Source organism: Flavobacterium sp. FlaQc-49, from assembly GCF_044005985.1.
Taxonomy (GTDB): Bacteria; Bacteroidota; Bacteroidia; order Flavobacteriales; family Flavobacteriaceae; genus Flavobacterium; species Flavobacterium cupriresistens.
Genome location: NZ_JBIPCS010000007.1, coordinates 173,015 through 288,357 on the forward strand (window position 1 = coordinate 173,015; position 115,343 = coordinate 288,357).

Sequence of the window (115,343 nt, forward strand, 5' to 3'; positions counted from 1 at the left end):
CAAATAATTTTTCTGTAGCGGGTGCTTGCTGAATCTCTCCTTTTGTATTGATGTAAACCCAATCCTTCTCTTTTTGTACGATTGCAATTCCGCTGTTAAAATCTTTAACCCCTTTATAATCGGCAGGGATTACCCAGGTTCCTTTAGTATCTATAAATCCCCATTTTCCGTCTTTTTCTACTGCGGCCAGGCCTTCAGAGAAACTTTTTGCTGATTTGTACTGGGGTTCGATGCGCAGTGTTCCGTCCTTGGAAAGATATCCAATTTTTGAACTTTTCTTGACTAAAGCCAATTCCTGACTATTAACAAACTGAATAAATAATAACGATAAAAAAAAGAGTGACTTTTTCATAGGTTTAAGATTCAAGATTAATAATATGTATGCGGTTTAACTCTCGATAAGGTAATCTTTTACTTTTTGAACAAAAGGATACATTACTTGATCCTCTTTAAATTCCGGAATAATATTTCGAACATCATCGTACCATTTTTTAGTAACAGATGAAATTTTATCTTTTTGCCCCAGGTAATCGATCGCCTGTACGATTGTAATCATTTCGATACTTAGTACTTCAAAAGCATTTTCGATTACTTTTGAGGTAATTACAGCAGCATTTGTTCCCATACTCACAATGTCCTGATTGTCGTTGTTGTTCGGGATACTGTGAACATACATTGGGTTGGATAACATCTGACTTTCGGCGGTTGTAGAGGTAGCGGTAAACTGCACACCCTGCATTCCGAAATTAAATCCTAATGTTCCTAAATTTACGAATGGAGGAAGAATTTCGTTGATTTTTGAATTTAACAAATAATTCAACTGACGCTCTGCCAACATGGTTAATTTGGTAATTACGATTTTTAATTTATCCATTTCAAGCGAAATATAATCGCCGTGAAAATTACCACCGTGATATACGTGTTTGTTTTTTACATCGATAATCGGATTGTCGTTTGCCGAATTGAATTCGTCTTCCAAAATCGAAGCGACATTATTTATAGTCTCTAAAACCGGACCAAGAATTTGAGGAACACATCTTAAAGAGTAATATTCCTGTACTTTTTCTTTAAAAATTTCTTCGGTATTTTCTCCGGAGTATAAATGATCTTCTCTTTTGCGGATCAAAGTACTGTCCGAAAGATTTTCTCTCATTCTTTTGGCTACTTCCTGCTGTCCTTTGTGACGTTTGGTCTGATTTAATTCTTCAGAAAAATGGTCGTCGTAGGCCTGAACTAACTCGTTTATAGCACAAGAACATTTTAAAGACCAGTCTAACAATTTAGAAGCGTGGTGTACATTTACAACTCCAATTCCCGTCATTACCGAAGTTCCGTTGATCAAAGCAAGTCCTTCTCTGATTTCTACCTGGATTGGTTTTAGACCTTCAATTTCGAAAACTTCCTGAGTTGGTCTGCGGTCTCCTTTATAAAAAACTTCTCCTTCTCCAATTAAAACTAAAGCCAGATGAGACAATTGTACTAAATCTCCACTGGCACCAACACCACCGTGTTCGAAAATTAATGGGGTAATATCTCGGTTAATAAGTTCTGCCATTAAGTGAATTACAGAAGAATGAACTCCGGAATTTCCTAATGAGAGTGTATTTAATCGGGCTAAAATAGCTGCTTTTGCACACACAGGACTCAAAGGTTTTCCGGTTCCTGAAGAGTGGCTTCGGATTAAATTATATTGCAATTGAATCTGATCGGATTCTTTGATTCGGTATTGGGCCATTGGTCCAAAGCCTGTATTTACACCGTATATTACTTTGTTTCCTGAAAATTCTTTTAGGAAATTAAAGCTTTCATTTATTCTATTTAAAACAACATCGCTAACAACAACTTTATTATTTCCAAAGATAATAGACTCAAATTCTGCTAAACTTAAATATTCATTAATTGTATTCATTAAACCGGTTTTGATTGTGCTAATTTAATTTTATTTATCAAAATAAATGTGGTTATTTTGATGATGGCAAATGTAAGTTAATAAATCATAACATTTCTAATATGACAAAGGAGTTTGTAGATGTTTTAATCATAGGCGCAGGACCTTCAGGATGCGTTTCGGCATCGTATCTTCATAATAATGGCGTTAAGATAAAAGTGGTGGAAAAAACAAGATTCCCAAGACTTGTTGTCGGGGAGAGTCTTATTCCGCGTGTTATGGATCATTTTGCAGAGGCAGAGCTTTTTGAAAGCCTTGACAAAATGAATTTTGAAAAGAAACTAGGGGCTCGTTTTATAAGAGGAGAAGAAATTTGTGTTTTTGATTTCAGTAAAAAATTTGGTGAAGGCTGGGATTGGACCTGGCAAGTGCCAAGAGCTGATTTTGACAACACCATGGCGCAGGAAGTAATTAGAAAAGGAATTGATTTGGAATTTGAATCGGAAGTTTTGGAGGTTTCTTTTGAAGGGAAAAATTCTAAAACAATTGTAAAAGATAAGGATGGAAATTTAAAAGAAATCCATGCTAAATTCATTATCGATTCCAGCGGATACGGACGTGTTTTGCCAAGGCTTTTAGATCTTGATACCCCGTCAAAGTTAGATCCTCATTCTTCGATATTTTCGCATGTAAAAGATATAAACAGACCAGAGGGAGAGGAAGGAACTTTAATTTCGTTTGATATTTTAGAAACCGAAGTTTGGTTGTGGGTGATTCCTTTTTCTAACGGAAATACAAGTTTAGGAGTTGTAGGTCCAACCGATTTTATTAATGCTTTGTCAGAGAACAAAGACAATGCAGAGGCTTTACGAAACGCCATTCAGCTTTCGGACTATTACATACAAAGATTTAAAGGCACTGAATTTTTGTTCGAGCCTGTGAAGTTAGAGAATTACTCCAGAGCCGTAAAAAAAATGTACGGTGATGGTTTTGCGTTGACGGGAAACAGTTCTGAATTTTTAGATCCGGTTTTTTCTTCGGGTGTTGCTTTTGCGACAGAATCGGGAATGTTGGCGGCCAAATTGTATCTCAAAGAATCGAAAGGAATCGAGGTTAATTGGGAAGTGGAGTTTACAGAATATATGAAACGCGGGATTGGTGTTTTTACCACTTACGTGAAAGAGTGGTACACCGGAAACCTACAGACTTTATTTTTTCATCAGCCCGAGAATCCGGATGTGAAAGAAAAAATTTGTTCTGTTCTGGCAGGTTATGTCTGGAATGAAGAAAATCCTTTTGTAAAGAAACACGACAATGTGATCAAGAACATGGCGTATCTTTTGGATCGGGAAAAAGAAAATAAATAATTTTTGTGATACTATAATATAAGAAGAGGACGCCAATGGCATCCTCTTTTTTTTGTTTAGAGAGGTTATACTTTTTTCATCACCCTTCTTTTTAAGCCTGTATTTCCCAACTTTTCGCTTTGACGATCTCGCAAAGGCGCCAAGTCGCTAAGTTTTTTTTCTGCTTTTTCATTAAAACTTTGCGATTTTGAGACTCCGCGAGATTTTTACTTCCTCATAACTGTTGAACTTGATCCTTATTTTTCAAAAAGGTAAAAAGGAGTCATAAAAAAAGGGATACCATTATAGTTTCCCTTTCGTGTGTTTTTTTGAAGATAGTATAGATTCGAAATCTTATCTGTATGCTTTTTTCAACAACATTTTAGACAATGATTTTGCTGTTTTGGCATAACCTTCTCCAATTCTGGATTCGTTACTATAGTTGTTTCCCCATTGGTCTCCAGGAGCTTCGTCACTGGTGATTTCAAGTAAAACTTTTGATTTATTTGCGGTTTCAACAAATCTTAAATTGGTAGTCACTTTTGCATGTTGTTTCATGATACCGGCATCCCAACCCGGATAAACCCAAATAGTTTGTACAATTAAGGTATAAGGGGTATTTAATCCTTCTTGAAAATTAACGTCTTTTTTATCTTTTACTAAAACAACATTGGCGATCTCTAAAAATTTTGGATTCCAGATTAATTCTTTCGCAGAAACCCATTTCTTTTTCCAAATAGTACCGGTTCCTTTTGTTTTTTCATTTAGATCTGCCTCTCTTTCTGCAACATACTGCGCTTCAGATTTTTTTTCTTTCATCATAGTAAAATTACTATAATCAAACTCAACGTTAATTTCTTTCTGATCTTTTAAAAAATCAAAATTTCCTTGTAACACGTTCATGTCTTGAGAAAAGGCCATTCCTGAGATAAGGAATAAGGCAAGTATTAGTTTTTTCATAAAAAGGGTATTGTTAAAGCGCCAAATGTAAATAATATTTTACTAAAATAATAAGGTATGTAAATAAAAAAAGAGATGCAAAAAACATCTCTTTTATCTTCTTCAACAAACCATTGCTCGCAACGGATTGTTTTCTAGTTTTTTAATATTTTGTTGGAAATCTTTTTACCGTTTTCAAGTTTTACAGCGACTATGTACCATCCGCTTTGAAGTGCGGAAAGGTTGATTTTATTTTTATGTTTCACCGTAATCACATTTTTACCATTCATATCAAAAACATAGACCACTTCTACTTTTTCATTTGTATCAATGTTGAGTTCTTCTTTAACTGGGTTCGGGTAAATAATCAGAGGAGAATTAAATTTTACATCATCATTTATATCCGCAGTATTTAGCGTGCGATTGCCGGAAGTCTGATTGATGTAATAATCCTGTAATTTCTGAATCCAGAAATGATCATCTGTAAGGGTGGTTCCCGGATTTCCGATTCCATCCGTACTAGCTCCTACACCTGCTCCCATTAAGACCAGTTTAGTTCCGCTATTTTTTACCTCTGCGAAATGATTTCCGAAAGTTACTTTTTTGGTTGTAGAATTAACCTGAAGTTTGGGATCAGCATGTTTATTCTGGCTGAAATAGTTATAGCGATTCGTGTCATTTGAGAAATTTACAGTATCCCCAAAGAAAAAAGTAGTAGCAGAATCTTCATAGTGCTGGCTGGTATTATTTAAAATTTGGAAAGGACCAGCTGTTCGTTCATTTAGAGTTTCTGAACCATTGATATGTCCTACGGGGATTTGCCAGAGGACAACATGTTTGCCGGATGCTTCGTAAAGTTTTTGAACAAAATTCAGGTAATTCATCCAGTGGTCATTATTCCAGAACCAGGTATAAGAGAAGGGGTCAGAGGGATCACCTGTGTTTCCGGCGCCCATGGCATCAAGACCATATTTATCAATAGAAATAAAGTCTGCGTTATTAGACATAATTCCCATACTATTGGTGTATTGAAAAATATCTACAGCGGTTTGTTTAATTTTGTTCAATTGGGGAGTAAAGGTGCCGGTATCGGTTTCTCTGATAATTCCTTTTGGACCTGCCACCCCGGATTTTGCCCAAAGATTGAGCTGCCATCCAAATTCCATGTTCAGGTTTTCGTCTGTTCTTTTTTTGTTGAGTTCGTAATTTATTCTTTCTACTAAGGTTTTTAAAGTACCTGCATTTTGAGATATGCTTGTTGCATTCACAGCTGTCGAAGTAGTGACAGGTTCGTTATTCTGCTGCATGTACCCCAGAAAATCAGGCTCTAATACTACTCCAAAAAATTCGTCTCCCAGTTCAGCTTTAACCTGATTCAGAAAAAGGTTGAGATTATTGAAATAAGCGGTCATATAAGAAGCATCTTTTACGTGTGCTAAATCTAACGAGTAAGACTCGCTTCCGTCGGGAATGTTATAGAAAATAAAGAAAGGAATAAGTCCCATTTTTAAAGAATTCCTTGCAAATTTTATTGCTCTGTCCGGCTGCCAGGTATTCCATCCCGATATCGGTCCACCATTGATATAGATGTATCTTACATCCATTCTATTGTTTTTTAGTAGATTACTGTTATCCATCCCGTTGTTGTAAAAAGCGACATCATCGGTAGTGTCTTCAGATACAGATCCTACAGAAACATAGTCAGGATATCTTAGCGGGGTTCCATTTGTATTATCTATTCTTAAACCAAGATGATAGATAGTCCCATCTGAAGTTGTGATTTGAATGCCGGATCTGCCTGCTTTTTTAGGCGTAATTTTTAAAGTATTTCCGGTAATAGTGTAATCAAATATTGTAATGTCTCTCCTTTTTAATGAAGTGATATTCTTATCAAACACGAATGTTTTAGGTGTTCCATTAATTGCTTTTATTTGATTGGGAAGTGAGGCAAAGGAAACATTTTGTGTGGCAGGATTTACAATGTTAAGCTGTAAATTGGTTGTTGCAATGGTACCATTGTTGTCTGTAGCCGCTATTTGTAGTGAATTATTGCCATAATTCTGAGGTGTCCAATTAAAGGTATAAGTGTTTTGTGGATTAGTAGTCACATTAGAATTAGTTCCGGCAGTAAGATCCTTAAACTGAATGCTGCTAATGGAGCTTCCGGACGAAGGCTGAATAGTAAAGTTAATACTTATAGGAGAAAAATTTAGTTGTGAATACGAAGTAGTGTTCGCTGGACTGGTAATAGTTACAACAGCAGGAGCAGTAATGGCAATTTTAACAATTGTGTTTACTACGGTGCTTACTCCGATTGAATTTATGGAGGTGTATCGAATGTTGTAATCTCCATAAGCGGTTGGGGTCCAGTTGTAGGATATCGTGTTTCCGGATACACCCATATTGTAAGACGTATAGGTAGATTCTGTTGTCTTTTTTATTTCGACCTTATTTTGTGTTGCTGAAAAGCCATACAAATTAAGGGTTGCCGTAAGATTGATGGCAGACAAGGTGCTTTTTATAATAATTTGTCCATCTGCGTAAGTTGGAGAAATCGCTATGGGTATGATACACACGCCAATAAAGGTATAGGCAGAAGACTGATCCGGAACTTCTGTCCCTGCGACCCAATATTTAGCTTTATAGATACCATTGCTGTATCGTACCATGTTGTTTACGTTGTAGTTCGGTGTAGCACTGTTCCAGTCAGAAATAGTGCTGCATGCGGTATAAGCCAGAGATGGATTATTAATGATTAATTGTTCATCACAGCTTCCTATTGCAGACCAAATAATGCTTGATCCGGGAGTTGTTCCGGGTCCTTGAGACCAAGAGTTGTTTTTATACACAACATTATTGTATCGGACATAAGAATTACTGGAGTATTGCGTAGCGGAATACCAAGTCGGAATTCCACAAGAGTTGCCCAACTGTGCTTTTGCTAAAGTTGGAATAAAGCAGATAAAAAAAGAGAAGAATAAAAGTTTTAAATTTTTCAGCATAGTAAAAATATTTATTTCGTTATACATTCCGTTAATTCTAATTTCTTAGAGATATGTATCGCTCACTTCTAAAATCAATATTGTGAAACTTAAAAGGAAACGATACGAATATCAAATATAGTAAGAAATTACTTTATATAAACATTGAATAATGTAAGTGAAATATTTGAATTACAAGGATTTTGTTTTTTGCTTCGAAAAAAAAGCAAAGAATTTAGCACTGAATATTTTGTGAGAAATAGTGTAAAATAAGGCTGTGGCCTACATAATTAAAAACCCGGCAGCTTCTTAAAACTTGTCGGGTTTAATTAATTTTAACACATTGAGGCATAGTCAATAAAGCCAAAAAAAGAGGTTTTATCCTAAATAAATAACATAATGTTATAAAATTGTGATTTTCTTCAAACGTTTTTTAAAAACAAACCCGACAGGTTTTTAAAGTCTGTCGGATTTATTTTTTTTTCGAAAAGGAAATAATATAACTACCAGAACTTCACATATAAAGCAACAATGGTCAATAACGTTATTATGATTAAAACCGTTGTTTGTGGTTTAACTTTAAACATTTCCGAGTCTAATTCAAAAGCCTTAGGATTTACTTTTGGTCCCGCAAAACTGATTAGAATCATGGCCAATGTTGTAAAGAAGAAAGACAATCCCATACAAATATGAAACGGAATTTCATAAGCTCCCTTTCCGTTCTTGTAAGCAGTGTATAACAAGGTTTCATTTCCGAATAACATTGGAGCATATTCATTGAATAGTACTGACAATAAAAATCCTAAAATTACACCTATCACAGCTGCTGTACCAGTAGTTCTTTTCCAGAACATACCAAGAATGAACATTGCAAATACGCCGGGGCTAATAAATCCGGTGTATTTTTGAATGTAAGTAAAACCGCCTACACCTCCAATTCCCAAAAGATCATTCCATGTAAACAGAACCGCCAGAAGCATTGCGACAAAAACGGCAATTCGGCCAATATTTACCTGCTGTTTCTCACCAGCCTCTTTTTGGATGTATTTTTTATGAATGTCTAAAGTATAGATCGTAGAGATACTGTTTACTTTTCCCGCCAGTGAAGCTACAATAGCAGCAGTCAGCGCAGCAACAGAAAGTCCTCTGAGTCCTGTTGGAAGGAAAGTTAATACGGCAGAATAAGCACCGTCTTTTCCACCTACTAGTTGAGGTAAGTGTCCGTTTTGATATAAAACATAAGCAGCAATTCCAGGTAACATTACGATTAGTGGCATTAATAATTTTAAGATACCGGCAAATAAAATTCCAGTACGGGCAGTTTGTAAATCAGCACCCAAAGCCCTTTGTGTGATGTATTGGTTGCAACCCCAATAATTTAAATTGATAATCCAGATTCCGGCTATGTACGACATTAAACCCGGAAAGGTTAAGTATTTATCGATATCATGTTGAGAGGTTACGGCCGTTACGGTGGTATCATGTGGTTTAGGGATGATCATTTTGAAATGCTCCGGAGCTTCTCTCATTAGGACTTTAAAACCTTCAATTGCATTTTCTCCAAAGCCAAAATAATGTCCAACCGTTGTCAAAGCAATATAAGAGGTCACTAAACCACCAATAATTAAAACAGCAACCTGAATAACATCGGTATACGCGACCACTTTCATTCCTCCTAATGAAATAACCAAAGCAAATAAGGCCAGGCCAATCATAATTACGTGTAAATATTCTCCACCCGCAAGACCGTTGATGGCAACGGCGCCGAGATATAAAATAGAGGTTAAGTTCACAAAAACATACAGAAACAACCAAAAGACAGCCATGATTAAGGCAGTCGATTCATTATAACGTGTTTTTAAGAATTGAGGCATGGTGTAAATCTTATTTTTAAGATATACAGGAATAAACCAAACAGCTACAATAATTAAGGCAATAGCGGCAATCCATTCGTAAGCCGCAACGGCGATTCCCAAAAAGAAACCTTCACCGCTCATTCCGATAAATTGCTCTGCAGAAATATTGGAAGCAATTAAAGATGCACCAATTGCCCACCAGGTTAAATTACCCTCTGCCAGAAAGTAAGCCTTAGCATCTTGTTCGTCTTTTTTGCGTTTGCGGTAAATCGTGTAACCGTAGGAAGCCACTACGATAAAATAGATAATAAAAACCGCATAATCGGCGATAGCAAGGTTTTGGTTCATTGGTTTTGGTATTTAAAATGGTTAGTAAAGGGTATGCTTGTGGTTTTTTTGGTTTGGGGTAAAGGGTGGTTTGTAATGTTTTTTTTGGTTAAAAGACGAGCAAGATTTAAAGGTGGAATAAAAATTAAATCTTGCTCATTTAATGTGTTTGTTTTTTTGATTTATGTAGGGGCAATTGGAACTTGATATTTAATTTGCTTTTACTTTAGCAGTTTTATAATGTACATCTGATAATTGTCTTAAGACTTCTGCACTTTTTTCAGGAGTACTGTCTCTTTGTGATTCTCCTAACATTTCATAGCCGACCATAAATTTTTTGACCGAGGCAGATCGTAATAAAGGCGGATAAAAATGCATATGAAAATGCCATTCGGAATGTTCTAATCCATCTGTTGGAGATTGGTGAATTCCCGAAGAATAAGGAAAAGAAGTATTGAATAAATTATCGTATTTAGCGGTTAGTTGCTTTATTATTTTAGCAAACGAACCCGTTTCATCTGTAGTTAAATCCGTGATTTTTCCAAAAGATCGTTTACTGATAATCATGGTTTCATAAGGCCAGATGGCCCAAAAAGGAACCAGAGCGACAAAGTGATCATTCTCGATTACAATACGTTCTCCGGATCTTAATTCTGCTTTAAGATAATCGGCCAGTAACGTTGTTCCGTTTTTATCAAAGTAAGCTTTTTGATTGTTTTGTGTTTTTTCAACCTGAGTCGGTAAGGAGGATTGCGCCCAAATCTGACCATGTGGATGCGGATTACTACACCCCATTACAGCTCCTTTGTTTTCGAAAATTTGAACGTAGTTGATGTACTTTATGTTTCCTAACTCCGTATACTCTTTTTTCCAGGTGGTAATGATATTTTCAATTTCGTCAATATCCATTTCCGGTAGGGTAAGATCATGTCTTGGAGAAAAGCAAACTACTCGTGAAATACCACGTTCCGGCTGTGCCTTAAAAAAAGTGTGTTTAATGTCTTCCTCAAACATAATTTCATCCTGCTTCATAGCGGCGAAATCATTTTCAAAAACAAAACTGTTGTCGTATTTCGGATTGTGCATTCCGTTGGCCCGGGCATTACCAGGACAGAGGTAACAAGTTGGGTCATGTTTGGGCAAGGCTTCAGTAGAAATAGTTTCGTTTTGGCCTTGCCAGGGACGTTTTGCACGATGGGGTGAGACCAAAACCCATTCGTTAATTAGTGGATTGAAACGTCTGTGCGGATCTTCGGTAATGTCAAAGTTTTTCATTGTGATTGTAGTGGGATTAAATGAGAATTGTTCCGTTTGAAATTTTTACATCATAAAATTTTAATTCAATCCCAAATGTATTTAAATAAAGATTCGAAAACTTGTTTTTGACCTCATTTTCGCTACCTTTTTTAATTAAATTTAGAGTGCAACCACCAAAGCCGCCACCCATTAATCGGGAACCAATTATCGTATCATCTGCTTTTGCTGTAGCTACAAGCATGTCTAACTCAGCACAACTAACTTCATACTCTTGAGACAAACCGTTATGAGTTTCAAAAAGTAGCGCTCCTAAAAGTTCGATATTTCCATTGTCTAATGCCTCGCAAGCTTTTTGTACCCGATTTATTTCTTTTACAACAAAATGAACTCTTTTAAATATAATGGGATTCATTTTATCCTGAAGGCTCAAAAGTTGTTGCTCACTACAATCTTTAAAACTTTTTATTTCGGGAAAATGACTTTTAATAAAAGACAACCCTTCTTCACACTCCATTCTTCTGGTATTATATTCAGAAGTAAAGAGAGAATGTTTTACATTGCTGTCCATCAGCATCAGAGAATAATCTTTGAAATTGGCGTCATGATATTCAAATTCTAAAGTGTTACAGTCTAATTTGATTACTTTATTTTCAATTCCATGAACACTTGAAAACTGATCCATGATTCCGCAATTGATTCCTACCCAATGTTCTGCTTTCTGACCCATTAGTGCGATATCAACTTTTTTGATGGTAAGGTCAAAAAGTGCTGCAACCCCGAAAATCATTCCACATTCCAATGCCGCAGAAGAAGACAATCCTGAACCCACGGGAATAGTACTGCTGAAAACACAGTTGAAACCTTCAAAAGAAAATCCATTATCCTGTAGTTGTTTTAGCACTCCGCGGATGTAATTGGTCCAGGTGACTTCACTTAATTGAATCTCTTTTGTTAAATCAACCTCGAATTCTTCATTTAAATCGAGAGCAATTATTTTAGATGTAGTGCTGTTGTTTTTTGCAAAAGTGAAACAAATTACTTTGTCAATTGCAGCCGGTAAAACATAACCATCATTGTAGTCAATATGTTCCCCAATAATGTTGATCCTTCCCGGGGAAAGTACTGTTTTCTGCGGTGAGTTGCCAAAAGACTTCTCAAAAAAAGCGGTGGTATTTTGTATTAAAGTGTCACTCATTATTTTGTAATTATAAAAGGAATGTCCGGTCGTTTTTTCAGAAACTTTTAATTTAAATTTTCAAATCGATAAACCGTTCGCTGTCGGTATTCTTCCCCTTTTCTTAAAACCGAATTCGGGAAGTGTTTGTGATTTGGCGCATCCGGAAAATTTTGTGTTTCAAAACAAATTCCGCTTGACGAATGATAAGCTACGTTTTCTTTTCCTTTTAGTTGGTTGAAACAATTTCCTCCAATATAAACATGAACAATCGGCTGATCGGTGTAAACGCTCATTTGTAAATTGTTTTTTGAACTGATTAATTTTGCAATAACATCCGTTTCAGAATGCACCACAAAAGAAGTGTCAATCGGGAATGGGCATCTTTTTGGTGTTCTGAAGTCAAATTCATGATCCTCAAGTGCAATTAATTGTCCCGTTGGGATATTGTGATCGTTTGTTTCTACTATTTGAACCGATTCGATATACAATTCCTGATCTAAAACAGAAGAATCGGCACCGTTGAGGTTAAAATAACTGTGATTCGTCAGATTGATAATTGTATCGTCGGTCGTTGTTGCTTTGTATTCTAACTTTAATTCGTTTTCTTCTGTCAGGGTATAAGTCAGATAAACCTGAAGCTCTCCCGGGAAATTCTCGTCTGAATCTTCGCTTAAAAGACTAAACGTTATCGCAGAATCTTTACCCGAAGTTGTATTGGTGACCTCCCACACTTTTCTTCCAAAACCAAAATTGCCACCATGTAAAGTAGTACCATTATTGTTGTCCGGAAGCTCAAAAGTTTTATCGTTTAGCGTAAAAGAAGCCTTGTTGATTCTTCCTGCATATCGACCAACAGTGGTTCCAAAATAGGGCGGGGTTGGCAAAGCATAAGATTCTAAATAAGATTCCAGTGTATCAAATCCCAAAACGACGTCGGTCAATTTCCCGTTCGAAAGCGGAACTTGTAACGAGGTAACCGTCGCTCCATAATTGATAATCTGAACTTTCATTCCATTTTTGTTGGCCAACTCAAAAGAATAAATTTCTTCGTTATTTGGCATTAAACCAAATAATTTGGAACCGAATAGATTCTGAGGAGCGGCAATATGTTTTGTTTTCATATAATTTTCTATCAAAAATGGAATTCAAAAGTAAAAACATTTGAAAAACTTACATACCAGTACCTACCAGTTTTTTGTATATTGCGCAAAAAAATATTTTCTATGAACGTAATTTCTGTCCAAAACAATCTTGGTCTTCCAAAATACAAGCAAATAATTCTTTCAATTGAGAAGGCAATTGAAGAGGAGAAATTAGTAAAAGGAGACAGGTTGCCATCGGTAAATAAAGTTTGTCTGGCTTTTTCGTTGTCGCGGGATACCGTTTTACAAGGGTATGATGAACTCAAAAAAAGAGGGATTATTTATGCCATACCAGGCAAAGGATATTATGTGAAAAGTGTTGAAACAACCATAAAACATAAAGTATTTTTACTTTTTGATGAATTGAATATTTTTAAGGAAGATATTTATAATTCGTTTCTGAAAAATATCGGGAAGAATGTTCAGGTAGATATTTTCTTTCATCATTTTAATCTTCAGGTATTTCAAAAACTCATAAACGACAGCAACGGGAATTACACCAAATACATTATTATGCCAACCGACTTAACCGATTTGGTGGATGCTATAAAAACCCTACCAGTAAACGAGGTAATTATACTGGATCAGACCAATCCGGATTTAAAAGTTTATCCTGCCATTTATCAAAATCATAAAAAGGATATTTTTGAAGGGTTATTAAAAGGGAAAACACGATTAAGTAAATACAGGAAATTGATTTTGATTTTTCCGGGATCCAAAGAACCGTTGGGAATGAAATTAGGGTTTGAAGATTTTTGTATGCAGTATCATTTTGAATACGAAATTATAAGAGAATTTACAGACAGAGAAATCACAATTGGAGATCTTTATATCATTCCGAATGATCGTGATCTGGTAAAGGTAATTGAGGATGCAGGAAATCAGAATCTAAAATTAGGAAGTGATTTTGGTATTATTTCGTATAATGAAACCCCCTTAAAGAAAATCGTAGCCAACGGAATTACCACAATTTCAACCCATTTTGAGGCTATGGGAGAAATTTTAGCCGAAATGGTTTTAAAGGGAAGTAAAGATCAGATCGAAAACAGGTCTTCTCTAATTATGCGAAATTCGCTGTAAAGCTTTATTTTTTAAGGTAAAAAAAAACACCCCTGAAAAAAATATTTTGTCAGGGGTGTTGTATGTGATCGTCTACTTTTTTACAAGTTCAGCGCAAAATTATTCAATAATTTTTCTTCGTATTTCTCTTTGTTGAAAGTATAGAGATAAGAGCCTTTTCGGGAAGACTGCATGTCTTTTTCGTCTAATTTGTTTAGAATCTCTAAAGAATTAATCTTACTGATAAAGTTTCGTTTGTCTAATTCTTTACTCAAAATAGCTTCGTATAATTCCTGTAATTGACGCATGGTGAATTTTTCAGGCAGTAATTCAAATCCAATTGGTTTTATAGAGGTTTTGTATTGCAATCTGCCAATAGCATGCTGTAACATGTCGTCGTGGTCAAAAATTAATTTCGGAATATCATTGATGCTAAACCATTTGGCATGATAGTTCTGAATTAGTTCTGCGTTATGATTTTCGATATTGATTAAAGCATAATAAGAAACGGAAATAGTTCGATCAACAGGATCACGATCAATTTCGCTGTAAGCATACAATTGCTCCATATAAATATCGTTTAGACCTGTAGAAGTGTTTAAGATTCTGACAGCAGCACTATCCAGCGATTCATCTCGTCTTAAAAAACCGCCAATCAAAGACCATTTTCCTTTTTCCGGCTCAATATCCCTTTTTATTAAGAGTATTTTCAACCCCTCGTGGTCAAATCCAAAAATAATACAATCTACTGCTAATAAAACCTTATCGGCAGTGCTATAGTTGTTTAGCATAGTCTAATTTTTGCTGGTAAAGATATAAACTTCCTAATGGGTTTCATGCTTTATAATGTTGTTTTTACATTTAATAGCTATAGTTCTGAAAATAGGTCTTTACTATTTTGTTTTTTGGTCCGAAATCTGATTCCAGTTTCCCTAATAAGTTTCAAATTTAATATAAAGTTATCTATTTGCATAAAATTTCTTGCGAAGCACTTTTAAGTACTTTTATGTTTTATTTTTGAAATAGGCAAGTAAGATGATCTGATGAAGCAATAAAACAAAAGAAACCGCTATTTTTTTGATTTTAAACTAACTGCGGATCTTACAAAAGGCAGAACTAATTTTGATAAAAACCGAATGAGAATAAATTTTATAATGGAAAGTGTTTTGCCGGTATTACTTATACTGCCTCTGATGCTTCTTCTGCTCAAAGACAAATCTCAAGTTAAAACGATCATACTTTTTACGGTTATTTTTATTTTATATCAGTTAATTCTTAAGGCTCCAAAGGAGTTTGTTACGCTTCAGGTAATAAAAGGGCAATGGAATTGGACGGGAAAGCTGCTGGGAATACTTTTTGGACTTTTGATATATACGGTACTAAAAAACAAATTAAAACCATTTGATTTTTTACGATTTAAGCAGGATTCAAAGGCCTTTTCGAAGACAATATGGGCTGCGGTTTTGATGGTTTGCACTTCTTTTTTCTCGTATTTCGATAGTCCGAAAGAATGGGATTGGGAGACCTTATTCTATCAATTATCAATGCCGGGTCTGGATGAAGAGATAATGTTCAGAGCTATTTTGTTGGGTCTGTTATTAATTTCATTAAAAGACAAAATTAAAATTGGCAAATGGAGTTTGGGAAATCCGGGTGTTTTAATTATCGGAATTTTGTTCGGACTTGTACATGCACTTCATTTTAAAAGTACTATTGAATTCGAAATATATGTTTTCATCTGTACCTTTTTGTCCGGTTATATTTGGAGTTGGATAACAGTTGAAAGTAAAAGTATCTTACTACCCGTTATCTCCCACAATCTGACCAATTTTTTGCAGAATTTACTAAGAATGGTGAAATGAAAAAGTACCGAACTATTATATTAGCGCAAAGTAGCGCTATTCGTAGCAGAAATAAACAACTACATTTGAAATAAAAATATGGCATTCAAACATCTTTTTAAAGCAACGGCAAAATGGTCATCAAAACAAAATCCGGAATTAGCTTCCCGATTTTACAGCAAAAGCCATACAATTTCATTGGAAGGAAAACCGATTTTAGAGGTGTCGGCAGCAAAAGCTTTCAAGGGTGATCCGTCCTTATACAATCCCGAAGATTTACTGTTGAGTAGTTTGGTTTCCTGCCACATGATGTCTTACCTGTATGTCTGCTCTCAAAACGGAATTGAAGTTTTAGCATATTCCGACAATGCCGAAGCAACGCTAGAAGTAAATCCTGATGGCAGCGGTCGTTTTACAGAAGTTCGTTTAAATCCAAAAGTGACGATTGCCAATTCAGATAAAGTTGAATTAGCAGTAACATTGCACAAAAAAGCCAACCAATTGTGTTTCATTGCCAATTCCTGCAATTTTCCGGTTGTGCATCATGCAAGTTGTGAGGTAATTTAAAAAGAAAGGACACGGTTGAAGTAGCTTCAGATTGGCTTAACTATTTCTTTTTTCGCTCCAACGTACACAAAATAAAAAAATCTAAGTCCTCAAAACTTGGAATTTGGATTTTCAATTTTTTAAATTTTATTCCTGTAGTCTTTAATCAAAATGTAAATAGAAAAAACAAAGACAATACTATAAAGAATGGCCAGACCATTGTGTTCAAATTTTAGTTTTTCAAAGTTGAACTGCTTATACAAAGTACTTCCCAGAATGATTGCTACAATTAAAAAAATAAAGTTTAGTGATTTTTTATTCTTCATGTTTTATTGGTTTAGGAGGATTTCAATTAAAAGGGTTACTATAAAGGAAGGAAAGATAGAAACGATCATTCCTAACTTGAGTTGCTTGTAAATTTAGAAAAAAACAGTAAAATCAGGAAGTAATACAATAATAATTAATAAAGAATCAACTGATACAGAATATTTTAAGTTGACTTCAAGTACAAATCCTAAAACCAAAGCTGACAGGTTTCAAAAACCTGTCAGCTTTAATCCGCAAAGATTGGAATTTGGAATTTCAAAATTTGGAATTTCAAAAACTGTCAAAATCAGGAAGTAATACGATAATAATTAATAAAGGAATCAACTGATGCAGAATGTTTTAAGTTGATTTCAAATACAAATCCTAAAAACCTGTCAGCTTTAATTCACAAAAACATATAAAACGTTTCTCTAAGATTGGAATTTGGAATTTCAAAATTTGGAATTTACCCCATTTTATTCATTTTTTCTGAATTTTCAAAACTCCCTAAAACCAAAAAAACCTCTTCGAAAGAAGAGGTTTTTGTACCCGGAGCCGGAGTCGAACCGGCACGGTTTCCCACAGGTGTTTGAGACCAGCGCGTCTACCAATTCCGCCATCCGGGCTTAGCAGACGAAAAAACAATCAAAAAAGTGATTATTTTAACGCAATAGAATAAGTAATTATGATGTCATAACTGTGCCTATTCCTTTAACACGGTGCAAATGTAAAAAATAATTTTAAATGAACTACTAAAAATACTTAAATTTTTCCTTTCAGTGTCCAATAAATTTTCTAAATTTGCACCTCGTTAAAACGACGCACACACAACTAACTACACCCGAGGCATTTATGCAGGTCTTGCTTTACTGAAAATGATAAAGCCGAATCGTGCAGAGTGCAGCGGAGCAAAAACAAAAAATTATAATGTCGCACCTAGAACCAGAAGCTAAAATTTTTGCTTGTTCACAAAGTGTTTATCTTGCAGAAAAAATTGCAGAACAATACGGAATTCCGTTAGGGAAAGTAACGATGTCAACATACAGTGATGGAGAATTTCAACCATCGTATGAAGAATCAATTAGAGGATTACGTGTTTTTATCGTTTGTTCGACATTTCCAACAGCCGATAATTTGATGGAATTGTTACTAATGATTGATGCAGCAAAGCGTGCATCAGCAAGACACATTACAGCTGTTATGCCTTATTTTGGTTGGGCAAGACAGGATAGAAAAGACAAACCAAGAGTTCCGATTGGAGCAAAATTAGTAGCTAATTTATTAGATGCTGCCGGAGCGACAAGAGTAATGACAATGGATTTACACGCAGATCAAATCCAGGGGTTTTTCGAAAAACCGGTAGACCATTTATTTGCCTCTACCATCTTTTTACCATACGTAGAAAGTTTAAAGTTAGAAAATCTAACTATTGCATCTCCGGATATGGGAGGTTCAAAAAGAGCATATGCTTACTCTAAGTTTTTAGAATCAGATGTAGTGATCTGTTACAAACAAAGAAAAGCAGCTAACGTTATCGACACTATGGAGCTGATTGGTGAAGTAAAAGGACGTAACGTAATACTAGTAGACGACATGATCGATACGGGTGGAACACTAGCGAAAGCAGCAGACTTAATGATCGAAAAAGGAGCATTAAGCGTTAGAGCAATTTGTACACACGCTATATTATCAGGTGACGCTTACGATAAAATTGAAAATTCGAAATTAAGCGAATTAATAGTTACCGATTCTATTCCGTTAAAGAGAGAATCAAAGAAAATAAGAGTAGTGAGTTGTGCACCTCTTTTTGCTGAAGTTATGCACATGGTGCACCACAACAATTCCATTAGTGGGAAATTTATCATGTAAGTATTGGCAGTAGGCTATAAGCAAACTCAAAATAATATCATGACAAAAAGCCTAAAGCGTATTGCTTAAAGCTTATAACAATAAATATTTATTAATAACTATATTTTTTTTACAATGAAATCGATTACAATTAAAGGATCAGAAAGAGAAAGCGTGGGCAAAGTGTCAACTAAAGCCTTACGTAATGCTGGAGCGGTTCCTTGCGTGTTATACGGAGGAAATCAAGCAGTACACTTCTCAGCAGACGCTGCAGCGTTCAAAAACTTGGTTTACACTCCAAATGCACACACAGTTGTGATTGAGCTTGGAAAAGGAAAATCATTCAATGCAATTTTGCAAGATATCCAAGTTCACCCAGTATCAGACAAAATTTTACACATTGACTTCTTTCAATTATTTGATGACAAAGAAATCACTATGGAAGTTCCTGTGAAAATCGTTGGTACATCTAAAGGTGTTCTTGCAGGTGGTGTTTTACGTTTAAACACTCGTAAATTAAAAGTTAAAGCTTTACCTAAAGATCTTCCTGATTTTGTTGAAGCTGACATTACTCCACTTGAAATGGGTAACAAATTATACGTTACTAAAGTTGGTTCACCAGAATACAAAGTTATGCACCCAGACAACACTGTTGTTGCTCAGGTAAGAATTTCTCGTGCTGCTATGAAAGCTGCTCAAGAAGCTGCAAAAGCTGCAAAAGCGCCTGCAAAAGGAAAGAAAAAATAATTTTTTTTCAATTCAAATACAAAAGCATCAGTTGCAAAACTGGTGCTTTTTTTTTGTTCTAAAGTTTCTGAGTTATTAAGCTTTTTAGTGAGTAAGTTATTGAAATGATTTGATTTTAAATCCTTACGTTCATTACGGTTAAAGGCTTTTCTTGCAGATTAATTATCTTTCTAGCAACACTCTCTCTCATACTATTGTCCCCCTGAGCGAAGTCGAAGGGCTTGTTAGGTAAAAAGGGCTTCGACTCCGTTCAGCCTGACAGTGGGGAATTTTCAAGAGGCTCTGCAAAAAAAACTAACATCGTTTGCAATTAAACCCAAAGTAGAGAAATTATCTAATTGTCACATTATCTAATTACCACATTCTCCAATTGCCACATTCCCAAATTAACCCTATTTTTGTATCATGATAAAATGGATACAAAACCTGTTTTCATCAGCAAAAACAGAAGAGAATATAGATTATATGAAGAAATATTTAATCGTGGGATTAGGCAACATAGGGGCTGAATACGTAAACACAAGACATAATATCGGATTTAAAGTGTTAGATTTTTTAGCTAAAAAAGAAGGACTTTCTTTTGAAACAGTAAAACTTGGCGCTCTTGCCGAATACAAATTTAAAGGAAGAACTTTTTTTCTTCTAAAGCCTAACACTTACATGAATCTAAGCGGGAAGGCTGTGAAACATTGGATGGATAAAGAAAATATTCCATTAGAGAATATTTTGGTTATTACAGATGATTTAAACCTTTCTTTCGGAACGATCCGGATCAAGCCAAAAGGCAGTGACGGTGGACATAACGGACTAAAAAACATCAATCTGGTACTGAATACTCAAAATTATACCCGTTTTAGATTTGGTATCAGTGACCAATTTAAAAAAGGACTACAAGTAGATTATGTTTTAGGAGATTGGGACGAAGAGGAAAAAGCAAAATTACAGGAGCGTCTGGAAATGTCTTCAGAAATTATTAAATCATTTGGAACTGCCGGTTTAGAGAATACAATGACTTCTTTTAACGGAAAGTAAAGATTTACAGGTGTTTATGTTCTTAAATGCCGAATTATCAATTAATTAAATTGAATTATAACGAAATAGTATTTTCTATTCCAAAGTTAAATGTTTAATTTTGGGATAAATTATTATAAACCATAAAATCGCAATACCATGGCTTTTGAATTACCACAATTACCTTATGCATATGATGCATTAGAACCACATATTGATGCTCGTACAATGGAAATTCACCATTCAAAACATCATAATGCTTACACGACAAATCTTAATGCAGCAATCGCGGGAACAGATTTAGAAGGGAAAACAATCGAAAATATCTTAATCAATTTAGATAAATCAAACGCTGCTGTTCGTAATAATGGTGGTGGTTTCTATAATCACAATTTATTCTGGACTGTAATGACTCCAAACGGTGGTGGATTGCCAACAGGTGATTTATTAGCTGCAATCGAATCTTCTTTTGGAACTTTTGAAGAATTCAAAGCAAAATTCGCTAAAGCAGGTGCAACACAATTTGGTTCAGGATGGGCTTGGTTATGTGTACACAAAGGTGGGAAATTAGATGTTTGCGGAACTCCAAACCAAGACAACCCGTTAATGCCGGAAGTTGGTTGCGGTGGAACACCAATCTTAGGAATGGATGTTTGGGAGCACGCTTATTACTTACACTACCAAAACAGAAGACCGGATTATATTGAAGCTTTCTTCAGTGTAATTAACTGGACAGAAGTAGCAAGAAGATTTGCATTAGACAAATAGTCTTTTTCGCAGGATATAAAACCCGATTAATTCGTAAAGAGTTAATCGGGTTTTTTTATGCCCTTTTTTTTTGGATCGTATACCGAAGTAGTGAGGTAAACTTCCTGTAGAGATCTGTTTCTTTTTTTGTGTCACTTGCTCTTTTGTGTCATTTCGAGCGAAGTCGAGAAATCGCACAAGCTGAGCACGCACTGTATGGAATATTGAATGCGATTTCTCGTGCCTCGAAAGGACAAGATTACGGGAAATTTGGTTTGAAAAACGTATAATTCAATTGTTTTTGAATTTGATGTTTTTTGTGTGTCTTAGAGTTGTCCTACTGTAGAAAACAAGAGCATAAGTAAGTCAAAGACGTATGAAACAGATTGATTAAGTAAGAGCCTTCTTTTGTTGATAATAAAGCAAGATAGAAGATGAAGTTAGGGGAGGATCATTCCAGTTTGACTCCCAATAATTTTTGGAATTTGGGATTTAAAAAATTTGGAATTTAAAATTAAGTGCCTTTGTTCCAATAAAAAAGGTGGAATTGCTTCCACCTTTTTTGCCCCAAATCTACCATATACTTAACCTACTAATGTTATGGTATAGTAAAAGTAGGATAGTGATGCGGTACCGCCAAATATTTTAGACGAAGTGCAAATATATTCGATGAAATACGTAATTTCTTACCTCAGTTAATTCCTTGACTTTATTCCAATAAAAAAGGTGGAATTACTTCCACCCTTTTTGCCCCAAATCTACCATAAACTTAACCTACTAATGTTATGGTAGTTCAAAAGTATCGTAGCAGATCGATTTTGCCAAACATTTAGGATTAAAGGCAAAAAAAACCGATGAAATGCACAAATTAACCTTTTGTTAATATTTTTCTAATAAGCTCTTGCGTCTTTTCCTTCATAAAAATTCATGAAAGCTCGGTTTACAACACGATTTCCACCCGGTGTAGGGTAGTCTCCGGTGAAGTACCAATCTCCAAGATTTTTTGGACAGGCAATATGTAAGTCTTCTACTTTTTGGAATATAATTTTTACTTCAGCATTGATTTCCGGAGAGCTCAACATCTCTGCGATTTTGTCTGAAACCTCTTCCGGAGTAAACGGATCGTAAATAGCGGTTACGTAGTTTACAACATCAGTGTCTGCGAAGTTTTCCTGTGCTTTACATTTAGTGTAAACCTCGTCTACTATATGGTATAAGTTTCTTTCTTTTAATAAAGCTAATGCTGCTCTAAAGGCAACAAGACCTTCCAGTTTTGCCATATCAATTCCGTAACAATCCGGGTAACGAATTTGTGGTGCTGATGAAACGATTACGATACGTTTAGGATTTAAACGATCCATCATTTTGATGATGCTCATTTTAAGCGTAGTTCCACGAACGATACTGTCGTCAATAATAACTAAGTTGTCTGTTGGTTTAATTACTCCGTAAGTAACGTCATAAACGTGTGCAACCAAGTCATCACGACTGCTGTCTTCCGTGATGAAGGTTCTAAGTTTAGCGTCTTTAATTGCTACTTTCTCCGTACGAATTTTTACAGCTAATAATTCCTGTAAAGTTTCAGTCGTAAGTGTATTGCGATTTTCTAAGATGTAATTGTTTTTACGCTGATTCAGGAAATCCTGAGCCGCTTCAACTAAACCGTAAAAAGAAGTTTCAGCTGTATTCGGAATATAAGAGAAAACAGTATTGTCTGTATCGCTGTCAATTGATTTAAGAACGGCAGGTAAAATTAGTTTTCCTAAATTTTTACGCTCCTGGTAAATTTCAGCATCACTTCCTCTTGAAAAATAGATTCTTTCAAATGAACAAGCTTTTTTTACCGTTGGTTCCAAAATTTGCTCCATCGAAACTTTTCCGCTTTTTTTGATAATCAAAGCGCTTCCCGGTTCAATTTCCTGAACACTTTCAAACGGTACATTAAATACAGTCTGAATAACCGGACGCTCAGAAGCCACAACTACCACTTCATCATCCTGATAGAAATAAGCAGGACGAATTCCGGCCGGGTCTCTAAAAACAAAAGCGTCACCATGACCCAATAATCCAGCCATTGCGTAACCACCATCTAAGTTTTTAGCAGAGCGGGTTAATATTTTTGCGATATCCAAACGTTCTGCGATAACAGGAGAAGCTTCTCTTTTAGAATAACCCTCTTGTTTGCAGTCTTGGTACAATTGCATTACTTCTTTGTCCAGAAAGTGACCAATTTTTTCCATTACCGTAACGGTATCGGCCATTTCTTTTGGATGTTGTCCAAGTTCAACTAAGTTTTCGAAAAGTTCTTTAACATTAGTCATATTAAAGTTACCTGCCAAAATCAGGTTACGGTGCATCCAGTTACTTTGACGTAAAAATGGATGAACGCTTTCGATACTGTTTTTACCGAAAGTTCCGTAACGAACGTGTCCTAAGAATAATTCTCCTATATAAGGTATTTCGGCTTTTAGTTTTTCGATGTTGTCAGCAAGTTCAGGACGCGCAGTCATCTCTTCGTTGATGCGTTCGTTGATTTGCTTAAAAACGTCTTGTATAGGTGATGCGTGATTCGAACGAACTCTGCTGATGTAACGTTGTCCAGGTTCAACATCAAGTTTGATACTGGCAAAACCTGCACCATCCTGACCACGGTTGTGCTGTTTTTCCATCATCAGATACATTTTTTGTATCCCGTAGAAAGCAGTGCCGTATTTTTCTTTGTAATATTCAAGCGGTTTAAGTAGTCTAACTAGGGCTATACCACATTCGTGTTTTAAAGCGTCGCTCATTTTTTTTGTATTTTGTGTTGTTGTAAGTTGTGTATGTTAACCAAATAAAAAAGCCCCGTTTTATCGAGGCTCTTAGGCATTATATTTCTATGTCAAACTGAGTTAACGATTTAAATTGTTGTAATCGAATCGCTACTTCAGCTTTGCTTAATGTTTCCATCCTTTCGGTTCCAAATTTCTCTACACAGAATGAAGCTAAATTTGAACCGTAAATAATTGCATTTTTCATATTGTTAAACGAAATGTTTTCGCTTTGTGCAATGAATCCTGAAAAACCACCTGCAAAAGTATCTCCTGCTCCTGTCGGATCAAAAACATCTTCTAATGGTAATGCCGGTGCAAAGAATACTTCTCTGTTGTGGAATAAAAGTGCGCCGTGTTCTCCTTTTTTGATCACCACATATTTTGGTCCCAATTCCTGGATTTTAGCTGCCGCTTTTACTAATGAATATTCTCCTGAAAGTTGTCTGGCCTCTTCATCATTGATTGTAATCACGTCTACACGTTTGATTACTTCAAGTAATTCCGGTAAAGCACAATCCATCCAGAAATTCATAGTGTCTAAAACTACTAATTTTGGTTTTTTCTCTAACTGATCTAAAACACTGCTTTGTACTAAAGGATGTAAGTTTCCTAACATCACGATATCTGCATCTTTAAAGTTCTGAGGAACCTTTGGTTGAAAGTCAGCTAAAACGTTTAGTTCCGTAACAAGCGTGTCTCTTGAGTTTAAATCGTTGTGGTATAAACCGCTCCAGAAAAAGGTTTTTCCTCCTTTTACAATTTCGATACCTGAAATATCAATATTTTTTGAAGTTAATAAATCTAAGTGTTCTTGAGGGAAATCGTCTCCAACTACAGAAACAATAGCCGATTGCAGGTTGAAAAAAGACGCTGATAAACCAATGTAAGTTGCAGCACCACCTAATATTTTATCTGTTTTTCCGAAAGGAGTTTCAATCGCGTCGAAAGCAACCGTTCCAACAATCAATAGTTTATTCATTTTATGAATTTCGAATTAGGGTGCAAAGATACTTCATAAGTTGCAATATTGCAACGGTTTACACTCTCAAAATTTTCATAAAAAAACAAGGCTGTATTTAGGATTAAAAGCCTTGTAAATGAGTAAATTATGTTTGAAACTTTAGATGGATCAGGATACGTTTTTTTTCTTTGAAAAACAATTCATTTATGGAACTAAAGTTTAAAATATTTTTTGATTGATGATTGAAAAAACGAATTCTACAACTGATACTTTTTATTAAAATAATTTTTTAAAACACCAATTTGAATCAAAAGCATAAACGGAACGACCAAAAAGGCGTAAATTATATTCGTTGAAATATGAATTCCCGAAAACAAATCAGATACTTTTTCAACATACAATTCGTTTATTTTCAAATCAGTAGTATTGCCGGATGCAATGGCGTAAACAGTCAAAGCAACTAATGCTCCTATAATAAGAATCCAGGTTTGCTTCGAAATTAAAGGTTTGTAGGTTTTAATTTTGCTTTTTTCTGCAATCAAAACCTGAGACATTATTTTTGAAGTAAAGTCAATTGATGGTGATTCTAAACTGCTTTCAGCCATCATTTTTTCAATAAGATTTTCTATGTTTTTATCGCTCTCTTTCATAATATTCTACTATTTCTGGTTCTAATTGCTTTTTTAAAATAACGGCTAATTTTTGTCTGCTTCGGAATAATTTCACTTTCGCGTTGTTGGCCGAAATATTCATAATTTTTCCGATTTCCTCCAAACTCTGATCATCAAAATAAAATAAGGTCAGCAGGAAATTTTCATCACTTGGTAACAAATTTAAACATTTTTGAATGGCCTGCTTTCGTTCTTTCTCTTCTAAAGCGTTCAAAGCATTGTCCATTGTTTTGATTAAATGTGCCGAAAATTCATCGATCGAAATATTGTTTTCTTCTTTCTTATTCTTCTTCAAACGATCCAAACAAGTATTATAAGCAATCTTATAAATCCAGGTCGAAAATTTCGAATCTCCTTTAAACTTGCTTAGAGAAGTGTAAATTTTTATAAAAGTGTCCTGTGCTACTTCTTCTGCTTCCTCTCTGTTTTTAACCATTTTGAGTGCCAATGAAAAAATCATATCCTTATAACGATTCACCAGAACGGCAAAAGAATTGCTGTCGCCTCCTAAAATTAAATTGATATAATGCTGATCTTCTAATGTACTCATATTATATAGGACGACAGGTTGTCTCTTTAGGTTACAAGTTTCTTTGAAAAAATTCCAAAATTTTTAAATTCCAAATTCCAAGGGAGGGCATCTTTTTGAAATTAATATTGTTGAGCTAAAAACTACATTATATTTAATTAGGTACGTCCCATTAAAAATAAACTTATATTCTCTTACTTTACTTATATGGTTTAAAATATTTTGAGGTTCCACCTAGTTCGGCATTTTGTATGTTTCCTGGAATTAATACTGTTGAGCAAAAAAGCTAGATTATATTTAATTAGGTACGCCCATTAAAAATAAACTTATATTCCCTTACTTTACTTATATGGTTTAAAATATTTTGAGGTTCCACCTAGTTCGGCATTTTTTATGTTTTCTGGAATTAATACTGTTGAGCAAAAAACTAGATTATATTTAATTAGGTACGTCCATTAAAAATAAACTTATATTCTCTTACTTTACTTGTCTGGTTTAAAATATTTTGAGGTTCCACCTAGTTCGACATTTTTTTATGTTTCCTGGAATTAATACTGTTAAGCAAAAAAGCTAGATTATATTTAATTAGGTACGCCCATTAAAAATAAACTTATATTCTCTTACTTTACTTATATGGTTTAAAATATTTTGAGGTTCCACCTAGTTCGGCATTTTTTTATGTTTCCTGGAATTAATACTGTTGAGCAAAAAACTAGATTATATTTAATTAGGGACGCCCATTAAAAATAAACGTATATTCTGTTACTTTACTTATATGGTTTAAAATATTTTAAGGTTCCACCCAGTTTGGAATTTGGAATTTAAAAAAATTTTGGAATTTTTTCAAAGAAACTTGTAACCTAAACAAAACTCCTCTCGTCCTATGGAGTATCAATCAATTAAAAACACAATATTATGTTAGCAGGAATCTTAGTACCACTTAGTTTTTTTTTAATGATCTTCGGGATCGTTTATCTTATTTATTCAACAAGAAATAGAGAGCGTTTAGCTCTTATTGAAAAAGGGGCTGATGCCAGCATTTTTCTACAAGGAAAAGAAAAAGGTGTTCCGACTTGGAAAATCTTAGTTGTTAATCTGGCCTTTTTATTAATAGGTTCTGGTGTTGGAATTTTTCTGGCGTTGCTAATAACAACTTATACCTCTTTAGAAGATGGAGCAGTTTATCCATCAATAATTTTTATAATGGCGGGAGTTGGTTTATTGACAGGATTTCGTACCGCTAAAGATTTAGACAAAGAGTAATCTGGAATTAACTTAGTAATTTTATAATGCATCAGAATATAATTTTCTGATGCATTTTTTTTATTCTTTAGAAGCGACGGTTTCGTAATAAATGTCAACAGATAATTTAGTTTGCGTTGCTGCCATAACCGCCAATTGATCACAGCGCTCATTTTGAGGATGATTATTATGACCTTTGATCCATTTGAAATCGACTTGGTGTTTTCGGTAAACGATTAAAAAACGTTTCCATAGGTCAGGATTTTTTTTGCCGGCATAACCTTTTTTCTCCCAGCCGAAAACCCATTTTTTCAGAACAGAATCTACAACATATTTGGAATCTGAAATGACTAAAGCCGTCATGTTTGGGTTTTTAAGTTTTTCGAGACCCACAATTACGGCCAAAAGCTCCATTCTGTTATTGGTTGTAAGTCGAAAACCTTCGTAGAATTCTTTTTTATGTGGTGTTCCAACCAGTTCCATCACTACGCCGTACCCTCCGTTTCCGGGGTTTCCCTTTGCTGCTCCGTCTGTGTATATGTGTACTTGGTGTTGGGTCATTGTGGGGTTTTAGATTTTAGAATTCAGATTTTAGATTAAATTGACCTTGCCTTCCTAAAAGGATTCAAAGGATTTGAATTTTAGAATTCAGATTTTAGATTTAATTCACCTTCAATCTTCCTAAAAGGAGTAAAAAGGTTGGAATTTGGAATTTGATTTTTAGAATTTAATTTAATTCACCTCGCCTTCCTAAAAGGATTCAAAAGGTTGGAATTTGGAATTTAATTTTTGGAATTTTTTATCAGCCTTTAATCTTCCAGTAATCTGGAAATAATTTCCGGAAAATACTTTTGTTCCAGTCCATGGATCTTTTCGGCTACTGTTTCCGGTGTATCTTCGTCTGTCAGGGCTACACTTTTCTGGAAAATTATAGCACCTTCGTCATAATGTTCGTTTACAAAATGAATGGAGATTCCGGTTTCTTTTTCTTTGTTTTCTACTACCGCCCTGTGTATGTGCATGCCGTACATTCCTTTTCCTCCGTAATTAGGTAAAAGGGCAGGATGGATGTTGATTATTTTATTAGGATATTTCTCGATTATGCTTTCCGGGAATTTTAGCAAAAAACCGGCGAGTACAATCAAATCCGGATCGATTTCTTCTATTTTTTGCACTATTTTTCTTTCCAGAAGTTCGGTTTTCGAAAAGATTTCGATAGGAATTTGATGATTTTTGGCTCTTTCAATAACTTTTGCCGAAGCATTATTGGTAAAGACAGAAACGACTTTTGCAATTTTGGTTTTTGCGAAGTGCTTTATAATGTTTTCTGCATTACTTCCTGATCCTGAGGCAAAAACAATAATTTTTTTCATAATCCGTTTTATTTTGAGAATGCAAAAAACGGAATAATAATCCAAAATAAATAGTATTAAAAGGGCTTTCTTGAAATTAATTTTATAAATTAGTGTCACATTTATAAACTAAATAGTTGTTTTAAAATAAAGTTTTTTATTTTTGCCAACAAATTAAATTCTAAAATTAAAGATTATGTCAGACATTGCATCAAGAGTAAAAGCGATTATCGTAGACAAATTAGGTGTTGACGAAAACGAAGTTGTAACAGAAGCAAGCTTCACTAATGATTTAGGAGCTGACTCATTAGACACTGTTGAGCTTATTATGGAATTCGAAAAAGAATTTGATATCCAAATTCCAGACGATCAAGCAGAAAACATTGCTACTGTTGGTCAAGCTATTTCTTATATCGAAGAAGCTAAAAAATAATAAATACACACCCGAATTTTTTAAAATTCCAAAATTGAATGTCCAGATTCCAAAATTGGAATTTGTTTTTTAAAGAATTGGAATTTTAAAAATTCGGGTGTTATTATTTTTTTTAAAATTTAAATTTCGGTTGATTTTCAATCAAAAAGATATATTTATATTGTAATGCCCATAGCTCTTAAGTAACACTACAGTTAAGAAAGCGTGGGTTTTATTTGTTTAAAGTACAAAATACATATTTATGGCATTAAGGCGAGTTGTTGTAACAGGATTAGGTGCTCTTACTCCTATCGGGAATAATATCCAGGAATATTGGGACGCACTTGTGAATGGAGTTAGCGGAGCCGCTCCTATCACATATTATGATACAGAGAAGCATAAGACGAAATTTGCCTGTGAAGTAAAAAACTTCAATATTGAAGATTTTATGGATCGCAAAGAATCTCGAAGATTAGACAAATTTGCACAATATGCAGTTGCTGCCAGTGATGAAGCTATTAAAGATGCTGGACTTACAAATGATAATATCGACAAACAAAGAGTTGGTGTTATTTGGGGAGCAGGAATTGGAGGTTTAGAAACTTTTCAGGAAGAGGTAATTTATTATGCAAAAGGGGACGGAACTCCAAAGTTTAATCCGTTTTTTATACCTAAAATGATTGCCGATATAGCTCCTGCGCATATTTCGATGCGTAATGGTTATATGGGACCAAATTATACTACTGTTTCTGCATGTGCATCTTCTGCAAATGCATTAATTGATGCTTTCAACTACATTCGTTTAGGAATGTGTGATGTTATTGTTTCAGGTGGTTCAGAAGCAGCAATTACGATTGCCGGTATGGGAGGTTTTAATTCTATGCACGCTTTATCAACAAGAAACGAAAGTCCACAAACCGCTTCAAGACCTTTTGACGGAACCAGAGACGGTTTTGTTTTAGGAGAAGGAGCAGGAGCTTTGGTTCTTGAAGATTACGAACATGCTAAAGCTCGTGGCGCAAAAATTTATTGCGAAATTGGCGGAGGCGGAATGTCATCTGATGCGTACCACTTAACAGCACCACATCCGGAAGGAATCGGGGTTATTGCAGTAATGAAAAATACATTAAGAGATGCCGGAATGAATCCTGAAGATGTTGATCACATCAACACACACGGAACTTCTACTCCTCTTGGTGATGTAGCAGAATTAAAAGCGATTAGTGCTGTTTTTGGCGAACATGCAAAAAACATCAATATCAACTCTACTAAATCGATGACAGGTCACTTACTTGGTGCTGCCGGAGCTATTGAAGCAATTGCTTCTATTTTAGCAATGAAACACGGTATTGTGCCACCAACAATCAATCATACGGTTGTTGACGAAAAGATTGATCCATCATTAAACCTTACCTTAAACAAACCTCAAAAAAGAGAAGTAAATGTTGCTATGAGTAACACTTTTGGTTTTGGAGGACATAATGCTTGTGTATTGTTTAAAAAATTAGTTGACTAGTTTTAGTTTTGTCTATGAATATTATCAAAAAAATATTTTCGAAATCCCGTTCTCAAGAAGACGGGATTTTTTTTGACAGTATTCAGAAAATACTGGGTTTTCAGCCCGGTTCAATTGATTTTTATAAGAAAGCGTTTACGCACCGATCTTCTAATAAGCAAGACGAAAAGGGAAATCCGATTAATTACGAACGTCTGGAATTTCTGGGAGATGCCATGTTAAGTGCTGTAATTGCAGCGCATCTGTTTAACAAAGCACCCAATGGAGATGAAGGTTATTTGACAAAAATGCGTTCGAAAATCGTGAGCCGTGAGCATTTGAATGAATTGGGGAAAGATTTGAATTTAGTTCGCTTTGTAGAGAGCAAAGTACCCATTCATCATTTTGGAGAAAATATTCATGGTAATATTTTTGAATCTCTTATCGGCGCAATTTATCTCGATAAAGGATATCCTTTTTGTGAAAAGTTTATTCAAAAAAGAGTCATTACACCTTATGTAGACATTGCCCGACTTGAAGGGAAAGTAATTAGTTATAAAAGTCTGGTTATCGAATGGTGTCAGAAAGAAAAAAAGATCTTTCACTATGATATTTTCGAGGACAACGGAATTGATGGTCAACGTTTGTTTGGCGTAAAATTAAGTATAGACGATAAAGTAATTGCGAGAGCAAGAGCAACTTCAAAAAAGAAAGCAGAAGAAAAAGCATCACAAAGAGCTTATTTTGCATTTCAAGAAAAAATAGATAAGAAATAACTACAAAATTAGCTCAGCTTTGTTAAAGCTACAACGTTTTCGTTTATAAATTAACAAAAACAAGCTAATCTTAACTATTGATGCTCCGTTAGAAATAGTATATTTACAACTTGATTTTTCATGATATGGCAATTCATAGATTGGATTTAGACGAATTTGACGAAATTGATTATTATTTAATGGCAATTCATACTTCATTAGAAGATTATAGATTGGCCTATTTTATCAATAAAAAACTTCCTATTAACTTAAGTAAGAGTAAGAACGAGATCCATGCTCAAACTAAAGAAGGTGAGGCAAATTTCTCCAGATTTTACTATTATGATTCCGAGAAAGCCGTTTCATGGAATTTGATTCAGAATAAACATGAAATCATTTCAGTGAGTACAAATGATTTCCAGAATTTGTTTTCCGATGAAACGAGTGAGGTTTCTACAACAATTCATTTACTTCCTGAATTCAAAAAAGTAGATTTTTTCCTGAAAATTGAGAATAGCGACGAGGCTATTGATTTTTCAGAAATCCAACAACAGCTAAATGCAATAGAGAGTATCGCAGCTATATATGTTGTGGATACAAACAAAATAAAGTCAAAAAACAATTTAATTTTTTAAAAAAAATGCTTACAAACAAAAAAACTAAAATTGTAGCTACACTTGGGCCTGCATGTAGTACGAGAGAGATTATCAAGGATATGATCGAGGCAGGTGTAAATGTATTTAGAATCAATTTTTCGCATGCAGATTACGAAGGAGTAAAAGAAAAAATCGAGATTATCAGAGGATTAAACGAAGAGTTTGGTTACACTACAGCAATCCTTGGGGATTTGCAAGGACCAAAACTTAGAGTTGGAGTAATGGAAGAAGGAACAGTAGTACACGATGGTGATTTAATCACGTTTACAACAGCTGAAGATATTATCGGAACTGCTTCAAAAGTATTCATGAAGTACCAAAATTTTCCAAATGATGTGAATCCGGGAGAACGTATTTTATTGGATGATGGTAAGTTGATTTTTGAAATTATTTCAACAGATAAAAAATCAGAAGTTGTTGCTAAAGTAATTCAGGGTGGAGAGTTAAAATCTAAAAAAGGGGTTAACCTTCCAAACACTAAAATTTCTTTACCGGCATTAACTGAAAAAGATATTGCTGATGCGATTTTCGCCATCGGACAAAAAGTAGACTGGATCGCACTTTCGTTTGTAAAAACACCTCGCGATTTACAAGACTTACAAGAATTGATCGCTCAACATTCAGAATATAAAATTCCGATTGTGGCTAAAATCGAAATGCCGGAAGCGCTTGAGAACATCGATAAAATTGTAGCGTATTGTGATGCCTTGATGGTTGCGCGTGGAGATTTAGGAGTTGAACTTCCTGCACACGAAGTACCATTAGTACAAAAAGATTTGATCAGAAGAGCTAAAACAGCAAGGATTCCGGTTATTGTTGCTACTCAGATGATGGAGACGATGATTACGAGTTTAACGCCAACCAGAGCAGAAGTAAATGACGTTGCCAACTCGGTAATGGATGGTGCTGATGCTGTAATGTTATCTGGAGAAACTGCGACTGGAAATTATCCGGTACAGGTGATTCAGAAAATGACTCAAATTTGTGAAGCGGTTGAAGATTCTCCACTAATCAATGTTCCACAGAATACACCTCAAATTAAAACGAAACGTTTTATTACCAAAACAGTTTGTCACCAGGCTGCTTTATTAGCTAATGAAATTGATGCAAAAGCAATTTGTACCTTAACTAATAGTGGTTATACAGCTTTCCAAATTTCGGCTTGGAGACCATCATCAGCGCATATTTTGGTATTTACTTCAAACAGAAGAATCCTGACCCAATTGAATTTATTATGGGGAGTAAAATCGTATTTCTATGATAAAGACGAAAGTACAGATGATACTGTAACAGACGTTAACAAAATAGCAGTAGAAAAAGGATATGCGGTAAAAGGAGATTACTTGATCAACCTTGCGGCAATGCCAATTAAAGATAAAGGAATGGTAAACACCATGAGAGTTTCTGAAATAGAATAATTGCTATTTACAAGAACGAATTAGTATAAAAAACCATCAGAATTATTCTGGTGGTTTTTGTTTTGTAGAAAAAAGCTTATGAAATCTTCATAAGCTTTTTTTATTGCGACTCTGTTTTTTATGTTTCATTTTATAAAATGAAACAAGGTCATTACTCATAAATGACTTTGGTCTGTTCTTTATTGTCTAATTTTGAGCCACTTGCAAAAAAAATGTTAAAAAAATCCTACTTATAAACTCCTTTCAAAAATGATCTGAAAATTTTACTTCAACCCGAACAGGTTTTACTGTATTTGATTTTGTTAAAACATTTTTTGCCGACACCCCTAGAACAAGAATTAGTAACAAAATTTATCATCATGAAACAAATCAATTTTAAATGCAGATTTCGAAATGCGATACAATTAGTTGCATTGGTCTGCTTTACCGGATTACATGCTCAGAATAACAAAAAGCCCAACATTCTGATCATTTGGGGAGACGATATTGGTACCACTAATATCAGTGCCTATAGCGATGGTTTAATGGGATTTACAACACCAAACATCGACCGTATTGCAAATGAAGGAGAACGTTTTTTGCATTATTACGGAGAACAGAGTTGTACAGCAGGACGCGCCGCCTTCTTGACAGGTCAACATGGTCTTAGAACAGGTCTTACCAAGGTAGGATTTCCGGGAGCGCCAATGGGTATGAGTCAGTTAGATCCTTCTATAGGAGGGATTATGAAACAATTGGGATATGTAACAGGACAGTTTGGTAAAAATCACGTCGGAGATCGTAATGAAAGTTTACCAACGGTAAACGGGTTTGATGAGTTCTTCGGAAATCTGTATCACCTTAATGCAGAAGAAGAACCGGAATTACCGGATTATCCTAAAGATCCTGAATATCTGAAAAAATATGGCCCAAGAGGGGTTTTAAAATGTACCGCTACCAATTCAGATGATGCTACTACAGATGATCGTTTTGGAAGAGTTGGAAAACAAAAAATAGAAGATACCGGAGCACTTACCAAAAAAAGAATGGAGACCGTAGACGATGAAACGTCTGCAGCTGCTATTGATTTTATTAAAAGACAACATGCAGCAGGGAAACCCTTTTTCTGCTGGTGGAATGGTACCCGTATGCACCTTCGTACACACGTGAGAGCAGAACATCGAGGAAAATATACACATGGTGACAGTGAATATATTGACGGTATGATTGAACATGATATTACAGTAGGTGATTTATTAAAAGCATTAGATGATTTAGGAATTGCCGACAATACCATAGTAGTATATTCTACCGATAATGGCCCTCATATGAATACCTGGCCTGATGCTGCCATGACACCATTCCGTTCTGAAAAAAACACCAACTGGGAAGGAGCATACAGAGTTCCTTGTATCGTACGTTGGCCGGGTGTAATTAAACCGGGAACTGTTACTACCGAAATAATGAGTCACAATGATTGGATGCCGACTTTGGCATCAATAGCCGGTGAACCGGATTTGGCTAAAAAACTTTTAACCGGGTATACTGCCAATGGTAAAAACTATAAGGTACACTTAGACGGTTATGATCAAAGTAACTTTTTAAAAGGCAAATCACCAAAAAGCGCCAGAGATAAATTCTTTTATACTGACGATGACGGGCTTTTGGTAGGTCTTAGAGAAGGCGATTACAAATATGTATTTGCAGAGCAACGTCTCGAAGGAACGATGGGGGTTTGGGCAGAACCTTTTACAAAGCTGCGTTTACAAAAAATATTCAACCTGTATCAAGACCCTTTTGAGAGAGCCGATATTACCTCAAATACATTTTGGGATTGGCAATTAAATCATGTTCAATTAATGTATGGCGCCATTCAGGATGTAGTTGCATTTGCAGGGACATTTAAAGAATATCCACCACGTTCTATTCCGCCAAGTTTCTCTGCCTACACCATTATGGAGGAGACGATGAAAGATATAAAAGCAAAACAATATATCGAGAAAAATATACTGGCTAAAGAAAAAGGGCAAGACGAGCCGACCGATAAAAAGAAGAAATAAACAGAACCAATGAAAAGATTCAGGTCGTATGGCCTGAATCTTTTTGATATAATAAAACAGAAATATTATGCTTAGAAAGATACTTTTAGTACAGTTAGGAGTCTTATTATTGGTCTCCTGCAAAAAATCAGATACTATAACTGTTCCAACAACAGACGGCAAACAAATAGAAAATACAGTGGCTGGAGATCCATTGCCAAGTTGGACAGATGGAACTTTAAAAAATGATATTATTGCTTATGTAGAAAAGGTTACCAAAGAAGGAAGTCCGGATTTTATTCCAATAGAAAACAGGATTGCCACTTTTGATAATGACGGAACCCTGTGGGCCGAAAAACCTTATGTGCAGGAGTTATTTGCTTTTTATAGGGTAAAGAAAATGACAGATGCCAATCCCGAATTAACAAAGAAACAACCTTTTAAAGCGGTTATTGAAAAAGATAAAACCTATTTTGAAAAAGGAGGCCAAAAAGCACTCATAGAACTTATTGCCGCTACGCATACCGGAATGACAGAAGATGCTTTTGAAGCAGATGTTAAAGATTTTTTTGCAACAGCAAAATTTCCGGGAAAAAATGTTCCGCTAACACAAATACGATATCAGCCACAGTTAGAATTGCTTGCTTATTTACGAGCAAACGGTTTTAAGACTTTTATTGTTACCGGAGGAACTATTGAATTGGTAAGAGGAATTTCATCAGATTTTTACGGAATTCCAAAAGAACAGGTCGTGGGTACTTCTTTCAAATACAAATTTGATGAGGCCAATCGCACCATCATTAGAGAACCAGCCTTAAATCAGTTTAACGATAAAACAGCTAAACCGGTGGGGATACAATTGCATATTGGTCAGCGTCCCGTTTTTGCCTGTGGAAATGAGGGTGGAGCAGGAGATATCGCCATGCTCGAATATTGTCAGAGTAATAAGTATCCTTCTTTTCAATTGTTGGTCAATCATAACGATTCCATAAGAGAATACAGTTATTCAGAAAAAGACAATGCTTCCTTAAATGCAGCCGCCAAAAACAAATGGCATGTTGTAAATATGAAAGAAGACTGGAAAAAAGTTTTTGCAGATAAATAATCTGATTGGGTAATTCAGCTGCAATAACGATTAACAATCGAAAGCTTAGTTTAATTTTTTTTAAATAATAATTATGAAAAAGGCAAGATTTTATGGTACTATCAAAGTGTTGTTTAGTACCGTTTGTTTTCTTTTGAGTTTAAACGCTGTAGCACAAGAGAAACCGGATAAGCCCGGAGCAAGTGCTCAGGAACTCGCGGATAAACTCGCTAATCCCGTTGCAAGTCTGATAAGTGTGCCTTTTCAGAATAATTTAAATTATGGTATTGGTCCTTTTAACGGATCAAAATATACGATTAATTTTCAACCTGTAATTCCATTTAAGATAAGTGATAATTTAAATTTAATTACACGATATATAATCCCGATTGTAGATCAGAGAGATATTACCGGAGAAAATACACATCAGTTTGGTTTAAGTGACGCTACCATTACGGCCTTTTTTGCTCCAAAAGCCAAAGGAATTATTTACGGGATAGGCCCCGCATTTTTAGTGCCCATTGCCACAGATAAAGTATTGGGAACAGAAAAATTCGGAATTGGTCCAAGTGTATTATTAATGCATCAGGGCAAAGGGCTTTCGGTAGGTTTTATTGCCAATCAGATTTGGTCCGTAGCCGGAAAAGATAACCGTGCCGATGTCAATCAGTTTTATACTCAAATATTCTTTTCTCATAGTTATAAAAGCGGAGCCAACTTAGGAATAAACGCCGAAATAACTCAAAATTGGGAAGGTAATACAACCGCAATCTCTTTAAATCCATCTATCGGAGCGGTATCAAAATTAGGAAGTCAGGTTATTCAGTTCTCTTTATCTCCATTGATACCCATTGTAGGGCCTAGAGAATCAAGACCAGATTGGGGCTTAAGAGTGATATTGTCTTTTGTATTTCCTCAATAACATGGAAAGCACTACAGCCTGAACTTGTAAAATAACATTTGCCTTATCACTAAGAAAAAAAAGATTTTTACTTTTTAATTGAAAAAATTATGATCATGAAAAATAAATTATTTGTTATTGTAGTGGGCCTCTTTTTAATTTTAAATGGAGGATGTAAAAAGAATTCAGCAACAGAAGATTCCGTTTCGGTTCATACAAATGATACCATTCAGAAAACCGTTCCCGGACCCGTTCCGGATGTGGTTATGACAAAAGAATACGTCTATCAACTAGGGAAACAAATGTATTTCTGGGGATGGCCACTAGTAAATATGCACAATAGAGTTTTAGTAATGCGTCAGGTTCCGGAACCCGGGCTTAACGGAGGCGCAGTACCCGTAGCTCCTGTAGGCGAACTGTGTATGGAATCAGATTATATTACACCTTTTGAACGTTATGTGGCCTGTCCAAATCAAGATGTAGTGTATGGTTTTGGTATTATGATGCTCAATGAAAATCCCGTAGTAATTCAGATTCCGGATTTTGGAAAACGTTTTTGGGTCGTGCAAATTGGAAATCAACGTACAGACGGTATTGCAAAATTAGGCGCTATGTACGGAAGTCAAAAAGGATTTTATCTCGTTGTTGGCCCGGGATGGGATGGAAAAGTTCCGGAGGGCATCACTAAAGTTTTTCATAGTGATACGAATCTTGCTTTTGTAATTCCAAGAGCCTTTTTAAATAATACGCCTGAAGATAAAAAAGCCATTCAACCTGTCATTAACCAATTAATGGCGTATCCTTTAAGTAAATACGACGGAAAAATGAAAACAAAAGAATGGGCAAAAGTACCTTCCTTTCCGGACCCGAATGCAAGCACAGGAGGTACAGAAGTTGCTTTTGTAATTCCTGAAAAATTCTTCGAGGAATTACCAACAGTTTTAAAAGAAGTCCCACCATTAAAGGGAGAAGAAAGTTTATACGCTTTATTTAATTCTGTATTGGAGGCGGCAAAAAAAGACAGCACTTTAGTACCAATATTAAAAAAAGCGGCTATTGATGCCGAAAAAGAATTGATCGAGCCATTGAGACAATTTAAAAATGTAGGCGTTCCGGTAGGGAATTATTGGAACACGACAAAAAATGGAGCTGCTTTTGGAACCGATTATTTAAGCAGAACGGCTGCCGCAAGAGCTAATATCTTTGTGAATCAGCCTAACGAAACGATATATTACAATCAGGATTTAGATAATACAGGTACAGAGTTAAATGGAAAATCAAATTACACGGTTACTTTTTCAAAAGATATTATCCCAAAAGTAAAAGGCTTTTGGTCTTTGACGGTATACGATCACAATCATTTCTTTTTTATAAATGAACAAAAAATATACTCGTTGGGAACAAAAAATAAAGACCTTAAATACAATCCGGATGGATCGCTTACAATTTACTTTCAAAACCAAAAACCTTCTCCCGATAAAGTAACCAATTGGCTTCCGATACCAAAAGATAAATTTGGTTTGTTATTAAGAGCCTATTGGCCCGAAGAAAGTATGTTAAAAGGATACACACCTCCCGCCTTTATTAAAAGCAAGTAATTTGGTATTTCTTATTGATTCTAAAAAATTAAAAGCAGTATCGTTTACTAAAAGGATAATTAATGTTAACGTAAAATAGTTAGTATGAAAAAAATAATTTTGATATTGATACTTGCCTTTGCTTTTTTTAGTTGTAAAAAAGAAGCTGCGACTCATACAGATTCAACGGCAACAACCGAAAATAAAGCAACGCCTTCCGATCAGGATATTGCAGCTGCCTATACCTATTTGTATGGGAGATATCTCGTAATTCAGCAGGAAAACCACGATATAAACGTCGAAAAAGTAGGCTACAATAAAATAAAATACAATCCGCTGGGTTCTGCACAATTTGTCAATCCAAATCTCGATGTCGCTTATCTCGAAGCCTGGATTGCGGTTGATAAAGAACATGCCGTTATTCTGAATATTCCGAAAGTGGAAGGCCGTTATTATACCGCACAACTGCTGGACGGCTGGGGTGAGGTAATTACCAATATAAATGAACGTAATTATCCTAAAACACCGTATGGGAAATTTGCTTTGGTTCTAAAAGGCACTAATCCGGTAATTCCGGCAAATGCAGTAAAAATTGAACTTCCATCAGAAAAAGTAAAAATGCTGGCAAGAGTGGAATTAAAAGGCACTCCCGCAGTAGCAAAAAAATTACAAGAGCAATTCACGTTTGAAGTCCCAAGTGGAATTAAGATTGCGCCACCACTGACAATTCCTGATTTTACTCCGGCAAAACCAATTGGCGCTGAGATCTTTGATAAAGTAAAAGAAGTCATTGGTTCGTATCCTGATGTAATGCCAAAAGGAAAAGAATATCAGGCAAAAGCAATCGCAGTTGGAGAATTCTATAAAAAAGACGATATCGCAAAAGGACACACCGAAGATATTGTAAAAACCAAAGCAATTCCTGGATTCTTGGCAGGAGCAAAAGGTTTCGGAACACAAAAAGGAGGTTGGTCTGTATCGTACGTTGCAGGAAAATTTGGTGATGATATCATGGCCAGAGATATCATCAATTATGGCGGATTGTGGGCAAATGAAGTAAAAGAAGCCATCTATTTTGTCGGACTTACTGATAGCAATAAACAGTTACTAAGTGGTGATAAAGTTTATGAAATCAAGTTCCCAAAAGAAGCACTTCCGGATACCATGGTCAACGCATTCTGGTCGGTAACGCTTTATAGTGTACCGGATTACAGAGTAGTTGATAACAAATTAAAGCGATACAATCTTAATAATATTTCGGGTTTAAAGAAAAATGCAGATGGCTCCATGAGCATTTGGCTGGGTTCATCCTTACCAAAAAATGCACCTCAGGAGAATTGGCTGCCAACTCCTGCCGGAAAAGGTTTTGCTTTAACGATGCGCATGTACGTCTCTAAAAAACCGGTACTTGACGGAACATGGTTTCCAAGTCCGATTGAGCTTAAAACAAATTAATCGTTAAAGAGAGATTTTGTCTTTCAGGGAAAAGCGTCGTTACGGTTGAAATAAAAAATAAAAAAATGTCAAAATCATCCGAAGAAAAAAGCGAAAATGTATTTGACTCCGCAGTGTCAAAAGAAGAACGTTATGCGAAAGGAAAAGAACTACGCAAAACGATTCCGCGATCTTGTCATGAAGAATGGAAACCGGATAAAGAGCGCAAAGACCCTGTTGAAATTTTAATTGGTACCAGTGTTGGAAGAGTTGAAAGTTTAATCCCAATTCGGTACAGCCGAATGATGCAATCTCCGTTTTCTTTTTACAGAGGAGCAGCAGCCATTATGGCTTCTGATTTGGCACAAACGAAAGACACCGGAATTTATCTTCAGCTTTGTGGTGATTGTCATTTGATGAATTTTGGCGGATTTGCCACTCCCGAACGCAAATTGGTTTTTGATATAAATGATTTCGACGAGACTTTCCCGGGCCCATGGGAATGGGATGTAAAAAGACTTGCAGCAAGTTTTGCCATAGCAGGAAGATGGAAAAAGTTCTCGGATAAAATGTGTAAAGAATTTGCATGGAATGTTGCCGACAGTTACAAAAGACATTTGTTTGACTACAGTAAATTATCGGCGCTACAAATATGGTATGCCGATATTGATCTGGCAGAACTTATCGAAAAAGGCGACGATGAAGAGATCAAATCCTTTCAGCAAAAACGAATAAAAAAAGCTGCAGAATATACCGCCCACGAAAAGGAGTTTGCCAAAATGACCTATCAGGAAGGCCCAAGAGCAAGGATAAAAGATGACCCGCCGCTAATTTATCATCCGGGAGGAAAAGAAGGTGAACAAATTTTAAGAGACGCAGAAATCGTGCATAAACGCTATATCGAATCCTTGTCGGATGATAAAAAAGTACTTCTGAACAGATATACGTTACACGATATAGCCATAAAAGTGGTTGGTGTAGGAAGTGTGGGAACCCTTTGTGGAATCAGCTTATTGATGTCGGCAACAGCGGAGCCTATCTTTTTGCAATTTAAAGAAGCAAGAAAAAGTGTACTGGAAAACAATGTAAAGGTTAAAGGTAAATACAGTCATCAGGGTGAACGTATTGTGATGGGGCAAAAGATAATGCAATCTGCCTCAGATATGTTTTTAGGATGGACGAATGATGATAAAAACCGATTTTTTTATATCCGACAGCTTAGAGATGCTAAGGTAAAACCCGTTTTGGAGATTATGAAATCAGATAATATGAACGATTACGCAAAGGCCTGCGGATGGGCATTAGCAAGAGCTCACGCCCGCACAGGAGACCCTTCATTACTATCAGGATACTTAGGACAAAACGATGAGTTTGCAGATGCAATTGCTAAATTTTCTATTTTATATGCCGATCAAAATGAAGCGGATTACGATAAAATGCTGCAAGCCATAAAAGAAGGAAGATTACCTGTTTCGGAAGAATTGTAATGGTTACGAATGAAAACAGAATGTAATGATAAGGTTAAAAGTAAAAACATTTAACCATATGTAAGAAAATTATATCTACATATGTGTTAATTAGAGAAAAATAATTTATCTTTGAGAGTGTTGCAATAATTTGGTTTACTATACTCCGTATATAACTGACAAGCTTTTTCAACCAAATTCCTCAACTCGTCCCAAATTCGATTAAGATTTTAAGATTTCAACTCAGATTAAATTAATAATTAATTTAAATACCACAAGATGAATATTAGAACAAATCTTCGTTTAATTCCAGTATTACTATTGGTTTTATTGTACAGTTGCTCCCCGACTGTAAAAGTTACTACAGATTATGATCATGCTGCTAATTTTAGTGAATTTAAAACCTTTGCAGTCTATGATTTAAAAGCTCAGGAAGGACAGGTCAGCCAACTCAATGTTGATCGTGTTACAAAAGCGATTCGTGCAGAAATGATTGCCAAAGGTTTCTCAGAAACCAGCAGCAATCCCGATTTAAAAGTAAATGCGGTTTCTATCTTAAAAAACAAACAATCCGTTACAGCTGATTCTAATTTTTACGGCTATGGCGGTATGTATCGCCCTTACGGATATTGGGGCGGTGGTGCAATGATGGGCGGCGCTACGACAACTTTCAACACCTATGATTATGTTGACGGTTCCCTTGTAATTGATATTGTATCTACAAAAACTCAAAAACTGGTTTGGCAGGGAATCGGTAATTCTCAAATCGACAGCAGACCAGATAATCCTGAAGAATTTATTGCAGCTTCGATCAAAAAAATCCTGGAAGGTTTCCCTCCCGGTTTAGCAAAAAAATAACTTGCAAAAATGTTATAGTAAAGCTGTACTTACCATAAGCGTGGTAAGTATGGCTTTATAAGATGATAACAGACTCCACCTCTGAAATTGTTAACAAAGGAATATATTAATTAATTTAAGCTTAATATATTATGATGGATATACTACTTTCACTTTTCTTTTTTATAGCGACAATTGTTGGTTTTGCCACTTCTTTTAGGGTACTTTTTTCGCGGAAAAATTATACTAAAAGTTTTTTTCTGGGACTATTTATGTTTAGTCTGGCGACCGTAAGTGTCTATAATTTTTACTTATCAGTAAGTGCCTTTAAAAATGTCCCTGATTTATTCGGTATCACAAAAGCATTTATCTTTTTAGTAGCACCCTGCTCTTTTTTATATGTCAGAAATGTATTGTTCTCGACTAAAATGTTTAAAAAATACGATTGGCTTCACTTTTTGCCCTTTGTCCTATACTTTGGTTTAACTTTTATAGTATGGATTGCTGCCGATGCAAATATTCCAATTATTGCATATGTTTCTTCCCGAATAAAAAATCCTTTCACCACATTAAGTCTCACCTTTTGGTTGGTGTATGCCTTTTGGCAGACCATGATGATCTTAAACTGTGATTTGGAAAAATTGGAAGGAAAACAAGCTAAAAAAATAAAAATCATACAATGGTTAAGAGTCTATAATCTGGTCATCTTGTTTTTGTTTTCTACACTTTTTGTACATTTTTTTCTAAAAGACGGGATTAAAAACATAGACACCGCTTGTTATATTTTGATTTCGTCAGTGCTTTTTTTCACCGTCGGAGGACTTTATTTTAAACCCCATCTTTTTGCAGATACCAATGAAACGTACCATTTTGAAGAGAATAAATCGATACCAATTGAAGTAAACGAAGTCAAAGACACATCGCCTTTAATTAAAGAATTAACTACTGACAGAAGGAAGGAGGATCTGCTAAAACTGGATTCTATTTTTTCTGCAAAAAAACTCTTCCTCAAAAAAGATTTTGTAATTAGGGATCTCGCCGAAGAAACAGGGATATCCGTACACCAACTCTCCAACTTAATAAACTCGGAATTTAACCTTCATTTTCAGGATTATGTAAACCTGAAAAGAATAGAGTTTTTTAAAGACAAAATCAACGACCCGGAATGGAAAGATTTATCCCTCGAGGGGATGGCCTGGGGTTCCGGATTTAAATCCCGAACAACCTGTTTTAGGGCTTTTATAAAACATACCGGAAAATCGCCTTCCGAATATTTCAAAGCAATCAGAGAAGATTCAGATAAAACAAATGTCTTTTATCTGAAACAATCTTAAAAGTAAAAAACAGGCTAGAAGAATTGTTACGCTATATTAATTTTAAACACATTATTATGAAAGCAAAATTCTATCAGCATAAGCAAATAATTAAATCTATTAGTACTTTATTACTTCTGCTCGTTTCCTTTTTGGGTAATGCACAACTTAAAGGAGGTCATATCCTTGGAGGAATGGGCTTGCAATCCGGAACCCAGAGTCCTGAGAATACATTGGCAGTATATGTTCCGGGCTATTTTTACAGCGCATCATCGCTGCGAAACAGTGATGGAAATATTTCCGTTGCCAACCCCAATTTAGATATGTTTATTACCGGCGTTGGGGTATCTTGGGTCAGTGATTTTAAAATTTTAGGGGGTACTTACGGAGCTTCGGCTTTGTTTGCCTTTGCCTCCAATAAAATTGAAGGAAACAATGTAAATGTCGATGGATCTTTGGCATTTACGGACACTTATATTGTACCGTTACAACTAGGATGGCATCAAAAAAGAGCCGATTTTGTTTTTAGCTATCAAATGTACCTGCCAACAGGGAAATACGAAGCCGGAGCCACAGACAATAGCGGACTAGGAATGTTCATGAATGAATTTTCTGCCGGAACAACACTGTTTTTTAATGATAAAAAAACGTTTCATTTCTCCACATTAGCATCCTATGAAATTAATGGAAAAAAGAAAGACACGGATATTAAAACAGGAGACATCTTAAGTTTTGAAGGCGGTTTAGGAAAAACATTTTATGTGTTTAATGCCGAAAAAACAGCTCCAAAATCAATTATCAATGCGGGATTAATTTACTATTTACAATATAAAGTTACCTCAGATAAAATTCCATTGCCAATAGGAGGGCTTGTTTGGGAAGGTGACAAGGATCGTGTTGCTGCTTTAGGAGCAGAGGTAAATTTTTTGCACTTAAGCTCTAAATCTACAATTGGTTTGCGTTGGTTGGGAGAAATTGGCGCTGTAAACAGATTTCAGGGAAATACTTTTTTCCTGACACTGGCTCATATTTTTAGCACCGGTACCAAAAAAGGATAGCACAAAGTATTCTTAACCTTTTGGAGTCTGTGTTTCTGTTTTTAATGAATATGATAAATTTTACCTATATGAAAAATACAGTTTCAGATTTTTCTATTAAAAACGTAAAACTCTTTCAGAAAATTTTTCTTGCGACTGTTTTTTTTCTGTTTTCAGTTACCACAATGACGGGACAAAAACAGCATATTAGTGTGCGAGATTCTATAGACGGAGCAATAGATTTAAGCGATTATATTATTTATGCACATGGTTTTATTGTAGTCCCAACAATAATAACCGAACCGGCTTTGGGTGGAATTGGAGGAGCCATTGTTCCTGTCTTTCTAAAAAAGCATGCCCCCGTTATTGATGAAAATGGAAAGAAAAGAATCGTAAATCCTGATATTACAGGAGGCATCGGAATGTATACCGGAAACAAAAGCTGGATGGCTGGTGCTTTTCGTTCGGGCAGTTTTATAAAGGCCCGAATGACCTACAAAGTGATGGCGGGTTATGGTGATATTAATATGTCTTTTTATGAAAATTTACCAACCGGAAAAGATTTGGAATTTAAGTTTAATTTTAAATCTTTTGTTTTTTATACGCAGGTTTTAAAACAATTCAGAAATCCAAAATGGAGTGCCGGCCCGCAATATCTTTTATTGGACTCTAAAATAAAATTACCGGGAGACAATCTTCCTTCTTTTTTAAAACCCAAGGATTTTAAAAGTACAGTGAGTCAGTTTGGTGGTGCCATTCAGTTTGATGGCCGTGATAATATTTTTACCCCTGATAAAGGAATTAGACTGCAATCGGATTTTTTCTGGTCTGATGATATACTCGGAAGCGATTACGATGCCTGGCGTGTGAATCTTTCCGCGATTGGATACCATCCTATAACAAAAAAGTTAATCGGAGGCTTACGCATCGAAGGCGAACAAGCATTTGGAAGTCCGCCATTCTACCTTTTACCCGGCATTAATTTACGTGGTGTCCCAATGGGAAGGTATCAGGGAAAAACCAGTTTGGTTTCTGAAGTCGAACTGCGATGGGATTTATACCGAAGATGGAGCCTTATGGGGTACGCAGGTGTAGCCAGTGCCTTTAACGATTGGGACAAAGCCTTTGATAAACCGGTGGTCTACAATTACGGAACCGGATTCCGATATTTACTTGCCCGAAAATTCAAACTCAGAATGGGCGTTGATGTAGCGAAAGGTCCTGAAGACTGGGCTTATTACATTGTCTTTGGAAGTAATTGGATGAGGTAATCCCTTTTTAACGATAAAAAAACGGTTTAAATTTTATCTAACTATTTTTTGAGTTGTTGATATAAAGGTTTTTTGTAGTTCCTTCTTTTAGATTATTCTGCCACGAATTTCACGAATGGGCACGAATTGTTTTTTTTTTTTCACAGATTTCAAGAAAGTACGTTTAGGACTTTGATAAAGAGTTGGTAACTTTTATCGAATGTCATTCGTGCAGGAAATGCTAAAATGGCACGCAGATCCAGCGGATTTTAGCGGATTTTTTTATCAGTTCTAGAGCTAAAATCTGTTGGATCTGCGTGAAAAAAAGATCAAAATAATCCAAAAACAACAAATAAAAACCACTCTTTACCCGGAACTTAAAAAGTGTTAAATAGAATTAACCAGATCCCTACAGATTAAATCCTTTCAATCTTTTTAATCAGTGGCAAAAATAATTCGCGCCTATTCGTGAAATTCGTGGCTATTCATTTGAGCCACAGACTAAGAGATTTAGATAAATTAAATGTGTTTATTAAGAATTGCAGAGATGGACCAGAGGTGTAATATTTTGTCTAACAACTATCAATAATATAGTTTGCTTCGAACAGAATGGACTTGTTTAGCAGACCAATATATTTTCGTAGCAAAAGGATATATTTTCGAGTAAACTAAAAGCAATGTTTTTTCTTACATTTGAAATAAGATTTAAAAGGAATAAAATTATGTCAAATTTTTCAAAAAACAGAGTAAATGTAAATCATCCGGTAACGGCCAGTTATGCGTAAAAATCAGCTGTATTTGACAGGCTTTTTGTAAAAATGCAGAGCCTACTGTAGCGGTGTTGGGTTTTACAAAACTTCTTGCCTTACTAGAAGAATACGTTTCTTGGAGTCAATTGAATTCATTAATTGAAGGTTGTAAAAAAGCGATTGCATAGTCTTGTAAAGTGTTGAGTATGTTTCATAGAAATAGTGAAAAATAGAATAATTGCTGATTTTGTTGATAAAGAGATAAAAGTTAAAAAAAGAGGATTAAATAAGAGGTTGTTAAATGATTGCAAAATCCCTGACACAGATTTCCGTGTCGGGGGTTTTGTTTTATAAAGAAGCCTGAATTAGTGTTTTTTCCAATAAGGCATAATTATTTTGTTCTCTTTTCGAGATAAATACAATAATATTAAAGTGGCAATAACACAAAAGAGCATGGCCTGAATAGTGCCTTCTGGACCAAATTCACCTCCGGTAGTCCATTCGGAACCTTGAATTTTAGAAACCAGTAAACTATTGGTTTTTTTATTTCCGGAAGTAACCGCGCCAAAAATACCCGATTGCATAAAATTCCATGCAAAGTGTATCGCGATCGGAAACCATAAATTTCGGCGGTACATAAAAGCAGCACCAAGTAACAAACCAGCTTCAACAGCAATACATAATGCAGAAAGAAAAGTGCTGTTTTCATTTGGCAAATGCAAAGCACCAAAAAGAACGGCTGAAAGAAGTAATGCAATATAACTTCCCAGTTTCTCTTCCAAAATTCTAAAAATAATACCACGAATTAAAATCTCCTCCAAAATTGCAACAGTAAAGGCTATTGTAAGCGGAATGATAATAAAAGAAACAGGATTTACAGAAATAATACTAAAACCACCATTTACATAAATAACCAGAATGGTCAGGGATTGCAGGAGAACCCCAATTAAAGTTCCGAAAAGTAAATTCTTTGCCAGATTGTTGGTCGATAACTCGGTTATTTTTCTTTTTTCATATTGGCTAAAGAAAAGAACATAAGTCGTTATCGCAAGAACAGAAACAATAAGGCCCTTAATAAGGTTCCTGTAATCTTTGTCAAGAGAAATCAATAACTTTCCGGCAATTTGCTGTCCAATATTGACAACAAGAAGACATGCAATTAAGGCAAGAACAATTTTTGTAATTGGGAAATTAAATATTTTTTGTTTTGTGGTCAGGGTTTCCATTTTTAATTTGGTTTAAGTATTAAGTGGAGACAAAAGTAAGTTGCCCCAAAACCAAAAAATAGAATGAAATTTGCCTGTTTTATAATTTTTGAAATTGCTTGGGTAAAAATCCCGTTTGACTTTTGAAGGTTCGGATGAAATGACTCTGATCGGCAAACCCGCATTGAAAACCAATTTCAGTAAGGTTACTTTCATTTGATTTGATGAGGGAAAGCGAACGGTTTATCTTCATTCGCCGCAAGTATTCGCTCAGCGTACAACCAAAATACCTGGGAAAATGTTTTGAAATCGTAATCGGATTTACGTTTAAAACCGTCGACAAATCGTGTAAATTAGGATTCACGTTCCAACAATCGTTTAGTAGTTCGCTTAAACTCTTCACCCAAAATGGACTCTTTTCAAATTTCTCCAAATGAGTATGAGTATTGGACAATTGCGCAAACAACATCGTAATCGCATCTCCCGAAAAAGTATCGGCAATCATACATTCTCTAAAAATCTTCAGAATCAGAAATTTGGCAAGCGTGGTATGCTGAATTGATTTTTCAATTAAGGCTTCGCTTATTTGGAGTTCTTTTAGCAGATTTTCGTCAATTTCGAGGTTGATGTTTTTTGAGGGAAAAAGAGTGTTGTGATTCAGATGTAATTCATCACTATGGTAGAACAACAAAGACCCTGGGCCTACAACTGTACTCGAATTTTTACGCTTTTCTGATGTCCCGCCTTTTAAGAAAAGGGTCAGATGTGCATTATTATGCGAATGCCATCCTTCAAAAACCTTTTTCTGATACTCCGTTTCTACAACTGCAATTCCTTGCGAATTGTTAAAAACGTTTTTAGTATTGCCCAAGTATTTCTCTTTTTCCAGTTCGAACATTTCGCATTTTATTAGCTGCAATTTCGCAAAGCAAAGTACTATTTATTTAGAAAAAACAAATGATCAAATCGTTGTGATTGTAATAGGAAGAGTTGTTTTTTTAATGTATTTGTAATCTTTTACCGCTTAATAAAAAGATTGTGAAAATATTAACCGGAGAATGCTAAAAAATTACAGAAAATTTAATTGTTTTGTAACAAATTAGAAACATTGAAGACTAATTTGTAAATACCTTAAACATACATTATGAATACATTTTCATTCAAATCAGTACTTGCGGCTTCGGTCTTTTTTGTTGGGGCAACCAGCTGTTTTGCACAGGACGTTTTAGTAAATTCATTAAAACTAAACGCGAGTGATAAAAGTAAAGAAAACTTTAAATTCACAGAACAAATTAATTTAGGAACCACTTCAGTAAAAACACAAGGTTCTTCGGGAACATGCTGGAGTTATTCTACAAACTCTTTTTTAGAATCAGAAATGATTCGTTTAGGAAAGCAACCGGTAGAATTGTCTCAGATTTTCTCTGCAAGAAATGTTTATGTTGAAAAAGGAGTCAATTACGTTCGTATGCATGGTGCTGTTACTTTAGGTGACGGTGGTGCATTACACGATGTAATTAACATGTACAAAAAATACGGAACAGTTCCGAGAGAAGTTTACACAGGATTAAACTACGGAACTGATAAAAATAAATTTGCTGAAATGTCTTCTCTTATCGAAGGAGTTTTAGCTGCGGTTGTGAAAAATCCAAACGGAGAATTAACTCCAAACTGGCAAAAAGCATATGCTGCCGTTATCGATTCTTATTTAGGAAAAGTGCCGGATAATTTTACTTACAAAGGAAAAAATTACACGCCACAATCTTTTGCTAAAGAAGTAGTAGGAATCAACCCTGATGATTATATCGAAATGTCCTCTTTTACAACAGCTCCATACTACCAAAAAACAATGATGGCTGTACCGGATAACTGGTCTTTTGATCAGGTTTACAATGTAAAAGTAAACGATATGACAGACGTTATTGACAATGCTTTGAAAAAAGGATACACAGTAGCATGGGCAACTGACGTAAGTGAGAAAAGCTTTAGCTGGAAAAATGGAGTAGCGTATGTTCCAACAAAAAAATTCGATGATATGACCGCTGAAGAAAAAGCAGACATGTTCAACGGACCAAAACCGGAACCGGAAATCACTCCTGAAATGCGTCAGACTGCGTTTGATAACTACACCACTACAGACGATCATGGAATGCACATTATTGGTCTTGCAAAAGATCAAACCGGAAGAGAATACTATATCGTAAAAAACTCATGGGGAGAAACAAACGACTACAAAGGTTTCTTGTTTGTAACTAAAAACTTCGTGAAATACAAAACGACTGCCTTAATGGTAAACAAAGGAGGAATTCCTGCTGATATCGCTAAGAAGTTAGGGGTTTAATTACCTTAGGTTTTAAAGAGAATAAGAAAGCGCTGCAATGAAAATTGCGGCGCTTTTTTTAATTTTAGACAATATGTTTTTCGCGCAAAGCTTGTCCTTTCGACGAAGGAGAAATCGCACTAGTTAAGCAAGTACAGTTTGTCAAGTATTAGATGTGATTTCTCCTTCGCCGAAATTGACATAAACAGTTCCTGCTACGTTTTCCACAATCGTGTCATTCTGAGGAACGAAGAATCTTCGTTTGCTGTATCGATTGTACTGAGTTTTGGTCTTCGGAGTTTCTTGCGCAGATCCTTCGTTCCTGAGGATGACAAACGGAGCGTGATTTACTTCGTCTATTTGGATAAACCCTTTCTAGTCTTAGCCTAAACGACAAAGAAACGGGCAAACTAAACTTTCCTCCCAACAAATTGTATTACAGTACCTCTCCCAATATGAAATTGCCCTTCATTGAGAATGATTTCTTCTTCCTCTAAAAGTAAGATTTCATAATTCTTAAAATCAGTCTGTATTTCTTCCTTAGAAAATAAATCAGCAATTGCATCCGGTCCGCCAACTTTTGGGTTTGCTTTTTTAAAATGCAAATGACTTTTACTGAAAGCTTCAAAAATAATAAGTCCTCCGGGTTTTAGATATTCATTTAGTTTTTTGTGGAGTTTTGATTTGGTTTCTGCAGAGAAATGTGCGTAAATCAATCCAATTGCATCGAAAGATTCTTTTTCGAATTCGAGTTCTTCAAGATCGCCAACAATATATTCTAAGTTTACCTTATGATCTTTGGCTAATTTTAATGCTTTTAATTGCCCTTCTGTGCTTAAATCAAACGAAGTGACAGTCCAGTTCAGTTGTGCTGCAAAAACGCCGTTACGACCTTCGCCATCGGCAGGCATCAATATAGATCCGGGTTTGAATTTAGGCAGCCATTCTTTAAAAAACAGATTAGGTGCTGTTCCGTAAGCAAATTCAGTGTTCTTGTATCTTTCGTCCCATTTTTGATTCATTTTGATTCGGTTTAAATTAGTATTTCAAAATTAGCCGGAAAACGTTTCGACAGTTAGGACAAAAATGCAGTTTACTATGACTTATTTGAAGTTTTTACGGAATGTCTCGGGAGAAAATCCGGTATGTTTCCTGAAGAATCTAATAAAATAAGAGACATCTTCATAGCCCATATAATCTGCAATTTGATTTACCTGATTGGAGGTTGCCAAAAGATATCTTTTAGATTCCAGAATGATCGCTTCGGTGATAAGTTCAGAAGCCTTTTTGTTTACTAACGTTTTGGTGATATTGTTTAGCTGATAGGGAGTAAGATGCAGCATTTCGGCATAAGCAGCAATGGGTTTGTGCGTACGAATATGGGTTTCTAAAAGTGTTCTGAATTCATCTAGCCGTTCCTGTGTGTATAAGTTAGTATTGTCGGTTGGATTATTGTTTTGCTCCCGCATAAGTTCCAAAAAGAAAATACGGAGATTAGCTTTTATGATTTCAATATAATTTTCGTGTTTGTCATGGTGTTCTTGAAAAATATAAGTCAAAACGAAAAGTACTTTTTGAAAAGTAGCCTCTTTAAGTTCATAGTAATTCTGCTGGCTTATTTTAGTTAAAGAAGTCTGGCTTGTTTTATCATCGGAAGAATAAAAACCAGTAGTAAACTGAATCATATAACCGGTGCTTTTGGCATTTAACTCCAACCGATGTGCCTGCCCAGGACGCAAGAAGAAAACAGTATTGTCTTTTATTTCGTAGCCTTTGAAATCAATTTCATGAAAACCGACTCCTTTTTGCAAAACCAAAATATGGTAGAAATCATGTCGATGTAATTCCTGAATGAGGTTTTCTCCCAAAAGCAAATCCTGAACAGTACGGATGCTGAAATTTAGGGAAAAATTTGTTTTTTCAGGAGGTGTAGTAAGATTTCGAACCGGGATCTTTTCCATTTTAGTTTGATGTGATACAAATGTACAAAACAGCGTTGCGAAAATAGAGAATGACTTTTATATAAATAGATGTACTTCAACGTTTTTTGCGGTTGTTTACGGGGCAAATTAGGAGTAATATGTAAGAATTGAGTACCTTAGATGAGTTTTAGAATACTGGTAATGCTCTTAATTTTAGTTTGTATGAAAAAATATCTACTTATTTTTACAGCGATTGCATGTATTTTTTCTTTAAACTGTTTTGGACAGAACAACGATATTGTTCTTGCTAACGTGAAAATGAAAAATGCAAAATCGAAATCTGACAAGATACCCAATACCGATCTTGTTGTAGAATCTTATCGCGTTGAAGAAACCATCAATATGGCATTTGGAAACCGAACCACTACTTACGAAGTTTCTAAGCTGGATATGGTTAATACCTATGATTTAGGACCAAACAATACCCGAAAGGTGATCCCACAATATGCAAAACCAAAAGAAAAGACGTTAGGAACTACAATAGAGACAAAAACCATTGTTGATACTTTGAAAGTTGCTGTAAAACCGGTTAAAGTAAATGTTCTTCCTCCTGCGAAAAAAGAAAAGTATATCACTATAAATGTGGTCAACACGTACGAAAAAGTCTTAGACCGTGGATACAAATCAATAGAGATGCTCAAAAAAGTAGCAGACCGATCTTATTTTGAAAATGATATGATTAATGCTGCGAAACATTATGCTCAATTGTTTGAGATGAGTACCAACTTAGAAGCGTCTTATTATTTCAGATATGCGCAAGCATTGAAAGGTATTAATGAAATGGAAAAATCGGAAGAGATGATGCAGTTGTTTAAAAGTAAAAATGGCAGTAAGTAAAAAGTAACTTCTTTTCCATCTTGTTGTTTTGGAACAGAAAAAATGGTACTAGTTAAGTAAGAACGATTTCTCGAATAGTTGAATGTGATTTCTCCTGCGTCGATAGGACACCAAAAACAACTATTTCTTTTTCACCAATAAAAAAAGAGCATCGGTATAAACGATGCTCTTTTTGATTTAAAAACTTAATTGTAACGATTTGGGGTCGTGATTAATTTGCAGATTGATTTGATGTCTTGAGCTGCTTAATTTTTATTTAACTCTCTTAAGATCTAAATCCTGAAAATCAAAACTAAAATCAATAGTCGGCGATATCCCTTTCATTTTTATACTTTGTGCTTTTCCTTCTTCATCTAAACTAAAGGAGGCAAACGCATCGCAATTCATGTCCTGATATTCCCATTTTATAGCAAATGTATTTGCTTTGTAAAATTGCATTGGTCCGTTTAGTTTTGGTGAACGAAGAGATTTAAACCATAATTGATTTCCTTTCAGGAATATTTCCATTTTTCCGAACCATTTATCTTCGTATTGCCCGATAAAGTCTTCGTTTTTGATTTTGATATTTTTGGCTTTGTTTACGGTTTCCCAAACTTTTTTAACGGCTTCATTGTCGACGTTCTTTTGTGACTCTAAAAAAGAGGCGTGTTTGTCAATCCATCCGTAATCGTCCAGACCTAAGTAACTGTCGATAATGGTTTGACTTACGGCAGAGAAAACACCGGCACCACCATTTTCGGTATTGGTTAAAACTACAACACCTAAATTTAAATCCGGAATCATTGTAACTATAGAAAGCATTCCCGGTAATCCACCTGTGTGGGAAACGCTTAGATTTCCTTTTACATCAGCTAAAAACCAACCTAACCCATAACCGTTAAAATGTTGTTTGTATCTCGGGTCCGGATCCGCTGGAAGGACTGAGTACAATTTCCACATTTCATTTTGTCTTTCCGGAGAGAAAAGTTGTTTGTCTAATTGGTCTCCGTATTTCCCTTTGTTTAATTGTACCAGAACCCATTTTGACATATCATCTGCATTAGATACAATGCCACCTGGAGCACCGTTTACCATTTCTTCAAACCCTTGAATGGTTTTTATTTTGTTGTTCTCCGTACCGTTTGTCGAGTGGGGTGTAGCTAGATTAGATTTGTCTTTTATGTCTTTAAGAGAAGCATGTGAGTTGTTCATCTGTAAAGGATTCATGATTTTGGTTTCGATAAATGCCTCCCAGCTCATTCCGCTTACTCTTGCGGTCAGCTCGCCTGCTACAAAATAAAGCAGATTGTCATAATCAAACTGTGTTCTGAATTCCGAAACAGGTTTAAAATGCTGAAAATTGCTTAAAACATCTTTTATGGTAAAGTCAGTACCGTTAGGAAAAAACATTAAATCTCCGGCGCCTAAACCAAGTCCGCTACGATGACATAATAAATCTTCGATAAGAAAATGTTCTGTTACGTACTCATTGTACATTTTAAACTCGGGAATATAGGTCTTCACTTTGTCTTTCCAGGAAATCTTTCCTTCATCGACCAGAATAGCTAACGCGGCAGTAGTAAAAGCTTTGCTGTTAGAAGCAATTTGAAAATTGGTGTGCTCGTCGACAGCTTGTTTTGTGTTGATAGACTTAACGCCATATCCTTTTTTGTGAATCACTTTTCCATCTTTTATAATGGCGACTGCAACTCCGGCAACATTAAATTTTTCGATTGATTTTTCTACAAGTGCATCAACTTCTTTTGAAGAGAGTTGAGCAAAGATATTACTGGTGGTAAGTAATAAGAAAGTGGTTAAAATGGTTAATGCGAATTTTGGTTTTTTCATGTTTTTTGGTCTGATTGTTTAATGTAGTTTAATTAGTAGGGTTTTCCCTTCGGAACGAATATATAAAATAAAAGAACATCAAAAAGATCCGAATTTAGTTTTTAGGAAAACGATGTTCTAATATATCGTAAAAAATTAAACCTGACAGGTTTTTGAAACCTGTCAGGTTTAATTATATAAAAAACAATTTATTCAAAAACAGATTCCCACAAGATTGGAATTTGGAATTTAAAGATTTGGAATTTTACTTTTGAGATTGGAATTTGGAATTTAAAAAGTTTGGAATTTCAATCCAATATTTCGGTTATAAGCAAAAAAAAAGACTATCGTGATGATAGTCTTTTTTTTTAAGCTCCCCCTCTTGGGCTCGAACCAAGGACCCTCTGATTAACAGTCAGATGCTCTAACCAACTGAGCTAAGGAGGAATCACCTTAAAGGTAAATATGTTTGCTAAAAAAAAGTTGCTCCCCCTCTTGGGCTCGAACCAAGGACCCTCTGATTAACAGTCAGATGCTCTAACCAACTGAGCTAAGGAGGAAGATGTTGTTCTTTTTAGCGAGTGCAAATATATATCAATTTTTGGTTTCTAAAAAACATTTTTGCTCTTTTTTTTCAAAAAAATTATTTGCCAACAATTGCTTTGTAGATATCATTTCCATTAGCAAATAAAAGCAATGAGATAAGTAAAACGAAACCAACCATTTGTGCATTTTCAAGGAATTTATCACTCGGTTTTCTGCCACTAATTATTTCGTACAATAAAAACATTACATGTCCGCCATCAAGAGCAGGAATCGGCAATAAGTTCATTACTCCAAGCATAATTGACAATAAAGCCGTGATAGACCAAAAAGCTTCCCAGCTCCAAGTTTTAGGAAAAACATTAAAAATAGCCGCAAAACCACCTACTTGTTTGTATGCTTTGGTTTCCGGATTAAAGATTAATTTAAGTTGTTTACCATATCCTACCAATTGATCTTTTCCTCTTTCGATTCCTACCGGAATAGATTCTAAAAAGGAGAATTCTCTTTTACTGATCTTATAGTAGCCTAATTTTTCCAAAGAATCTAAATCTAAGCCAGCCAATTGTATGCCTAATTTTCCGTCATTAGCAACCATTAGTTTTACTTTTTCTTCTTTTTGATTGCGAAGTAAAGTAGCCTCAACAGTTTTACCTTTATTGTTTTCCAATATTGTTTTTGCCTCATCAAGATATTTTACCTTTTGTCCGTTAAGTGATAAAAGGATATCTTTTGGTTTCAAAACTGTATTTTTAGAATCATCAGCTATTTTTCCAATTACAAATGGAACACGAAAAGTAGCCAAAGCACCTTTTCCTGCTTTAGAATACTGATCAACAAAATCATTTGGGATTGCAATTGTTTGTTCTGTTCCGTTTCTGTCAATTACTACTTCCTTAGAGGTAGCTAATTTCCCATTAACATCGCTGTCATATCGGATCACTTTTTCTCCATCTATACCAACAATGATATCACCTGTTTTAAAACCGGCATTTAACATTGCTTTGTTTTCGATCAAAAGACCGTCTTTTAAGTCTTTGTTGGCAATAAACATTTCACCATAAGCGTAAGCCATTCCGATGTAGATAACAAAAGCAAGGATGAAATTTACAGTTACACCCCCAAGCATAATAATCAAACGCTGCCAAGCCGGCTTAGAGCGAAACTCCCAAGGTTCTGGAGGTAAAGCCATTTGTTCTTTATCCATACTTTCGTCGATCATTCCTGAGATTTTCACGTAACCTCCTAATGGTAACCAACCGATTCCGTATTCAGTTTCTCCGATTTTCTTTTTCAAAAGAGAAAATTTCACATCAAAAAATAAGTAAAATTTCTCAACTCTGGTTTTAAATAATTTTGCAGGAATAAAATGTCCTAATTCGTGAAGAATAATAAGTAATGATAAACTCAATAGAAATTGAGAGAGCTTGATAACTATATCCATTTTTAATTTTTAGTTCGTAATTTTTAACGCACAAAAGTAACGTTTCTATTTTAATTTGGTAGTGCAATATAATATATAAGGTTTTAAATGTTTGTTAATTAATAAACATTTTGATTTCTACTTTTAGGCAGATGCTGTAACTTTACTTTTTTGTGCGCTATCCTACTTAATAGGTAGCTTAAAACGATTAAAAGTTACACTATTATGGCTTCAATATTATTCGCTCCGCTTACCCTTAAAAAAATTACTTTAAAAAATAGAATTGTTATTTCACCTATGTGTCAGTACTCTGCAATCGACGGATTCGCTAACGATTGGCACTTGGTTCATTTGGGAAGCCGTGCCAGCGGAGGTGCCGGTTTGATTATTCAGGAGGCAACAGCCGTTTCTCCTGAGGCTAGAATTTCTCCTTCTGATTTAGGAATATGGAAAGACGAGCACATTGAAAAACTTAAAACTATCAACGAATTTATTAGATCACAAAATGCCGTTCCCGGTATTCAATTGGCACATGCCGGACGAAAAGCAAGTGTTTCTGTGCCGTGGGAGGGCAACAAAAAACTAGATATTGGTCATGAGGGCTGGCAGACTGTTGCCCCGAGTGCAATTGCGTATCATGAAACGGAACCGTTTCTTCCAACTGCCTTGGATAAAGGCGGAATTGAAAAAGTGCTTTCCGATTTTAAAACGGCAACTAAAAGAGCGGTTAAAGCCGGTTATCAGCTAATGGAAATTCATGGCGCCCATGGTTACTTACTCCACCAGTTTTTATCTCCTTTAACGAATAAGCGAGCGGATGAATATGGAGGAAGTTTTGAGAACCGTATTCGCTTTACACTCGAAGTTGTGGAAGCAGTTCAATCAGAATGGCCGTCGGATTTACCATTGTTGGTTAGAATTTCGGCAACAGATTGGGCTGAGGGAGGATGGAATCCTGAAGAGTCAGTAGAACTTTCCAGAATTTTAAAAGAAAAGGGAGTTGATCTGATCGATGTTTCGTCAGGTGGATTAGTATCGCATCAGCAAATTCCGTTAGAGCCAAATTATCAGGTTTCTTTTGCGGAAAAAATCAAGAAAGAAACGGCTATTTTGACTGGAGCAGTTGGTCTAATCACCGAGGCAGAACAGGCGGAAGGTATTTTGAAAGAAGGCCAGGCCGATTTAATTTTGTTCGGCAGGGAATCGCTTAGGAACCCAAATTTACCTTTAGATTTTGCTGTCGATTTAAATGATGATATTTCATGGCCAAAACAGTACGAGAGAGCTAAAGTGAGATAAATTTATAGGGCACAGATTTCACAGATTAAAAGGATTTTTTTGCCACGAATTACTCGAATTTTCACGAATTATTTTTTACGCATTGATTTGTGTAAATTCGTGTAATTCGTGGCAACACAAACTAACAGTAATCTGTGTCAATCAAAACAATCTGTGGCAAAAAAACACATAAAATGGAAAAAATAAAAACAGCACTATTATCATATGGAATGTCGGGAAAAGTTTTTCACGCTCCTTTTTTAGCGATTCATCCGGGGTTTGAATTGTTGGGTTCTTGGGAAAGAAGTAAAAAAGTGATTCACGAAGATTATCCATCTGCGAAAAGTTATGCTTCTATTGAGGAATTACTGGCGGCTGATGTTGATTTGGTTATTGTAAATACACCGGTTGGGACTCATTTCGAATATGCAAAAAAGGTACTCTTGGCAGGAAAACATGCCGTTGTAGAAAAAGCATTTACAACAACTGTAGCCGAAGCAGAAGAATTAGCCGGAATTGCTAAAGAAAAAGGATTAAAATTAGCGGTTTTTCAGAACAGACGCTGGGATAGTGATTTTAAGACCGTTCAGAAAATAATTAACGAAGGCGTTTTAGGAGAGTTGGTTGAAGCAGAGTTTCATTTTGATCGTTACAATCCGTTGTTGAGTGCAAAAGCACACAAGGAAACAGCGAACGATGGCGCCGGAATTTTAAAAGATTTAGGACCACATTTAATCGATCAGGCTGTTGCTTTATTTGGTTCTCCGAAAGCTGTTTTTGCAGATATCAGAACGACAAGAGAAGGTTCTGTCGTAGACGATTGGATCGATTTGTTGTTGATTTATGCGGATCTTAGAGTGCGATTAAAAGCTGGTTTTTTTGTGAAGGAAGCAAATCCGGCCTATACGATTCACGGTAGAAAAGGATCTTTCCTAAAACCTCGTGGCGATGTACAGGAAGATGATTTAAAAGTAGGAAAGAAACCAAATTTAGAATCATGGGGAACAGAGTCCGAAAGCTTACAAGGGCTGCTGCATACTGAAATTGACGGAAAAGAAATTCGAGAAAAAATACCAACACTACAGGGGAATTATTTCAGTTTTTTTGATGGCGTTTACGATGCGATTTCAAACCATAAAACAGAACCGGTTACAGCACAAGACGGTGTAAAAGTAATGCAGATTATAGAAGCTGCAATTGCAAGTAATACCCAGCAAAAAGTGATTAATTTATAAACAATAACGTTATAAATCGAGGAACTAATAGGGTTTGGTCGTGCATAACGGAGCTTTTTAGTACTTTTATACGACCAAACTTTAAACACCATTATTTTGATCGATTTCAATCCATTAGCACTATTTCAAACCAAAGGGAAAATTAAGAAAGTCTTTAGAGAGGCCAAAGCGTCATATCTGAACCGAATTCGTTTTGCTGTCGGAATGTTTTATTTTGGAATGGGTTTAAGTTTTGCTACCTGGGCAAGTCGAATTCCGGATATTAAAACCGCTTTGCATCTGACCGAAGGAGACTTAGGTTCTATCCTTTTCGCCTTACCAATGGGGCAATTGTTGATTATGCCTTTTTCGGGAAAAATGGTAACGAAGTTTGGAAGTCACCGCATTTTAATTTTTTCTTTAATAATGTATGTTTTGTGTCTTGCCAATTTAGGCTTGGCAACTACAGCTTTACAATTGTCATTGGGTTTATTTTTATTCGGTTTATTTGGAAACTTAGCCAACATAGCGGTTAATACTCAAGGCGTTTATACAGAGGTTCTTTTCAAAAAAACAATTATGTCTTCTTTTCATGGGATGTGGAGTTTTGCCGGATTTACAGGAGCCTTGGTTGGCTTAGGAATGTTGGCTTTAAACCTGAGTCCGCTTCATCATTTTTTAATTATCGCCGGAATTGTACTACTGATGATTGTTTTTAATTTTAAATTTTTGGTCAAAGCCAAAGAAAAAATCAAAGACAAAACGGAGAAAAAGAAACTATTTGTTAAACCCGATAGTGCTTTAATCTGGCTGGGTGTAATTGGTTTTTGCAGTATGGCAAGTGAAGGAGTAATGTTTGACTGGAGTGGTGTTTATTTTAAAGATGTTGTTCAGGCACCGGGTCCTTTGGTGATTTTAGGGTACACTTCATTTATGATTATGATGGCCAGCGGACGATTTTTAGGAGACGGATTAATCAACAAATTTGGTCGTGAACGTGTTATGCAAATCAGTGGAGTTATGATTTCAGCCGGACTTTTTACAGCTGTTTTTCTTCCTTATATTATACCATGTACACTTGCTTTTATGCTGGTTGGACTAGGAGTGGCAACGATTGTTCCAACAGTTTACAGTATGGCGGGTAAAAATCCGACTGTTCCACCCGGAGAAGCTTTAACGATTGTTTCGAGTGTTAGTTTTCTGGGTTTTTTAATGGGACCTCCCGTGATCGGACATATTGCGGAAACTTTTGGACTGCAATTTTCTTTTGCTTTTATCGGAATCTTTGGTGTTCTGATTGCTTTTATGGTCTCTAAAATTCGAACAACTCCCTAGTTTCAGTCCTTATTTATCTGCATGACGGAGATTGATCGAAGGCACGATGTTAAACTCATTCGCTTCATCTGTAAAATCTGCGAAGACAAAACAATATAAAAACAATTACAATTAGTAATAAAAGTATTACAATAACAAATATTAGCTATCTTTGAATTAAGAATGATAGCTGATGTATAATTCTGTGCAGGTACTCCTATTCTTTTCCAAAGATCAATTTTATCTTTTGATGTAAGGATTAAAGTGTTTTTTAAGGAAAGACATTTTAATCCAAAACAATTTGTCAAAGTTAATAGGGATCTTTTATGGAAAAAATGTACTTGGTCTTTTTTGTTTTACTGTCTTTCGGTTTTGTTTTTGCGCAACAGGATGTGATTCTTTCAGGAGTAGTAATTGATATAAAAACGCAACAACCGTTAGAGAATATCGTCGTAAGTATTCAGAACTCTTCTGCCACACAATTAACGAAAGCAAACGGAAAATTTGAACTGCATTCCGCTCTAAAAGGGGAACAACTGCTTTTGCTGCACAGTCAGGGCTACAAAGAGGTACTTCTAAAAGTAAATTTAGATTCCAATCATAATCTCGGAATAATACAACTGGAAGATAATTTTTCCGATGATGCTTCAGCTACTTTAATTACACTTTCAGAAAGTGACTTAACGGATGATACCAGTACGTCGGAGATGACATCAGGTCTTTTGCAATCTTCAAAAGATGCGTTTTTTCAGGTCTCCGCTTTTAGTTGGGGTCAGGCTAGATTTAGGGTTCGGGGATTAGACAGTGAAAACGGAACCATGATGCTCAACGGAATGCCAATGAACAAAGTTTATGACGGAAGACCACAATGGGGAAACTGGGGCGGATTGAATGACGTACTTCGAAATCAGGAGTTTTCAGTTGGAGCAGCTTCTTCAGACTATACTTTTGGAGGTATATTAGGTACACAACAGATTTATACACGAGCTTCCATTTATAAAAAAGGAAGTCGTCTTTTATTCTCAGCAAGCAACACCACTTACAATTGGCGGGCAATCGGAACCTATGCTTCCGGTACGAATGCCTCGGGTTGGGCGTATGTAATTTCGGCTGGAAAACGAATAGGAAACGAAGGCTTTTTTGAAGGAACAAATTTCAAAGGAGAGTCTTTTTTTATAAGTATTGAAAAGAAATGGAACGATAGAAACGCTCTTAATTTTACCGGATTTTATACACCAAATTCGCGTGGAAAGAATTCACCAAATACAAACGAAGTTACCGGATTGACCAACGAAAAATACAATTCGTACTGGGGATGGCAAAACGGAAAAAAACGAAATGCACGCGTAAAAAACATCGAAGAACCACTGTTAATGTTGAATCATTATTTCAGAATAAATGAAAAAACAAATCTGAATTCAAGCGTTATGTATCAATTTGGTAAAGTGGGAAACAGTACGATTGACTACCAGAATGCAGACAGTCCGGATCCCGTCTATTACAGAAAATTGCCCAGTTATTTTACGTCACTTTATGCAAAAGATAAAGGAGCATTTTCTGGAGATTTTATGCCCGATTATATAAATGCTGAAAAAAGTAAAACATTGTATTTAGATAATGCCCAACTAAACTGGGAAGATTTGTATCGGACGAATCAGAAGCCAATATTAAATTCGAACAATATAATTACAGGTTTTGAACCCGCGCAAAGCCATTATGTTTTATACGAAGATCGGACCGATGATAAAACACTGGCGGTAAACTCCAATTTAAACTTGCGACTTACTGAGAATAGCGCTTTTGATGGCGGCATCGTTTTTAGAAGCTTAAAATCACATCATTTTCAATCTCTCGTAGATTTGCTCGGAGGTTTATATTTTGAAGATGTTGATGCATTTTATACCGGTGCTCAGGCGCAATCTGATCTGCAGAACCCAAATCGTCAGGTCAAAGAAGGGGATGTTTATGGCTACAATTATAAGCTGCTGGCAACGATAATCGATGCTTTTACACAGTTTAAGTTCAACTATAATAAATTCGATTTCTTTTTATCCCAATCCTATTCTGTTTCAGAATACCAAAGAGAGGGTTTGTATCAAAATGGAATTTATCCAACATCGTCTCTTGGTAAAAGTAAAAAAGTAAATTTTGAAAATTTTGGTTTTAAAGGTGGATTCACCTACAAGATTTCAGGCAAACAGTGGTTGTTTTTTAATGGAATGCATTATACAAGAGCGCCGTCACTTTGCAATACGTTCTCTAATTCGAGGCTTAATAATGCTATTGTTGACGATCTTGGAAATGAGAAAATCAGCGGTGCCGAAGGAAGTTATGTCTTTCGAATGCCCAAATTCAAAATGAGAGCAACAGTGTACTATACTTTGATAAGAAATTCGGCTAAAACGTCTTTCTTTTATGCAGAAGGAATTTTTGACAAAGGAAAAGCTAATAATAATACAGATGCATTTGTAAGTCAGACTTTGACACAGTTAGACAAGAAAAACATTGGAGTTGAATTGAGTTTTGAGTATCAAATTTCAGCGGCATTAAAAGCTATAGCCTGTTTGGCATACGGTAACTATACCTACAGTAGCAATCCAAACGTATCGATTACAAATGATGCAAATGTGGCGAAAGAAAATACACAGTCAACTTTTGATTTTGGAAGATCCCGGCTTAAAGATTACAAACAATCCGGTATGCCACAACAGGCCTGTGCCGTTGGACTGGAATACAGAGCGCCTAAATTTTGGTGGCTGGGAGCGACTCTTAACTATTTGGCTGAAAATTATATTGATGTTGCTCCAATTGCCAGAACAGATCGTTTTTACATCAACGCTAAGAACGGGTTGTTTTTTCCTGAAGCGACCAAGGAGCGGGCTCTGCGTTTGTTAAAACAGGAAAAATTGGATCCAATATCGTTAGTGAATATTACAGGAGGTAAATCCTGGAGCGTTTTTGGAAATAATATTGGCCTTTTTGTGAGTGTAAATAATGTTCTGGATGTATCGTATAAAACCGGTGGTTTTGAGCAGGCCAGAAATGCCAATTTTAGAGCACTTAATCAAGATGTTTCGAGCGGAACTCCTTCGTTTGGGGCTAAATATTTCTACGGTTACGGAAGAACTTATTTCGTAAACCTAAGTGTTAATTTCTAAAAATTAAAACAGGTCAGAATATGATGGATAGCATCTTAAAATATTTTTTTGCACTACAATTGTTGCTTTTATGTTCCTGTGATGCAGAACTGGAAAGTCCTGAGTTTAGTTGTACACAGCCCAATTTAATCGTAAATCAAACAGTAGAAAAACTGAAAGACGTTTCAGAACTTGTGCCAAAGCAATATGGTTATGATGATGTTATTGAAGCCTACGTTGTGTCAACAGATGAAGGGGGTAATTTTTTTAAAACGATTTATCTTCAGACATTAAAGGACAGTAAAGAAGTAGTAGGTTTGAGTGTGGCCGTCGACGTAGCAAATACGTATGCTGATTTTCGTGTGGGCAATAAAGTGTATCTAAAGCTCAAAAATCAATTTACAGATTTATATTATGGAGGACTGCGAATTGGGAGTCTTTATGTGAGTAATGCCGGAGATCCAACAATAGGCAGAATTTCACAAAATGACTATAAAAATATAATCAATGCGTCTTGCGTTGTAGTCGATGAAAATCAATTGGTTCGGTCTTTTTCTATTGAAGAAGCGTTAAACGATAAAAATCTAAATACGTTAATTGAACTTAAGGAGGTCCAATTTACAGAAGCCGCAATTGGGCGCCATTATTTTGAAGAATCCAATAATGTCGGTGGTGCAACCAATTGGAACCTGAGTGATAAAACAGGAAATCAGGTTATTTTCAGAACGAGTAATTTTGCAAATTTTGCAGCTAGTGCGGTGCCGGAAGGAAGTGGGAAAGTACGTGGAATATTAACAAAATTTGGTTCTGACTACCAACTGATGGCGAGATCTGAAAGTGATATTGTAATGGATGGAAAGAGGGCCATTCCCTTATTTTCAGAAGATTTTCAATCGGTGAAAAACAATGTGGCTTTTAGTCTGCCGGGTTGGAGTAATATTGTTGAGAAAGCCAGTAAATCATGGAGAAGTATGTTTTATGGCGGAAATGGTTATGCAGAGTTTAATACGACAAGTACAACAGCAGCAGAAAATGTCGCCTGGCTGGTTTCTCCTAAAATCAATTTAGAAGGATGCAAAAATGCCGTGTTTTCTTTTAGAAGTGCACAATACAATTTGAAGGTCGATTCACCATTAAATGCATTAGAAATTTACGTATCCGATGATTTTGACGGATTGAATATTGCCAAAGCAAAATGGACAAAATTGGTAGCAAAACTGCCTAATTTATCAACTCCGGCACGTGAGTTTATATCCTCAGGCAGAATCGATTTACCATCCTATTCCGGAAATATTAATATTGCGTTCAGATATGTCGGATCCGGGAAAGACAAAACGTTAAATGGCACTTTTATGGTGGATGACATTAAGATTTTTGCTGAAAAATAGGGGAGAATAGTTTTGTATTAATGATAAGCGGTTGGTTTTTAGTGAATTGTTTAAAAATAAGCAATTTTTGAATCGGAAATTGTTAAAATTTAATTGGATTTCGTATTTTGGTCATCCCAAATCTATATAATACGATGAAAAAAATCTACTTTATTGCCATCATGCTGATGGTTGTTCCATCCGTGCTGCACAGTCAGGATGCTCCTGTCAAATTAAAACAAATAAACATTGTAAAAACAAATTACCAAAACGATAAAGATGGTGAAATTGTAAATAAAACAGTGGTTTTTAATGAAGGTAAAATTCAATCGATCACGACCTCAGACGTTATTCAGAAATTCTTTTACAATAAGAATGGATTGTTGGACATGACCGTAAAGGAAAAAGTCGGAAGCGACTGGAAAGAAGTTGTTAACTACACTTATAATGCAGATAACAACATTATAAAATTCGTTGACAAATACCATGAAGGCAACGATTACATTACGAAAACCGTAACTTTTACCTACGAGGGAGCGAGAGTAAAAGCGATCACTAAAAAAAGTACCAATCACCAGAATATACTGGATGATATTGAATATATTGTAGAGAACGGTATAATTGTAAGACGTACTTCACGCGACCGAAATAAACAGATTATCGGTAAAATCGAATATGTTTATGTAAATGACAATGTAGCAAAACACAAAGGTTTGGTTGGAGATAAAATTTCTAAAACCTATACTTATGACGATAAAAAGTCGGTAGAATTACTAATCGTTCAGAATCTTTTTGGAGACAATTACAAAATAATTGTACCGATGATTTCGTATCACGAAGACGAATTTAGTTTTGAGACTATTTCTTATAATAATGAAGTAAATTTCAGCCCTTCATCTACAGCCTTAGTAGCAGTAAGCCGAAAGTATAAATACAATAAATTGAATTTTCCAATATCCTGTTCACAAATTGAGGAAAATGGAATTGTAAAAACAGAGAAGACTTTTATTTACGAATAAAGATGTTGTCGCTTCTTTTTTAAACCCTTTAGCGATTAATAATCTTAATGGCTAAAGGGTTTACTCTTTTAAATAAAGAGGTTAATTTGCCAAATAGAACTTAAAAATAAAATTGTATAAGTGTAGTAGCTTACAAATCATTAAATTTGCAACTTATTCAAAGCTATGTTAGAAAAAGAAGTTATAAATTTTGAGAGAACAGCCGTAGTAGGTATTATAACTCAAAATCAAAGTGAAGAAAAACTAAACGAATATTTAGACGAATTAGAGTTTTTGACTTTTACCGCAGGTGGTGAAGTGATAAAACGTTTTTCGCAAAAAATGGAACGCCCAAATCCGAAGACTTTTGTTGGGACAGGAAAAATAGATGAAATCAATCTTTTTGTAAAAGAAAACAATATATCGACGTTGATTTTTGATGATGAATTATCACCATCACAACAGAAAAATATTTCAAGAATAATTGATTGTAAAATCTTGGACAGAACCAATTTGATTCTGGATATTTTTGCGCAAAGAGCTGAAACGTCTTATGCAAGAACACAGGTAGAGTTGGCACAGTGTATCTATTTATTACCAAGACTTTCCGGTTTATGGACACACCTTGAGCGTCAGAAAGGTGGTATTGGTATGCGTGGTCCCGGTGAAACGGAGATTGAAACTGACAGACGTATTGTGCGTGACAGAATTTCGTTGTTGAAAGATAAAATCAAAACGATCGATAAGCAAATGGGTATTCAGCGCAGTAATCGTGGTGCGATGGTACGCGTGGCACTGGTTGGTTACACCAACGTTGGAAAGTCAACTTTGATGAATGCAGTTGGTAAGAGTGATGTTTTTGTAGAGAATAAATTATTTGCAACGCTGGATACAACAGTTCGTAAAGTGGTGATTAAAAACTTACCTTTTTTACTTTCAGACACTGTAGGTTTTATTAGAAAGTTACCAACGCAATTAGTAGACTCTTTTAAAAGTACATTAGATGAGGTTCGCGAGGCAGATTTGTTGCTGCATGTAGTAGATATTTCACACCCGGACTTTGAAGATCATATCGAATCTGTAAATCAGACCTTGTTAGAAATCAAAAGTAATGATAAGCCAACTATTATGGTTTTTAATAAAATTGATGCCTACAAACATTTGACAATTGATCACGATGATTTGATCACTGAAAAAACGAGAAAACATTACACGCTTGAGGAATGGAAACAAACCTGGATGAGTAATGTTGGAGAGAATAAAGCATTGTTTATTTCGGCTACTCAAAAAGAAAATTTTGAGGAATTTAGAGAGACGGTATACGAAGCTGTACGCCAGATTCATATCACCAGATTCCCGTATAATAAATTTTTGTATCCGGATTATAAGGATGCCATCGAAAAAGAAGAGGAATAAAAAAACGGCTTTTGAATATTTTCAAAAGCCGTTTTTTTTATGCTTAATTTTTTCACGCTGATTGAGCGGATTTATTTTAGATCTCTTTTTATTGTTGGAGAAATAAAGACTTGATGAAATTGACATTTAGATTCTGTGTTGATTTCGCAAGTTATCACAAATTTATTGCTGTTTGAATAGCCTCCTGCTTTAGTTGGAGGTAAATGATTGATCGGCGTAGAACTGGCTTTAGCCGAAAGAACCATTTAATATTTTTAATCCTCTAATCTGTGGAAAGCGAATAAATCAGCTAAACCAGCGTGATAAAAAATACGGTCTAAAATCCAAAGTTAACTCCTAAACCGAAAACTTCTCTGGTTTGGAATCCACTAAAGGCATTATCATCATAAATTGCCTGGAAGGCCAGATTAGCAGATAAAAATTTGTTTACCTTCATGATGATGTTCAACGAGTAATTGATATCTACGTTTTGCGGATCTCTTAAATAGTTCGAATATAAATTCAACGTATTCTCAGCAGTTACGTTGGTCATGATGGCAAGTTTATAGTAAACCGAAGCATAAAAACCCAGTTCATACAACATCGTTTTATTAGCATCAACACCAAAATAAGCACCATCAACATAAGGTAACCCGGTTGCTTGATCAATTCCCGAAGTATAAGCGCCGTCAACAAAAGTGAATTTTGAGGTTAAGGGCGCGAAGTTTATTTTTAAATCTTCTGTTTTAGACCAATAAATACCGGGACCCGTTGTTAAGTAACCCGGAGACATAAATTTGGTATTTTCGGTTCGGATTTCTTTACCATTGACATCCTGGCCATACAAGTAACCCGTCGTGAATTGGGTTCTGAAATTTAAAAAGAAAGAGTAATACCAGTCGCCAAAAGCCTTTTTACCGACGATTGAATTGAATTCCAGACGGTCATCAGTCTTCTTTTCGAAATCAGCATTTTTAGTCTGCAAAAGCCCGTAGGAAGCAAGGATTTTATTATCCCAGGTTATATCGTCTTTTTTGTAATTGAAATCGTAATTGATTCCTACAGTTCCGGAGAAACTGTCTTCTCCTCCCGCAACCCAGTTATTGAAACTGGACTGATTTAATAAAAGAGATACGGTTCCCTTTGCTTTCCAGCCTTCATCTTCAATAGTGTCATTGATTTTTTTTACGGCTTTTTCGGTGTTTTGAATTAATTCTTTTTCTGAATTTTGGGCTTGAACACAAGTGAAGTTCACTAAAACGAAAAGTAACAAGGATATCTTTCTCATAGTATTTAGTTTAAGTAGTAACAAATATACTAAAAAAATGTTAAAACACTTAGAGGTAGTTCATTGCGAAGGGATGTTATTTCTTAGATTCTTTGTATAAAGGCACTGCAGAACAAGCTTCTCCGTACATTATACTTCTTGCAAATGGCTGTAAATAAGAAGTCGCTAAAATATATGCACGCATTGGAACGGGCTTTTTGGAGCAACCTTTAACGATAACAGGTTTGTTTTTATATTCCGAAAAATCCAGCTTGCTTAGGATTTCTTCGTACAGACTTCCATCTAAATCTTCGATAGTTCCGTTGACTACTTTTTTGGCATAGGGAGCTAATTGTACTGCGACAAGTATTAAAGCCCAAGCCGGAATAATAGCATCTGTACTGCAATTAATTGCAACATACTGATCCTGATACTGTGCCCAGTCATGATTTTTTAAATGTTCTCTGAAATCTTTTTCTTTTAACAAAAAGCCTTCTAAAAGCCATTGTGAAATGTCAATCTGAACTCGCATTCCTTTCGGATAATAATCCTCAAGATCAAAAACTTCTAAAGCACTATTGGCAACTTTGTTGATTATTTCTTCCATAAGAAAAGTTTAGTTTCAGGTTTAAAGTTTCAAGTTGAACAACCTGAAACTTTAAACCTGAAACAAATATTAAAGCATTCCTAATTCTAATTTTGCTTCTTCACTCATTAAATCCTTGCTCCAAGGCGGATCGAAAGTAATTTCTACTTCAACATCTTTTATGTTGTCGATTGTTTTTACTTTTTCTTCTACTTCTCTTGGCAAACTTTCCGCTACAGGACAGTTTGGAGAGGTTAGTGTCATTAGGATTTTTACCTCATAATCGGTGTTCACCATTACATCGTAAATCAATCCTAATTCATAAATATCTACAGGAATCTCCGGATCATAAATGCCTTTTAAAACTTTTACGATTGATTCTCCTAAGTCGTTAGTGTCTATTTCTTGTTCCATTTTGTTTTTTTGTTTTTTTTTAAACCATATAAGTGATGTAAGTTCATTTAAAATCTGGGCTTACATTTCTTTGGTTGTTTTTTATTTTTAATCTTCAAGCCAGCGATACAATTCGTTGACATATGTTTTTTGACCTTCGTGATAAATATTTAGTTACATTAAAATTAATCATGAGTCCAATAGGTACTTGCAAAAGTTTCATGTATGACATTAATTTTGCGATGTGAACAGGGATGATTTTATCAACTGCTTTTAGTTCTAAAGCCAAACAATTGTCAATAAACAAATCACATCTTAAATCAGATTCCAATTCTAAACCTTTATACTCAATCGGAATTATTAATTCGGATTGAAAATTAATTCCTCTTAAAGAAAGTTCTTTAATCATACATTGATGATATATACTTTCTAAAAGACCGGGTCCAATATTTTTATGAACTTCAATTGCTGCTCCATTAACCTGATAAATTAAATCACTCAAATATTTCTTAGTTACTATTATTGTTTTAGTGTAATAGTAAAAAAAAAAAGAGGAGGCGCAGACTTAAAAATATTTCTAAAATCTAATAAATTATATACGTAAATATAGGCTTGCTAAAATGAACTTACATCACTTATATGGTTTAAATAATAAGTTTAGTTTTTGTTCTTAGCATCAAAAGCCAAAGCGTACATTTTGATGTTTTTGATCATCGAAACTAATCCATTTGCACGTGTAGCAGATAAATGTTCCTTCAATCCGATCTCATCTATAAAATCAACATCAGCATCTAAAATATCTTTTGCTTTCTGATTCGAAAAAGCACGAATTAAAATCGCAATAATTCCTTTCGTTAAAATGGCATCACTATCTGCTGTGAAAGCAATTTTATCATCGGATTGCTCTCCTTGTAACCAAACTTTAGATTGACATCCTTTGATTAGATTTTCTTCGGTTTTGTATTCTTCTTTTATTAATGGAAGAGTTTTTCCTAATTCGATGATGTATTCGTAGCGTTGCATCCAGTCGTCAAACATGGAGAACTCGTCTACTATTTCGTTTTGTATTTCTTTTATTGTCATAATTATTCTTTCGTAAAATCGACCAGCAAATTTACTAATTTCTCTATTTCCTTTGGAGGAAAACCATTGTCAAAACCTTTTGTTTCATAGGTTTTTCCATTTGTTGTTACTTTTAAGTTTGCAATGGCTGCACCATCGTAAAAGCGCTTTTCTGTTGGTGCTTTTAATTTTGGAATATTATCTAAATTAATCTTCTCAAACTCAGCAACAATCTTATTCCATTTTGCGGCATCTATTTTGCTTTCAACTGCCTCCGCATCTCTGCCGTTTGTAACAGAAACTAATTTATTCTGGACAAGTATTTTTTTGTAAAGACCTCGGGAAAGGGCTGAATACTCAATTTGTGTTGACTTCATGTCTGTTTTTTTTTGACTTGAACAACTTGACGTAATAAAAAAAGTTAAAAGCAATATGGATACGATACGCATAGGTTTGTTTTTTTAGCTTAACATTGTTTTTGCCTTTTTAACCGCATCAACCATTAAATCAATTTCTTCTTTGGTATTGTAAAAAGAGAACGATGCACGGATCGTTCCGGGAATACAAAAGAAATTCATAATAGGTTGTGCACAATGATGTCCGGTTCTAACGGCAATTCCTAATTTATCAATTATCGAACCAATGTCATAAGGATGAATGCCATCAATATTAAACGAAACTACAGAAGCTTTATTTTTTCCGGTTCCGTAAATTCGTAAGCCTTCAATTTCCAGCAAACGTTTTGTAGCATATTCTAATAGTTCTTCTTCGTGCTTTTGTATGTTGTCAAAACCAATGTTATTCAAATAATCAATAGCAGTACCAAGAACAATACCACCTGCGATATTTGGAGTTCCAGCTTCAAATTTATGTGGTAAGTCAGCATAGGTTGTTTTTTCGAAAGTAACCTCTTTAATCATTTCGCCACCACCTTGGTAAGGAGGAAGTTTATTCAACCAGGCTTCTTTTCCGTATAAAATCCCTGTTCCAGTCGGACCGCACATTTTGTGTCCCGAAAAAACATAAAAATCACAATCTAAATCCTGAACGTCCGGTTTTAAATGTGGAACCGCTTGTGCACCATCAATTAAAACAGCAGCGCCAACCGCATGTGCTTTTTCGATTATGTATTTTATCGGATTGATGATTCCTAATGCATTTGAAATATGATTGACAGTCACCACTTTTGTTTTCTCAGAAAGCAAGGCGTCAAAAGCATCCATGATCAGTTCTCCATCTTCATTCATCGGAATAACTTTCAGTACGGCACCCGTTTTCTCGCATAACATTTGCCAAGGCACAATGTTACTGTGGTGCTCTAAAGCAGAAACCAAAACCTCGTCACCCGGTTTTAAAATAGACGCAAATCCATTTGTAACCAAGTTGATTCCATGTGTCGTTCCCGGAGTAAAAAGTACCTCGTGAGCGAACTTAGCGTTAATATGTTGTTGCACTTTACCACGCGAAATTTCGTAGGCATCAGTGGCTAATTGACTTAAAGTATGAACACCACGGTGGATGTTTGCATTTATTTCCTGATAGTATTTTTCGATAGCATCAATCACAATTTGCGGTTTTTGTGAAGTAGCACCGTTGTCAAAGTATACTAAAGGTTTTCCGTTTACAGTTTGTGAAAGTATCGGGAAATCAGCTCTTATTTTTTGAATATCTAGCATGTCTTATTTAGAAAAAGTCTATTTACAAAAGTACTAAAACTAAATTGTTTTATACGGCTATTCTATAATTTCCTTTTATGGCGCTATTGGTTGTGGAATGAAATGTTGATTCTGTAAATTTTATTTCATTTTCATGAGTTATTCGAATTGTATTTCTAAATTGTGTTGTAAAATCGTGAAAATAAATTGATTATATTGCATTAAAATATTAATAAAATCATGAAGAAAATCGTCAAACTGCTTGTACTTGTTTTAGTTGTTGCTCTTTTATATTATGGATTTACTACTTATCCGAAGCTGGATCTGATTTCGGGCTTTTCGGCCAAAAGTGTTGCATCCGGACATTTTTTGGATAACAGGTCTTTAGAATTGATTGAAAAAGGAGATAATGATATCCCGTTGCTCGATCTTGCGACGAACAAAATTGATGAAGCCGGTAAATTTGCTACATCGGCAGTTTATGGATTAAAAGAGCGAAAAGCAATTTACAGAGAAGGTTTAGGAGCTACTTTAATTAATGAAGATTTTGATGTTTCGAAACCCTATTTATTGCCAAAAAGAACAAAAGTAGTGAACGATTTGTCTTTTCCATATGGAAATAACGAACCAAAAGATACTGTTTTTGCAAATGTAGATTACGCAAAATTGAAAAATGCAGTAGCCAATGCTTTTGATAAAACGGGAGGCAAATTAAAAAGAACCCGAGCGGTTGTGGTTTTATATAAGGACAAATTAATTGCCGAAAAATACGATACAGGTTTTACAAAAGACAGTAGAATATTAGGCTGGTCGATGACCAAAAGCCTTACAAGTGCTGCTTTTGGCGTATTGGTAAAACAAGGAAAAATTGATATTTATAAACCTGCTCCAATTGCAGAATGGAAAAATGATGACCGTAAAAACATAACGGTTAACGATTTACTGCACATGAATTCCGGTTTAGAATGGGAAGAGAATTACAGTACGATTTGCGACGCGACCAAGATGCTTTTTCAATCAGAAGATATGGGAAAAGTGCAAATGGATAAACCGGCACAATTCAAGCCCAATACACATTGGTATTATTCTTCCGGAACGACTAATTTATTGTCCAAAATATTAAAACATCAGTTCAAATCACAACAAGAATACCTTGATTTTTGGTACAGTGCCGTAATCGATAAAATAGGAATGAACTCTATGGTTGTGGAACAGGACATGTCAGGAACATTTGTAGGCTCGTCTTATGGTTGGGCAACACCGCGCGATTGGTCTAAATTTGGTTTGTTGTACCTGCATAAAGGAAACTGGAACGGTGAACAGGTTTTAGATGAAAGTTGGGTGAAATATACGGTAACACCAACAAACACCTCAGACGGAAAATATGGAGCTCAATTTTGGTTGAATGCAGGGGGTAAATTTCCCGCAGCCCCAAAAGATATGTTTTATTGCAACGGGTATCAAGGGCAGACCGTTGCTATTATTCCATCGCTTGATTTGGTGATTGTAAGAATGGGGCTTAAAGAAGATCCTGCATTTGATTTCAATGGATTTTTGAAAGGTATAATTGATAGTGTAAAGAAATCGTAAAGTTTAATCGCAAGGTTCGCAAAGATTTTCTTTAGCACGCAGATTTTGCCGATCTAATTTACCTCTTAAAAAAATCTGTGCAATCTGCTAAATCTGCGTGCAAAAAAATTAGTTATAAATTAAAAAGGAGCCATAATTAAACTTTTTGTGCCTTGCGGTTAAAAGCCTACTGTAATCAATACCAAGCTGAATTAGATTGCAAGTCCGTAATGTTAGACACCGTAAAATAAAAAACACAAAGTCCGCAAAGTTTAAATTAAACCTTGCGAACTTTGTGTAAATCCTAGCGCCCCTTGCGGTTAAACGCTCTATTATAAATCGAATCCTAAACTCACCCCTAACTTCGTAGCGATAATTTTAGTAATACGTTGTTTCAATTCCGGTATTTTGATACTTTCGATAACAGCATTTGAGAAGGCATACATCAACAATGCTTTTGCTTCTTTCTTAGGAATTCCACGTGATTGCATGTAGAACATAGCTGTTTCGTCCAATTGTCCAACGGTACATCCATGAGAACATTTTACATCATCAGCAAAAATTTCTAATTGCGGTTTTGCATTGATAGTTGCTTTGTCGCTCAATAGAATGTTATTGCTTTTTTGGAAAGCATTTGTTTTTTGAGCTTCTTTTTCTACCAAAACTTTTCCGTTGAAAACTCCTGTAGAGCGATCAGAGAATATTCCTTTATAATCCTGGAAACTCTCGCAATTTGGTGTTGCGTGGTTTACCAAAGTATAATGATCTACGTGTTGTTTGTCGTTAAGGATTGAAATTCCGTTTAACGTACTTGTCAATCTTTCACCAAAATGATAAAAGTTTAAGTTGTTACGCGTTAGATTTCCTCCAAACGAAAAAGTGTGTACGTAAGCGTGGCTTTCCTGTTGTTGAGAAACGTAAGTGTTGTCAACCAAATTGGCTTCGCTGTTGTCGTTTTGAATTTTGTAATAATCAACAATAGCACGTTTTTGAGCGAAAATCTCCGTAACGGAATTCGTTAAAACCGGGTTTTCATTCAAACTTTGGTGACGCTCGATGATTTGAACATGTGAATTTTCTCCAACAATAATCAAATTTCGAGGCTGAACCATTAGTGCAGCTTCGTTTCCTGTTGAGAAATACATGATTTCAATAGGCTTGTCAGCTACTTTCTTTTTTGGAATATTGATAAAAGCACCTTCCATTGCAAAAGCAGTATTCAATGAAGTCAAACTATCATCTTTGCTTGCAATTTGATTAAAGTAGGTGTCAATAATCATTTTATATTTTGGTTTGGTCAATGCCGATGACATCAAGCAAACATCAATTCCGTCATGTGTAGTAGAAGACAGGTGTGAACTAAAAACCCCATCGATAAATACCAATTTATAAGTATCGATTTCGTGTAAAAAGTATTTTTTTACCTGATTAAATTCAATTGCACTTTCCTGCTTAGGAAAAACCGTAAAGTCATTTTTTAAGATGGCGTTTAACGATGTGTATTTCCAAGCTTCTTCTTTTTTGGTTGGGAAACCTTTATTCTCGAAGTTTTTTAAGGCGTTCGTGCGAATGTCATGTAAATCTGAATGTACATCAACACGCTCTTCAAAAGCCATAAAAGACGATACTAATTTTTCTTTTAAATCCATTGTTCTTTTGTTTCCTTCGGGTTTCAGGTTTCAAGTTTCAGGTTTTACCTATAGAAACTTATTTCCTTTGAAATCCTTCTTATTAAGATAAGTGATAAAGTTTTTTATTTTACCGCTTAAGTTTTCATAATCTGTTTTTAAAATTCCGAACTTTTGTTCTGAAATATATTCAAAATCATAAGCCCGATAAAGCTGAGATCTTGTTTCTCCGGCTGAACCTTTTGCAATAGATAAGAATTGTCTAAATTCTAAATTCCCATCTCTTTCAAAACCTTCAGCAATATTGTCCATTACAGAACCAGATGATGCTTTTATTTGATTTTTAAATCTGAAATCTGATTTCAATTCTGTTTCAATCGAAATTAAATGTATTTCTTTTGCTAGTTTTCGAGCCTCTTTCCAGATTTCTAAATCTTCAAATCTATTTATCGTTGCCATAATTTCCATTTTATTTAATTAAAGATTAAACTTACAAAAAAGTTCAACCTGAAACTAAAAAAAACATGAAACCTGAAACTAAAATTTTAGTTTTCTGCTTTAATCCAGTCGTATCCTTTTTCTTCTAACTCGTAAGCCAATTCTTTTCCACCTGATTTTACGATTCTTCCGTTGTATAAAACGTGAACGAAATCCGGAACGATATAATCCAATAAACGTTGGTAGTGTGTGATTACGATAATGGCGTTTTTCTCGCTTTTTAACTTGTTTACACCGTTAGCAACAATTCTTAGAGCATCAATATCAAGACCAGAATCGGTTTCGTCAAGGATGGCTAATTTTGGCTCTAACATTGCCATTTGGAAGATTTCGTTTCTTTTTTTCTCTCCACCCGAAAAACCTTCGTTTAAAGAACGAGATAAAAATTTACGATCGATTTCTAACAACTCCGATTTCTCACGAATTACTTTTAGCATTTCGTTAGCCGGCATTTCTTCCTGGCCATTTGCTTTACGAGTTTCGTTGATTGCTGTTTTCATGAAGTTGGTAACACTTACTCCCGGAATTTCTACAGGATATTGAAACGAAAGGAAAACTCCTTTGTGTGCTCTTTCTTCAGGAGCAAGATCAGCAAGATCTTCTCCGTCAAGGAAAACTGCTCCGTCAGTAACTTCGTAGTTTTCATTTCCGGCAATTACAGCCGAAAGGGTACTTTTTCCAGAACCGTTTGGTCCCATGATGGCGTGTACTTCACCAGCTTTAACTTCTATATTAATTCCCTTAAGGATTTCTTTATCACCAATTGAGGCGTGAAGGTTTTTTATTGATAACATTGTTTTTTTTATTTTATATAAATGTCAATTCTATTTTTGTTGTTTGGTTTAGGATGTTAGCATTAAAATGCGCGTGTCCTAAATATTCCATGCCTAAATAATCGGCAGATTTTTTGAATGGGATGTAAAAACTATCTTCAATTTCATTATCGTGCGAATTGGATATTACTCCAATTTTCTTTCCTCTGAGTTTTCGTCCGGTTTCTTTCTCAATTCGAATTAAATCTGAAATACGATCAAAGAAAACCTTCATAATTCCACTCATATTATACCAATATATAGGAGTAGCAAAAATCAAAGTATCGTACTTTTCGATTATTTCTCTTATCAAAGGCAGAAAATCATCGTCTATGTTTTTGCTTTCGTAATCATAATAAGAGATACTATAATCACTTAGATTAATAATATCTGCCGCGGACTCTTTAGCGATTTGATCCACAATTTTTGTTGTGTTTCCGTTTTTTCTGGAAGAACCTAAAATGATGACTTTTTTATTTTCCATTAATACTTATTCGTAATGTCCTTTCAGAGAAAGAATATTCAATATTTCTATCGTATTCTCGTCTATAATTTCATAAATTAATCGATGTTCTTGATCAATTCTTCTAGACCAAACTCCTGACAAACTATATTTTAGAGGTTCAGGCTTTCCAATTCCTTCAAAAGGGCTTTCTTGAATAGCTCTCAATAATTCAGAAATTTTCTTTAAAACTTTTTTATTTCCTGATTTAGTCCAAAAAGCAAGATCATTTTTTGCTTTGCTGGAGAAAACTATTTCCATAGCTTGTCTATATCTTCGATCGACATTTTAGTGCCTTTGCCTTGTCTTAATTCTTCTCTTGCATCCAAAATCTCTTGTACAAATTCTGGATTATATGGCTTTTCTTTTTCTTCAATAATTTCAAAGCCAAGAGATTTGGCCAGTGATTTTAAAACCGGAAAATCTTTTTTCTTTACATTTTTTAAGATGAGATCCATATTGCTTTGTTTTGATTATCCTACAGATCCTTCCAAAGAAATTTCTAATAATTTTTGAGCTTCAACAGCAAATTCCATTGGTAATTTGTTCAAGACATCTTTACTGAAACCGTTTACAATTAAGGCAATCGCTTTTTCAGTCGGAATACCTCTTTGGTTGCAATAAAAAACCTGATCTTCTCCAATTTTACTTGTAGTTGCTTCGTGCTCAATTTTTGCAGAAGGATTTTTACTTTCGATATAAGGGAAAGTATGAGCTCCGCAATTATTACCCATTAATAAAGAGTCACATTGCGAAAAGTTTCTTGCATTTTCAGCTCTTGGGCTGATTTGCACTAATCCTCTGTAGCTGTTTTGCGATTTTCCGGCAGAGATACCTTTAGAAATAATAGTCGATTTAGTGTTTTTACCTAAATGGATCATTTTAGTTCCGGTATCGGCTTGCTGGTAATTATTGGTAACGGCGATAGAATAAAATTCTCCAACCGAATTATCTCCTTTTAATACACAAGAAGGATATTTCCAGGTTACCGCAGAACCTGTTTCTACCTGTGTCCATGAAATTTTAGCATTCGTTTCGCATAAACCTCTTTTGGTTACGAAATTATAAACACCACCTTTTCCTTCTTTGTTTCCAGGGAACCAGTTTTGAACCGTAGAGTATTTAATTTCTGCATCGTCCATGGCGATTAATTCAACAACAGCAGCGTGTAATTGATTTTCATCACGACTTGGAGCCGTACAGCCTTCCAGATAAGAAACATAACTTCCGGCGTCGGCAATTACAAGAGTTCTTTCGAATTGTCCTGTTCCTGCCTGATTGATTCTGAAATACGTTGAAAGTTCCATTGGGCAACGAACTCCTTTTGGAATATAACAGAAACTTCCGTCAGAGAAAACAGCTGAGTTTAATGCCGCATAGAAGTTGTCTTTTTGAGGTACAACTGTTCCTAAATATTTACGAACTAATTCAGGGTGTTCTTTGATCGCTTCTGAAATTGGACAGAAAATAATTCCTTTTTCAGCCAATGTTTTTTTGAAAGTAGTAGCAACAGAAACAGAATCGACTACAATATCCATAGCGACATTGTTCATCATTTTTTGTTCGTCAACAGAGATTCCTAACTTTTTGTACATTTCCAAAAGTTCCGGATCTACGTCGTCTAATGTTTTGTTTGGATCTACTTGTTTTGGAGCGGAGTAGTAAGAAATAGCTTGAAAATCCGGTTTTGCATAATGAACATTTGCCCATTCCGGTTCAATCATTTCTTTCCACGCACGAAAAGCCTCGATGCGCCAATCGGTCATCCATTCCGGTTCTTCTTTTTTAAGAGAAATAGCGCGAACGATGTCTTCGTTTAGGCCAATAGGAAACGTTTCCGATTCAATATCAGTGTAAAATCCGTATTCGTATTCTTTGGTTTCGAGTTCGATTTTTAAATCGTCTTCAGTGTATTTTGACATTTTTTAGTTTTTTAAAACTTTTTGAAAATGATTTATTCTCAAAAGGTTTAAATTTTTGCTGTTATAAATTCTTTTGATTTATAGTGAAAAAGATTCTCCACAACCACAAGTTCTGCTTGCATTTGGATTGTTGAATACAAACCCTTTTCCGTTTAATCCGCCTGAGAACTCCAATATGGTTCCGGCTAAATATAGAAATGATTTTTTTTCAACTGCAATTGTTATGTCGTTGTCTACAAATATTTTATCGTCGTCGCCTTTGGTTTTGTCGAATTTTAAATCATAGGACAAACCAGAGCATCCGCCACTTTTTACACCTACGCGTACGTAGTCATGAGCGGCATCAAAACCATCGTCTTTCATCAAATCGATGATTTTCTTTTTGGCTGTATCAGAAACTTTTATCATTGTGTTTATAGTATTTGTTTTTTTATTTCATTTTAAACGAGCTCCGAAATAGTAATGAAATCATTATATTTTAAAGTACTGTATTTCAATGTGAAAATGAAATTATTTGCAAAGATACGACTTAAAAACCTTTTTCCATAATGGTTCACATTATTATAACAAATGTTAAAATAGACAGAAGTTATTTTAATAGAGGAAGCCTTTGCTTTGGGATTTTGAGACCAGACTTTTATTTTGATTTAGGGGATGATTTTTTTGCCACGAATTTCGCGAATTGGCACGAATTATTTTTTGCCACAGATTAAAAAGATTTGCACAGATTATTTAACCATTTTAATCCTTTAATCTGTGGCTTTTTTTACTAATAGATGTGCGAGGTTGGGAACTATTTGTCAAAGACCTAAAGGCATTTTCTCAAAATCTATAACAAATAAAAATTTCACTAAATAATGAAAGAATTAGTGTCAATTCGTGTAATTCGTGGCCACTTTTTCCCATTTCTGCTAATGGCATTATATGTTTTTAAATAGATTTTTTAGCATATGGAAATTGGATTTCCTAGCTTTGTTTTTCTAATAGAAACTTACTTTCATGAAACTATATCCAATAGAATCCGGAAATTTTAAACTAGATGGTGGCGCCATGTTTGGTGTTGTGCCTAAAACAATCTGGAATAAAACCAATCCTGCCGACAACAATAACCTGATTGATATTGCGGCGCGTTGCCTGCTAATAGAAGACGGAAACCGACTTATTTTGATTGATACCGGAATGGGAAACAAACAATCAGAAAAGTTTTTTGGATACTATTCGTTGTGGGGATCACATTCTCTGGATGCTTCTTTGGCAAAATATGGTTTTCACCGGGATGCGATTACGGACGTTTTTATGACGCATCTTCATTTTGATCATTGTGGAGGAAGTGTTCAATGGAACTCAGACAAAACAGGCTATGAACCCGCTTTTAAAAATGCCAAATATTGGACAAACGAAAGTCATTGGGAATGGGCAACAAAGCCTAATGCCCGCGAAAAAGCTTCCTTTTTATCGGAGAATATTTTGCCGATGCAGGAAAGTGGTCAGTTGAATTTTATTCAAAGACCCAATGGTGATTTTGGAGTTGCTGAAGAATTAGGTTTCGGAATTTTTTACGTTGACGGTCATACCGAAAAACAGATGATTCCACATATTCAATACAAAGATAAAACGATTGTTTTTTGTGCCGATTTGCTGGCAACAGCAGGACATATTCCGTTGCCGTATGTTATGGGGTACGATACCAGACCTTTATTGACGATGCCTGAGAAATCAAAATTTTTGAGTGCAGCTGCAGATCACAATCACTATTTATTTCTGGAACATGATGCACACAATCAGATTATAACCGTAGAACACACCGAAAAAGGAGTTCGGTTGAAAGACGTTTTTACTTGTGAAGACATTCTTTAGAGAAAAACTAAAGGCATAAAAAAAATCCCATTTTCAAATCGATGAAAATGGGATTTTTTAGTTTTAGATTAGATCAACTTATTCCAGAATTATCTTCTTAGCCGAAGCCGCATCCTGATTGATTAAGTATACATAGTAAATTCCTTTTGGAAGACCGGACAAATTGATGGTATTGTCGGTGTTTGTTGCATCTAAAGTAAACGTTTTTACTAGTTGCCCCAGTGCGTTGTAAACCGTTGCTTTTTCTAAACTTACATTTTGGATGTTTAAAATGTTTTTAGTTGGATTTGGATACACAACAGTGTTTTTAAAAACAGAATCTTCGAGGCCTAAGGCATCGCAAACCGTTTTAAAGTTTGCTGTGGCGTCTTTGAAATTGGCCCAATTTGTATTAGAATAGGAAACATCATCGACCAAAATACAGCTTAATGAAGGATTTTCTATAAGGTTTATTTGTCTGATGTATTTGTTTCCTCCACTTTTTAAATTTAAAGCCGAAAGATCATTATTGCTACAGTATATTAAATCCAGAAGGCGATTTTTAGAAAGATCCAAAATTTTTAATTGATTGGAAGAGCAACGCAAATCATATAATTCTTTATTGCTTGAAACATCAAGAGTAGTTAATTGATTGTCCATGCAAAACAAATCGTGTAGCTTAAGATTCTTTGCAAGATTAAGACTTGTCAATTTATTATCAGAGATATATAATTCTTCTAAGGCAGGATTATTTGAAGTCTCTATAGTAGTTAGTTTATTATCATTAACATTTAAATAGGTTAAAGCTAAGTTTTGAGAAATATTGATTGTAGTCAATAGATTATTTGTACAGAATAAACTGGTCAATGCTGTAAAATCCTGAATTCCGGTTAAATCAGAAATAGAGGCTCCATTTAGGTTTAGTTCCGTTACAAAAGAAATTCTTGCGGTTGAAACTTTTCCATCGGGAACGCCGGAATCAATTTTTAACGCAATTAACTTTTCTTCAAAATTAATATCAGGAATTAAAGTGTTTTTCAAATTACACGCTTCATTGAAACTCGCAGCTGCATCTTTTTTACCCGACCAGTTTGCATTTGAATAAGCAGGATCATCTATTTCAATGCAGCTTAGATTTAGATTATTCGTAAAATTAGAATTGGCAATATCCAGGTTTTTGTTATTTCCGTTTTTCAAATTTAAATACCATAATCGATTCCCATAACAATCCAGTTTTACAAGAGCAGTATTTTTAGAAGCATCTAAATATTCTATACTGTTCGTATTGCAATTGAAAGCAGTTAAGGCTGGATTTTTGGTTAGATCTATAGTTGTTATTTTGTTATTTGAAAAATTTAAAGTTGTTAAAGCTGTATTATTAGAAACGTCTAAGGTTGTAAAATTAGAATAAAGGGAATTCATACTCAAATTCAAATAAGTCAGCGCTTTATTTTTAGAAACATCGAGGGTTTTTAATCGGTTTTTGCTACAATCCAAATAGCTCAAATCAGTGTTTTTAGAAACATCTAAAGTCTCCAGGGCATTTTCGGGAGCATATAAAGTAGCTAAAAATATATTTTTGGATAGATTTAAATACGATATTTTATTCAAGCCGCAATCCAGATATGTCAAAGACAGAAAATCCTGAATTCCGCCTAAATTTGAAATATTGGCAGAAGAAGCATCTAAAGAAGTTACCGAAATTATACTGGTGGTCATGATCTTTCCATTTTTCCCATCGGTATCAATTCCTATTGCGATCAATTTGTCTTCAAAAGCAGGGTCCGGAATCAACGTGTAGGCAATAGAAGTACCACAACTGGTATTGTAAGAAGCTGCTTTGTCTTTAGAAGAACTCCAAGTCGAATTCGAATAAGCGACCTTGTCAACGCTGATACAGGTTAAATTCGGGTTGCTCAGAAACTTAGGTTTTGGCATGTTTAGATTATTGCCATTTTTCACATTCAGATTAACTAGTTTATTGGTGCTGCAATCAAAATTATTCAGAGACATTGTACTTGAAACATCAAGACTTGTTAATTCATTATTTGAACAATTTAAAGTAATCAAACTTTGATGATTAGAAATATTCAGCTCCGGCACTCGATTATAAGAACAGTCCAAAGAAGTCAAATGAATATTTTTTGAAACATCTAAACGAGCCAAAATATTATAACTGCAATTTAGTTCTTCTAACTTCAAATTTTGGGTCACGTTTAAAGACCTTAGGTTGGCTGACTTACATTCTAAAATCGTCAAAGCACTATTTTTAGAAACCTCTAAGGTAGCCAGTTCAATGTTATTTGAACAACGTAGAGTTGTCAAAGCACTATTTTTAGTAAAATCAAGTGAACTTAATTGATTTTTGCTGCAATCTAAATTGGTCAGACTTAGATTTTTTGAAAAATCCAGATTTCTTAAAGTATTTCCGGAACAATTTAGAGTGCTTAATTTGGTAAAATCCTGAATTCCTGTTAAATCTGCAATAGCACTATTTGAAACGTCTAATGTGGTCTGTGACGAAATACTTGCCGTTAGCACTTTCCCATCGGTTGGGCCCGCGTCTATCAAAAGGGCGATTAATTTTTTCTCAAAATTTAAATCAGGGATCGCGGTGTATTGTTGATCACAGAGCAAGGTATATCTGGCTTGATAATCTTTCTTATTGGACCAGTTTTTATTTGAATAAATTACATCATCTACTAAGATGCAGCTCAATCCGGGATTGTCATAAACCTCTATATTATAGGCAGAATTCCAATAAAAGAGCGTATTCTTTCCGTTTTTTAAGTTTAAACTCGTTAAGGAGTTAGTTCTGCAAGATAAAGCTTTTAGGCTAACATTTTTTGAAACATCAAGACTTGTTAATGCGTTGATTTCACAATATAAATATTCCAAAAGAACACTTTTTGAAACCGTAAGATTTGTTAGTTTATTGTTTGAGCAATTTAAATAAGTCAGCGCTTTTTTTTCAGAAACATCAATATTTGTCAATTGATTGTCATTGCAATTGATATAAGTTAAAGCTGTATTTTTAGAAATATCCAGATTCGTTAGTCGATTGCGTTGGCAGTATAAAGTTGTCAGAGCACTATTTTTAGTAAGATCTAAGCTCGTGATCAAGTTGCCAAAACAGGACAAAGAAGTTAAGGCTTTAAAATCCTGAATCCCGGTCATATTTATAATAGATTGACTTGGAAGATTGCTTTGATTATTACTTACATCTAAAGAATTTAGTGTCGCTATGCTAGAGGTCAGCACTCTTCCGTCAGTTGCCCCCAAGTCAATGCCAAGTCGGATTAGTTTCGTTTCGAAAATTACATCCGGAATAAGGGTATATTGCTCGGTTCCCTGAACATAAACTTGCAGATTATCAATCGCCACATTAAATCCGATAGCATCATTTGTAAGCAAGGAAATACTTAGATCGTAAGACAGGTTTTGGTCCGGTGTAAAAGTGATTTCATTGGTTCCCCAATTATTGTCTGTGGCAAAAGTAGTATTCGAAAGTGTTGTCGAACTTCCATTTTTGCTAATATTCAGGACAATAGGGTGCGCGTTATTGTAGTTACTACTTAAATATTTGTATTTAAACTTTATTGTATAGGTAATTCCGGCACTCATGGGAACTTGAGTTGTAATTTTCGGAATTAAAGTGTTGTTTAAAAAGGACAGTTTTATACTGTTAGCGCCCCTCCAGAAGTCGGTAGTGTTCTGACTAACATTGTTTTCGATCGTCCAGCCCGGCAATGTTTTGCTGTTTGTCCAGTTTTCAAATTCCCCATTGGAGACTAAATTTATTTGTGCATAAATAGAAAAATGGGCTAATACCAAGAATAAAAGTAGTTTTGTTTTCATAGATAGGTTTTAGTATTTTGGAAATGCAAGTATACAAATTAGATTGGGTTTTATTACGGAAACCCGTATTAATTTTTTTTCAAAAAACAATATTAAAACACACGAAAAGTACACATTTATAAACAGATAACCACTAAAAAATCATAAGGCAGTGTTAATGGTTAGTTTTTTGCAACAAAAAAGCATAATTTAGTCGCAACTTTTAACTTTTATATTAAAATAGATTACATGAGTCCTATAAAATCAAATACGTTATCTGCTTTTGCATTACTTGTTTTAGCAGGTTGTAGTGCAACTTTACAAGCACAAGTTTCTACTCCTAAAGCAGCCATTACAACACCTTTGGTTATTGTAAAAAAAGCTCCGGTTTCTGAGAATGATTTAAAAAGATGGAGCCATCTTGATTTAGTAAAAGATACTATTGCAGGAATGAGTGTCGACAGAGCTTATGCGGAGTTACTACAAGGAAAAACTGGTAAAAAAGTAATTGTAGGTATTGTGGATTCCGGTGTAGACATCGAACACGAAGACCTGAAAGGAATGGTGTGGACCAATCCTAAAGAAATTCCGGGTAATGGAATTGATGATGACAAAAACGGTTTTATTGATGATATTAATGGATGGAATTTCCTTGGGGATGCCGTACATGAAAATCTTGAAATGACTCGTGTTGTTAAAAAAGGAGATGACGGATCTGCCGAATACAAAAATGCATTGGCGCAATACGAAGAAAAATCTAAAAAATTGTTGCAGGACAAACAACAGGTTGATTATTTGTTGGACGTTCACAATACAATAAAAAAAGCTTTAAATAAGACCACTTACAAGTTGGAAGATTTAAGCACAATTACTTCAACAGACGAAAAAATAGTGTTAAGTAAAAATATCATGACACAGATTTTTACTAATGCAGGACCAACTTTTGATCCGGAAGAAGAGTTGGAAGCTTACAGAGAGCAGGTTTACGATCAATTCAATTACAATCTGAATAAAGATTTTGACGGAAGAAAAGTGGTAGGAGATAATCCGGAAGACATCAAAAACACAAAGTATGGTAATAACGTAGTTTTTGGTCCTGATAAAGAAAAAGCCCTTCACGGAACGCACGTTGCGGGTATTATCGCGCAAGTTCGAGGTAATAATTTAGGTGGAGACGGTGTTGCCAACAATGTTGAAATCTTAACGGTTAGAGCCGTTCCTGATGGAGATGAGTATGATAAAGATATTGCCTTGGCAATTCGTTATGCTGTTGACAATGGTGCAAAAGTAATTAACGGAAGTTTCGGGAAAAGTTTCTCTCCTCATAAAGAATGGGTGTACGAGGCTATAAAATATGCCGCTAAAAAAGATGTATTAATTGTTCATGCTGCAGGTAATGACGGTTACAATATTGATGAAACAAAAAACATCAATTACCCGAATGACTCTCAAGACAATATAAAAGAATTTGCGGATAATGTTATTACAATTGGTGCGATCAATAAAGAATACGGACAAAATGTAATCGCAGGATTCTCTAATTTCGGAAAAATAAACGTTGACGTTTTTGCTCCGGGTGAAGAAATCTACGCAACAGTTCCTAATAACAAATACAAGTATCTGCAAGGAACTTCAATGGCTTCGCCGAATGCTGCGGGAGTTGCTGCTTTGATCCGTTCTTATTATCCAAAATTAAAAGCTTCACAAGTAAAACATATTTTGATGGAATCAGGAGTTGCTCTCCCATCAATGGTAGTTTTAGGTGAAAACCCGGATCCGAGTCAAAAACCGGTGCCGGTTTCGTCTGCTGAATCTTCTAAAACAGCCAAAATGGTAAACGCTTATAACGCTTTATTAATGGCTGAAAAAATGTCAAAAAAATAAAAACATAAATTACTAATCCGATGGAAGAGTGAAGACTCTTCCATTTTCTATTTTATTGAATATGCATAAAATTATTCTATTATCTTTTTTGAGTTTGGGTTTAAACTCAGCTTTTGCACAAAGCGCTCCATACTGGCAACAACATGCCGACTATAAAATGGAGGTTTCGATGGATGTAAAAAACTATCAGTATAAAGGGAGGCAAGAATTGGTTTATACCAATAATTCTTCCGATACATTAAAAAAAGTATTCTATCATTTATTTCTGAATGCATTTCAACCCGGAAGTGAGATGGATGCTCGTTTGCATTTTATTAAAGATCCGGACGGAAGAATGGTGAATAAAGTAAAAAGTGCCGATGGTAAAGAAACAAAGCAAAGCCGAATTGAAACTTTAAAACCAAACGAAGTAGGATATTTGAAGGTTACCAATTTTAAACAAGATGGTGTTACCGCTCAAACCAGAACTTCCGGAACTATTTTGGAAGTAACACTGGCGAAGCCAATTTTGCCGAATTCTAAATCAACTTTTACGTTAGATTTTGACGGACAAGTTCCGGTTCAGGTGCGTCGTACAGGACGAAATAACACGGAAGGAATCGAATTGTCAATGTCACAATGGTATCCTAAATTAGCGGAATTTGATTTCGAAGGCTGGCATGCAGATCCTTATATCGCGAGAGAATTTCACGGTGTGTGGGGTAATTTTGATGTGAAAATTACAATTGATAAAGAGTATACTGTTGGAGGTTCCGGATATCTTCAGGACAAAAACCAAATCGGACACGGTTACGAAGATGCAGGTGTAACAGTAGTATATCCTAAAAAAGCAAAAACGTTAACCTGGCATTTTATTGCACCAAACGTGCATGATTTTACCTGGGCAGCTGATAAAAACTACATTCATGATATTGTAAAAGGACCAAATGATGTTGATTTGCATTTCTTCTACAAAAACAATCCTAAAGTAGCAGAGAACTGGAAAAAACTGGAGCCATTAATGGTTAAAGTAATGGATTACTATAATCAGAGAGTTGGAGCTTATCCGTACAAACAATATTCCTTTATTCAAGGAGGTGATGGTGGAATGGAGTATGCGATGTGTACTTTAATGTTAGGAAACGGAACTCTTGAAGGAATTCTGGGAACGGCAACACACGAATTAGGACATTCTTGGTTCCAACATATTTTAGCTTCAAACGAATCAAAACACCCATGGATGGATGAAGGTTTTACAACTTACATTGAAGACAGTGCTTTGAATGAATTGGCAGGAGATAAAAAAGAAGTAAATCCGTTTAAAGGAAACTATAATGCGTATTACAGCTTAGTCTCATCAGGAAAAGAGCAGCCACAAACCACTCATGGTGATCGTTATGATGAGAACAGACCTTACAGTATCTCTTCTTATGTAAAAGGAAGTATCTTTCTTTCTCAGTTGGCTTATGTAATTGGTCAGGAGAATTTAGATGCGACTTTAAAGAGATATTACAATGATTTTAAATTCAAACACCCAACGCCAAATGATGTCAAAAGAACAGCAGAGCGAGTTTCCGGTGCTGAACTGGACTGGTATTTGATTGACTGGGCAGAAACAACAAATACAATTGACTACGGAATAAAAGACGTAGCTGATAATGCTGGTAAAACAACCGTTTCTTTAGAAAGAATCGGAAGAATGCCAATGCCTCTTGACTTAACAGTTGAATATACAGATGGTACAACAGAGAGTTTCTACATTCCATTAAGAATGATGAATTACATTAAACCAAATCCGAATCCAAACGTAAAAAGAACTGTTTTGGAAGATTGGGCTTGGGCAATGTCAAACTATAGTTTTACAATAGATAAAAACAAAGCTGCAATTAAAAAAATCACAATTGATCCAAGCGGATTAATGGCAGATGTAAAAGCAACAAATAATGTTTATGAAGTAAAATAGTTTACTGAATTAAATAAAGAAAGCCCTTAAAAAATAATTTTTTTAAGGGCTTTTTCTTTTAAGAGTAAATCTATAAAATGGGTTTTACATTTGTTATCGTTTCGCTTTGTACGGTCTTTTTTAGCGGAAACATCTTTCTATAGCTCAACACTCTCCACAGCCATTCAACGGGGCCATAATTGTATCTGTCAAGCCACCATTTGCTTATGAATAACTGAATTGTAAACACAAAAATCGCTAAGAAAAAGTAAAACCAGTACGGTAAAGTGTTGTAAATTTTGAAGCCAGCTCCGGAAAATAGGAAAAAGGCAATGATATTTTGCATCAGATAATTGGTTAAAGTCATTTTACCACTAACCCTGAAATAGTTGAAGACCGTTTTTAGTTTTCCGTTTGTATAGAGCAAACAAATTCCGGATGCTATAAACAACATTGTACTTATTATGGTCCAAAAAACAGGATTAAAATAAGTAAAAACGACTGTTTGTTTAAGGAAGATTTGGAAAAGAATTCCGGAAGCAATTGCTAAAAAGAACGTGATGATAAGGGTTCTTTTTAAAGATTTCTTTAATTCAGGTAAACGATTAAAAAAGTTGATTTTTTGGGCATAAAATCCCAAAAGCATCAGGGCAAACATCACAACGTGTACGGTAATTGCATAAGGAAGATTAATCATTTCCTGATAATACGTTCCCAGTAAATTGAATTGGAATACATCGAGCCAATTATCAGAATAAAATAATTTTAAGTATTTGGCAGTAGACTGTACATCGGGTAATGTTTGTTTTATACTATTAATGTAGGCCGTAAGAAACGGAATGAATACTAAAAGAACGATGCTGCTTATAAGAATTGTTCTAGGGGAACTTCTATAAAAGAGCAAAAGAAATAAACCTAAAAAAGCATAGTCTTTTAAAATATCGCCAAGCCAGAAAGCAGAATTTACAAAAGCAAAAGCAAAAAGAATAAACATTCGCCAGCAGAAAAAAGAAACAGGATTTTTGCCTTTTTCTGCAACATTATTTATAAGTATTGCAAAACCGTATCCAAATAAAATGCTCAATAAAGTCCAGGATTTGGCAGAAAAAAAGGTTAAATTAAAAAAGCTTATTACTTCAGAAAAAGCACCTTTTTTTTGAATAAAACGGTCTAGCCCGATGTAGCGAAAATCGACATAGTTTCCTATGGCAACACCTAGTAAAGCCCATCCTCTTAAAATATCAACAATAGCGGTTCTTTTGTCTTCCTGAATAGGATTTAACGAATTTGTCATAAATCTAACGGTTTTTTTTCCTTTGTGTAAGGGTTTGGTTAATTAGTTTGTTAAAAACAGATCAAATGTAAGAAATTCTACAATTCGTATTTTTTAATTAAGAAACATTTTGTAAAAAAAATAAGCATGTTATTCTAAAAGGATTTTCTTTTAAAATAACATGCTTATAGAGGTAAAAAAGCGCTTGGGTTTATCCCAAATGCTCCAGCATATCTTTTGTCATTGACTCTAAGTCAAAAGTATGTTTCCAGTCCCAGTCTTCTCTGGCAGAGCTGTCATCAATACTTGCAGGCCAACTGTCTGCAATTTTTTGACGGAAATCAGGATTGTAAGTAATCTCAAATTCCGGAATATGTTTTTTAATTTCAGCAGCGATTTCGGTTGGTGTGAAACTCATCGCAGCTAAATTATAAGATGAATGAATTTTGATTTTTTCAACCGGTGCTTTCATAATGTTTATAGTAGCATCAATCGCATCATCCATATACATCATTGGCATTTTTGTTTCTGAAGATAAAAAGCACTCGTATTTTTTATCTGAAATCGCTTTGTAAAAAATATCCACAGCATAATCGGTAGTACCACCACCCGGAGGCGTAGACCAACTGATTAAACCCGGATAACGAATACTGCGAACATCAACACCATAAATGTTATGGTAATATTCGCACCATCTTTCTCCTGCTTGTTTGCTAATTCCGTAAACCGTAGAAGGTTCCATTACGGTATATTGAGGGGTGTTTTCTTTTGGAGTTGTTGGTCCAAAAACTGCAATACTTGATGGCCAGAAAACTTTTTGAATTTTTTTTGCTTTAGCTAAATTTAAAACATGGAATAAAGAGTTCATATTCAAATCCCATGCAAATGCCGGATTCTTCTCAGCTGTAGCCGATAAAAGTGCCGCCATTAAATAAACATCGGTAATTTTATGCAACTCAACCAAATGTTCAATTTGATTAAAATCTAAAGCATTGACCACTTCAAAAGGCCCTGAATTAACAACATCAGTATTTAATTTCCGGATGTCAGAAGCAATTACATTTTCTGTTCCATACAATTTACGTAATTTTTGAGTCAGTTCAGTCCCAATTTGACCGCAAGCGCCAATGATCAAGATTTTTGGATTCATGTGTTAATTTTTTTAGAGATACAAATATAACGTTTTCGCAAATAAATATGTTTTTTGACAATGCAAATTATAAATTTAACAATAACGAAGTTTCTTTGTTGGGTTATTCTCCGTAAAAAAGGTATTGACGAGAAGAAAATCGCCACAGATTAAAAAGCCTAGAATGATTTTTTACTTGTGTGTTTTTCTTTAAAGAAATCCGTTTAATCAGTGAAATCTGTGGCAAAAGAATAATTCGTGCCAATTCGTGAAATTAGTGGCAAAAAAAGCGCACAATTTTATATGATTTGAGACGAAAAACAGAGTTCGTAATTGTAAATTTACTTTGTAACTTTGTAGCTTAATGTTTTACCAAATGAAATATAAAATATCTCTTTTTCTACTTTTGATTTTTGTACTGAATTCATGTCAGGGTGAAGATGAAAAACGTCGTGCAGCCTATGAAAAAGAAGCTAAAAAAAAGGAAGCCATATTCAATAACATCAATAAAGGCTGGGCTTTTATAGATGAACCCATCAACGAAGTCTCTGAACAAAATAGAGTTGTGTGGACTGAATGGCGTGACTTTTTAAAGGAAATCGGAGAAAAACCAAGGAAGACAATTGGAGCGTTTCAGAAAAAATCAGAAGCGATAGCTAAGAAAGCAATGCTTTTAAACAATAATATTCCCGCGCAATTTAATCAACCTCAGATAAAAAGCAGAATTTCAATTTTGATCACTAAAATCAAAATGATGGATTTGTACATTCACCTGAGCACAATTCCGGATGATAAAGTGACGTTTCTAATTGGGGATATCAATAAAGAGTTGGTCTCGTTAGAGCGACAAATGGATAAAGTTGTCGAAAAAGCTAAGATTCCAAAAGAGGAAGGAGAAGCCGATTTTCTGAAAATGTTAGACACAACACGTGCTATCCCGAACGCAATTATAGATCCAAATTTACCTAAAGTTGAGTAAAAACGCCTTATATACTACGTATGACAATTTGCCTAAAAGTCAGCAGATTGCCACACAATTACTAGAGCAAAATCAAGTAAAAATGCATCTGAGCGGATTGCTGGGATCGGCAGTTTCATTTGTAGTCCGAAGTGTTTTTAAGAAAACAGAATTGCCTTTTTTGATTATTTTAGACAACAAAGAAGAAGCAGCATACTACTTGAACGATCTAGAACAAATGATTGGCGAACAGGATGTTTTGTTCTATCCCGGTTCGTTTCGTCGTCCCTATCAGATTGAAGAGACCGATAATGCCAATGTTTTATTGCGTGCTGAGGTTTTAAACCGAATTAATTCCCGCAAAAAACCAGCGGTAATTGTGACCTATCCCGAAGCTCTTTTTGAAAAAGTAGTAACCAGAAGAGAACTGGATAAAAACACACTCAAAGTCGCTTTGAATGATAAAATTTCTATAGATTTTATCAACGAAGTTTTGTTTGAATACGAATTTAAAAGAGTCGATTTTATTACCGAACCCGGTGAATTTTCGGTTCGTGGAGGAATTGTTGATGTATTTTCCTTTTCGAACGATCACCCCTATCGCATTGAGTTTTTCGGGAATGAAGTAGACAGCATTCGAAGTTTTGATGTGGAAACCCAGTTGTCGGTTGAAACCCATAAAAAAATCACGATTATTCCGAATGTGGAGAACAAGATTTTTCAGGAGAACCGAGAAAGTTTCCTGGATTATATTGCAGAAAAAACGGTGCTTTTTATTCAGAATACAGAAGGACTTTTTTCTCAGTTAGACAAACAATTTGCCAGGGCAGAAGAAGCTTTCGAAAAACTTTCCGGAGAAATAAAACATGCGACTCCCGAACAACTGTTCTTAAACCAGTCCGCATTTATAAAAAGAGCTTTAGATTTCTCAATTGTAGAATTGGCTTCAAAACCTGTTTTCAAAACGACAAAGAGTTTCGAATTTCATATACAGCCACAGCCTTCTTTCAACAAACAGTTTGATTTGTTGTTGAATAATCTGAGCGACAATCATTTTAACGGATATAAAAATTATTTATTCTGTTCAAATGAAACGCAGGCCAAACGTTTCCATGATATTTTTGAAACCTTAGATGAGGCTAATTCGGAGAACATCAGAAAACAATATCATACCATTGTACTGCCATTATATCAAGGATTTATTGACGAAGAAAATCAGATTACGGCCTATACAGACCATCAGATTTTTGAGCGTTATCATAAATTCAATATCAAAAACGGCTATTCTAAGAAGCAGAATATCACGCTAAAGGAACTTACAGCACTTTCTGTTGGAGATTACGTTACACATATCGATCACGGAATTGGAAAGTTTGGTGGTTTACAGAAAATTCAGGTAGAAGGCAAAACGCAGGAAGCTATAAAGTTGGTTTATGCCGATAATGATATAGTGTATGTGAGCATCCATTCGCTTCACAAAATTTCAAAATACAACGGAAAAGACGGAACGCCGCCTAAAATTTATAAGTTAGGATCGAACGCCTGGAAGATTTTAAAGCAAAAAACCAAAGCACGTGTCAAACATATAGCATTCAACTTAATCCAGTTGTACGCAAAACGACGTTTGGAAAAAGGATTTCAGTTTGCGCCGGACAGTTATTTGCAAAACGAATTAGAGAGTTCTTTTATCTACGAAGATACACCCGATCAAACCAAATCAACAGCAGAGGTAAAAGCCGATATGGAAAGCGACAGACCGATGGACCGACTGGTTTGTGGTGACGTTGGTTTTGGTAAAACGGAGGTGGCGATTCGTGCTGCTTTTAAAGCCGTTGACAATAGTAAACAAGTCGCTATACTGGTTCCGACCACTATTTTGGCGTACCAGCATTATCGCACTTTTACAGAGCGACTAAAAGACATGCCGGTTTCTGTTGGTTATTTAAACCGATTCAGAACTGCCAAACAAAAGGCAGAAACCTTAAAACAATTGGCCGAAGGGAAGCTGGATATTGTAATCGGAACACATCAGCTGGTCAACAAAAATGTGGTATTTAAAGACCTTGGTTTATTGATTGTAGATGAGGAGCAGAAATTTGGAGTTAACGTAAAAGACAAACTCAAAACGATAGCGGCAAACGTAGATACATTGACATTAACAGCAACACCAATTCCGAGAACATTGCAGTTTTCGTTAATGGCAGCGCGCGATTTGTCTGTAATTACAACACCGCCACCCAATCGTTATCCGATTGAAACTAATGTGGTTGGTTTTAATGAAGAAATTATTCGTGATGCAATTTCGTATGAAATTCAGCGAAACGGACAGGTTTTCTTTATCAACAACAGAATTGAAAACATTAAAGAAGTTGCCGGAATGATTCAGCGTTTGGTTCCAAATGCCAGAGTCGGAATCGGTCACGGACAAATGGAAGGGGCAAAACTTGAAGAATTGATGCTGGGCTTTATGAATGGAGATTTTGATGTTTTAGTAGCAACTACAATCATTGAAAGCGGTTTAGATGTTCCAAATGCCAATACAATCTTCATCAATAATGCCAACAACTTCGGATTGTCGGATTTGCATCAAATGCGTGGTAGAGTAGGACGAAGCAATAAAAAAGCATTTTGTTATTTCATCTGTCCGCCTTATTCCTCAATGACGGATGATGCCCGTAAACGTATTCAGGCGCTAGAGCAGTTTAGCGAACTCGGAAGTGGATTTAATATTGCCATGAAAGATCTTGAAATTCGCGGTGCGGGAGATTTATTAGGTGGGGAACAAAGTGGTTTTATCAATGAAATTGGTTTCGATACTTATCAGAAAATCATGAACGAAGCCATCGAAGAATTAAAAGAAAACGAATTCAAAGATTTGTATCCGGAAGAAAATGATATCGAAACTAAGGAATATGTAAAAGATTTACAGATTGATACCGATTTTGAGTTGTTGTTCTCTGATGAATATATTAATAATGTTACAGAGCGCTTGAGTTTGTATAACGAGCTTGGTGCTGTGAAAAATGAAGCAGAACTGGTTGTCTTTCAAAATAAATTAATTGACCGTTTCGGACCGATGCCTCCGCGTGCCAATGCATTGATGAATAGTATTCGCATCAAATGGATCGCCACAAGTGTAGGTATAGAGAAACTGGTCATGAAAAAAGGCAAAATGATTGGTTATTTTGTTTCAGACCAACAGTCCGATTATTATCAATCCAAACGTTTTCATAAGGTTATAAAATTTGTGCAAACACATAGTAATCTTTGCCAAATGAAAGAAAAGCAAACTCCCAATGGCTTAAGACTTTTATTGACTTTTGAAAATGTAAAATCCACCAAAAGGGCTTTGGAATTAATGGAATTGCTTGAAGAATAGATTCAAAATTTAAATAGATTCAAAATAAATGAAAGGGAAGATTAATTTTTTTTGCTTGTTAATGCTTATTGTTTTTTCCGGATGTAGTTCGGATGATTCTGGAGAAGTTTCAAATAATGGATTATTGAAAGTTATGATTTATGGAAACGGACATTCCACCTTTATTGAATATGATAAAGGCCTTATGAGGAAAGTTTTTAATCATTTTCCAAATGGAATTTTGGAAGTAGATAATTATGAATATGATTATAAAGGAAGGCTTTCGTCCACGTTAATCGGTGGACAGAAGAAAACCTATAAATATGATAATAAGAATAGATTGATTAAAGTCATTGACGGTGTTGAGGATTGTGTCTTATTTAGTTATTTGCCGAATAAAATTGTTGTTACAAAGCAGCATGGTTTTTCAAAAAAAGTATTTTCGGAGCTGCATACAGATGGCAAAGGTAGAATTATTAAAATAGTTCGCATTGAGCCTTCAGAGGCCTATAAAAACTCATCAGTTGCAGAGTTGAAATATGATGATAACAATAATATAGTGAAGATTGTTTATCGTAGGGATAGTAATGGAGCTCCAAATCGAGCCATTGAGTATAGTTATGATAACAAAAAGAATCCTATATACTACAGTGGAAGAAGCTTTTATGATAGCCTTTATTATCTTCGATCTATTGATCCTATTTCTGTAGATGTAACTTCTTCGAATAATCTTGTTTCTACAAAGTTTTCTGAATCTTATCCACCTCTTGTAAATGAATTTGTTTATAATGTTGACAACTATCCGATTAGTCAAGTACAACCGACGACATCTTGGGGTGGTTTAACTTCAGATAATGACAAGACACTTTATGAATATTATTAAAGAAGAAGGAAAATCAATTTTTGAATATTTTTTTTATCATTACTTTCTGCGAAAATCTGCGAAATCTGCGTGATGTTTAATTCTTAATGCGCCACATTTTTTTGACTTAATCTTAAAATTCGTGCAATTCGTGGCGAAAAAAAATCACCCCGAAAAGAGTGATTTGATTGGTTAAAAGTGGTTTTTTGGTCTAGACAGTTTGATCAGAAGCCTGAAGTATACTACTTTGTCTGTTTGACTTCTGATTGTATTTATAGCGATACCGGGTTTCTGAATAGGGTAATCCTGCTATTCGTACGATTTTCGGTTCTTAAAAAAATCTTCTTTATACTGCTATTCAAAAACGAACATTTTTTTTCGTTGTAGTTTTGAATAATTAATTCTGTTAACGCGTTAACAAATATATAAAAATATTATTCTTAAAAAATTGTGCGTAAAAAAATATAATTCTTCTTTTTTTTAATGTTTTTGTGTGGAGTGTCGCTAAAACTAAGGGCAAACCCGTTTTTTGATCGATGAGTTTAGGAATTGTGTTTCTAAAAATTAACAATTACAAAGCAGGTTTTTGAGAATATTCTTATTAGAGTTCTTTAAAATACGGGCTTTGTAGTACTGTTTGGGAATAAAAAAATCCTTTTATCTTTCGTTTAGATGGAAAGATAAAAGGATGTATAAAAAAGAATCGGATGATTCTATGGGATTAATTTTTAAGATCTTTAATTACTTTAAAAGCAACATCAACCTGATCTTCTCCAACTAAAATAGTAAATTCATTTGAAGTTGAGATTACCTCATTAATGATGATTCCTTCCCAAGCCAAGCGTTGAAAAATAAAGTAATAAATACCTGGAACAACAATATTTTCTTTAGGAAGCTTTACTGTAATTGAAGCTAAATTATCTAATTTCTGAATCAGCTTTTCACGTATGAAGTGTTTTTCAACCAAATGATTAACACTGCTGCTTACTACAATATTAGTTTCGTTTACACCACGAGATGAAGTATAAAAAATATCAGACAATACATTAATATCAGAGATCAGATCCGCTTGTTTGTTTAAAACAGTTTCTGAGGCTGCAAAAGTATAGTCCGTTAATTCGGAACGAACCGTAATTTCGCCAATATTCTTAATGACTTTGTTGATTTTATGATTCAGTTTAAAATCTAATTCTTCGGTAAGTCGTTTAAGTGACATTACAACAGCGCCTTGTTTTACTTCTTTGCCAAATTCACTCTCCAACTCGGTCATGATATTCCGTGAAAGCGAAGTAAGATTAATAATTCCCAGCGATAAAGCGTTCAATAAAAAAGGTTTTGTTTTAATGTAATTTTCGACAATTGAAGAAACGGTTTTCATAATTTTTTAATTGTTTTTGGGTAACTTAATTGGGTTGGTTTAGTTAATTGTGGTGTTATAAATCTGCGCAAATATAAATAAAAAAACAATTTGTTACAATTATAACAAGTAAAAATTATGTTAAAAATGATAAAAAGCGTCTGTAAGATGTTCAATTGCAAATGATTCCCCTTTTTTATGGATTGCGATGATGTCAAAACGAACTTCAAAATCTATTTCCCTATCGTTTATGTAGGCATTTACTGCTTTTACGAGCAGCTGAACTTTTTTTGGTTTGACAAATTCTTGCGGTAAACCAAAATCTATACTCGATCTTGTTTTGACTTCAATTATAGCTAAAATGTTTTCTTTTTGAGCAATTATATCTATTTCTGCCTTTTGAAATGTCCAATTTCGGTCGAGGATTTCATAGCCGTTTTCCAAGAGAAACTCTACGGCAAGTTCTTCCCCTTTTTTTCCAAGTTCGTTGTGTTTTGCCATTTTTTAATCTCTTGTTTTTTTTAAACCATATAAGTAATGTAAGAAAATATAAGTTTTGCTTACATTACTTATATGGTTTAAACTTTGCTAGTTTTACACAGTGCTATGTTTGTGGAACTTATTTGTTAAAAACCACAGTACTTCCGGACGCATTGACATCATTCTATCTCTTGTTTTTTTAACCATATAATTAAGGTGAGAAAATATAAGTTTAGCTTAAATGCACTTACATTACTTATATGGTTTAAACTTTGCTAGTTTTACACAGTGCTATGTTTGTGGAACTTATTTGTTAAAAACCACAGTACTTCCGGACGCATTGACATCATTCTATCTTTTGTTTTTTAAACCATGTAATTAAGGTGAGAAAAATAAGTTTAGTTTAAATGAACTTACATCACTTATATGGTTTAAACTTTGCTGGTTTGACACCGATACGTGTTTGTCTAACTTATTTGTCAAAAACAACAGTACTTCCGGACGCATTGACATCAATTGTTATGGTACTTCCCATAATCAAAGCCCTATTGTCGCGAATATGACCGGCCGGAAAATTAAAAATTACCGGTATATTGTATTTTTTAGTAACATCATCTACAATTTCTACGGCATTTTTCCCCCATGGAACTTCATTGTCTTTCATTTTGGTCATGGCACCAACAATAATTCCTTTCAGGTTTTCAATACAACCGTTGCGTCTTAGATTCATCATCATGCGATCGATATGATAAAGATATTCGTCTAAGTCTTCAATAAATAAAATTTTGTCTTTGCAGTCTATAGCAGATTGTGAACCTAATAAGCTGTATAGAATAGAGAGATTTCCGCCTACTAATTCTCCTGTTGCTTTTCCGGAACGATTCATTACATCAGGAGCAACAGTATAGGAAAGAGGTTCACCAAACAAAGCTGATTTCATTGAACTAATCGCATCAGGAGTAGCACGTGGAATAGTAACAGGCATTACGCCGTGAATCGATTTATATCCCATTGTATTCAAATGATTGTGTAAGACCGTAACGTCGCTAAAACCAACAATCCATTTTGGGTGTTGTTTGAATTTGGTAAAATCTAAAAGATCAACCATTCTGACAGTTCCGTATCCACCACGAACGCACCAAATTGCCTTAATGTTAGGATTGTCTAATTGTTTTTGAAAATCGGCAGCACGTTGCTCATCAGTTCCGGCCAATTGATTGACATCAAGACCAATGGTACTTCCTATTACAGCCTCTAAACCCCAACTATGCAATAAATCTATAGTAGGTTTAAGATTGTCATCTATATTTTTTCGGGCAGTTGCCAGAATAGCTATGGTATCTCCTTTTTGTAGATAAGGTGGTGTGATCATGTTTTGTTGGGATTGACAGGTGAATGATTGTAAAGCAAAAGTAAGAATTACGATTTTACAAATAACAAAACGCCTCTTTGTGTATTGAAAGCTCTTTAAGTTCATAGTTTACTTTGCTTGGTGTATTAATGCGATTGACAAATATAAGTATTTTAGAAAACATAAATACAGGAAATTACTTACAAATAATGATTTTATTTTGTAGTTTTGAAGTTCTGAAAAAGTATATAAATAACAATGGGTAAATTTTTTTTGATTCTTTTTTTCTGTATCGTTACGTTATTCGGTCAATCTAAAAAGTATAGGATCCATACGGTAGCTTTTTATAATTTGGAAAATCTTTTCGATACGGTAAATGATTTGGAAAGAAATGATGATGAATGGACTCCAAACGGAATTCAAAATTGGACAAATGAAAAGTATCGGAAAAAGCTAAAAAATCTGGCGAGGGTTTTATCTGAAATCGGAACACCGGAGAATACAAATGCGCCAACCTTAATAGGAGCGGCTGAAATTGAAAACAGGGGAGTTCTGGAGGATTTAATAAAGGAATCAAAATTACAACAATATGATTACGGAATCATTCATTTTGATTCGCCGGACAGACGCGGAATCGATGTGGCTTTATTGTTTCAGAAGAAGTATTTCAGACCAACTTCATTTTCCAGTATTCCGTTGTATATCTATGGGGATAGTACTGCTGTGAAAAAAGAAGAGAGTAAGGAGTCAGAAGAAGAAATAAACACAACAGTCGGGAACAATCGTGTTTTTACAAGAGACCAGCTTTTAGTTACAGGATTTTTAGAACAGGAAGAAGTAAGTATTATTGTCAATCATTGGCCATCCCGTTGGGGTGGAGAAGAAGTCTCCGGTAAATATAGGGAAGCAGCCGGCAGACTTAATCGGAAAATTATCGATTCACTACAGCAAATAAACCCAAATGCCAAGATTATAACAATGGGGGATTTTAACGATGGGCCATACAATAAAAGTATAAAAGTTGCCTTGGGTGCAAAGGCAAAAAAAGGGGAGGTTCTTGAATTTGGAGTCTTTAACCCATTTGAAGAAATGTTTAATAAAGGGATGGGCACACTTGCCTTCAGAGACTCTTGGGATATTTTCGATCAGATTATAATTTCAGAACCTTTAATACGACCTGATTTCTCCTCTTTTAAGTTCTGGAAAGCCGGTATTTTTAGAAGGTCGTATATCGTTCAAAGCTCGGGAAAATATAAGGGATATCCATTGCGACATTCCTTGACAGAAGTAGGTTTTAGTGATCATTTTCCGGTTTATATTTATTTGATTAAAGAGGTAAATTCGCAGTAGAGGTGGACAGTAGAGATGGGCAGTAGAGATGGACTGCAGTCCATCTCTACCGGCACCGCGAACTGAAAACTTTTCCCTAACTTAGCATCTTAGAAACTTAGTACCTCAAAAAAATGGCAATAGCTAAACCTTTCAACCTCACAAAATGGATTGAAGAAAATCGTCAATTATTGAAACCACCAGTTGGAAACAAAAATCTTTATGTTGATTCCGGTGATTATATCGTTATGGTTGTTGCAGGGCCAAATGCCCGAAAAGATTATCATTACAATGAAACGGAAGAACTTTTTTACCAGCTGGAAGGCAGTATAAAAGTGGTGATTCAGGAAGATGGCGAACGTAAAGAAATGGTTTTGAATGCCGGTGATATGTATTTGCATCCCGCAAAGATTCCGCATTCTCCTGTTCGTTCAGAAGGTTCTATAGGTCTGGTGATCGAACGCAAACGTGCCGGAAAAGGGTATACAGACGGTTTGCTTTGGCATTGTGATAACTGCAATCATAAATTGTATGAAGTACATTTTGAATTGCATAATATAGAGAAAGATTTCCTGCCTCATTTTGAGCATTTTTATAATTCAGAATCATTAAGAACCTGCGATAAATGCGGGACTGTGATGGAATCTGACCCCAGATTTGTTGCTAAAAAATAAATTTACTTTAAACCCAACAGGTTTAAAAAACCTGTTGGGTTTATGATACAGTGTATTATTTTTGAGTATATTTACATTATAAAATGAGATACTAAACAATCAAAAATGATACAAGAAATTATCACATATAAAAGCATCGTTGCTAATCTGGAAGATGTATTGAATAATTCTCCCTTCAAAAAGAATTATGTTATTGAACAGATTGGTATTCCTAGCCCAACATTTTATCGAAAATTAAAAACGCAGACGTTTACCCCGGATGAAATGTTATCGATAGCAAAGATTCTTTCGCCTGAGGAAAATTTTAGGTTAGAATTATTAGCTGATATAGAACAAGGGAAGCGTGATTTAAAGAATGGAAACTTTATAACACATGAAGAAATGTTGGAAGAATTGAGAAGTAAAAAATTAATTTAAACCTACAAATCCAGAATTTCTATCGGCTGTTGACGATTATTCCAAAAAGTAATTAATTGAATATAACCTTCTTGTATTTCATAATACAAAGTAACTTGTTTGGAAATTACTATTTCGCGACATTCTAAATCTGCTCTGTACTTTCCTAAGTGAGGATTTTTTTCTAGTAAGTTGTTTACACGCAAAACATCATTGGTGAATTTTTTTGCAATCAAAGGAGACCAGCATATCTCAATATAATTTCGAATACTATGAAAGCTGTATTTTGCTTTTTCAGACCAAATAATTTTCATCGAGAATAATTTATTTGGCTAATTTATAAAAATAAACTTACAAAATAATCTTTTTCCCTTGTTCCGGATAAATAAGTTGAAGACCTAAATCATTCTGAATTTTGAGTTGTTCTTTAATTTTAGTAATATTCTTTGTCGGTGGTTTCAAATGGGTAATGATAATTTTAAAACCTTTCAAGGTACCTTTTCCGGATAATTCTTCTAGTAGATGAAGTTCTTTCATCAAATGATTCGGAGTCAGATGTCCAAATAAAAATTGGTCCGGTTGTTCATTCGGAAAAGAAACTTCAATGAGAATACCTTTCAGTTGTTTGTTTTTGACTAGTGGCGCTATAGCAGTCCATAAATCATGTAAATTATTGCTTTTTTCGACCGCATCCGGTCCGGTATCTCCTAAATATAAAGCATAGTGGTCTTCATTTTTGATTAAAAAGGCAGTGCTTTCAAAAGGATTAACATGACTTAGCGGAAAAGCTTTCACCGTCATTGAGGTATTGGTAAGTGGTGTTTCCTCTCCAATTGATAAAGTTTGAAAGTGGTATTTTTTTAAAGGAAATCCGGGACCTTCATCCCCAAAATTTGCCCAGGTCTGATCGTTGAAATAATGATTTTCCATCATTTCCATGCATTTTTTTGTTGCGTAAACCGTTTTAGAGGAATCCGCAGGTGAATTGATAATTAGACCGGAGACATGGTCCAAATGTGCATGAGAAATAAGATATCCTTTGATGTATTTTCGCAATACTTCGCTAGTCGAAATCTTAAACGTTTTCTTTTCAATTGCCTTCTCAATTCCGGCATTTATTGTTCCGGCATCAAGGCAGATATAATCGTTTGAGCTTGCTGGCGCCAATAAATAGGCAGAAAGATTTTTTTCGTCAATACCACCTTTTACTCCTAAAGGCACAATTTGAAAAGAAGGTTTTTGCTCCTTCTGAGAAAATGCACTGGTAGAAATTAAAATAAGGAAAATATAAAGCGGATGAAGAAATCTCATAATTAGAATAATTTTATTGTTGCAAATTTCATGAATTATAAGGAATAAATTGCTTTGTATTTCTGTTATTGATCGTAATTAACCCTAAATTTACTTTCATTTTAACAATTGAATTGAATAAAAATTCAACTCGAAATAATATCTTTACATAAAAATATAACAATTTTAACTAAAAAAGTTACAATGACAACAATAGCATCACAATTTGGAATGAATGAAGCTCTGGAAAAATTGGGCATCAAAGCGATAAATGAAGGAACATCGACAGGTTTACAAAACTTTTCATCAGGAGAGATTTTAGAAAGTTATTCTCCGGTAGACGGAAAGTTAATTGCTTCAGTAAAAATGTCTACACCTGCAGATTACGAAAAAGTAATGCAAGCTGCAACTGCAGCCTTCAAGACTTTTAAATTAATTCCGGCTCCACAACGTGGCGAGATTGTGCGTCAGTTTGGAGAAAAATTGCGTGCGAATAAGGAAGCTCTTGGTAAATTGGTTTCTTATGAGATGGGTAAATCACTTCAAGAAGGTTATGGCGAAGTCCAAGAAATGATCGACATCTGTGATTTTGCAGTGGGATTATCACGTCAGCTTCACGGATTGACTATGCATTCTGAAAGGCCGGGACACCGTATGTACGAACAATATCATTCGTTAGGAGTTGTCGGTATTATTTCAGCATTCAACTTTCCGGTTGCCGTTTGGGCATGGAATACCGCTCTGGCTTGGATCTCAGGTGATGTTTGCGTTTGGAAACCTTCAGAAAAAACACCTCTTTGTGGTATCGCTTGTCAAAACATTATGGCACAGGTTATCAAAGAAAATAATTTACCGGAAGGGATTTCATGCCTGATCAACGGTGATTATAAAATTGGAGAATTACTAACTTCTGATACACGTATTCCTTTAATTTCTGCTACAGGCTCAACCCGTATGGGGAAAATCGTAGCGCAAACCGTTGCCGGACGTTTAGGAAAATCATTATTGGAATTAGGAGGAAACAATGCCATTATTGTGACTCCGGATGCTGATATCAAGATGACTGTTATAGGTGCCGTTTTTGGTGCAGTTGGTACAGCAGGACAACGTTGTACATCAACCAGAAGATTGATTATTCACGAAAGTATTTACGATAAAGTTAGAGATGCGTTAGTTGCTGCTTACAAACAATTGCGTATTGGGAATCCACTTGACGAAAACAATCATGTTGGTCCACTAATCGACACACATGCTGTTGAAATGTATGCAAAGGCTTTGAATAAAGTAGTTGCCGAAGGAGGTACTGTTTTGGTAGAAGGTGGTGTACTTTCGGGAGAAGGTTACGAAAGTGGTTGTTATGTAAAACCTGCTATTGCCGAGGCTCAAAATTCATTTGAAATTGTACAACACGAAACATTTGCTCCGGTTTTATATCTGGTAAAATATTCGGGAGAAGTAGACAATGCAATTGATCTTCAAAACGGGGTAGCTCAAGGATTGTCATCAGCCATTATGACTAATAATTTACGTGAGGCCGAAAGATTTTTATCTGTAGTAGGTTCTGACTGTGGTATTGCCAATGTAAACATCGGAACTTCAGGAGCTGAAATCGGTGGTGCTTTTGGTGGTGAAAAAGAAACCGGTGGTGGTCGTGAATCAGGATCTGATGCCTGGAAAATTTACATGAGACGTCAAACCAATACAATCAATTATACAACGAGCCTTCCATTAGCTCAGGGAATAAAATTTGATTTGTAAGATCATTATTATCTCATATAGTATTAGAAAAACCGTCTCGTTAAGTTGAGACGGTTTTTTTGTTTCTTTTATTTCTTTTGTTTCAGGTTTCAAGTTTCAGGTTTTGTTGCTATGTTTTATTTGTGACAGTAAAGCTAAGGTGCGCTATTGGTTTGTAATAAGTTTTTGAAAAATGTTCGAGGTTGTAATACGCTTGATCATATTACAAAGGGTTAATTTAAGCGGTATGCTTATATGATCTTATATTACTCATATGGTTTTAGTACGCAGCGGATTCACTAAAACTTTGTGTTAGATAATTTTGAGTTTTTCTTCAGTCAAAAAAAGCCGTCTCAATGATGAGACAGCTTCTTGTTTGTTTTGAAAAATATACGTTTAGTATTTATTTTTTTAGAATTGTTTGATTAAATATACCAGTCGACGTATGTATTTTTGCCAGATAAGTTCCGGGTACGAGGTGGCTCATGTCAATACTTTCGGTCTCTTTTCCGGTAGTGCTTATTAGAACTCCTGCCATATTATAAATCAAAACTTTTTCTACGTTTTCATTTGATAAGTACAACGTAGAGGATACAGGGTTTGGATATAAAACTACTTTTGTGTGCTCTATGTTTAAGTCCTGTTCTTCAGTAGAAGTTTTAGTGTTTTTCACCATTCTTAGTGTACCGCCACTATAAGTAGTGCTGATATAATATAAATTAGCTACTGATCCTTTGGTTATGGTGTTAGCTCCGGCTGGAATTGTAGTAGTAACGATTCCTGCCGCTGCAGTGTAGGACACATTGTTTATCTTCACTGTTCCTGTGAAATTCGAATCAAATACTAAAGTCAGAGTAGAGGTACTTGTTGTGGTATAGGCTATTGAAGTGCTGGATTCAATTTTTAAGCGTCCTGTTAGCGTTTGTCCATTATAAGTTACAGATCCGGAAGTTGAATTCATGTTTCCGGTGATGGTATAAAATGAACTTGTTTTTCCGGAGGTTGTAAAATTATGGATTTCATTTCCGGTACTTCCACCCGTACTTACCGTAATTGTTCCGGATCCCGTTACCGGAGAACCTGTAGTCCCCGTTGTTGCAATAGAGTAGGATAGTGTCGCAGTTGGAGTTCCTGTAATCGTTATGGTTTTTGCGGCGGTGTTTTTCACAAAACTAATTCCGGAAGCCGGTAAACCAGTCACAGTGGCGTCTGTTGCAGTTCCGCCCCAAGTGAATACAATTGATGCAATTGCTGTACCAGTTGTCACCGTTTGATTTTTATTTGCAGTTGAGGTTAGTGTTTGTGATCCGACTGGCGGAGTTCCTTCTCCCTGTACAGCAACTAAAGAACCGGTGTAATTTGTAAGAGCAGATTTTAATGCTGTGATGACTAGAGAAGAGGTATCATCAGTTGCATTGTTGAATGTCCATTTTAAATCTCCACCGGAAATACGACCTGCGTACTGAACCGTTTTTGTTCTTGCGGTAGCTGGTTGGTCTATTGCCAGGTTCTTCACATAAAAAGCAGCATTAGTATCAAAGTTGTTGTACGTATTTCCGCCTGACTTAGAAACTACGCTACTGCTTACTGTTTGTGCTCTTGTTGTCGCAACAAAAGCATCAAAATCTGTTGTAGAACTGATTTTTCCTGAAATATTGTATAATGGATTTGTATCGCCATAAGCAACAAAACGCATATTGTTAGTGGCATTATCAGCATCAAAAGTATTGTTGAATGCTTTAATAGACCCCCCGGCTTCACCAGAGAATGTTCCCATTGTTCCGGCATTATTGACCTGATTGGCTTCGTCCCAAATATCGGTACCTTGAAGGGAAGTTAACATAGGATGTTTACTGTTTCTGAAATAATTGCCTTCTACAAATAAAGAAGAGCCTAGAGTAGAACCCGATCCATACTTGGCAACCCCATCAAAATAATTGTTGTAAATGTGGGCTGAATAATAGCGAACACGTGGATGACGGGAATCAGAGTGGTCGAACCAATTGTGGTGGTACGTGATGTATAGTCCTGCCGTGGTTCCTTCGCTTAATCCCAATAAACTTGCTTTTCCATTGTCCCAAAAGTGATTGTAGGATAGCGTAATATAGGTTGATGTTTTATTGTCTAAAGCTCCATCGCCTTTTATTTGATCAGCATCGCTACCCGCATTTCCATAAAACAAGTCGCAATTGTGCACCCAAATGTGGTCATTGTCTTGCTGCATTCCAACGTTGTCTCCGGCTGTGCTGTTGCAATTCATAAAGCCCAGATTGTTGACTTCAATGTTCGAAGCCGCTTTTAGGCGTACTCCCCATCCATTAGCAACAGCATCTGTTCCAACACCTTCAAAAGTTAGATAACTAGAGGCATTATTGGCGTTTTCGATTACCACATCGCCTCCTTCCATTACGGTCATGTCGGTAATGTTTCCGATTAGTCGAAAGATAAAGGGACGTGTATCTTGTCCTTTTTTTATAGCGTACAGTATATTTTGCAACCCAACACAAGGATTGGTACTGGCTCCTGTGATGTTCATAGAAACGGTATTTTTTGTGTTCTGTGTGATATAAACTATGACAGCATTATCTTTTGGAGTTCCATCAATTTTATAGCCTCCCGGAACTCTTCCGCTGTCGAAAGCAAATCCATTTCGGTCTTGAGCAAGTACCGTTAAACTGGCTGTTGTAGTACCAGTTCCTTCAACTCCGGAAATTACAGGTTTTACTTTCAAGGTGTATGATCCTGCTTTAAGTCCGGGAACATCAGCACGGAAATAACTGCCATAACTTCTAATAAGCTGATCGTCGATTTTCTGATCGGTGATTCCTTGACCGGTGTAATAGACATTGTAGCTTTGGGCATTGCTAACAGGTTGCCATTTTACAAAAGCAGATTCGAGCCATCCGGATGATTCGGTAATTTGAACTTGTTGAGCCCAAGTCTGAATTGTTACAAAAAAGACGGCCAGAAATAGTAGGTTTTTTTTCATAATGGTTTGTTTAATAGTTAGTAAATAGTAAAATGTGGTTTCTAGTATCGGTTAGAATTTTAATTGTAATCGATTACACAAAAATATATAAAATTTTGATATTCAAAATAAATTTGCTTAAAAAAAGAAAATAATTAAAAGAATGGTTGTTTTAAATGAGTAATATGTAATAAATTGCATTAATTGTAATTTATTACATGTTGGTTTGAATGTACGCTGAAGTATTATTTTTACTACTTTTTTTATTCTTTAGTAAAAATACTTTTTGAAAAAAACGGTACGATTTCGTGTCATTTTTGCTAGACAGCTAGGTGTTTTTAAAAATAAGAAAAAACGCACTAATTGTAAATCTGAAATTGACTAAATAACGATATTCTGAGTCGAATTGATGAAATCTGGGCTAAGAAATAGGTGATAAAATGTCAATCAATCGCTAGCGTATTGATTTAGTTTAGGTTATATAGGACTGTCTTTTTCAATTTTACGAATGTGATTTTTCGTTTTTGAAGGAGAATAGGATGGATAACGGACTTAAAATGATTGATGTCACAAATGTCTCGCTTGTGAAGGCATGCTAATTGAAAAGACCTTGCAAGAGAGCTAAAATATTTAAAAAATCAGTGACTTAATAATAGAACTTTGGTTTATAGTTTTGGGTGGGATGTTTGCACTGGCATCGGTTTAAAGACAGAAGAAAACATGCGGTACAAATGGATTTTATAAAATTGAGAAGGGAGCAAAAAAAAAGGCCTTTTTGAAAACTCAAAAAGGCCTTTTTATATGTTATGTAAGTAAATTAGTTTTTACTGGACATTTTTGTTAGTAATCTTAAGAATTCAACATACAACCAAACCAATGTGATCATTAATCCCATAGCGCCGTACCATTCCATAAATTTTGGCATTTTTTGCTCAACACCTTTTTCGATTAAGTCAAAATCTAAGAAAAGATTTAAAGCAGCGATGATAATTACAAAAACACTAATTCCGATGCTCATCATAGAATTTCCTTGGTGTACAGGAGTGAAGCTTGTAAACATAGAGACCACCCATGAAATTAAATAGTAAGTTGCAATGGCTAATGTTGCAGCGATAACTACTGATTTAAATTGCTCTGTTACTTTGACGATTTTAAATTTATATAAACCCAGACATACTAAAAAGGTGACTAATGTAGCACCAACAGCATTGATTACAATTCCAGGATACATTGCTTCAAAAATAGCAGAAATTCCTCCGATAAAAAGACCTTCAAAAAGGGCATAACCAGGGGCTAAATAAGGAGAGGCTTGTGGTTTGAATGCTGAAACTACTACTAAAATAAGGGCAACAATTGCACCTCCAATAGTAGGTAACATCGCGTTCATTCCGTTAAAAGCCATCCACCAGGTTACCATAGCGGCTCCGCATAATATTAGAAATAAAATAGCTGTCTTATTAATTGTACCTGACAACGTCATATCCTGATTGTAGTCAATGATTTGTGCCTGATTTACTCCTTCAGCTTTTGAAACAGCATTTGATGAAAAACGCTTGTTGCTTAAAAATGGATTATTTGAGTTGAAGTTCATGTTTTATTGCATTTAATTGACTTCAAATATAGGGAGTTTTTTTGAGGAGAACTTGTTTCCGTTAAATTTTTAACATGAATTTTTCTGTGGCAGAAGTGGCCTTAAAACAAAAAATCCATCAAAAAATAATCTTGATGGATTGGTCTGTATTTGGACTGAATTTTTTATTTCAATAAATCTAATACTAGGGATGGGAACAAACCTAAAACGATGTTTAAAGTGATCGAAACGATCGCAACCGCATAAATAAGGAATGGTTTTCCGGTACGCTCTTCATTTGGTTCTTTTGAGTACATGGCTAAAATTAGTTTGAAATAATAACCAACACTGATAATTGAATTTATAACTGCAACAATTACCAAAGCAATATGACCTGACTGAATAGTTTGATTGAATAAGAACAACTTAGCGAAAAATCCTGAGAAAATCGGAATCCCTGCCATTGATAATAAAGAACCTGTAAGGATAGCAGCCAATAACGGATTTGTTTTTCCTAAACCGTGGAAGTTTGTAATGTCTTCATTATCCTGATTTTTACAAACGTATAAAATAACACTGAAAGCAGCGATTCCTGCTAAAGCATAAGCTGCTGTGTAGTATAATAAAACGCCTGCAGAAGTAGCAATCGTTAATAAAGTCATCAACATAAATCCGGCATGCGAAATACCAGAGAAAGCCAACATACGTTTTACATTTACCTGGCGCAATGCCATGATATTACCCACAGTCATAGAAGCCATTGATATAACGACTACAATAGTTTCAAAGGTTGGCAAAAGATCTTGATTGTCAAGTGATGGGATCAGGTTTAAAGCGCTGATTAATTTGTATAAAGTAGCAACAGCAATGACCTTTGCCAAAGTACTCATTAAAGCGGTTGTTAAAGCCGGAGAACCTTCGTAAACGTCAGGAGCCCAGAAATGAAAAGGTACAGCTGCTATTTTAAACAACATTCCAATTACCATCAAAACCATTCCGATTGGGAACCAGATTGGTAATTCGGCAGATAAAGAGCTGTCGTGTATTTCGGCAACGTCAAAACTTCCCATTGCTCCGTAAATCAAACAGATTCCGAATAAAATAATTCCTGATGCGAATGAACCCATTAAGAAGTATTTCATTCCCGCTTCGTTACTTTTTAAATTCAAACGTTCGCTTGCAGCAAGGATGTATAAAGCGATGGATAAGATTTCAATTCCAAGGAAGAACATAGCTAAGTTTCCAAAAGAAACCATTGCTACACCACCGGCCAATAAAAATATTTTTATAGCAATAAAATCAGAGATTTTTGTTGGATGATTTTCGTAAAAATTGTGACTTAAAGCGACAAGGAAAATGGTTAAAACAATAAACAATGATGAAAACGAAGTAGAGAATTTACTCACTGTAATCATATTATTGTAATAACTTTCTGTTGATCCGAATTCTGAAAAATTAAGTGCCAAAACAGCCAAAAGTCCAAGAATGGTAAATGGAACAATGGCTTTTCTGAAATTAAGAATTTCAAATAATAGGCAGAAAATACCCAACCCTGTAATTGCTATTAATGTATTCATTTTTGCTTTTTTGATTTAGGATATCGAATGCTGATACTACCCTAATTTATTTTTATTTAAAATATTAGTTCTTGTTGATAACGCTCAGTATGGTCTCTAAACTTGGTGTGATCAAATCAGTAATTGGTTTTGGATAAAATCCGAAGAACAATAATACAGCTATGATTACAACTAATGAAATTCCTTCATTAAGAGAAACATCTTTGAATGTTTTTGAATTGGTTTCTCCCAACATTACATTCTGAAACATTTTAAGCATATAATACGCTCCCAATATAATAGTTGTTCCACCTAAAACGGCAAACCAAACATTTACTTGAGAAAGACTGTACAAAACAGTAAACTCTCCAACAAAGTTAAAAGTACCCGGTAACGCAACCGAAGCCAATAGTAAGATTAAAAACATAGAGGTAAATTTCGGAGATTGTGTACGGATTCCGCCCATCTCTGCAATATTTCTTGTTTCGTATCTTCTGAAAATTATTTCAGCAGCGTAGAATAATCCAACTACGACAAAACCGTGAGCGATCATTTGCAAAACAGCTCCACGTAAACCATCAATAGTTAAGGTACACGATCCTGCAGCAATTAATCCAACGTGTGCCAAAGAAGAATAAGCTAATAATTTCTTTAAATCTTTTTGTCTTAAAGCTACAATAGATCCATAGATTACACCGGCAATTCCTAATACGATAAAGATGTTCATGTATTCTTTTGCAGCAAGTGGTGCAATTGGCAATTGCCAACGGATAACACTGTACAATCCCATTTTTAGCATGATACCTGATAAAAGCATAGTTCCAACTGTTGGTGCTTTTTGATACACATTTGCCTGCCAAGTGTGGAATGGAATAATTGGAATCTTGATAGCGTATGCTAAGAAGAAAGCCAGGAAGATCCAAAGTTGCTCTGTAGCAGTTAAGTTTAATTTGTAGAAATCTTCGATAAGGAAACTTCCATTTGCTTTTTGCGATAAATAAATAAAGGCAACTAACATAAACAAGGAACCGGCAAGGGTGTAAATAAAGAATTTCACCACAGCTTTTCTGCGCTCATCTGCGTCACCATTACCCCAAATAAGAGCAATAAAGTAAATTGGAATAAGAGATAATTCCCAAAAAATATAATATAAAAGACCATCTGCTGCAAGAAAAGTTCCTGTCATTGCAAAGGCCATAAATAAAATTAAAGCGTAAAAACCTTTTGCATTTTTATAGTCATTCCCGAAAGAAGAGAATATAATGATTGGAGTTAAAGACAAAGTCAGTAAAACCATTGCCAGAGCCAATCCATCCGCATTTAAGGCAAATGAAATTTTTGGTTCTGTGATCCAAGCGTTGATTAAGCTAATATTTTCGCCTGCACAAAAATGATTTAACAACACTAAAGAACATCCTAAAGCAGCTAAGCTAAAGAACAAGGCTACTTTTGAAGCTAGTTTGTCACCAACAAAATAAGTGGCAAATGCACCGATTAAAAGGATAATTAATAGAATAGAAACGTTCATAGTTATTAAATTATTGAGCTAAAAATATATACGAAACAATGGCGCAAAGACCCAAAACAAAAGCAAAAAGATATAATCCGATACTTCCACTTTGTAATTTTTTACCTTGAAAAGCTAATTCATTGGTGATTTTACCAAATCCGAAAACAACAGCTGTTAAACCGGTTTCGATATAATCTCTAAAGAATCTTGATAATGCATTTATAGTGCGAACAAATACAGCATCGTAAATTTCGTCTACATAATATTTGTTGTATAAAACTTTAGTTAAACCTGTAATGTTTTCGTCTGCTTCAGGAACATTATCTTGTTTGAAATATTTGATGTAAGCAATTAAGATTCCAAGGAATCCTCCCAGAACTGCAACTCCCATCAATGTATATTCGGTTGTACCTAAATGGTGTTCTTCACCGGCTACTTTTGTAAATAAAGGAGCCATGTATTCGTTCAACCAACTGTGACCCGGTAAACTGATTAATCCTCCAAAAGTGGCTAAAATGGCTAAAATGATTAGAGGGAAAGTAATTAAACCGTCACTTTCATGTAAATGATGTTTTTGCTCTTCAGTTCCTCTAAAATCTTTAAAGAAAGTTAAGAACATTAATCTGAACATATAAAAAGCAGTCATAATTGAAGCAACTGATCCGATAATGTAAAGTATCTTACTGTGCTCGAAAGCCGTTAATAAGATTTCATCCTTAGAGAAGAAACCTGAGAAAAACGGAACTCCGGAAATGGCCAATGATGAAATCAACATCGTCCAGAATGTAATTGGCATTGCTTTACGCAAACCACCCATTTTACGCATATCCTGTTCTCCGTGTAATCCGTGAATTACAGAACCTGATCCTAAGAATAAACAAGCTTTGAAGAAAGCGTGTGTGATTACGTGAAAAACAGCTACTTCATAAGCACCGAATCCTAAGGCTAAAAACATTAGACCTAATTGAGAAACGGTAGAGTAAGCCAATACTTTTTTGATATCAGTTTGAACCAGACCAATTGTTGCAGCAACTAATGAAGTGATTGCTCCAATAACTGCAATGATACTTTGAACGTCCGGTGCTAAATCAAAAACAAAATTTAATCTTGTTACCATAAAGATACCGGCAGTAACCATCGTTGCAGCGTGAATCAATGCAGAAACAGGAGTTGGTCCTGCCATCGCGTCCGGTAACCAAGTGTATAACGGGATTTGTGCAGATTTACCACAAGCACCAATAAATAAACACAAAGCAGCTAATGAAAGCAATGGAATATTTAAGTTAGTAGCTCCGGCAATTGCTGTTTTTAAAGTAGCGTAATCTAAAGTAGAGAACATAGAACCAATAATGAACATTCCGATCAAAAGACCTAAATCTCCAATTCTGTTCATGATAAAAGCCTTTTTTGCTGCATCATTGTAATCTTGGTTTTTATGCCAGAATCCAATTAATAAGTACGAGCAAAGTCCAACACCTTCCCAACCGATAAATAAAACCAATAAGTTACTACCAATTACAAGCGTTATCATGAAGAATACGAACAAGTTTAAGTACGAGAAAAACTTGTGTATGTTTTCGTCATCATGCATGTAGCTGATCGAATATAAATGAATCAATGACCCGATTCCAGTTACAAAAAGCAACCAAAGTAATGATAATTGATCTAATAAAAATCCAAGATTGATGTGTAGATTACTAATCTGAATCCAGTCAAATAAAGTGACTTGAATGGGTTGTTGATTTTGGGTAATCTGATTAAAAAAGAATAAGGTCACAGCAAACGAAACTACAACAGCAGTTGTTCCGATAATACCGGAAACGGTTTTGCCTAAGCTTTTTCCAAAGAAAACATTGATTAAAAATCCTAAGAAAGGAGCTAATACTAAAACTAAAGCTAAATTGGTATTCATTTCCATTTATCCTTTTAAATTTTTTAAATTATCGATACTAATCGAACCTAAATTTCTAAAGATCGAAACTAAAATAGCCAATCCTACTGCAACTTCCGCTGCAGCAACAGCCATCGAAAAGAAGACAAAAACTTGCCCTTGTGCGTCTTGATGATAGGTTGAAAAAGCAACAAATAAAAGGTTAACTGCATTCAACATGATTTCGATAGACATGAAAACGATAATAGCATTTCGTCTGTACAATACACCAAAAATACCAATACAGAAAAGTACAACACTTAAAAAGATGTAGTTTTCAATACCTATTTGATTTAATATATTACCCATTATTTATTTAGTTTTTCTTTTTTAGACAATAATACAGTTCCAATCATCGCTACTAAAAGTAGAATCGATGCAAATTCAAACGGAACCATATATTCGTTCAATAATATTTTACCCAATACTTTGATAG

General features: G+C 35.1%; 96 protein-coding genes and 3 tRNA genes (2 of these 99 running past the window's edge). 44 read left to right on the plus strand and 55 right to left on the minus strand.

From position 1 onward, the window contains the following. On the minus strand, nt 1-352 hold the start of the coding sequence (locus tag ACHRV3_RS15585; RefSeq protein WP_395435314.1) for a WG repeat-containing protein. 860 nt of this gene lie to the left of the window's left edge; 352 of the gene's 1,212 nt are visible here — the first part of the coding sequence; its start codon is at nt 350-352; its stop codon lies beyond the left edge, outside the window. A 36-nt stretch (nt 353-388) separates the two neighbouring features. Next, nucleotides 389-1,909, minus strand: a complete 1,521-nt coding sequence (gene hutH, locus ACHRV3_RS15590; protein WP_047774745.1) for a histidine ammonia-lyase — start codon at nt 1,907-1,909, stop codon at nt 389-391. 101 nt (nt 1,910-2,010) lie between these two features. On the opposite strand from hutH, the gene ACHRV3_RS15595 reads away from it, so the two are divergent. Beyond that, nucleotides 2,011-3,255 (plus strand): NAD(P)/FAD-dependent oxidoreductase, encoded by a 1,245-nt coding sequence (locus ACHRV3_RS15595; protein ID WP_395435315.1) that lies wholly within the window; start codon nt 2,011-2,013, stop codon nt 3,253-3,255. 333 nt (nt 3,256-3,588) lie between these two features. Here the strand turns inward: ACHRV3_RS15595 and ACHRV3_RS15600 are convergent, their stop codons facing one another. The 6 genes from ACHRV3_RS15600 to ACHRV3_RS15625 all read right to left on the minus strand — a co-directional run bounded on the left by ACHRV3_RS15600 (nt 3,589) and on the right by ACHRV3_RS15625 (nt 12,892). After that, complete coding sequence (locus tag ACHRV3_RS15600) at nt 3,589-4,194, minus strand: hypothetical protein (protein ID WP_047774748.1); 606 nt, start codon at nt 4,192-4,194, stop codon at nt 3,589-3,591. Between the two features lie 134 nt (nt 4,195-4,328). Further along, complete coding sequence (locus ACHRV3_RS15605) at nt 4,329-7,175, minus strand: T9SS type A sorting domain-containing protein (protein ID WP_395435316.1); 2,847 nt, start codon at nt 7,173-7,175, stop codon at nt 4,329-4,331. 482 nt (nt 7,176-7,657) lie between these two features. Further along, on the minus strand, nt 7,658-9,358 hold the full coding sequence (locus ACHRV3_RS15610) for a sodium/sugar symporter (protein ID WP_395435317.1): 1,701 nt from the start codon (nt 9,356-9,358) through the stop codon (nt 7,658-7,660). A gap of 189 nt (nt 9,359-9,547) precedes the next feature. After that, nucleotides 9,548-10,612, minus strand: a complete 1,065-nt coding sequence (locus ACHRV3_RS15615) for a UDP-glucose--hexose-1-phosphate uridylyltransferase (RefSeq protein ID WP_395435318.1) — start codon at nt 10,610-10,612, stop codon at nt 9,548-9,550. A gap of 16 nt (nt 10,613-10,628) precedes the next feature. Beyond that, nucleotides 10,629-11,789 (minus strand): galactokinase, encoded by a 1,161-nt coding sequence (galK, locus tag ACHRV3_RS15620; RefSeq protein WP_395435319.1) that lies wholly within the window; start codon nt 11,787-11,789, stop codon nt 10,629-10,631. 47 nt (nt 11,790-11,836) lie between these two features. Continuing rightward, complete coding sequence (locus ACHRV3_RS15625) at nt 11,837-12,892, minus strand: aldose epimerase family protein (RefSeq protein ID WP_395435320.1); 1,056 nt, start codon at nt 12,890-12,892, stop codon at nt 11,837-11,839. A 102-nt stretch (nt 12,893-12,994) separates the two neighbouring features. Between ACHRV3_RS15625 and ACHRV3_RS15630 the strand changes: the two genes are divergently transcribed. Continuing rightward, nucleotides 12,995-13,993, plus strand: coding sequence for a GntR family transcriptional regulator (locus ACHRV3_RS15630; RefSeq protein WP_395435321.1), 999 nt, complete (start codon nt 12,995-12,997; stop codon nt 13,991-13,993). 80 nt (nt 13,994-14,073) lie between these two features. On the opposite strand, the gene ACHRV3_RS15635 is transcribed toward ACHRV3_RS15630, so the two are convergent. Next, complete coding sequence (locus ACHRV3_RS15635; RefSeq protein ID WP_047774761.1) at nt 14,074-14,763, minus strand: NUDIX domain-containing protein; 690 nt, start codon at nt 14,761-14,763, stop codon at nt 14,074-14,076. A gap of 345 nt (nt 14,764-15,108) precedes the next feature. Between ACHRV3_RS15635 and ACHRV3_RS15640 the strand changes: the two genes are divergently transcribed. Both ACHRV3_RS15640 and ACHRV3_RS15645 read left to right on the plus strand, forming a co-directional pair. Continuing rightward, nucleotides 15,109-15,834, plus strand: coding sequence for a CPBP family intramembrane glutamic endopeptidase (locus tag ACHRV3_RS15640; RefSeq protein WP_395435322.1), 726 nt, complete (start codon nt 15,109-15,111; stop codon nt 15,832-15,834). Between the two features lie 78 nt (nt 15,835-15,912). Beyond that, nucleotides 15,913-16,380: an OsmC family protein gene (locus ACHRV3_RS15645; RefSeq protein ID WP_395435323.1), complete on the plus strand. Its 468-nt coding sequence runs from the start codon at nt 15,913-15,915 to the stop codon at nt 16,378-16,380. 119 nt (nt 16,381-16,499) lie between these two features. Here the strand turns inward: ACHRV3_RS15645 and ACHRV3_RS15650 are convergent, their stop codons facing one another. Both ACHRV3_RS15650 and ACHRV3_RS15655 read right to left on the minus strand, forming a co-directional pair. Next, nucleotides 16,500-16,685 (minus strand): hypothetical protein, encoded by a 186-nt coding sequence (locus ACHRV3_RS15650; protein WP_395435324.1) that lies wholly within the window; start codon nt 16,683-16,685, stop codon nt 16,500-16,502. 526 nt (nt 16,686-17,211) lie between these two features. Continuing rightward, nucleotides 17,212-17,291: transfer RNA gene (locus tag ACHRV3_RS15655), tRNA-Leu, on the minus strand. A gap of 301 nt (nt 17,292-17,592) precedes the next feature. Here ACHRV3_RS15655 and ACHRV3_RS15660 point away from each other — a divergent pair. The 4 genes from ACHRV3_RS15660 (at nt 17,593) to ACHRV3_RS15675 (ending at nt 21,039) form a co-directional block, all read left to right on the plus strand. Next, nucleotides 17,593-18,534, plus strand: coding sequence for a ribose-phosphate pyrophosphokinase (locus ACHRV3_RS15660; RefSeq protein ID WP_047774973.1), 942 nt, complete (start codon nt 17,593-17,595; stop codon nt 18,532-18,534). 114 nt (nt 18,535-18,648) lie between these two features. After that, entirely contained in the window at nt 18,649-19,260 is a 612-nt protein-coding gene (locus tag ACHRV3_RS15665) for a 50S ribosomal protein L25/general stress protein Ctc (protein WP_047774772.1), read from the plus strand. A 405-nt stretch (nt 19,261-19,665) separates the two neighbouring features. Further along, nucleotides 19,666-20,292 (plus strand): aminoacyl-tRNA hydrolase, encoded by a 627-nt coding sequence (gene pth, locus ACHRV3_RS15670; protein WP_395435325.1) that lies wholly within the window; start codon nt 19,666-19,668, stop codon nt 20,290-20,292. 138 nt (nt 20,293-20,430) lie between these two features. Then, on the plus strand, nt 20,431-21,039 hold the full coding sequence (locus ACHRV3_RS15675) for a superoxide dismutase (protein WP_047774775.1): 609 nt from the start codon (nt 20,431-20,433) through the stop codon (nt 21,037-21,039). 869 nt (nt 21,040-21,908) lie between these two features. Here ACHRV3_RS15675 and ACHRV3_RS15680 read toward each other — a convergent pair. From ACHRV3_RS15680 to ACHRV3_RS15695, 4 genes are all read right to left on the minus strand, one after another. Beyond that, nucleotides 21,909-23,807, minus strand: a complete 1,899-nt coding sequence (locus ACHRV3_RS15680) for an amidophosphoribosyltransferase (protein WP_230004193.1) — start codon at nt 23,805-23,807, stop codon at nt 21,909-21,911. A gap of 79 nt (nt 23,808-23,886) precedes the next feature. Next, a complete protein-coding gene (locus tag ACHRV3_RS15685) occupies nt 23,887-24,810 on the minus strand; it encodes a PfkB family carbohydrate kinase (RefSeq protein ID WP_047774784.1) in 924 nt (307 codons plus the stop codon). A 239-nt stretch (nt 24,811-25,049) separates the two neighbouring features. Beyond that, nucleotides 25,050-25,442, minus strand: a complete 393-nt coding sequence (locus ACHRV3_RS15690; RefSeq protein ID WP_395435326.1) for a hypothetical protein — start codon at nt 25,440-25,442, stop codon at nt 25,050-25,052. Further along, complete coding sequence (locus tag ACHRV3_RS15695; RefSeq protein WP_395427931.1) at nt 25,426-26,013, minus strand: RNA polymerase sigma factor; 588 nt, start codon at nt 26,011-26,013, stop codon at nt 25,426-25,428. Before ACHRV3_RS15695 ends, ACHRV3_RS15690 begins: the two co-directional genes overlap by 17 nt. A gap of 894 nt (nt 26,014-26,907) precedes the next feature. Here ACHRV3_RS15695 and ACHRV3_RS15700 point away from each other — a divergent pair. Next, nucleotides 26,908-27,255, plus strand: a complete 348-nt coding sequence (locus ACHRV3_RS15700) for a DUF6249 domain-containing protein (protein ID WP_395427930.1) — start codon at nt 26,908-26,910, stop codon at nt 27,253-27,255. A 60-nt stretch (nt 27,256-27,315) separates the two neighbouring features. Here ACHRV3_RS15700 and rnhA read toward each other — a convergent pair whose 3' ends face one another. Both rnhA and purN read right to left on the minus strand, forming a co-directional pair. Next, nucleotides 27,316-27,795, minus strand: a complete 480-nt coding sequence (rnhA, locus tag ACHRV3_RS15705; protein ID WP_395435327.1) for a ribonuclease HI — start codon at nt 27,793-27,795, stop codon at nt 27,316-27,318. 248 nt (nt 27,796-28,043) lie between these two features. Next, nucleotides 28,044-28,607 carry a phosphoribosylglycinamide formyltransferase gene (gene purN, locus ACHRV3_RS15710; protein ID WP_230004197.1) on the minus strand — a complete coding sequence of 188 codons (564 nt, stop codon included), beginning with the start codon at nt 28,605-28,607 and terminating at the stop codon, nt 28,044-28,046. A gap of 175 nt (nt 28,608-28,782) precedes the next feature. On the opposite strand from purN, the gene ACHRV3_RS15715 reads away from it, so the two are divergent. The 15 genes from ACHRV3_RS15715 (at nt 28,783) to ACHRV3_RS15785 (ending at nt 46,260) form a co-directional block, all read left to right on the plus strand. Beyond that, nucleotides 28,783-29,019 (plus strand): acyl carrier protein, encoded by a 237-nt coding sequence (locus tag ACHRV3_RS15715; protein ID WP_007137004.1) that lies wholly within the window; start codon nt 28,783-28,785, stop codon nt 29,017-29,019. Between the two features lie 241 nt (nt 29,020-29,260). Then, nucleotides 29,261-30,514 (plus strand): beta-ketoacyl-ACP synthase II, encoded by a 1,254-nt coding sequence (gene fabF, locus ACHRV3_RS15720; RefSeq protein ID WP_395427927.1) that lies wholly within the window; start codon nt 29,261-29,263, stop codon nt 30,512-30,514. Nucleotides 30,515-30,528: 14 nt separating this feature from the next. Beyond that, complete coding sequence (rnc, locus tag ACHRV3_RS15725) at nt 30,529-31,269, plus strand: ribonuclease III (protein ID WP_047774797.1); 741 nt, start codon at nt 30,529-30,531, stop codon at nt 31,267-31,269. Nucleotides 31,270-31,394: 125 nt separating this feature from the next. After that, complete coding sequence (locus ACHRV3_RS15730) at nt 31,395-31,883, plus strand: IPExxxVDY family protein (RefSeq protein WP_047774799.1); 489 nt, start codon at nt 31,395-31,397, stop codon at nt 31,881-31,883. Between the two features lie 5 nt (nt 31,884-31,888). After that, complete coding sequence (pyk, locus tag ACHRV3_RS15735) at nt 31,889-33,322, plus strand: pyruvate kinase (protein WP_047774806.1); 1,434 nt, start codon at nt 31,889-31,891, stop codon at nt 33,320-33,322. A 359-nt stretch (nt 33,323-33,681) separates the two neighbouring features. Further along, nucleotides 33,682-35,361, plus strand: coding sequence for an arylsulfatase (locus ACHRV3_RS15740; protein ID WP_395427926.1), 1,680 nt, complete (start codon nt 33,682-33,684; stop codon nt 35,359-35,361). A 67-nt stretch (nt 35,362-35,428) separates the two neighbouring features. Next, nucleotides 35,429-36,445, plus strand: coding sequence for an HAD family phosphatase (locus ACHRV3_RS15745; RefSeq protein ID WP_082210595.1), 1,017 nt, complete (start codon nt 35,429-35,431; stop codon nt 36,443-36,445). Between the two features lie 73 nt (nt 36,446-36,518). After that, nucleotides 36,519-37,346, plus strand: a complete 828-nt coding sequence (locus tag ACHRV3_RS15750) for a hypothetical protein (RefSeq protein WP_395435328.1) — start codon at nt 36,519-36,521, stop codon at nt 37,344-37,346. A gap of 95 nt (nt 37,347-37,441) precedes the next feature. Next, nucleotides 37,442-38,923, plus strand: a complete 1,482-nt coding sequence (locus ACHRV3_RS15755; RefSeq protein WP_395435329.1) for a DUF1254 domain-containing protein — start codon at nt 37,442-37,444, stop codon at nt 38,921-38,923. An 84-nt stretch (nt 38,924-39,007) separates the two neighbouring features. Further along, the gene (locus ACHRV3_RS15760) at nt 39,008-40,357 is read left to right on the plus strand and encodes a DUF1214 domain-containing protein (protein WP_395435330.1); all 1,350 of its coding nucleotides are present in this window, start codon (nt 39,008-39,010) and stop codon (nt 40,355-40,357) included. 65 nt (nt 40,358-40,422) lie between these two features. Next, nucleotides 40,423-41,823, plus strand: a complete 1,401-nt coding sequence (locus ACHRV3_RS15765; protein ID WP_395427922.1) for a DUF2252 domain-containing protein — start codon at nt 40,423-40,425, stop codon at nt 41,821-41,823. 258 nt (nt 41,824-42,081) lie between these two features. Next, the gene (locus tag ACHRV3_RS15770; protein ID WP_047774812.1) at nt 42,082-42,660 is read left to right on the plus strand and encodes a DUF4136 domain-containing protein; all 579 of its coding nucleotides are present in this window, start codon (nt 42,082-42,084) and stop codon (nt 42,658-42,660) included. A gap of 131 nt (nt 42,661-42,791) precedes the next feature. Then, nucleotides 42,792-43,973, plus strand: a complete 1,182-nt coding sequence (locus tag ACHRV3_RS15775) for a helix-turn-helix domain-containing protein (RefSeq protein ID WP_395435331.1) — start codon at nt 42,792-42,794, stop codon at nt 43,971-43,973. Between the two features lie 56 nt (nt 43,974-44,029). After that, a complete protein-coding gene (locus tag ACHRV3_RS15780; protein ID WP_395435332.1) occupies nt 44,030-45,010 on the plus strand; it encodes a transporter in 981 nt (326 codons plus the stop codon). A gap of 68 nt (nt 45,011-45,078) precedes the next feature. Then, on the plus strand, nt 45,079-46,260 hold the full coding sequence (locus ACHRV3_RS15785) for a BamA/TamA family outer membrane protein (protein ID WP_395435333.1): 1,182 nt from the start codon (nt 45,079-45,081) through the stop codon (nt 46,258-46,260). Nucleotides 46,261-47,353: 1,093 nt separating this feature from the next. Here the strand turns inward: ACHRV3_RS15785 and ACHRV3_RS15790 are convergent. Both ACHRV3_RS15790 and ACHRV3_RS15795 read right to left on the minus strand, forming a co-directional pair. Continuing rightward, nucleotides 47,354-48,214 carry a lysostaphin resistance A-like protein gene (locus ACHRV3_RS15790; RefSeq protein WP_395435334.1) on the minus strand — a complete coding sequence of 287 codons (861 nt, stop codon included), beginning with the start codon at nt 48,212-48,214 and terminating at the stop codon, nt 47,354-47,356. Between the two features lie 79 nt (nt 48,215-48,293). After that, entirely contained in the window at nt 48,294-49,091 is a 798-nt protein-coding gene (locus ACHRV3_RS15795; RefSeq protein ID WP_395435335.1) for a helix-turn-helix transcriptional regulator, read from the minus strand. Between the two features lie 246 nt (nt 49,092-49,337). Here ACHRV3_RS15795 and ACHRV3_RS15800 point away from each other — a divergent pair, with 246 nt between their 5' ends. Next, nucleotides 49,338-50,534, plus strand: a complete 1,197-nt coding sequence (locus ACHRV3_RS15800) for an aminopeptidase C (RefSeq protein ID WP_047774819.1) — start codon at nt 49,338-49,340, stop codon at nt 50,532-50,534. Nucleotides 50,535-50,923: 389 nt separating this feature from the next. On the opposite strand, the gene ACHRV3_RS15805 is transcribed toward ACHRV3_RS15800, so the two are convergent. Together ACHRV3_RS15805 and ACHRV3_RS15810 are read right to left on the minus strand one after the other, a co-directional pair. Next, the gene (locus ACHRV3_RS15805; protein WP_395435336.1) at nt 50,924-51,535 is read right to left on the minus strand and encodes a class I SAM-dependent methyltransferase; all 612 of its coding nucleotides are present in this window, start codon (nt 51,533-51,535) and stop codon (nt 50,924-50,926) included. A gap of 81 nt (nt 51,536-51,616) precedes the next feature. Then, complete coding sequence (locus tag ACHRV3_RS15810; RefSeq protein ID WP_395435337.1) at nt 51,617-52,474, minus strand: AraC family transcriptional regulator; 858 nt, start codon at nt 52,472-52,474, stop codon at nt 51,617-51,619. Nucleotides 52,475-52,657: 183 nt separating this feature from the next. Here ACHRV3_RS15810 and ACHRV3_RS15815 point away from each other — a divergent pair, with 183 nt between their 5' ends. Next, nucleotides 52,658-53,332 (plus strand): hypothetical protein, encoded by a 675-nt coding sequence (locus ACHRV3_RS15815; protein ID WP_053004209.1) that lies wholly within the window; start codon nt 52,658-52,660, stop codon nt 53,330-53,332. 252 nt (nt 53,333-53,584) lie between these two features. Here the strand turns inward: ACHRV3_RS15815 and ACHRV3_RS15820 are convergent, their stop codons facing one another. From ACHRV3_RS15820 to rseP, 4 genes are all read right to left on the minus strand, one after another. Continuing rightward, nucleotides 53,585-55,159 carry a serine hydrolase gene (locus ACHRV3_RS15820; RefSeq protein ID WP_047774832.1) on the minus strand — a complete coding sequence of 525 codons (1,575 nt, stop codon included), beginning with the start codon at nt 55,157-55,159 and terminating at the stop codon, nt 53,585-53,587. 352 nt (nt 55,160-55,511) lie between these two features. Then, nucleotides 55,512-55,585: transfer RNA gene (locus tag ACHRV3_RS15825), tRNA-Asn, on the minus strand. Nucleotides 55,586-55,624: 39 nt separating this feature from the next. Further along, nucleotides 55,625-55,698, minus strand: a tRNA-Asn gene (locus ACHRV3_RS15830). 83 nt (nt 55,699-55,781) lie between these two features. Continuing rightward, nucleotides 55,782-57,125, minus strand: coding sequence for an RIP metalloprotease RseP (gene rseP / locus ACHRV3_RS15835; RefSeq protein ID WP_395427914.1), 1,344 nt, complete (start codon nt 57,123-57,125; stop codon nt 55,782-55,784). 204 nt (nt 57,126-57,329) lie between these two features. On the opposite strand from rseP, the gene ACHRV3_RS15840 reads away from it, so the two are divergent. The 7 genes from ACHRV3_RS15840 to hflX all read left to right on the plus strand — a co-directional run bounded on the left by ACHRV3_RS15840 (nt 57,330) and on the right by hflX (nt 67,828). Continuing rightward, nucleotides 57,330-58,403: an NADH:flavin oxidoreductase/NADH oxidase gene (locus ACHRV3_RS15840; protein WP_395435338.1), complete on the plus strand. Its 1,074-nt coding sequence runs from the start codon at nt 57,330-57,332 to the stop codon at nt 58,401-58,403. A gap of 173 nt (nt 58,404-58,576) precedes the next feature. Then, nucleotides 58,577-59,617, plus strand: a complete 1,041-nt coding sequence (locus tag ACHRV3_RS15845; RefSeq protein ID WP_395435339.1) for a Gfo/Idh/MocA family oxidoreductase — start codon at nt 58,577-58,579, stop codon at nt 59,615-59,617. A gap of 96 nt (nt 59,618-59,713) precedes the next feature. Beyond that, nucleotides 59,714-60,931: an MFS transporter gene (locus ACHRV3_RS15850; RefSeq protein WP_082210597.1), complete on the plus strand. Its 1,218-nt coding sequence runs from the start codon at nt 59,714-59,716 to the stop codon at nt 60,929-60,931. Nucleotides 60,932-61,236: 305 nt separating this feature from the next. Then, nucleotides 61,237-64,068, plus strand: a complete 2,832-nt coding sequence (locus tag ACHRV3_RS15855; RefSeq protein ID WP_395435340.1) for a carboxypeptidase-like regulatory domain-containing protein — start codon at nt 61,237-61,239, stop codon at nt 64,066-64,068. A gap of 20 nt (nt 64,069-64,088) precedes the next feature. Continuing rightward, the gene (locus ACHRV3_RS15860; protein ID WP_395435341.1) at nt 64,089-65,435 is read left to right on the plus strand and encodes a DUF5689 domain-containing protein; all 1,347 of its coding nucleotides are present in this window, start codon (nt 64,089-64,091) and stop codon (nt 65,433-65,435) included. Nucleotides 65,436-65,569: 134 nt separating this feature from the next. After that, nucleotides 65,570-66,433 (plus strand): hypothetical protein, encoded by an 864-nt coding sequence (locus ACHRV3_RS15865; RefSeq protein ID WP_230004223.1) that lies wholly within the window; start codon nt 65,570-65,572, stop codon nt 66,431-66,433. A gap of 165 nt (nt 66,434-66,598) precedes the next feature. Then, complete coding sequence (gene hflX, locus ACHRV3_RS15870; protein WP_047774841.1) at nt 66,599-67,828, plus strand: GTPase HflX; 1,230 nt, start codon at nt 66,599-66,601, stop codon at nt 67,826-67,828. A 316-nt stretch (nt 67,829-68,144) separates the two neighbouring features. On the opposite strand, the gene ACHRV3_RS15875 is transcribed toward hflX, so the two are convergent. The 7 genes from ACHRV3_RS15875 to ACHRV3_RS15905 form a co-directional block, all read right to left on the minus strand. Next, entirely contained in the window at nt 68,145-69,095 is a 951-nt protein-coding gene (locus ACHRV3_RS15875; protein ID WP_395435342.1) for a DUF3078 domain-containing protein, read from the minus strand. Nucleotides 69,096-69,171: 76 nt separating this feature from the next. Further along, nucleotides 69,172-69,681, minus strand: coding sequence for a DUF2480 family protein (locus tag ACHRV3_RS15880; protein ID WP_047774845.1), 510 nt, complete (start codon nt 69,679-69,681; stop codon nt 69,172-69,174). A 69-nt stretch (nt 69,682-69,750) separates the two neighbouring features. Beyond that, nucleotides 69,751-70,074, minus strand: coding sequence for an SUF system Fe-S cluster assembly protein (locus ACHRV3_RS15885; RefSeq protein WP_047774847.1), 324 nt, complete (start codon nt 70,072-70,074; stop codon nt 69,751-69,753). A 94-nt stretch (nt 70,075-70,168) separates the two neighbouring features. Further along, nucleotides 70,169-70,555: a GxxExxY protein gene (locus ACHRV3_RS15890; RefSeq protein ID WP_395435343.1), complete on the minus strand. Its 387-nt coding sequence runs from the start codon at nt 70,553-70,555 to the stop codon at nt 70,169-70,171. A 155-nt stretch (nt 70,556-70,710) separates the two neighbouring features. Beyond that, entirely contained in the window at nt 70,711-71,136 is a 426-nt protein-coding gene (locus ACHRV3_RS15895; RefSeq protein ID WP_230004226.1) for a SufE family protein, read from the minus strand. A 2-nt stretch (nt 71,137-71,138) separates the two neighbouring features. Beyond that, on the minus strand, nt 71,139-71,492 hold the full coding sequence (locus tag ACHRV3_RS15900; protein WP_395435344.1) for a hypothetical protein: 354 nt from the start codon (nt 71,490-71,492) through the stop codon (nt 71,139-71,141). Nucleotides 71,493-71,576: 84 nt separating this feature from the next. Then, entirely contained in the window at nt 71,577-72,791 is a 1,215-nt protein-coding gene (locus ACHRV3_RS15905) for an aminotransferase class V-fold PLP-dependent enzyme (protein ID WP_395435345.1), read from the minus strand. Nucleotides 72,792-73,010: 219 nt separating this feature from the next. Between ACHRV3_RS15905 and ACHRV3_RS15910 the strand changes: the two genes are divergently transcribed. Continuing rightward, nucleotides 73,011-74,360 (plus strand): serine hydrolase domain-containing protein, encoded by a 1,350-nt coding sequence (locus tag ACHRV3_RS15910; RefSeq protein WP_395435346.1) that lies wholly within the window; start codon nt 73,011-73,013, stop codon nt 74,358-74,360. 311 nt (nt 74,361-74,671) lie between these two features. On the opposite strand, the gene sufD is transcribed toward ACHRV3_RS15910, so the two are convergent. The 8 genes from sufD to ACHRV3_RS15950 all read right to left on the minus strand — a co-directional run bounded on the left by sufD (nt 74,672) and on the right by ACHRV3_RS15950 (nt 80,109). Next, a complete protein-coding gene (gene sufD, locus ACHRV3_RS15915) occupies nt 74,672-75,988 on the minus strand; it encodes a Fe-S cluster assembly protein SufD (RefSeq protein ID WP_047774858.1) in 1,317 nt (438 codons plus the stop codon). A 48-nt stretch (nt 75,989-76,036) separates the two neighbouring features. Continuing rightward, complete coding sequence (locus ACHRV3_RS15920) at nt 76,037-76,426, minus strand: four helix bundle protein (protein ID WP_047774859.1); 390 nt, start codon at nt 76,424-76,426, stop codon at nt 76,037-76,039. Nucleotides 76,427-76,512: 86 nt separating this feature from the next. Then, entirely contained in the window at nt 76,513-77,259 is a 747-nt protein-coding gene (gene sufC, locus ACHRV3_RS15925) for a Fe-S cluster assembly ATPase SufC (RefSeq protein ID WP_083691963.1), read from the minus strand. Between the two features lie 13 nt (nt 77,260-77,272). Next, on the minus strand, nt 77,273-77,761 hold the full coding sequence (locus ACHRV3_RS15930; RefSeq protein ID WP_047774863.1) for a flavodoxin family protein: 489 nt from the start codon (nt 77,759-77,761) through the stop codon (nt 77,273-77,275). A 6-nt stretch (nt 77,762-77,767) separates the two neighbouring features. Next, nucleotides 77,768-78,040: a Txe/YoeB family addiction module toxin gene (locus tag ACHRV3_RS15935; protein ID WP_395435347.1), complete on the minus strand. Its 273-nt coding sequence runs from the start codon at nt 78,038-78,040 to the stop codon at nt 77,768-77,770. Continuing rightward, a complete protein-coding gene (locus ACHRV3_RS15940) occupies nt 78,031-78,237 on the minus strand; it encodes a DUF2683 family protein (RefSeq protein WP_395435348.1) in 207 nt (68 codons plus the stop codon). The genes ACHRV3_RS15935 and ACHRV3_RS15940 overlap by 10 nt, the downstream gene beginning before the upstream one ends. Nucleotides 78,238-78,252: 15 nt before the next feature. Beyond that, nucleotides 78,253-79,701 (minus strand): Fe-S cluster assembly protein SufB, encoded by a 1,449-nt coding sequence (sufB, locus tag ACHRV3_RS15945; protein ID WP_047774867.1) that lies wholly within the window; start codon nt 79,699-79,701, stop codon nt 78,253-78,255. A gap of 78 nt (nt 79,702-79,779) precedes the next feature. Then, entirely contained in the window at nt 79,780-80,109 is a 330-nt protein-coding gene (locus tag ACHRV3_RS15950; protein WP_047774868.1) for an iron-sulfur cluster assembly accessory protein, read from the minus strand. A 591-nt stretch (nt 80,110-80,700) separates the two neighbouring features. Between ACHRV3_RS15950 and ACHRV3_RS15955 the strand changes: the two genes are divergently transcribed. Beyond that, on the plus strand, nt 80,701-81,558 hold the full coding sequence (locus ACHRV3_RS15955) for an MBL fold metallo-hydrolase (protein WP_395435349.1): 858 nt from the start codon (nt 80,701-80,703) through the stop codon (nt 81,556-81,558). Nucleotides 81,559-81,636: 78 nt separating this feature from the next. Here ACHRV3_RS15955 and ACHRV3_RS15960 read toward each other — a convergent pair whose 3' ends face one another. Beyond that, on the minus strand, nt 81,637-85,395 hold the full coding sequence (locus tag ACHRV3_RS15960) for a T9SS type A sorting domain-containing protein (protein WP_395435350.1): 3,759 nt from the start codon (nt 85,393-85,395) through the stop codon (nt 81,637-81,639). 228 nt (nt 85,396-85,623) lie between these two features. Here ACHRV3_RS15960 and ACHRV3_RS15965 point away from each other — a divergent pair, with 228 nt between their 5' ends. Both ACHRV3_RS15965 and ACHRV3_RS15970 read left to right on the plus strand, forming a co-directional pair. Further along, on the plus strand, nt 85,624-87,258 hold the full coding sequence (locus ACHRV3_RS15965) for a S8 family peptidase (protein ID WP_047774872.1): 1,635 nt from the start codon (nt 85,624-85,626) through the stop codon (nt 87,256-87,258). Nucleotides 87,259-87,319: 61 nt separating this feature from the next. Continuing rightward, the gene (locus ACHRV3_RS15970; protein ID WP_395435351.1) at nt 87,320-89,200 is read left to right on the plus strand and encodes a M1 family metallopeptidase; all 1,881 of its coding nucleotides are present in this window, start codon (nt 87,320-87,322) and stop codon (nt 89,198-89,200) included. 70 nt (nt 89,201-89,270) lie between these two features. On the opposite strand, the gene ACHRV3_RS15975 is transcribed toward ACHRV3_RS15970, so the two are convergent. Then, a complete protein-coding gene (locus ACHRV3_RS15975; RefSeq protein WP_395435352.1) occupies nt 89,271-90,473 on the minus strand; it encodes a DUF418 domain-containing protein in 1,203 nt (400 codons plus the stop codon). Between the two features lie 190 nt (nt 90,474-90,663). Next, entirely contained in the window at nt 90,664-91,602 is a 939-nt protein-coding gene (locus tag ACHRV3_RS15980; protein WP_047774879.1) for an L-threonine 3-dehydrogenase, read from the minus strand. Nucleotides 91,603-91,957: 355 nt separating this feature from the next. Between ACHRV3_RS15980 and ACHRV3_RS15985 the strand changes: the two genes are divergently transcribed. The 3 genes from ACHRV3_RS15985 to ACHRV3_RS15995 are packed head-to-tail and all read left to right on the plus strand — an operon-like array spanning nt 91,958 to nt 96,780. Next, complete coding sequence (locus tag ACHRV3_RS15985; protein WP_047774986.1) at nt 91,958-92,560, plus strand: hypothetical protein; 603 nt, start codon at nt 91,958-91,960, stop codon at nt 92,558-92,560. Beyond that, nucleotides 92,553-95,918, plus strand: a complete 3,366-nt coding sequence (gene mfd / locus ACHRV3_RS15990) for a transcription-repair coupling factor (RefSeq protein WP_395435353.1) — start codon at nt 92,553-92,555, stop codon at nt 95,916-95,918. Before ACHRV3_RS15985 ends, mfd begins: the two co-directional genes overlap by 8 nt. Nucleotides 95,919-95,946: 28 nt before the next feature. After that, on the plus strand, nt 95,947-96,780 hold the full coding sequence (locus ACHRV3_RS15995) for a hypothetical protein (RefSeq protein WP_395435354.1): 834 nt from the start codon (nt 95,947-95,949) through the stop codon (nt 96,778-96,780). 700 nt (nt 96,781-97,480) lie between these two features. Here the strand turns inward: ACHRV3_RS15995 and ACHRV3_RS16000 are convergent. From ACHRV3_RS16000 to ACHRV3_RS16010, 3 genes are all read right to left on the minus strand, one after another. Further along, nucleotides 97,481-98,137, minus strand: coding sequence for an aspartate kinase (locus ACHRV3_RS16000; RefSeq protein ID WP_047774884.1), 657 nt, complete (start codon nt 98,135-98,137; stop codon nt 97,481-97,483). A gap of 120 nt (nt 98,138-98,257) precedes the next feature. Next, a complete protein-coding gene (locus tag ACHRV3_RS16005) occupies nt 98,258-98,617 on the minus strand; it encodes a YraN family protein (RefSeq protein WP_395435355.1) in 360 nt (119 codons plus the stop codon). 451 nt (nt 98,618-99,068) lie between these two features. Then, complete coding sequence (locus ACHRV3_RS16010; protein ID WP_395435356.1) at nt 99,069-99,968, minus strand: LD-carboxypeptidase; 900 nt, start codon at nt 99,966-99,968, stop codon at nt 99,069-99,071. A gap of 237 nt (nt 99,969-100,205) precedes the next feature. Here ACHRV3_RS16010 and ACHRV3_RS16015 point away from each other — a divergent pair, with 237 nt between their 5' ends. The 3 genes from ACHRV3_RS16015 (at nt 100,206) to ACHRV3_RS16025 (ending at nt 102,367) form a co-directional block, all read left to right on the plus strand. Further along, nucleotides 100,206-101,297, plus strand: a complete 1,092-nt coding sequence (locus ACHRV3_RS16015) for an endonuclease/exonuclease/phosphatase family protein (protein WP_395435357.1) — start codon at nt 100,206-100,208, stop codon at nt 101,295-101,297. A 113-nt stretch (nt 101,298-101,410) separates the two neighbouring features. Beyond that, complete coding sequence (locus ACHRV3_RS16020) at nt 101,411-101,950, plus strand: 3-hydroxyanthranilate 3,4-dioxygenase (RefSeq protein ID WP_395435358.1); 540 nt, start codon at nt 101,411-101,413, stop codon at nt 101,948-101,950. 105 nt (nt 101,951-102,055) lie between these two features. Beyond that, nucleotides 102,056-102,367 carry a hypothetical protein gene (locus ACHRV3_RS16025; protein ID WP_395435359.1) on the plus strand — a complete coding sequence of 104 codons (312 nt, stop codon included), beginning with the start codon at nt 102,056-102,058 and terminating at the stop codon, nt 102,365-102,367. Nucleotides 102,368-102,369: 2 nt separating this feature from the next. On the opposite strand, the gene ACHRV3_RS16030 is transcribed toward ACHRV3_RS16025, so the two are convergent. Further along, nucleotides 102,370-102,660 (minus strand): type II toxin-antitoxin system RelE/ParE family toxin, encoded by a 291-nt coding sequence (locus tag ACHRV3_RS16030; protein WP_047774892.1) that lies wholly within the window; start codon nt 102,658-102,660, stop codon nt 102,370-102,372. A gap of 37 nt (nt 102,661-102,697) precedes the next feature. After that, nucleotides 102,698-103,657 carry an MBL fold metallo-hydrolase gene (locus ACHRV3_RS16035; protein ID WP_395435360.1) on the minus strand — a complete coding sequence of 320 codons (960 nt, stop codon included), beginning with the start codon at nt 103,655-103,657 and terminating at the stop codon, nt 102,698-102,700. 183 nt (nt 103,658-103,840) lie between these two features. On the opposite strand from ACHRV3_RS16035, the gene ACHRV3_RS16040 reads away from it, so the two are divergent. Next, nucleotides 103,841-105,394 carry an aldehyde dehydrogenase family protein gene (locus ACHRV3_RS16040; RefSeq protein ID WP_395427892.1) on the plus strand — a complete coding sequence of 518 codons (1,554 nt, stop codon included), beginning with the start codon at nt 103,841-103,843 and terminating at the stop codon, nt 105,392-105,394. Nucleotides 105,395-105,776: 382 nt separating this feature from the next. Here the strand turns inward: ACHRV3_RS16040 and ACHRV3_RS16045 are convergent, their stop codons facing one another. The 7 genes from ACHRV3_RS16045 to ACHRV3_RS16075 form a co-directional block, all read right to left on the minus strand. Further along, complete coding sequence (locus ACHRV3_RS16045; protein ID WP_395435361.1) at nt 105,777-108,362, minus strand: T9SS type A sorting domain-containing protein; 2,586 nt, start codon at nt 108,360-108,362, stop codon at nt 105,777-105,779. Nucleotides 108,363-109,158: 796 nt separating this feature from the next. Beyond that, entirely contained in the window at nt 109,159-109,932 is a 774-nt protein-coding gene (locus ACHRV3_RS16050) for a Bax inhibitor-1/YccA family protein (protein ID WP_047774901.1), read from the minus strand. A 164-nt stretch (nt 109,933-110,096) separates the two neighbouring features. Beyond that, complete coding sequence (locus ACHRV3_RS16055; RefSeq protein ID WP_047774903.1) at nt 110,097-111,488, minus strand: NADH-quinone oxidoreductase subunit N; 1,392 nt, start codon at nt 111,486-111,488, stop codon at nt 110,097-110,099. 64 nt (nt 111,489-111,552) lie between these two features. Beyond that, entirely contained in the window at nt 111,553-112,995 is a 1,443-nt protein-coding gene (locus ACHRV3_RS16060; RefSeq protein WP_395435362.1) for a NuoM family protein, read from the minus strand. A 10-nt stretch (nt 112,996-113,005) separates the two neighbouring features. Next, complete coding sequence (gene nuoL / locus ACHRV3_RS16065) at nt 113,006-114,889, minus strand: NADH-quinone oxidoreductase subunit L (protein WP_395435363.1); 1,884 nt, start codon at nt 114,887-114,889, stop codon at nt 113,006-113,008. Between the two features lie 6 nt (nt 114,890-114,895). Beyond that, on the minus strand, nt 114,896-115,216 hold the full coding sequence (nuoK, locus tag ACHRV3_RS16070; protein ID WP_017494599.1) for an NADH-quinone oxidoreductase subunit NuoK: 321 nt from the start codon (nt 115,214-115,216) through the stop codon (nt 114,896-114,898). Next, nucleotides 115,216-115,343, minus strand: partial view of an NADH-quinone oxidoreductase subunit J gene (locus tag ACHRV3_RS16075; protein ID WP_230004244.1) — the 3' portion only. Its footprint extends 412 nt past the window's final position; 128 of the gene's 540 nt are visible here — the last part of the coding sequence; its start codon lies beyond the right edge, outside the window; it ends in the stop codon at nt 115,216-115,218. The genes nuoK and ACHRV3_RS16075 overlap by 1 nt, the downstream gene beginning before the upstream one ends.

What these genes read in the sequence shown, in the direction of transcription:
- hutH (WP_047774745.1), bottom strand. Translation starts at nt 1,909, where the DNA reads ATGAATACAATTAATGAATATTTAAGTTTAGCAGAATTTGAGTCTATT.
- ACHRV3_RS15595 (WP_395435315.1), top strand. Translation starts at nt 2,011, where the DNA reads ATGACAAAGGAGTTTGTAGATGTTTTAATCATAGGCGCAGGACCTTCA.
- ACHRV3_RS15600 (WP_047774748.1), bottom strand. Translation starts at nt 4,194, where the DNA reads ATGAAAAAACTAATACTTGCCTTATTCCTTATCTCAGGAATGGCCTTT.
- ACHRV3_RS15605 (WP_395435316.1), bottom strand. Translation starts at nt 7,175, where the DNA reads ATGCTGAAAAATTTAAAACTTTTATTCTTCTCTTTTTTTATCTGCTTT.
- ACHRV3_RS15610 (WP_395435317.1), bottom strand. Translation starts at nt 9,358, where the DNA reads ATGAACCAAAACCTTGCTATCGCCGATTATGCGGTTTTTATTATCTAT.
- ACHRV3_RS15615 (WP_395435318.1), bottom strand. Translation starts at nt 10,612, where the DNA reads ATGAAAAACTTTGACATTACCGAAGATCCGCACAGACGTTTCAATCCA.
- galK (WP_395435319.1), bottom strand. Translation starts at nt 11,789, where the DNA reads ATGAGTGACACTTTAATACAAAATACCACCGCTTTTTTTGAGAAGTCT.
- ACHRV3_RS15625 (WP_395435320.1), bottom strand. Translation starts at nt 12,892, where the DNA reads ATGAAAACAAAACATATTGCCGCTCCTCAGAATCTATTCGGTTCCAAA.
- ACHRV3_RS15630 (WP_395435321.1), top strand. Translation starts at nt 12,995, where the DNA reads ATGAACGTAATTTCTGTCCAAAACAATCTTGGTCTTCCAAAATACAAG.
- ACHRV3_RS15635 (WP_047774761.1), bottom strand. Translation starts at nt 14,763, where the DNA reads ATGCTAAACAACTATAGCACTGCCGATAAGGTTTTATTAGCAGTAGAT.
- ACHRV3_RS15640 (WP_395435322.1), top strand. Translation starts at nt 15,109, where the DNA reads ATGAGAATAAATTTTATAATGGAAAGTGTTTTGCCGGTATTACTTATA.
- ACHRV3_RS15645 (WP_395435323.1), top strand. Translation starts at nt 15,913, where the DNA reads ATGGCATTCAAACATCTTTTTAAAGCAACGGCAAAATGGTCATCAAAA.
- ACHRV3_RS15650 (WP_395435324.1), bottom strand. Translation starts at nt 16,685, where the DNA reads ATGAAGAATAAAAAATCACTAAACTTTATTTTTTTAATTGTAGCAATC.
- ACHRV3_RS15660 (WP_047774973.1), top strand. Translation starts at nt 17,593, where the DNA reads ATGTCGCACCTAGAACCAGAAGCTAAAATTTTTGCTTGTTCACAAAGT.
- ACHRV3_RS15665 (WP_047774772.1), top strand. Translation starts at nt 18,649, where the DNA reads ATGAAATCGATTACAATTAAAGGATCAGAAAGAGAAAGCGTGGGCAAA.
- pth (WP_395435325.1), top strand. Translation starts at nt 19,666, where the DNA reads ATGATAAAATGGATACAAAACCTGTTTTCATCAGCAAAAACAGAAGAG.
- ACHRV3_RS15675 (WP_047774775.1), top strand. Translation starts at nt 20,431, where the DNA reads ATGGCTTTTGAATTACCACAATTACCTTATGCATATGATGCATTAGAA.
- ACHRV3_RS15680 (WP_230004193.1), bottom strand. Translation starts at nt 23,807, where the DNA reads ATGAGCGACGCTTTAAAACACGAATGTGGTATAGCCCTAGTTAGACTA.
- ACHRV3_RS15685 (WP_047774784.1), bottom strand. Translation starts at nt 24,810, where the DNA reads ATGAATAAACTATTGATTGTTGGAACGGTTGCTTTCGACGCGATTGAA.
- ACHRV3_RS15690 (WP_395435326.1), bottom strand. Translation starts at nt 25,442, where the DNA reads ATGAAAGAGAGCGATAAAAACATAGAAAATCTTATTGAAAAAATGATG.
- ACHRV3_RS15695 (WP_395427931.1), bottom strand. Translation starts at nt 26,013, where the DNA reads ATGAGTACATTAGAAGATCAGCATTATATCAATTTAATTTTAGGAGGC.
- ACHRV3_RS15700 (WP_395427930.1), top strand. Translation starts at nt 26,908, where the DNA reads ATGTTAGCAGGAATCTTAGTACCACTTAGTTTTTTTTTAATGATCTTC.
- rnhA (WP_395435327.1), bottom strand. Translation starts at nt 27,795, where the DNA reads ATGACCCAACACCAAGTACACATATACACAGACGGAGCAGCAAAGGGA.
- purN (WP_230004197.1), bottom strand. Translation starts at nt 28,607, where the DNA reads ATGAAAAAAATTATTGTTTTTGCCTCAGGATCAGGAAGTAATGCAGAA.
- ACHRV3_RS15715 (WP_007137004.1), top strand. Translation starts at nt 28,783, where the DNA reads ATGTCAGACATTGCATCAAGAGTAAAAGCGATTATCGTAGACAAATTA.
- fabF (WP_395427927.1), top strand. Translation starts at nt 29,261, where the DNA reads ATGGCATTAAGGCGAGTTGTTGTAACAGGATTAGGTGCTCTTACTCCT.
- rnc (WP_047774797.1), top strand. Translation starts at nt 30,529, where the DNA reads ATGAATATTATCAAAAAAATATTTTCGAAATCCCGTTCTCAAGAAGAC.
- ACHRV3_RS15730 (WP_047774799.1), top strand. Translation starts at nt 31,395, where the DNA reads ATGGCAATTCATAGATTGGATTTAGACGAATTTGACGAAATTGATTAT.
- pyk (WP_047774806.1), top strand. Translation starts at nt 31,889, where the DNA reads ATGCTTACAAACAAAAAAACTAAAATTGTAGCTACACTTGGGCCTGCA.
- ACHRV3_RS15740 (WP_395427926.1), top strand. Translation starts at nt 33,682, where the DNA reads ATGAAACAAATCAATTTTAAATGCAGATTTCGAAATGCGATACAATTA.
- ACHRV3_RS15745 (WP_082210595.1), top strand. Translation starts at nt 35,429, where the DNA reads ATGCTTAGAAAGATACTTTTAGTACAGTTAGGAGTCTTATTATTGGTC.
- ACHRV3_RS15750 (WP_395435328.1), top strand. Translation starts at nt 36,519, where the DNA reads ATGAAAAAGGCAAGATTTTATGGTACTATCAAAGTGTTGTTTAGTACC.
- ACHRV3_RS15755 (WP_395435329.1), top strand. Translation starts at nt 37,442, where the DNA reads ATGAAAAATAAATTATTTGTTATTGTAGTGGGCCTCTTTTTAATTTTA.
- ACHRV3_RS15760 (WP_395435330.1), top strand. Translation starts at nt 39,008, where the DNA reads ATGAAAAAAATAATTTTGATATTGATACTTGCCTTTGCTTTTTTTAGT.
- ACHRV3_RS15765 (WP_395427922.1), top strand. Translation starts at nt 40,423, where the DNA reads ATGTCAAAATCATCCGAAGAAAAAAGCGAAAATGTATTTGACTCCGCA.
- ACHRV3_RS15770 (WP_047774812.1), top strand. Translation starts at nt 42,082, where the DNA reads ATGAATATTAGAACAAATCTTCGTTTAATTCCAGTATTACTATTGGTT.
- ACHRV3_RS15775 (WP_395435331.1), top strand. Translation starts at nt 42,792, where the DNA reads ATGATGGATATACTACTTTCACTTTTCTTTTTTATAGCGACAATTGTT.
- ACHRV3_RS15780 (WP_395435332.1), top strand. Translation starts at nt 44,030, where the DNA reads ATGAAAGCAAAATTCTATCAGCATAAGCAAATAATTAAATCTATTAGT.
- ACHRV3_RS15785 (WP_395435333.1), top strand. Translation starts at nt 45,079, where the DNA reads ATGAAAAATACAGTTTCAGATTTTTCTATTAAAAACGTAAAACTCTTT.
- ACHRV3_RS15790 (WP_395435334.1), bottom strand. Translation starts at nt 48,214, where the DNA reads ATGGAAACCCTGACCACAAAACAAAAAATATTTAATTTCCCAATTACA.
- ACHRV3_RS15795 (WP_395435335.1), bottom strand. Translation starts at nt 49,091, where the DNA reads ATGTTCGAACTGGAAAAAGAGAAATACTTGGGCAATACTAAAAACGTT.
- ACHRV3_RS15800 (WP_047774819.1), top strand. Translation starts at nt 49,338, where the DNA reads ATGAATACATTTTCATTCAAATCAGTACTTGCGGCTTCGGTCTTTTTT.
- ACHRV3_RS15805 (WP_395435336.1), bottom strand. Translation starts at nt 51,535, where the DNA reads ATGAATCAAAAATGGGACGAAAGATACAAGAACACTGAATTTGCTTAC.
- ACHRV3_RS15810 (WP_395435337.1), bottom strand. Translation starts at nt 52,474, where the DNA reads ATGGAAAAGATCCCGGTTCGAAATCTTACTACACCTCCTGAAAAAACA.
- ACHRV3_RS15815 (WP_053004209.1), top strand. Translation starts at nt 52,658, where the DNA reads ATGAAAAAATATCTACTTATTTTTACAGCGATTGCATGTATTTTTTCT.
- ACHRV3_RS15820 (WP_047774832.1), bottom strand. Translation starts at nt 55,159, where the DNA reads ATGAAAAAACCAAAATTCGCATTAACCATTTTAACCACTTTCTTATTA.
- rseP (WP_395427914.1), bottom strand. Translation starts at nt 57,125, where the DNA reads ATGGATATAGTTATCAAGCTCTCTCAATTTCTATTGAGTTTATCATTA.
- ACHRV3_RS15840 (WP_395435338.1), top strand. Translation starts at nt 57,330, where the DNA reads ATGGCTTCAATATTATTCGCTCCGCTTACCCTTAAAAAAATTACTTTA.
- ACHRV3_RS15845 (WP_395435339.1), top strand. Translation starts at nt 58,577, where the DNA reads ATGGAAAAAATAAAAACAGCACTATTATCATATGGAATGTCGGGAAAA.
- ACHRV3_RS15855 (WP_395435340.1), top strand. Translation starts at nt 61,237, where the DNA reads ATGGAAAAAATGTACTTGGTCTTTTTTGTTTTACTGTCTTTCGGTTTT.
- ACHRV3_RS15860 (WP_395435341.1), top strand. Translation starts at nt 64,089, where the DNA reads ATGATGGATAGCATCTTAAAATATTTTTTTGCACTACAATTGTTGCTT.
- ACHRV3_RS15865 (WP_230004223.1), top strand. Translation starts at nt 65,570, where the DNA reads ATGAAAAAAATCTACTTTATTGCCATCATGCTGATGGTTGTTCCATCC.
- hflX (WP_047774841.1), top strand. Translation starts at nt 66,599, where the DNA reads ATGTTAGAAAAAGAAGTTATAAATTTTGAGAGAACAGCCGTAGTAGGT.
- ACHRV3_RS15875 (WP_395435342.1), bottom strand. Translation starts at nt 69,095, where the DNA reads ATGAGAAAGATATCCTTGTTACTTTTCGTTTTAGTGAACTTCACTTGT.
- ACHRV3_RS15880 (WP_047774845.1), bottom strand. Translation starts at nt 69,681, where the DNA reads ATGGAAGAAATAATCAACAAAGTTGCCAATAGTGCTTTAGAAGTTTTT.
- ACHRV3_RS15885 (WP_047774847.1), bottom strand. Translation starts at nt 70,074, where the DNA reads ATGGAACAAGAAATAGACACTAACGACTTAGGAGAATCAATCGTAAAA.
- ACHRV3_RS15895 (WP_230004226.1), bottom strand. Translation starts at nt 71,136, where the DNA reads ATGACAATAAAAGAAATACAAAACGAAATAGTAGACGAGTTCTCCATG.
- ACHRV3_RS15900 (WP_395435344.1), bottom strand. Translation starts at nt 71,492, where the DNA reads ATGAAGTCAACACAAATTGAGTATTCAGCCCTTTCCCGAGGTCTTTAC.
- ACHRV3_RS15905 (WP_395435345.1), bottom strand. Translation starts at nt 72,791, where the DNA reads ATGCTAGATATTCAAAAAATAAGAGCTGATTTCCCGATACTTTCACAA.
- ACHRV3_RS15910 (WP_395435346.1), top strand. Translation starts at nt 73,011, where the DNA reads ATGAAGAAAATCGTCAAACTGCTTGTACTTGTTTTAGTTGTTGCTCTT.
- sufD (WP_047774858.1), bottom strand. Translation starts at nt 75,988, where the DNA reads ATGGATTTAAAAGAAAAATTAGTATCGTCTTTTATGGCTTTTGAAGAG.
- ACHRV3_RS15920 (WP_047774859.1), bottom strand. Translation starts at nt 76,426, where the DNA reads ATGGCAACGATAAATAGATTTGAAGATTTAGAAATCTGGAAAGAGGCT.
- sufC (WP_083691963.1), bottom strand. Translation starts at nt 77,259, where the DNA reads ATGTTATCAATAAAAAACCTTCACGCCTCAATTGGTGATAAAGAAATC.
- ACHRV3_RS15930 (WP_047774863.1), bottom strand. Translation starts at nt 77,761, where the DNA reads ATGGAAAATAAAAAAGTCATCATTTTAGGTTCTTCCAGAAAAAACGGA.
- ACHRV3_RS15935 (WP_395435347.1), bottom strand. Translation starts at nt 78,040, where the DNA reads ATGGAAATAGTTTTCTCCAGCAAAGCAAAAAATGATCTTGCTTTTTGG.
- ACHRV3_RS15940 (WP_395435348.1), bottom strand. Translation starts at nt 78,237, where the DNA reads ATGGATCTCATCTTAAAAAATGTAAAGAAAAAAGATTTTCCGGTTTTA.
- sufB (WP_047774867.1), bottom strand. Translation starts at nt 79,701, where the DNA reads ATGTCAAAATACACTGAAGACGATTTAAAAATCGAACTCGAAACCAAA.
- ACHRV3_RS15950 (WP_047774868.1), bottom strand. Translation starts at nt 80,109, where the DNA reads ATGATAAAAGTTTCTGATACAGCCAAAAAGAAAATCATCGATTTGATG.
- ACHRV3_RS15955 (WP_395435349.1), top strand. Translation starts at nt 80,701, where the DNA reads ATGAAACTATATCCAATAGAATCCGGAAATTTTAAACTAGATGGTGGC.
- ACHRV3_RS15960 (WP_395435350.1), bottom strand. Translation starts at nt 85,395, where the DNA reads ATGAAAACAAAACTACTTTTATTCTTGGTATTAGCCCATTTTTCTATT.
- ACHRV3_RS15965 (WP_047774872.1), top strand. Translation starts at nt 85,624, where the DNA reads ATGAGTCCTATAAAATCAAATACGTTATCTGCTTTTGCATTACTTGTT.
- ACHRV3_RS15970 (WP_395435351.1), top strand. Translation starts at nt 87,320, where the DNA reads ATGCATAAAATTATTCTATTATCTTTTTTGAGTTTGGGTTTAAACTCA.
- ACHRV3_RS15975 (WP_395435352.1), bottom strand. Translation starts at nt 90,473, where the DNA reads ATGACAAATTCGTTAAATCCTATTCAGGAAGACAAAAGAACCGCTATT.
- ACHRV3_RS15980 (WP_047774879.1), bottom strand. Translation starts at nt 91,602, where the DNA reads ATGAATCCAAAAATCTTGATCATTGGCGCTTGCGGTCAAATTGGGACT.
- ACHRV3_RS15985 (WP_047774986.1), top strand. Translation starts at nt 91,958, where the DNA reads ATGAAATATAAAATATCTCTTTTTCTACTTTTGATTTTTGTACTGAAT.
- ACHRV3_RS15995 (WP_395435354.1), top strand. Translation starts at nt 95,947, where the DNA reads ATGAAAGGGAAGATTAATTTTTTTTGCTTGTTAATGCTTATTGTTTTT.
- ACHRV3_RS16000 (WP_047774884.1), bottom strand. Translation starts at nt 98,137, where the DNA reads ATGAAAACCGTTTCTTCAATTGTCGAAAATTACATTAAAACAAAACCT.
- ACHRV3_RS16005 (WP_395435355.1), bottom strand. Translation starts at nt 98,617, where the DNA reads ATGGCAAAACACAACGAACTTGGAAAAAAAGGGGAAGAACTTGCCGTA.
- ACHRV3_RS16010 (WP_395435356.1), bottom strand. Translation starts at nt 99,968, where the DNA reads ATGATCACACCACCTTATCTACAAAAAGGAGATACCATAGCTATTCTG.
- ACHRV3_RS16015 (WP_395435357.1), top strand. Translation starts at nt 100,206, where the DNA reads ATGGGTAAATTTTTTTTGATTCTTTTTTTCTGTATCGTTACGTTATTC.
- ACHRV3_RS16020 (WP_395435358.1), top strand. Translation starts at nt 101,411, where the DNA reads ATGGCAATAGCTAAACCTTTCAACCTCACAAAATGGATTGAAGAAAAT.
- ACHRV3_RS16025 (WP_395435359.1), top strand. Translation starts at nt 102,056, where the DNA reads ATGATACAAGAAATTATCACATATAAAAGCATCGTTGCTAATCTGGAA.
- ACHRV3_RS16030 (WP_047774892.1), bottom strand. Translation starts at nt 102,660, where the DNA reads ATGAAAATTATTTGGTCTGAAAAAGCAAAATACAGCTTTCATAGTATT.
- ACHRV3_RS16035 (WP_395435360.1), bottom strand. Translation starts at nt 103,657, where the DNA reads ATGAGATTTCTTCATCCGCTTTATATTTTCCTTATTTTAATTTCTACC.
- ACHRV3_RS16040 (WP_395427892.1), top strand. Translation starts at nt 103,841, where the DNA reads ATGACAACAATAGCATCACAATTTGGAATGAATGAAGCTCTGGAAAAA.
- ACHRV3_RS16045 (WP_395435361.1), bottom strand. Translation starts at nt 108,362, where the DNA reads ATGAAAAAAAACCTACTATTTCTGGCCGTCTTTTTTGTAACAATTCAG.
- ACHRV3_RS16050 (WP_047774901.1), bottom strand. Translation starts at nt 109,932, where the DNA reads ATGAACTTCAACTCAAATAATCCATTTTTAAGCAACAAGCGTTTTTCA.
- ACHRV3_RS16055 (WP_047774903.1), bottom strand. Translation starts at nt 111,488, where the DNA reads ATGAATACATTAATAGCAATTACAGGGTTGGGTATTTTCTGCCTATTA.
- ACHRV3_RS16060 (WP_395435362.1), bottom strand. Translation starts at nt 112,995, where the DNA reads ATGAACGTTTCTATTCTATTAATTATCCTTTTAATCGGTGCATTTGCC.
- nuoL (WP_395435363.1), bottom strand. Translation starts at nt 114,889, where the DNA reads ATGAATACCAATTTAGCTTTAGTTTTAGTATTAGCTCCTTTCTTAGGA.
- nuoK (WP_017494599.1), bottom strand. Translation starts at nt 115,216, where the DNA reads ATGGGTAATATATTAAATCAAATAGGTATTGAAAACTACATCTTTTTA.